The sequence below is a fragment of the Rhodococcus sp. NPDC047139 genome (genome assembly GCF_040643435.1).
Classification (GTDB): Bacteria; Actinomycetota; Actinomycetes; order Mycobacteriales; family Mycobacteriaceae; genus Rhodococcus.
This window is the reverse complement of record NZ_JBEYUH010000002.1, coordinates 284006-390511: the sequence shown is the minus strand read 5'-3', so window position 1 is coordinate 390511 and position 106506 is coordinate 284006. Positions and strand designations below refer to the sequence as shown.

Annotated in this window: 105 protein-coding genes, 1 tRNA gene and 1 riboswitch (1 of these 107 running past the window's edge); of the genes, 56 read left to right on the top strand and 50 right to left on the bottom strand. The window is 66.6% G+C overall.

Translation table 11 applies throughout. The annotated features are described in order from the left end of the window. Positions 1-130 precede the first annotated feature (130 nt). The 3 genes from ABZ789_RS03950 to ABZ789_RS03940 form a co-directional block, all read right to left on the bottom strand. The gene (locus ABZ789_RS03950) at positions 131-1183 is read right to left on the bottom strand and encodes a ferredoxin--NADP reductase (protein ID WP_358419184.1); all 1053 of its coding nucleotides are present in this window, start codon (positions 1181-1183) and stop codon (positions 131-133) included. 117 nt (positions 1184-1300) lie between these two features. After that, entirely contained in the window at positions 1301-2647 is a 1347-nt protein-coding gene (locus ABZ789_RS03945) for an MFS transporter (protein WP_358419234.1), read from the bottom strand. Between the two features lie 223 nt (positions 2648-2870). Then, on the bottom strand, positions 2871-4016 hold the full coding sequence (locus ABZ789_RS03940) for a 12-oxophytodienoate reductase (protein WP_358419181.1): 1146 nt from the start codon (positions 4014-4016) through the stop codon (positions 2871-2873). A gap of 281 nt (positions 4017-4297) precedes the next feature. Between ABZ789_RS03940 and ABZ789_RS03935 the strand changes: the two genes are divergently transcribed. The 6 genes from ABZ789_RS03935 (at position 4298) to ABZ789_RS03910 (ending at position 11252) form a co-directional block, all read left to right on the top strand. Next, positions 4298-5185 carry an IclR family transcriptional regulator gene (locus tag ABZ789_RS03935; protein ID WP_358419178.1) on the top strand — a complete coding sequence of 296 codons (888 nt, stop codon included), beginning with the start codon at positions 4298-4300 and terminating at the stop codon, positions 5183-5185. A gap of 95 nt (positions 5186-5280) precedes the next feature. Then, a complete protein-coding gene (locus ABZ789_RS03930) occupies positions 5281-6147 on the top strand; it encodes an alpha/beta fold hydrolase (RefSeq protein ID WP_358419175.1) in 867 nt (288 codons plus the stop codon). A 169-nt stretch (positions 6148-6316) separates the two neighbouring features. After that, positions 6317-7495, top strand: coding sequence for a hydroxylase (locus ABZ789_RS03925; RefSeq protein ID WP_358419172.1), 1179 nt, complete (start codon positions 6317-6319; stop codon positions 7493-7495). A gap of 34 nt (positions 7496-7529) precedes the next feature. Beyond that, complete coding sequence (gene bphC / locus ABZ789_RS03920) at positions 7530-8453, top strand: biphenyl-2,3-diol 1,2-dioxygenase (RefSeq protein ID WP_358419169.1); 924 nt, start codon at positions 7530-7532, stop codon at positions 8451-8453. Between the two features lie 11 nt (positions 8454-8464). Further along, entirely contained in the window at positions 8465-9631 is a 1167-nt protein-coding gene (hsaA, locus tag ABZ789_RS03915; protein ID WP_358419166.1) for a 3-hydroxy-9,10-secoandrosta-1,3,5(10)-triene-9,17-dione monooxygenase oxygenase subunit, read from the top strand. A gap of 154 nt (positions 9632-9785) precedes the next feature. Continuing rightward, on the top strand, positions 9786-11252 hold the full coding sequence (locus ABZ789_RS03910; RefSeq protein WP_358419164.1) for an FAD-dependent oxidoreductase: 1467 nt from the start codon (positions 9786-9788) through the stop codon (positions 11250-11252). 62 nt (positions 11253-11314) lie between these two features. Here the strand turns inward: ABZ789_RS03910 and ABZ789_RS03905 are convergent, their stop codons facing one another. Further along, positions 11315-11566, bottom strand: coding sequence for a hypothetical protein (locus ABZ789_RS03905; RefSeq protein ID WP_358419161.1), 252 nt, complete (start codon positions 11564-11566; stop codon positions 11315-11317). 651 nt (positions 11567-12217) lie between these two features. Here ABZ789_RS03905 and ABZ789_RS03900 point away from each other — a divergent pair. From ABZ789_RS03900 to ABZ789_RS03890, 3 genes are all read left to right on the top strand, one after another. Continuing rightward, on the top strand, positions 12218-13744 hold the full coding sequence (locus ABZ789_RS03900) for an MFS transporter (protein WP_358419158.1): 1527 nt from the start codon (positions 12218-12220) through the stop codon (positions 13742-13744). Further along, positions 13731-14297, top strand: a complete 567-nt coding sequence (locus ABZ789_RS03895; protein WP_358419155.1) for a TetR/AcrR family transcriptional regulator — start codon at positions 13731-13733, stop codon at positions 14295-14297. Before ABZ789_RS03900 ends, ABZ789_RS03895 begins: the two co-directional genes overlap by 14 nt. Positions 14298-14449: 152 nt before the next feature. Then, positions 14450-15028 (top strand): dihydrofolate reductase family protein, encoded by a 579-nt coding sequence (locus ABZ789_RS03890; RefSeq protein WP_358419152.1) that lies wholly within the window; start codon positions 14450-14452, stop codon positions 15026-15028. 23 nt (positions 15029-15051) lie between these two features. Here ABZ789_RS03890 and ABZ789_RS03885 read toward each other — a convergent pair whose 3' ends face one another. Together ABZ789_RS03885 and ABZ789_RS03880 are read right to left on the bottom strand one after the other, a co-directional pair. Beyond that, positions 15052-15474, bottom strand: coding sequence for a lipopolysaccharide assembly protein LapA domain-containing protein (locus tag ABZ789_RS03885; RefSeq protein WP_358419149.1), 423 nt, complete (start codon positions 15472-15474; stop codon positions 15052-15054). 49 nt (positions 15475-15523) lie between these two features. After that, a complete protein-coding gene (locus ABZ789_RS03880; RefSeq protein WP_358419231.1) occupies positions 15524-16045 on the bottom strand; it encodes a flavin reductase family protein in 522 nt (173 codons plus the stop codon). 244 nt (positions 16046-16289) lie between these two features. On the opposite strand from ABZ789_RS03880, the gene ABZ789_RS03875 reads away from it, so the two are divergent. Then, on the top strand, positions 16290-16892 hold the full coding sequence (locus ABZ789_RS03875; RefSeq protein WP_358419146.1) for a TetR family transcriptional regulator: 603 nt from the start codon (positions 16290-16292) through the stop codon (positions 16890-16892). Positions 16893-16973: 81 nt separating this feature from the next. Here ABZ789_RS03875 and ABZ789_RS03870 read toward each other — a convergent pair whose 3' ends face one another. From ABZ789_RS03870 to ABZ789_RS03845, 6 genes are read right to left on the bottom strand one after another with little or no spacing between them, the layout of a single operon-like run. Continuing rightward, positions 16974-18104, bottom strand: a complete 1131-nt coding sequence (locus tag ABZ789_RS03870; RefSeq protein ID WP_358419144.1) for an acyl-CoA dehydrogenase family protein — start codon at positions 18102-18104, stop codon at positions 16974-16976. Between the two features lies 1 nt (position 18105). Then, a complete protein-coding gene (locus ABZ789_RS03865) occupies positions 18106-19338 on the bottom strand; it encodes an acyl-CoA dehydrogenase family protein (RefSeq protein WP_358419141.1) in 1233 nt (410 codons plus the stop codon). Between the two features lie 41 nt (positions 19339-19379). After that, positions 19380-20564, bottom strand: coding sequence for a lipid-transfer protein (locus tag ABZ789_RS03860; protein WP_358419138.1), 1185 nt, complete (start codon positions 20562-20564; stop codon positions 19380-19382). Continuing rightward, on the bottom strand, positions 20561-20971 hold the full coding sequence (locus tag ABZ789_RS03855; RefSeq protein WP_358419135.1) for an acyl dehydratase: 411 nt from the start codon (positions 20969-20971) through the stop codon (positions 20561-20563). The genes ABZ789_RS03860 and ABZ789_RS03855 overlap by 4 nt, the downstream gene beginning before the upstream one ends. After that, a complete protein-coding gene (locus ABZ789_RS03850) occupies positions 20968-21375 on the bottom strand; it encodes a Zn-ribbon domain-containing OB-fold protein (protein ID WP_358419132.1) in 408 nt (135 codons plus the stop codon). The genes ABZ789_RS03855 and ABZ789_RS03850 overlap by 4 nt, the downstream gene beginning before the upstream one ends. Then, complete coding sequence (locus tag ABZ789_RS03845) at positions 21372-21926, bottom strand: MaoC family dehydratase N-terminal domain-containing protein (RefSeq protein WP_241386750.1); 555 nt, start codon at positions 21924-21926, stop codon at positions 21372-21374. The genes ABZ789_RS03850 and ABZ789_RS03845 overlap by 4 nt, the downstream gene beginning before the upstream one ends. 194 nt (positions 21927-22120) lie before the next feature. Here ABZ789_RS03845 and ABZ789_RS03840 point away from each other — a divergent pair, with 194 nt between their 5' ends. After that, positions 22121-22897 (top strand): SDR family oxidoreductase, encoded by a 777-nt coding sequence (locus tag ABZ789_RS03840; protein WP_358419128.1) that lies wholly within the window; start codon positions 22121-22123, stop codon positions 22895-22897. Continuing rightward, positions 22894-23808, top strand: a complete 915-nt coding sequence (locus ABZ789_RS03835) for an SDR family oxidoreductase (protein ID WP_358419125.1) — start codon at positions 22894-22896, stop codon at positions 23806-23808. Before ABZ789_RS03840 ends, ABZ789_RS03835 begins: the two co-directional genes overlap by 4 nt. A 75-nt stretch (positions 23809-23883) precedes the next feature. Here ABZ789_RS03835 and ABZ789_RS03830 read toward each other — a convergent pair whose 3' ends face one another. From ABZ789_RS03830 to ABZ789_RS03820, 3 genes are all read right to left on the bottom strand, one after another. Next, positions 23884-24543 carry a GNAT family N-acetyltransferase gene (locus ABZ789_RS03830; RefSeq protein WP_358419122.1) on the bottom strand — a complete coding sequence of 220 codons (660 nt, stop codon included), beginning with the start codon at positions 24541-24543 and terminating at the stop codon, positions 23884-23886. Positions 24544-24633: 90 nt separating this feature from the next. Further along, a complete protein-coding gene (locus ABZ789_RS03825; protein WP_358419119.1) occupies positions 24634-25107 on the bottom strand; it encodes a nitroreductase family deazaflavin-dependent oxidoreductase in 474 nt (157 codons plus the stop codon). 1 nt (position 25108) lies between these two features. After that, positions 25109-26272, bottom strand: coding sequence for a steroid 3-ketoacyl-CoA thiolase (locus tag ABZ789_RS03820; RefSeq protein ID WP_358419116.1), 1164 nt, complete (start codon positions 26270-26272; stop codon positions 25109-25111). A 181-nt stretch (positions 26273-26453) separates the two neighbouring features. Here ABZ789_RS03820 and ABZ789_RS03815 point away from each other — a divergent pair, with 181 nt between their 5' ends. Further along, positions 26454-27707: a cytochrome P450 gene (locus ABZ789_RS03815; protein ID WP_358419113.1), complete on the top strand. Its 1254-nt coding sequence runs from the start codon at positions 26454-26456 to the stop codon at positions 27705-27707. 207 nt (positions 27708-27914) lie between these two features. On the opposite strand, the gene ABZ789_RS03810 is transcribed toward ABZ789_RS03815, so the two are convergent. The 6 genes from ABZ789_RS03810 to ABZ789_RS03785 are packed head-to-tail and all read right to left on the bottom strand — an operon-like array spanning position 27915 to position 33017. Next, positions 27915-28487 (bottom strand): nucleotidyltransferase family protein, encoded by a 573-nt coding sequence (locus tag ABZ789_RS03810; RefSeq protein WP_358419110.1) that lies wholly within the window; start codon positions 28485-28487, stop codon positions 27915-27917. Between the two features lie 10 nt (positions 28488-28497). Further along, positions 28498-28911, bottom strand: coding sequence for a nuclear transport factor 2 family protein (locus ABZ789_RS03805; protein WP_358419107.1), 414 nt, complete (start codon positions 28909-28911; stop codon positions 28498-28500). Then, complete coding sequence (locus tag ABZ789_RS03800) at positions 28908-29762, bottom strand: TIGR03619 family F420-dependent LLM class oxidoreductase (RefSeq protein ID WP_358419229.1); 855 nt, start codon at positions 29760-29762, stop codon at positions 28908-28910. The genes ABZ789_RS03805 and ABZ789_RS03800 overlap by 4 nt, the downstream gene beginning before the upstream one ends. Positions 29763-29797: 35 nt before the next feature. Beyond that, positions 29798-30973 carry a thiolase domain-containing protein gene (locus tag ABZ789_RS03795; protein ID WP_358419104.1) on the bottom strand — a complete coding sequence of 392 codons (1176 nt, stop codon included), beginning with the start codon at positions 30971-30973 and terminating at the stop codon, positions 29798-29800. Further along, positions 30973-32034 carry a thiolase domain-containing protein gene (locus ABZ789_RS03790; RefSeq protein WP_358419101.1) on the bottom strand — a complete coding sequence of 354 codons (1062 nt, stop codon included), beginning with the start codon at positions 32032-32034 and terminating at the stop codon, positions 30973-30975. The genes ABZ789_RS03795 and ABZ789_RS03790 overlap by 1 nt, the downstream gene beginning before the upstream one ends. Positions 32035-32045: 11 nt before the next feature. Continuing rightward, positions 32046-33017 (bottom strand): OB-fold domain-containing protein, encoded by a 972-nt coding sequence (locus tag ABZ789_RS03785; RefSeq protein WP_358419098.1) that lies wholly within the window; start codon positions 33015-33017, stop codon positions 32046-32048. A 90-nt stretch (positions 33018-33107) separates the two neighbouring features. Between ABZ789_RS03785 and ABZ789_RS03780 the strand changes: the two genes are divergently transcribed. Next, positions 33108-34145 carry an LLM class F420-dependent oxidoreductase gene (locus tag ABZ789_RS03780; RefSeq protein WP_358419095.1) on the top strand — a complete coding sequence of 346 codons (1038 nt, stop codon included), beginning with the start codon at positions 33108-33110 and terminating at the stop codon, positions 34143-34145. A gap of 64 nt (positions 34146-34209) precedes the next feature. Here the strand turns inward: ABZ789_RS03780 and ABZ789_RS03775 are convergent, their stop codons facing one another. Both ABZ789_RS03775 and ABZ789_RS03770 read right to left on the bottom strand, forming a co-directional pair. Further along, positions 34210-35739, bottom strand: a complete 1530-nt coding sequence (locus ABZ789_RS03775; RefSeq protein ID WP_358419092.1) for an AMP-binding protein — start codon at positions 35737-35739, stop codon at positions 34210-34212. A 126-nt stretch (positions 35740-35865) separates the two neighbouring features. Further along, positions 35866-36699, bottom strand: coding sequence for a crotonase/enoyl-CoA hydratase family protein (locus ABZ789_RS03770; protein ID WP_358419089.1), 834 nt, complete (start codon positions 36697-36699; stop codon positions 35866-35868). Positions 36700-36778: 79 nt separating this feature from the next. On the opposite strand from ABZ789_RS03770, the gene ABZ789_RS03765 reads away from it, so the two are divergent. Together ABZ789_RS03765 and ABZ789_RS03760 are read left to right on the top strand one after the other, a co-directional pair. Further along, positions 36779-38446: an acyl-CoA synthetase gene (locus tag ABZ789_RS03765; protein ID WP_358419086.1), complete on the top strand. Its 1668-nt coding sequence runs from the start codon at positions 36779-36781 to the stop codon at positions 38444-38446. 8 nt (positions 38447-38454) lie between these two features. Next, positions 38455-39567: a nitronate monooxygenase family protein gene (locus ABZ789_RS03760; protein ID WP_358419083.1), complete on the top strand. Its 1113-nt coding sequence runs from the start codon at positions 38455-38457 to the stop codon at positions 39565-39567. A 66-nt stretch (positions 39568-39633) separates the two neighbouring features. On the opposite strand, the gene ABZ789_RS03755 is transcribed toward ABZ789_RS03760, so the two are convergent. Beyond that, entirely contained in the window at positions 39634-40215 is a 582-nt protein-coding gene (locus ABZ789_RS03755; protein WP_358419080.1) for a TetR/AcrR family transcriptional regulator, read from the bottom strand. 147 nt (positions 40216-40362) lie between these two features. Here ABZ789_RS03755 and ABZ789_RS03750 point away from each other — a divergent pair, with 147 nt between their 5' ends. From ABZ789_RS03750 to ABZ789_RS03705, 10 genes are all read left to right on the top strand, one after another. After that, entirely contained in the window at positions 40363-42144 is a 1782-nt protein-coding gene (locus tag ABZ789_RS03750; protein ID WP_358419077.1) for a multicopper oxidase domain-containing protein, read from the top strand. Beyond that, complete coding sequence (locus ABZ789_RS03745) at positions 42141-43316, top strand: alpha/beta hydrolase (RefSeq protein ID WP_358419075.1); 1176 nt, start codon at positions 42141-42143, stop codon at positions 43314-43316. Before ABZ789_RS03750 ends, ABZ789_RS03745 begins: the two co-directional genes overlap by 4 nt. Further along, entirely contained in the window at positions 43313-44590 is a 1278-nt protein-coding gene (locus tag ABZ789_RS03740; RefSeq protein WP_358419072.1) for an oxygenase MpaB family protein, read from the top strand. Before ABZ789_RS03745 ends, ABZ789_RS03740 begins: the two co-directional genes overlap by 4 nt. 50 nt (positions 44591-44640) lie before the next feature. Next, positions 44641-45693: a lipocalin-like domain-containing protein gene (locus ABZ789_RS03735; RefSeq protein ID WP_358419069.1), complete on the top strand. Its 1053-nt coding sequence runs from the start codon at positions 44641-44643 to the stop codon at positions 45691-45693. Then, complete coding sequence (gene hmgA, locus ABZ789_RS03730) at positions 45690-47018, top strand: homogentisate 1,2-dioxygenase (RefSeq protein WP_358419066.1); 1329 nt, start codon at positions 45690-45692, stop codon at positions 47016-47018. Before ABZ789_RS03735 ends, hmgA begins: the two co-directional genes overlap by 4 nt. Further along, positions 47018-48493, top strand: coding sequence for an aldehyde dehydrogenase family protein (locus ABZ789_RS03725; RefSeq protein ID WP_358419063.1), 1476 nt, complete (start codon positions 47018-47020; stop codon positions 48491-48493). Before hmgA ends, ABZ789_RS03725 begins: the two co-directional genes overlap by 1 nt. Before the next feature lie 19 nt (positions 48494-48512). Further along, the gene (locus ABZ789_RS03720) at positions 48513-49733 is read left to right on the top strand and encodes a CoA transferase (protein WP_358419060.1); all 1221 of its coding nucleotides are present in this window, start codon (positions 48513-48515) and stop codon (positions 49731-49733) included. Positions 49734-49898: 165 nt separating this feature from the next. After that, positions 49899-51029 carry a nitronate monooxygenase family protein gene (locus ABZ789_RS03715; RefSeq protein ID WP_241386777.1) on the top strand — a complete coding sequence of 377 codons (1131 nt, stop codon included), beginning with the start codon at positions 49899-49901 and terminating at the stop codon, positions 51027-51029. A 205-nt stretch (positions 51030-51234) separates the two neighbouring features. Beyond that, positions 51235-51627 (top strand): hypothetical protein, encoded by a 393-nt coding sequence (locus ABZ789_RS03710; protein ID WP_358419057.1) that lies wholly within the window; start codon positions 51235-51237, stop codon positions 51625-51627. Between the two features lie 33 nt (positions 51628-51660). Further along, on the top strand, positions 51661-52371 hold the full coding sequence (locus tag ABZ789_RS03705) for an RES domain-containing protein (RefSeq protein WP_358419054.1): 711 nt from the start codon (positions 51661-51663) through the stop codon (positions 52369-52371). Between the two features lie 212 nt (positions 52372-52583). Here the strand turns inward: ABZ789_RS03705 and ABZ789_RS03700 are convergent, their stop codons facing one another. From ABZ789_RS03700 to ABZ789_RS03650, 11 genes are all read right to left on the bottom strand, one after another. Continuing rightward, entirely contained in the window at positions 52584-53795 is a 1212-nt protein-coding gene (locus ABZ789_RS03700; RefSeq protein WP_358419051.1) for an MlaD family protein, read from the bottom strand. Then, positions 53792-54886, bottom strand: a complete 1095-nt coding sequence (locus ABZ789_RS03695) for an MCE family protein (protein ID WP_358419048.1) — start codon at positions 54884-54886, stop codon at positions 53792-53794. The genes ABZ789_RS03700 and ABZ789_RS03695 overlap by 4 nt, the downstream gene beginning before the upstream one ends. Then, positions 54883-56100 (bottom strand): MCE family protein, encoded by a 1218-nt coding sequence (locus ABZ789_RS03690; RefSeq protein ID WP_358419045.1) that lies wholly within the window; start codon positions 56098-56100, stop codon positions 54883-54885. Before ABZ789_RS03690 ends, ABZ789_RS03695 begins: the two co-directional genes overlap by 4 nt. Then, complete coding sequence (locus ABZ789_RS03685) at positions 56097-57116, bottom strand: MCE family protein (RefSeq protein WP_358419043.1); 1020 nt, start codon at positions 57114-57116, stop codon at positions 56097-56099. Before ABZ789_RS03685 ends, ABZ789_RS03690 begins: the two co-directional genes overlap by 4 nt. After that, positions 57113-58129 carry an MCE family protein gene (locus ABZ789_RS03680; RefSeq protein WP_358419041.1) on the bottom strand — a complete coding sequence of 339 codons (1017 nt, stop codon included), beginning with the start codon at positions 58127-58129 and terminating at the stop codon, positions 57113-57115. Before ABZ789_RS03680 ends, ABZ789_RS03685 begins: the two co-directional genes overlap by 4 nt. Next, the gene (locus ABZ789_RS03675; protein WP_358419038.1) at positions 58126-59283 is read right to left on the bottom strand and encodes an MCE family protein; all 1158 of its coding nucleotides are present in this window, start codon (positions 59281-59283) and stop codon (positions 58126-58128) included. The genes ABZ789_RS03680 and ABZ789_RS03675 overlap by 4 nt, the downstream gene beginning before the upstream one ends. Positions 59284-59288: 5 nt before the next feature. Next, positions 59289-60149 carry an ABC transporter permease gene (locus ABZ789_RS03670; protein ID WP_358419036.1) on the bottom strand — a complete coding sequence of 287 codons (861 nt, stop codon included), beginning with the start codon at positions 60147-60149 and terminating at the stop codon, positions 59289-59291. Positions 60150-60156: 7 nt separating this feature from the next. Beyond that, positions 60157-60921: an ABC transporter permease gene (locus tag ABZ789_RS03665; RefSeq protein WP_358419033.1), complete on the bottom strand. Its 765-nt coding sequence runs from the start codon at positions 60919-60921 to the stop codon at positions 60157-60159. A gap of 119 nt (positions 60922-61040) precedes the next feature. Continuing rightward, positions 61041-62675 carry a long-chain-fatty-acid--CoA ligase gene (locus tag ABZ789_RS03660; protein ID WP_358419030.1) on the bottom strand — a complete coding sequence of 545 codons (1635 nt, stop codon included), beginning with the start codon at positions 62673-62675 and terminating at the stop codon, positions 61041-61043. 4 nt (positions 62676-62679) lie between these two features. Next, a complete protein-coding gene (locus ABZ789_RS03655; protein WP_358419027.1) occupies positions 62680-63795 on the bottom strand; it encodes an acyl-CoA dehydrogenase family protein in 1116 nt (371 codons plus the stop codon). Positions 63796-63810: 15 nt separating this feature from the next. Beyond that, on the bottom strand, positions 63811-64995 hold the full coding sequence (locus tag ABZ789_RS03650; RefSeq protein WP_358419024.1) for an acyl-CoA dehydrogenase family protein: 1185 nt from the start codon (positions 64993-64995) through the stop codon (positions 63811-63813). Between the two features lie 132 nt (positions 64996-65127). Here ABZ789_RS03650 and ABZ789_RS03645 point away from each other — a divergent pair, with 132 nt between their 5' ends. The 12 genes from ABZ789_RS03645 to ABZ789_RS03590 all read left to right on the top strand — a co-directional run bounded on the left by ABZ789_RS03645 (position 65128) and on the right by ABZ789_RS03590 (position 76840). Next, a complete protein-coding gene (locus ABZ789_RS03645) occupies positions 65128-65313 on the top strand; it encodes a ferredoxin (RefSeq protein WP_358419021.1) in 186 nt (61 codons plus the stop codon). A 135-nt stretch (positions 65314-65448) separates the two neighbouring features. Beyond that, positions 65449-66375, top strand: coding sequence for a 3-oxoacyl-ACP reductase (locus ABZ789_RS03640; RefSeq protein WP_358419018.1), 927 nt, complete (start codon positions 65449-65451; stop codon positions 66373-66375). 468 nt (positions 66376-66843) lie between these two features. Next, entirely contained in the window at positions 66844-67608 is a 765-nt protein-coding gene (locus tag ABZ789_RS03635) for an ABC transporter permease (RefSeq protein WP_358419016.1), read from the top strand. A gap of 16 nt (positions 67609-67624) precedes the next feature. After that, entirely contained in the window at positions 67625-68473 is an 849-nt protein-coding gene (locus tag ABZ789_RS03630; protein WP_358419014.1) for an ABC transporter permease, read from the top strand. Positions 68474-68483: 10 nt separating this feature from the next. Next, a complete protein-coding gene (locus ABZ789_RS03625; protein ID WP_358419011.1) occupies positions 68484-69662 on the top strand; it encodes an MCE family protein in 1179 nt (392 codons plus the stop codon). A gap of 2 nt (positions 69663-69664) precedes the next feature. After that, the gene (locus ABZ789_RS03620; RefSeq protein ID WP_358419008.1) at positions 69665-70684 is read left to right on the top strand and encodes an MCE family protein; all 1020 of its coding nucleotides are present in this window, start codon (positions 69665-69667) and stop codon (positions 70682-70684) included. After that, positions 70681-71739: an MCE family protein gene (locus tag ABZ789_RS03615; RefSeq protein ID WP_358419005.1), complete on the top strand. Its 1059-nt coding sequence runs from the start codon at positions 70681-70683 to the stop codon at positions 71737-71739. The genes ABZ789_RS03620 and ABZ789_RS03615 overlap by 4 nt, the downstream gene beginning before the upstream one ends. After that, positions 71736-73061, top strand: a complete 1326-nt coding sequence (locus tag ABZ789_RS03610; protein WP_358419002.1) for an MCE family protein — start codon at positions 71736-71738, stop codon at positions 73059-73061. The genes ABZ789_RS03615 and ABZ789_RS03610 overlap by 4 nt, the downstream gene beginning before the upstream one ends. Next, positions 73058-74275 carry an MCE family protein gene (locus ABZ789_RS03605; RefSeq protein ID WP_358418999.1) on the top strand — a complete coding sequence of 406 codons (1218 nt, stop codon included), beginning with the start codon at positions 73058-73060 and terminating at the stop codon, positions 74273-74275. Before ABZ789_RS03610 ends, ABZ789_RS03605 begins: the two co-directional genes overlap by 4 nt. Continuing rightward, positions 74272-75684: an MlaD family protein gene (locus ABZ789_RS03600; protein ID WP_358418996.1), complete on the top strand. Its 1413-nt coding sequence runs from the start codon at positions 74272-74274 to the stop codon at positions 75682-75684. Before ABZ789_RS03605 ends, ABZ789_RS03600 begins: the two co-directional genes overlap by 4 nt. Then, the gene (locus tag ABZ789_RS03595; protein WP_358418993.1) at positions 75684-76196 is read left to right on the top strand and encodes a hypothetical protein; all 513 of its coding nucleotides are present in this window, start codon (positions 75684-75686) and stop codon (positions 76194-76196) included. The genes ABZ789_RS03600 and ABZ789_RS03595 overlap by 1 nt, the downstream gene beginning before the upstream one ends. Beyond that, on the top strand, positions 76193-76840 hold the full coding sequence (locus ABZ789_RS03590) for a twin-arginine translocation pathway signal (protein ID WP_358418990.1): 648 nt from the start codon (positions 76193-76195) through the stop codon (positions 76838-76840). Before ABZ789_RS03595 ends, ABZ789_RS03590 begins: the two co-directional genes overlap by 4 nt. 12 nt (positions 76841-76852) lie before the next feature. On the opposite strand, the gene ABZ789_RS03585 is transcribed toward ABZ789_RS03590, so the two are convergent. Further along, positions 76853-78364 (bottom strand): trehalose-6-phosphate synthase, encoded by a 1512-nt coding sequence (locus ABZ789_RS03585; RefSeq protein WP_358418989.1) that lies wholly within the window; start codon positions 78362-78364, stop codon positions 76853-76855. A gap of 49 nt (positions 78365-78413) precedes the next feature. Then, positions 78414-78623 (bottom strand): hypothetical protein, encoded by a 210-nt coding sequence (locus ABZ789_RS03580; RefSeq protein ID WP_358419240.1) that lies wholly within the window; start codon positions 78621-78623, stop codon positions 78414-78416. A gap of 176 nt (positions 78624-78799) precedes the next feature. Between ABZ789_RS03580 and ABZ789_RS03575 the strand changes: the two genes are divergently transcribed. The 3 genes from ABZ789_RS03575 to ABZ789_RS03565 all read left to right on the top strand — a co-directional run bounded on the left by ABZ789_RS03575 (position 78800) and on the right by ABZ789_RS03565 (position 81441). Further along, the gene (locus ABZ789_RS03575) at positions 78800-79600 is read left to right on the top strand and encodes an alpha/beta hydrolase (protein ID WP_358418986.1); all 801 of its coding nucleotides are present in this window, start codon (positions 78800-78802) and stop codon (positions 79598-79600) included. Positions 79601-79816: 216 nt separating this feature from the next. Further along, a complete protein-coding gene (locus ABZ789_RS03570; RefSeq protein ID WP_358418983.1) occupies positions 79817-81208 on the top strand; it encodes a SidA/IucD/PvdA family monooxygenase in 1392 nt (463 codons plus the stop codon). Continuing rightward, positions 81205-81441: an MbtH family protein gene (locus tag ABZ789_RS03565; protein WP_006551884.1), complete on the top strand. Its 237-nt coding sequence runs from the start codon at positions 81205-81207 to the stop codon at positions 81439-81441. Before ABZ789_RS03570 ends, ABZ789_RS03565 begins: the two co-directional genes overlap by 4 nt. Before the next feature lie 8 nt (positions 81442-81449). On the opposite strand, the gene ABZ789_RS03560 is transcribed toward ABZ789_RS03565, so the two are convergent. Continuing rightward, on the bottom strand, positions 81450-83156 hold the full coding sequence (locus ABZ789_RS03560; protein WP_358418979.1) for a threonine/serine exporter family protein: 1707 nt from the start codon (positions 83154-83156) through the stop codon (positions 81450-81452). 145 nt (positions 83157-83301) lie between these two features. On the opposite strand from ABZ789_RS03560, the gene ABZ789_RS03555 reads away from it, so the two are divergent. After that, positions 83302-83376: transfer RNA gene (locus ABZ789_RS03555), tRNA-Thr, on the top strand. Between the two features lie 59 nt (positions 83377-83435). Here ABZ789_RS03555 and ABZ789_RS03550 read toward each other — a convergent pair. From ABZ789_RS03550 to ABZ789_RS03540, 3 genes are all read right to left on the bottom strand, one after another. After that, positions 83436-83558: a hypothetical protein gene (locus tag ABZ789_RS03550; RefSeq protein WP_358418976.1), complete on the bottom strand. Its 123-nt coding sequence runs from the start codon at positions 83556-83558 to the stop codon at positions 83436-83438. A gap of 146 nt (positions 83559-83704) precedes the next feature. Next, complete coding sequence (locus ABZ789_RS03545) at positions 83705-83947, bottom strand: hypothetical protein (protein ID WP_358418973.1); 243 nt, start codon at positions 83945-83947, stop codon at positions 83705-83707. 181 nt (positions 83948-84128) lie between these two features. Beyond that, entirely contained in the window at positions 84129-84602 is a 474-nt protein-coding gene (locus tag ABZ789_RS03540; protein WP_358418970.1) for a general stress protein, read from the bottom strand. A 135-nt stretch (positions 84603-84737) separates the two neighbouring features. On the opposite strand from ABZ789_RS03540, the gene ABZ789_RS03535 reads away from it, so the two are divergent. Together ABZ789_RS03535 and ABZ789_RS03530 are read left to right on the top strand one after the other, a co-directional pair. Then, positions 84738-85355, top strand: coding sequence for a TetR/AcrR family transcriptional regulator (locus ABZ789_RS03535; RefSeq protein ID WP_358418967.1), 618 nt, complete (start codon positions 84738-84740; stop codon positions 85353-85355). 10 nt (positions 85356-85365) lie between these two features. Then, positions 85366-86235, top strand: coding sequence for a ribokinase (locus ABZ789_RS03530; RefSeq protein ID WP_358418964.1), 870 nt, complete (start codon positions 85366-85368; stop codon positions 86233-86235). Between the two features lie 25 nt (positions 86236-86260). On the opposite strand, the gene ABZ789_RS03525 is transcribed toward ABZ789_RS03530, so the two are convergent. From ABZ789_RS03525 to ABZ789_RS03515, 3 genes are all read right to left on the bottom strand, one after another. Next, complete coding sequence (locus ABZ789_RS03525) at positions 86261-87121, bottom strand: ABC transporter (protein ID WP_358418961.1); 861 nt, start codon at positions 87119-87121, stop codon at positions 86261-86263. 17 nt (positions 87122-87138) lie between these two features. Then, on the bottom strand, positions 87139-87453 hold the full coding sequence (locus tag ABZ789_RS03520) for an SMR family transporter (protein ID WP_358418959.1): 315 nt from the start codon (positions 87451-87453) through the stop codon (positions 87139-87141). 13 nt (positions 87454-87466) lie between these two features. After that, a riboswitch (guanidine-III (ykkC-III) riboswitch) is annotated at positions 87467-87531 on the bottom strand. 39 nt (positions 87532-87570) lie between these two features. Then, entirely contained in the window at positions 87571-87777 is a 207-nt protein-coding gene (locus tag ABZ789_RS03515; protein ID WP_358418956.1) for a hypothetical protein, read from the bottom strand. Positions 87778-87920: 143 nt separating this feature from the next. Between ABZ789_RS03515 and ABZ789_RS03510 the strand changes: the two genes are divergently transcribed. Further along, entirely contained in the window at positions 87921-89042 is a 1122-nt protein-coding gene (locus tag ABZ789_RS03510) for an alpha/beta hydrolase (RefSeq protein WP_358418953.1), read from the top strand. A gap of 4 nt (positions 89043-89046) precedes the next feature. Here ABZ789_RS03510 and ABZ789_RS03505 read toward each other — a convergent pair whose 3' ends face one another. Genes ABZ789_RS03505 through ABZ789_RS03490 form a run of 4 tightly spaced genes read right to left on the bottom strand, consistent with a single transcriptional unit; the run spans position 89047 to position 92611 of the window. Continuing rightward, complete coding sequence (locus ABZ789_RS03505) at positions 89047-90555, bottom strand: MDR family MFS transporter (RefSeq protein ID WP_358418950.1); 1509 nt, start codon at positions 90553-90555, stop codon at positions 89047-89049. A gap of 58 nt (positions 90556-90613) precedes the next feature. Then, the gene (locus ABZ789_RS03500; protein ID WP_358418947.1) at positions 90614-91039 is read right to left on the bottom strand and encodes an HIT family protein; all 426 of its coding nucleotides are present in this window, start codon (positions 91037-91039) and stop codon (positions 90614-90616) included. Positions 91040-91064: 25 nt separating this feature from the next. After that, positions 91065-91532, bottom strand: coding sequence for a helix-turn-helix domain-containing protein (locus ABZ789_RS03495; RefSeq protein WP_358418945.1), 468 nt, complete (start codon positions 91530-91532; stop codon positions 91065-91067). After that, entirely contained in the window at positions 91529-92611 is a 1083-nt protein-coding gene (locus tag ABZ789_RS03490) for a serine hydrolase (RefSeq protein ID WP_358418943.1), read from the bottom strand. Before ABZ789_RS03490 ends, ABZ789_RS03495 begins: the two co-directional genes overlap by 4 nt. 124 nt (positions 92612-92735) lie before the next feature. Here ABZ789_RS03490 and ABZ789_RS03485 point away from each other — a divergent pair, with 124 nt between their 5' ends. From ABZ789_RS03485 to ABZ789_RS03470, 4 genes are all read left to right on the top strand, one after another. Next, positions 92736-93401, top strand: a complete 666-nt coding sequence (locus tag ABZ789_RS03485; protein ID WP_358418940.1) for a nucleoside/nucleotide kinase family protein — start codon at positions 92736-92738, stop codon at positions 93399-93401. Between the two features lie 10 nt (positions 93402-93411). After that, a complete protein-coding gene (gene purD, locus ABZ789_RS03480; RefSeq protein ID WP_358418937.1) occupies positions 93412-94665 on the top strand; it encodes a phosphoribosylamine--glycine ligase in 1254 nt (417 codons plus the stop codon). Positions 94666-94848: 183 nt separating this feature from the next. After that, positions 94849-96528: a CocE/NonD family hydrolase gene (locus ABZ789_RS03475; RefSeq protein ID WP_358418934.1), complete on the top strand. Its 1680-nt coding sequence runs from the start codon at positions 94849-94851 to the stop codon at positions 96526-96528. A gap of 31 nt (positions 96529-96559) precedes the next feature. Then, the gene (locus ABZ789_RS03470) at positions 96560-97735 is read left to right on the top strand and encodes a pyridoxal phosphate-dependent aminotransferase (protein WP_358418931.1); all 1176 of its coding nucleotides are present in this window, start codon (positions 96560-96562) and stop codon (positions 97733-97735) included. On the opposite strand, the gene ABZ789_RS03465 is transcribed toward ABZ789_RS03470, so the two are convergent. Beyond that, positions 97736-99379: a GMC oxidoreductase gene (locus ABZ789_RS03465; RefSeq protein ID WP_358418928.1), complete on the bottom strand. Its 1644-nt coding sequence runs from the start codon at positions 99377-99379 to the stop codon at positions 97736-97738. It lies immediately after the preceding gene. A 143-nt stretch (positions 99380-99522) separates the two neighbouring features. Between ABZ789_RS03465 and ABZ789_RS03460 the strand changes: the two genes are divergently transcribed. From ABZ789_RS03460 to ABZ789_RS03430, 7 genes are all read left to right on the top strand, one after another. Next, positions 99523-100170, top strand: coding sequence for a TetR family transcriptional regulator (locus ABZ789_RS03460; RefSeq protein WP_358418925.1), 648 nt, complete (start codon positions 99523-99525; stop codon positions 100168-100170). 10 nt (positions 100171-100180) lie between these two features. Continuing rightward, positions 100181-101602, top strand: a complete 1422-nt coding sequence (gene purB / locus ABZ789_RS03455; protein WP_358418922.1) for an adenylosuccinate lyase — start codon at positions 100181-100183, stop codon at positions 101600-101602. A 96-nt stretch (positions 101603-101698) separates the two neighbouring features. Beyond that, on the top strand, positions 101699-102301 hold the full coding sequence (locus ABZ789_RS03450; protein WP_358418919.1) for a helix-turn-helix domain-containing protein: 603 nt from the start codon (positions 101699-101701) through the stop codon (positions 102299-102301). After that, entirely contained in the window at positions 102298-102726 is a 429-nt protein-coding gene (locus ABZ789_RS03445) for an HIT family protein (protein ID WP_358418916.1), read from the top strand. The genes ABZ789_RS03450 and ABZ789_RS03445 overlap by 4 nt, the downstream gene beginning before the upstream one ends. Positions 102727-102750: 24 nt before the next feature. Then, the gene (locus tag ABZ789_RS03440; RefSeq protein WP_358418913.1) at positions 102751-104349 is read left to right on the top strand and encodes an L-lactate permease; all 1599 of its coding nucleotides are present in this window, start codon (positions 102751-102753) and stop codon (positions 104347-104349) included. Positions 104350-104412: 63 nt separating this feature from the next. Further along, positions 104413-105441: a Dyp-type peroxidase gene (locus ABZ789_RS03435; RefSeq protein WP_358418910.1), complete on the top strand. Its 1029-nt coding sequence runs from the start codon at positions 104413-104415 to the stop codon at positions 105439-105441. Then, positions 105438-106253 (top strand): family 1 encapsulin nanocompartment shell protein, encoded by an 816-nt coding sequence (locus tag ABZ789_RS03430; RefSeq protein ID WP_358418907.1) that lies wholly within the window; start codon positions 105438-105440, stop codon positions 106251-106253. Before ABZ789_RS03435 ends, ABZ789_RS03430 begins: the two co-directional genes overlap by 4 nt. Before the next feature lie 56 nt (positions 106254-106309). Here ABZ789_RS03430 and ABZ789_RS03425 read toward each other — a convergent pair whose 3' ends face one another. Continuing rightward, positions 106310-106506 carry the final stretch of a MarR family transcriptional regulator gene (locus tag ABZ789_RS03425; RefSeq protein ID WP_358418903.1) on the bottom strand. Its footprint extends 283 nt past the window's final position, so 197 of the gene's 480 nt are visible here — the last part of the coding sequence; its start codon lies beyond the right edge, outside the window — the gene reads right to left on this strand; it ends in the stop codon at positions 106310-106312.

Below are 106506 nucleotides of genomic sequence, written 5' to 3'. Positions count from 1 at the left end.
GCCAGATGGTTACCGAACCGGTCGCAGTCCTCCGCAAACGACATGATCGTCGCAACCTCTCGTTGAGAGTGTTGCGACGATCATGTGAACCCGCCACGGGCACCCGGGCTCTTTCGTTCGTCGGTGGAGGTCAGAAGTCGATGCGCACGTGCTTGCTCTTCGGCTTCGCCTGGCACGCAAGGATGTATCCGTTGGCGATGTCCTCCTCGTCGAGGATCGCCGACGGCGGGGTGTCGACGTCGCCTTCGACGACGGTGCACGCGCACGACCCGCACTCGCCCTCACGGCACGAGTAGGGCACGTCGAGTCCCTTGGACAGCATCACGTCCACGAGAGTGGCGTTGCGTGGCCACACGAGGTCGTGCTCCTCACCGTCGAGCTGCACCGTCACGGCGGCCGCGTCGGCGTCCGACTCGTCGATCTCGACGGCGGGGACCTCGGCGAACGGGTCACCGGACAGGGACGTGAAGACCTCGGCGTGGATCCGGTCCTTCGGGACGCCGGCCAGGAGCAGCGCTTCGCGGACGGTGTCCATGAACGGGCCGGGCCCGCACATGTAGGCGCGGTGATCGGCGAACGAGGAAACGAGGGTCGCGAGCTGCCGGGGGGTCGGAATTCCCTGCACGCTCTCGAGCCAGTGCACGACGGTGAGAGCGTCGGAGTGCCGGGCGGCCAGTTCGCGCAGCTCCTCGGCGAAGATGACGGAGTTCTCGTCGCGGTTGCCGTAGACGACCACTACGTTGCGGTTTCCGCTGTGGAGAGCAGACTTGAGGATCGACATCACCGGGGTGATGCCGCTGCCTCCGGCGAACAGTACGAGCTTCTCGGTGAGGTCGACCGGGGTGAACACACCGGCCGGCGGAAGGAGCTCTACGGTGTCACCGGAAGAGATGTTGTCGCACAGCCAGTTCGATGCATATCCGTCTGCGGTGCGCTTGACGGTGACCTTGAGGGGTTCACCGGTGTGCGGGGAACTGGCGAGGGAATAGCACCGCGCCACGGAACCCGTCCGGTCGCTCGGGATGCGCAGGGTCAGGAACTGCCCGGGTTTGTAGGTGAAGTCGGCGCGCCGGTCCGCAGGTACGTCGAACACCAGTGATACGGCGTCGGCGGTTTCTCGAACGACTGCACTGACGGTCAGCACAGTGGAGCGTGAACTGACCGGTGCCTGAACGGCTGTCATCGCAGCGGGTTCCCTTCGGTACGCAAACTTCTCGATCGTGTCACCGTAGAACGCCACCGAACGAGACGCGCGTCTCCTCCCGGTAATCGGGACACCGGGAGGAGACGCGCGTTCGGATCAGGCAGTACGTGCGGAGCGCGGGATCAGCAAGGTGATCCCCACCGTCACGACGGACAGGGCGATGAGCATGAAGCCGACCATGGTGATTCCGGCGAGCGGGGTCGCTGCGAAGGCGAGCAGCATGGTGGCGATCGACGTTCCGACGCCCTGGCCGGCGGTGCGCAGCACAGCGTTCGTGCCGGTCGTCTCGCTCGTATTGTGCTCGGGCACGGACTCGACGATCAGGTTCGGAATTGCTGTGTAGGCGAACGCGGTTGCGACCGACACCACGACGACCATCGCGGTCATGGCCACCACGGAGTGGTGCGCGGTGAGCATGACGACGGTGCCGACGATGAACAGGCCGGTGCCGAGCAGCATCGCTGCCCGAGAACCCACTGCTGCGGAGATTCGGCCGCTCAGCGGGGTGCAGACGAAACCGAACAGGGAGCCGATGAACGACAACCAGCCCGCATGGGTCGCGCTCAGGCCGAGGCCGAAGTCGCCGGTGGAGGGGGTCTGCATGATGATCGGGATGATCATGGTGACCACGCCGAGCGGTCCCGCTGCGATCGCGACCGTGGCCAGCATCGTGAGCGAGAACTTGCGGTCGGCGAACAGGCGCACGTTGATGATGGGAGAGGGTGTGCGCAGTTCCCAGCGCACCAGCATGACCAGAGCTGCGGCGCCACCCAGGATCAGACCCAGAGTGCGTGTATCCGACCAGCCCCACGCCTGGGACTTGTTGACGCCGAGCAAGACCGCGGCGACTGCGGCGGCGAAGGTGACAGCTCCGACGTAATCGACCTTCTCGGACGTGCCGGTGGGGCGACGCCACGGGAGGACGAACCAGACGAGCAGCAGAGCAAAGACCGAGTACAAGGCAGCCACGACGAAGATCATGTGCCAGCTGGCGTTGTCGATCAGCAGGCCGGCTACGAGGAGCGATGCGGAGCCTGCGGCCACGGCGGAACCGGAGATCAGTGCGACTGCGACCGGGACGCGCTCGGCGGGAAGATGCTCACGTGCGAGTCCGATGCACAGTGGCAGGATCGCGCCCGCCACCCCCTGGATCGCCCGGCCGACGATGATGCTGGTGAGGCTGTCGCCGACGGCGCTTACGACCGAACCCAGCGCCGCGACGGCGAGGAGGATCATCAGGATCCGTTCGCGCCCGTACATGTCGCCGAGCCGGCCGCACACGGCGGCGGATGCAGCGGAGACGAGGAGAAAGGCCGTCACGGCCCATCCGACCGTCGATGCATTGCTGTCGAATTCCGAGATCAGCGTCGGGATCGCTGCGAACATCATCGATGTTTCGAACGCGCTGATGATTTCGACGGCGATCAGGACCGACACGATCACCCACACCGGCTGCTGCCGGTCGAAACGGCTCCGCCCGTGGCGGGCTGCGGATTCCGAGTGGGAGAGCTCGTTGGCGTAGGACGTCACAACACATTCCAGACTCTCGGCGACCCGCTCCCGGGCCGCAGTTCCTTACCCACGAAGGGGAGTGGCTCGGGTCACTTTCTAGAGCAGGTGAGAGTCGTCCCGCGGTGTGATCTCGCTGAGCGAGACCGTGTTCGAATCAGATCAGTGCGGCCTCGTGGACCGTGCGATCGAACTCCGGCAGCTCAGCGCCGTGGCGAAGGGTCGTCGCCAGTGACGGATCGGCGAGGTGCAGTCGCCCGATGGCGATCAGATCGAATTCGTCCTCGCCGAGCCGTCGTTCGAGTTCGGGAACGTTGTTGCGCACGGGCGCGCTGCCCTGTGCGCGGCTCTCCCGCAACGATGTTCCGATTCCGACGCTGCCCACCGCCATGGAGAGAGCTCCGGTGACCTTCTTCGCCCAGCCTGCGAGCGTGAGGTCGCTGCCTTCGAAGGCCGGGATGTCGAAGCGGCGGATGCTCGCGTCGAACACGTCGACGCCGGCTTCTGCCAAGGGGGAGAGAACGGCCTTCAGCTCCTCCGGGGTGTGGGCGATCCGTGCTTCGTAGTTCTGCTGCTTGTGCTGCGAGAACCGGTAGAAGATCGGAAGATCGTCGCCGATGCGGGAGCGGATCGCGGCCACCACGGTGGCGGGGAAGCGGGTCCGGCGCTGGAGGTCTCCACCCCATTCGTCGTCACGCTGGTTCGTGGCTTCCCAGAGGAATGCGTCGAGCAGGTAGCCGTGTCCGCCGTGCAGTGCGATCCCGTCGAATCCGACTTCGACAGCGGCAGCCGCCGCGTCTGCGTACGCGGTGACGACCTCTTCGATGTCCGCGACGGTCATGGCCCGGGTGGGCCGGGATGCGCGGGCGACATAATCCTCGCCGTAGGAGGTCACGCCGGGCTCTCCCCAGATTCCGGACGGCCGCATGGGAGTGAGGGCGGGGTCGACATCGGCGGTCATCGCCCCCCAGAGGGGGCCGACGTGCCAGAGCTGAGGAATGATGCGTCCGCCTTCGGCGTGGATCGCATCGACGACGCGGCGCCAGCCTTCGAGGGCGGCTTCGCCGTACATGTGGGGTACCCGCGGATTGTCGACCGCCGTCGGGTGATCGATCGCGACACCCTCGGTGATGATCAGGGCCGTGCCGCCTGCCGCGCGCCGCCGGTAGTACTCCACGACGTCCGGTCCGGGTACTCCACCCGGCGAATGGGAGCGGGTCATCGGGGACATCACGATGCGGTTGCGGAGCTCGAGTGAGCGCACCGTCAGGGGGCGGAAGAGGGGGGACTCGGCTTCTGGCATCACGGTCTCGACTCTTTCGGCTCGTGCGGGTGACGGGTGCAGGCAGATTCGGCCCGCGACTCGGTTGTACTCACGCGCCGACCCGTGGGACAGGGACCTCCTGCTCAGTGAGACGTGCTCGGGGCCGGTCGAGGGAAAGTGCGGGCCGTACGGCTGCGCGGCGTGTCCGCTCACCGGGAATTGTGCAACAAGTCACGCACCTTGTACTCTGGTCCTCGCCCACAAGAATCAATTTCAGTTTGTTACGGCAGTGGGCGACGAGTGTTGGAGAAAGGGTGGCGATGTCCGAGTCGCAACATACGCAGGCCCCCCAAGCGCCCAAGCGTGAACTGCCTGCGTCGATGGTCGAGCGTATGACCCTCATCCTCGACGCATTCGACGACCTCTCCTCGCGACTCACACTCGAGGAAGTTGCGTGCCGTACCCGCTTGCCGCGCTCGACCGTTCACCGCATCCTCGATCAGATGGTGCGGCTCGACTGGATCGACCATGCGTCGTTCGGATACTGCCTCGGTCGCCGTGCAAAGTCCATGGGCGAGGGCGACGGTGGGCACATCCGCATCCGCGAGGCTGCGGCACCACTGCTTCACGAACTCCATATGACGACGGGCATGGTCGCCCATCTGTCCGTGCTCGACGGCCGCGATTGCGTCTATCTCGACAAGATCGGTGGGCAGCTCGCCGCAGCACTGCCGTCCCGAGTCGGTGGACGCGTGCCCGCCTACGCCACCGCCGGCGGTAAGGCTCTGCTCGCGGGGCTCGAGCCGGAGCAGGTCGACGCTCTCTATACCGGGCTGCAGCTGCCTCGGCGCACCGAGCGCACCATCACCGACCTTTCGACCCTGCACCTCGAACTCAACCGGATCCGCCGCCGCCACGGGCTGGCCTTCGAGACCGGCGAGGCCACCCCCGGGATGTCGTGCGTGGGTGCCGCGATCCGCAGCCCCGCGTCCCCTGTCGCCGCGATCTCTCTGTGCGGACCTACCCGGCCGGGGCACCTCGAACGCATCGCTCCGCTGGTCGCCAACGCCGTTCGCGACATCTCGCGCAAGCTGTACCCCGAGATGAGCGCCCCTCGGCGCAATCGGGCCGCGCGAACGTCCGAGCCTTCATGGTCACCGCAGGTGATGGAGCGGATGCTCGCCACGCAGTCGGACGGCTGGATGTAACTCGCATACGCCTGCACTCCCTCACGTCGCCCGGACATCCCGGTGATCGGGAGCGTGCGCGCGACGTGAGGGGGATCACTGGAAGCCTCGTTCCCATGACGACGGAATTGAGTTTCGAGACCACGGCGAGGGAACTGGCGACCGACCGCGGCACCCTTCGCTACCACGAAGCCGGGGAGGGCGAACCGCTGCTGCTGCTCCACGGCTCCGGGCCGGGAGTCACCGGCTGGCGGAACTACCGCGGTGTGCTCGCCGATCTCGCCGAGCACTTCCGGTGCCTGGTTCTCGAGTTCCCCGGCTTCGGGGTGAGCGACCCGTGCGAAGGACATCCGATGGCGATGGCGTCGGTGGCGGTCACCGACTTCCTCGACGGACTCGGCCTCGATCGCGTCTCGATCATCGGCAACTCGATGGGCGGCATCGTCGGGACGCAGTTCGCGATCGCGCAGCCCGACCGGGTGAAGAAGCTCGTCACCATCGGCGGAGCGGGACGATCGATCTTCGCTCCGTCGCCCGGCGAGGGCATCCGGCTGCTCATGGAATTCACGGACGATCCGACCCGCGAGAAGCTCGTCCGCTGGCTGCGTTCGATGGTCTACGACCCCGCGATCATCACCGAGGAACTCATCGAGGAGAGGTGGGCGCTGGCCACCGAACCGAAGACCCTCGAGATCGCGCGGCGTATGTACAGCAGCGCCGCTTTCGCCGCGGGTGCGAAGGCCGCTGCCGCCTCCGACGCCACTCCGTACTGGGCGCAGCTCCACAAGATCACGGCACCGACGCTGATGACCTGGGGTCGCGACGACCGGGTCAGCCCCGTGGACATGGCGATGCTCCCCATGCGCGACCTGCGCCGGGGTGAACTGCACGTGTTCCCCAATTGCGGGCACTGGACGATGATCGAAGCGCGCGACGCATGGCTGTCGGCCGTCCTCGCGTTCCTGAAGCGCGAGGACGCCTAGGCGACCGGGTGCCGGGATGTCGTCCGCCGTCCCGGCACCCGTCCAGACGGTTCCCGCTCAGTGGAAAGCCGGCAATGCAAGGGCAGTACTCCTGAGACCGTAAGCGCCGACGGAACCGACGCTCACCACGCCGTAACGGGGGCGTCACCCTTACAGAGCTGGAGAGATCATGGGACAGGTGCTCGACTCCGTTTCGGAGTTCGCTGACGAGATCCGCGCGGACGGCGCCGAGGGCGACAAGCTCATGCGTCTGACCGACCGCAGCGCCAAGCGGCTTCGTGATGCCGGCGTCATCCGGCTTCTGCAGCCGAAGGAATTCGGCGGCCTCGAAGCACACCCGCGTGAGTTCGCCGAGACCGCCATGGCCATCGGTGCGATGGACGGGGCGACGGGCTGGGTCAGCGGCATCGTCGGCGTCCACCCCTGGGAGATGGCGTTCTTCGACCCGAAGGCCCAGGAAGAGGTGTGGGGCGAGAACCCCGACACCTGGATCGCTTCTCCCTACGCGCCGATGGGTGTCGCAACCCCCGTCGACGGTGGGTACATCCTCAACGGTCGCTGGTCGTTCTCCTCGGGCACGGATCACTGCGACTGGGTGATGATCGGCGCGGCCGTCGGCGACAAGGACGGCAACCGTCTGAGCCCGCCGCAGAGCCTGCATGTGCTGTTGCCGCGGTCGGACTACCGCATCGACCACGAAAGCTGGAACGTGGTCGGTCTGCGCGGCACCGGGTCGAAGGACCTGGTCGTCGAGAACGCCTTCCTCCCCGAGTACCGCACCCTGCGCGCGGAGCGCGTCATGGGTGGCGTGGCGTGGCAGGATGCCGGACGCGACGAAACGCTCTACAAGTTCCCCTTCTCCTGCATCTTCCCGCTCGGCATCACCTCGTCGCTGATCGGCATCGCCGAGGGCGCCCTGAACTGCTACCTCGAGTCGCAGCGGGAGCGTGTCACGGTGTCCGGCACACCGATCAAGCAGGATCCCTACGTGCTCTCGGCGCTCGGCGGTGCGGCAGCGGAGATCGCCGCATCACGTGCCGCGATCCTCGAGACCGTCGATCGGTTCTGGGACCTGACCGAGAAGGGCAAGGAAGTCACCTTCGAACAGCGCGCGATCGGACGCCGCACGCAGACCGCCGCAGCATGGCGCGCGGTGGCGGCCGTCGACGAGATCTTCGCGCGCGCCGGTGGTGGCGCGCTGCAGATGACCAACCCGCTGCAGCGCTTCTGGCGCGACGCCCACGCGGGCCTGAGCCACGCCATCCACGTGCCCGGATCGATCTTCCATGCCTCGACTCTCTGCCAGCTCGGCGAAGAGCCGCAGGGCATGATGCGGTCGATGATCTGACACCACATCCACTAGGGCGAAGGAACATTCGGAAATGACGGACATCCGGGGCCTGGGTTATCTCAGGATCCAGACCACAGACATCGCACGGTGGCGTGACCTCGTCGTGGACGGACTCGGCATGGCGATCGGTACGGGGCCCGAACCCGAGGGTCTCTATCTGCGCATCGACGAGCGGCGGGCGCGCCTGATCGTGCTTCCCGGCGAAACCGACAAGGCGCTCGCCGTCGGATGGGAGGTGCGTGACGAGTTCGCTCTGCGCCGCGTCCGCGAAGCGGTCGAGAAGGCCGGTATCGCCGTGGAGGTGCTGTCGGAGGAGGAATCGACCTATCGGGATGCCGAACAGGTCATCGCGTTCGACGACCCGGGTGGCACGCGCACCGAGATCTTCTTCGGGCCGGTGCTCGATCACAGCCCGCTCGTGACGCCCTTCGGTGGCACCTTCCACACGGGCGAGGAAGGGCTGGGGCACGTCGTCCTGCCCACCGCGGCATTCGCCGAATCATACGAGTTCTACACCGAGGTACTCGGTTTCCTTCCGCGCGGAGCGACACGGCTCGGTGGGCTCTCGGCGCCGCCTCCGGTGCGCCGGGTGCGATTCCTCGGTGTCAACCGCCGCCATCACAGCCTCGCGCTGTGCCCGGCGCCGCCCGGTTCCGAGCCCGGTCTCGTGCACCTGATGCTCGAGGTCGAGACCCTCGACGCCGTCGGACAGGCCCTGGACCGGGTGAACAAGCTCGGCTTCTCGATCTCGTCGACCCTGGGTCGTCACACCAACGACAAGATGGTCTCGTTCTACGTCCGCGCTCCGGGCGGATGGGACATCGAATTCGGTACCGAAGGCATGCTTGTCGACGAGACCTTCTACACCGCAGAGGAAATCACCGCGGACAGCTACTGGGGTCACGACTGGTCGGGCTCCGAACCTCTTGCGGCGTTCACGCCCCCGGCGGGCTGATCCGGTAATCGATGGCCGACGACGTTCTGGAGGCGGTGCTGGATCTCATCCCCGGGATCGCTTCTCGCGCAGCAGATACCGACCGGATCGGTCGTATTCCCGACGACACGATCCGCGAGCTGGTCTCCGCCGGGGTGTTCCGTATGCTGCAGCCGAGCCGATACGGCGGGCTGGAGACCGAACCGGCGCGATTCTACGAAGTCGTGCGTACCGTTTCGGCGGCATGTGGTTCGACAGGGTGGGTTGCCTCCGTCGTCGGCGTCCATCCCTGGCATCTCGCACTGTTCGACGATCGCGCACAGCACGACGTCTGGGGTGAGGACGACTCGACGCTCGTCTCGTCGGCCTACGCCCCGGCCGGTCGCCTCGTGCCCGTAGATGGTGGATACCGGTTGTCGGGGACGTGGATGTTCTCGTCCGGCTGCAGATTCGCGTCGTGGGCACTGCTCGGTGCGATGATCGTCGGCTCGGAGGGCAGGCCCGTCGATTTCGTCACGGCCCTCGTGCCACGGAACGACTACACCATCCGTGATGTGTGGAACGTCGTCGGGATGCGCGGGACGAGCAGTGACGAGATCGTCGTCGACGACGTGTTCGTGCCCGCCCATCGCATCAAGAGCAATTACGAGACCTCGCAACTTCGAGGCCCGGGCCAGCGCGTGAACACCGGTCCGCTGTACCGGCTTCCGTTCGCCGCACTGTTCACCACCACAGTCGCCGTGCCCATCGTGGGAGTGGTAGCCGGTTGCTACGAGGAGTACCTGGCGGCCATGCGTGACCGAGTGCGGCTGAGCTTGGGCGGGGGACGTTTCGTGGACGACCCGTTCGCGCAGGTGGCCGTGGGACGAGCAGCATCGGACATCGATGCTGCGACGCTTCAGCTCGATCACAACATCCGTGAGCTGTGGGCACTGGCGCGGGCGGGCGAGGAGATCCCGTTGCAGTTGCGCCTGCGTACCCGGCGAGATCAGGTACGGGCCACCGAGCGGGCGATCGAGGCGATCGACCTGCTGTTCAAGACGGCCGGCGGGACGTCGCTGTTCCTCGGCGGCATCATCGAACGGGCCTGGCGCGACGCGCATGCCGGAAGCGTCCACGTCGCGAACGAACCACAACGCGCCTATGCGCTGTACGGGCGCGACGCCTTCGGACTGCCGGTCGAGGACAACCTCATCTGACCTCGAAGATGTTGCCCCGAAGAGGTCTACGTGCAGTTTCTCGAACAACGGGATTTTTTCGCCGATAAGGGGGTGGGGCACCTACGGTCCGGGGGATCACTCGATCCCTGTGCGGAATCATCCTGCCGCACTTCGTTATCGGAAGGAACTTCCCATGAGCAACATCTCGGTCCGCCCAGTGTCCGTAGGGGACATCGGGAACTGGGATCTCGAAGCCGACGTCGTGGTCGCAGGCTTCGGTATCGCCGGTGTGTCCGCAGCGATCGGTGCGGCCGAGAGTGGCGCGGACGTGCTGGTGCTCGAACGTACCGGCGGTGGCGGAGGCGCGGCGGCGTTGTCGGGTGGCATCGTCTACCTCGGCGGTGGAACACGACTGCAGAAGGCCTGTGGATTCGACGACACCCCCGAACAGATGAAGACGTTCCTCGCCGCGGCACTCGGCCCGGGCGTCGACGAAGGCAAACTCGACGTCTACTGCGAGGGCAGTGTCGGCCATTTCGAGTGGCTCGAAGCATGCGGTGTGCCCTACAAGGAGAGCTTCTGGTCGCAGCCCGGCTGGGAATGCCCCGTGGACGATTCGCTGATGTACAGCGGCGGTGAGAACGCCGCACCGTTCAATGCGCTCGTCGACCCTGCTCCGCGAGGGCACCTCGCCCAGGTGCCGATGCCGCGAAACGGTGAGCAGGCCGCCGGCTACGTGCTCATGACCACTCTGATCGCCAAGGCTGCCGATCTCGGCGTCCGCGTCGAATCCGACGTCCGGGTACAGCGGCTCGTCGTCGATGAGACCGGCCGCGTCGTCGGAATCGTCGCCACGAGGTTCGGCGACACGCTTGCGGTCCGTGCGCGCGGCGGTGTCGTGCTGGCCACCGGATCGTTCGCCTACAACGACGAGATGATGCAGACCTATGCGCCTCGGTTGTACAAGCGACCCGCTGCGACCGTGGAGGAGCACGACGGCCGCGGCATCCTGATGGCGCAGGCGCTCGGTGCTCGCCTCGCGCACATGGATGCATGTGAGGTCGCGTTCTTCTGCGACCCTCAGCTGATCGCGCGGGGCATCCTTGTCAACGGGCGCGGGCAGCGCTACGTCGCGGAGGACACCTATCCGGGTCGAGTCGGGCAGCTCACCATGTACCAGAACGACAATCAGGCGTTCTTGGTCATCGACGAGCAGTCCTACGAGGAAGGGATGGCTGCGCCGAGTTCGAGTCCGCAGTTGCGTCACCAGCCGACCTGGGTCTGCGAGACGGTCGCCGAACTCGAGTCCGAAATGGGGCTGCCCGAGGGATCTCTGACCTCGACGGTCGAGTTGTACAACCGGCATGCCGAGGTGGGCACGGACCCGGTCCTGCACAAGAAGGGCGAATGGGTGCGACCGCTCGGATCACCGATCGCGGCGATCGACCTGCGTGGGATGACCGGCGGGTTCACCCTCGGCGGCTTGCAGACCTCGGTGGACTCGGAAGTCCTTCACGTCGACGGAGACCCGATCCCCGGTCTCTACGCTGCGGGGCGCTGCACGTCCGGCCTGTCGGCCTGGGGTTACTGCAGTGGTATCTCGCTGGGAGACGGCAGCTTCTTCGGTCGGCGCGCAGGGATCCGCGCCGCGTCGAAGTGACATGAACGAGGCGAGGTGACGCGGCCGGCGCCCTCTCTTCGGTTCCGGCATCGCCTCGTGCGTCAACCGCCGAGATTCGCAATCGTCGAATCCAGCACACTCGCCTGCATCTCGAGATCGCTGTGGCTGTAGTCCTCCTGCGGTAGCCGCTCGCGAAGCTGCTCCTGGGTGAGGACGACGAAGGTGCGGTTCCGTTCGGTCCTGTCCTCGGCACCGGCCACCCGGAACCGGCCTTCGTCGAGAACGAGCGCGGCATCGTCGAGTGTGGAGTCGAGAAGATTGCGCAGGTCGTCAGCGGTCAGATGGGTGGACATGGTCGATCCTCCTGGATCGGTGGCAGGTATTTTCATCCGAACTGCTCGGGCAGGTGGAAATGCGAATTCGAATTGTCGGCCGGAACGCGTTCTTTCCCGTTCGGATTACCTGCATAATGCGTCGACGAACGGGTAACGATATGTGTTCGATATCCCGTGCAATTCGGATCGAGGAGCGCGCGAACAGTCTGCCACGGCTCAGGGGCATCATGCCGTGGCAGACTGTTCGGCACTGCAGAATCGTCCAGGGAGAACCCTTCGAACTCCCTGCGGTGTCCGGATTTACACGACGGTATCGATGAGCTGGGCGCTGCCGGTCGAAAGCGTCTGCAGAACGGCGTCGAAGTTCGTGATGAAGGCACTCAGGATCTCGGTCATCAATTCCTCCTCGTGTCGATCGGCTTCGGACCTCCGGCCCGACTACCCGGCTATTTTCCGGGCGTGGAATATGGGTACCACCCGCGCCGCGTATTAATCATCGAGCGAAAGAAATTCGAGGATCCGTTCGTTGCAGATGCAAGGTGTGCTGCTCCGGCCGGCAATCGTTGCGAAAGTTTCGGGCTCCGTATCGGGACATGAAAGAAGTCGCGATGCCAGTGCGCAACTTGTTCCGGCTCTTCAACCGCTTGAACGAGTTGTTACGATGTGGGCATGAATCAGGAGACTCTGCCTGCCGCCCCACGCGCCGGCCGCCGCGAATGGTCGGCTCTGGGAGTGCTGGTGCTGGTGGTGACACTGCTCGCTGTCGACGGCACCGTGCTGTACCTCGCGGTGCCGTCGCTCACCGCCGACATCGCACCCAGCGCCACGCAACTGTTGTGGATCGGTGACATCTACTCGTTCGTCCTGGCGGGCCTGCTCATCACGATGGGCAATGTCGCCGATCGCATCGGCCGCAAACGGCTTCTGCTCATCGGTGCCGCGGCATTCGGGATCGCGTCGGCGATCGCGGCGTTCGCGCCGAATGCCGAAACCCTCATCGCCGCCCGTGCACTGCTCGGCATCGCCGGAGCGACACTGATGCCCTCGACGCTGTCGATCGTCCGGGCGATGTTCGCGGATGCGAAGCAACGCACCACCGCCATCGCCGTGTGGTCCACCGGCGCGATGGCCGGCGCTGCGGTGGGCCCGCTCGTGGGCGGTGTGCTGCTCGAGAACTTCTGGTGGGGCTCGGTGTTCCTGATCAACCTGCCCATCATGGTGCTGGTTCTGATCGCCGGTCCGATTCTGATCCCCGAATCCCGCGGCGACACGTCCAAGAGCATCGACCTGTGGTCGTCGCTTCTGTCTATCCTGGCGATCGTCCCGGTGGTGTTCGCGGTCAAGCACTGGGTCGGAAGCGGCTGGGACGCGAGTGTCCCGGTGGCCGCGTCGGTCGGTATGGTCGCCGGCGTGATCTTCGTCCGCCGTCAACTCCGGCTGGCGCATCCGCTGCTCGACATCACGCTGTTCCGGGTGCCTGCGTTCTCGGGTGCGGTCGTGGCCAACGGCCTGGCGATCTTCGCCTTCGTGGGTCTGCTGTACTTCTTCTCGCAGTACCTGCAACTCGTGCGTGAGTACGGGCCGTTGAAGGCCGGATTGGCCGAACTGCCCACCACTCTGGCCTCGATGGTGGTCATCGCCTTCGTCGGTATCCTCTCGACGCGGCTCGGTGCCGGACGCGCGATCGCCCTCGGCCTGGCAGTCGGTGCTATCGGATTGGTGGGAATCGGGCTGTCCGCGTTCCAGTCCGCCTATTGGGGACTGGGTATCGCGCTGGTCGTGATCGGCCTGGGAACCGGGGTGGCGATGACCCTGTCGACCGACGCGGTGGTGTCGGCGGTGCCGAAGCAGCGAGCCGGCGCTGCATCCGCGATCTCGGAGACCGCCTACGAACTCGGCGTGGCACTGGGCATCGCGGTCCTCGGTTCGATTCACCTCGCGATGTACCGGTCGCATCTGGACCTGCCGGCCGGGACCGACCCCTCCGAGGCGGCAGCAGCGCAGGCCTCGCTCGCCGTGACCGTCGAGACCGCCACCGATCCGGTGGTCGTCGAACACGCCCAGATCGCGTTCGCCACCGCAGTACAGACCACCTCGTACATCGCAGCGGCGATCCTCGTGATCTCGACGGTAGTGGCCTGGCGGGTCATCCCGTCGTCGAAGGAGATCGAGGTGAGTACTCGTGGAGCGCACTGAGCAGGTGGTCACCAGGGACAAGGAACGCACCCGCCGGGCGATCCTCGACGCCGCGGAGAAAATGTTCTCCGAACACGGTTCCAAAGCCAGCCTCGCCGAGATCGCGAAGGCGGCAGGGGTGACACAGAGCGGACTGCGGCACCACTTTCCGACTCGGGAGTCGCTGCTCTACGGGGTGGTCGAGCACAGCATCGAGCGGACGTGGGCCGAGGTCCACTCGTGCGTCGACCTCTCCGAGAACAGGCCGGGAAAGCTGCTGCGCGGCTACGTCCGCGCACTGACAGGCGACAGCGAGTACTTCGCGAACGTTCTCGACCCCTCCGGGCTCAGTGCCGCGCTCGGCAACCTGCCAGGACTCGAGGAACTGTTCGCACGTGATGCCGAGAAGTTGCGGGCAGCCCTCGCCGCCGACGGCATTCCGTATGCACGTGCGCTGGTCGTTCAACACGCCGCGGAGGGACTCGCGGTCGCGCGATCGAGCCCATATCTCACCGACGAGGCGCTGGCGCTGGCACGAGCAGAACTGCTCGCGATGACCGAAGTGGAGGCATAGAGCGCGCGGTCCGCCGGGAGCGTCGTTCGGACGGGTGCGTCGCCTCGCCGAGCCGGCCGATGAGTTCGCGCCGCCGTAGCGGTCTCTACCGACGACCACAACGAGGCCGTTCTCCGACGAGCGCGGGATCGGAACCCGGACAGGAGTAGAGGATGGGCAAGGTCGCTTGGGGATTCACCTGTTCGATCGACGGTTTCATCGCCGGACCCGGTCATGACATGAGTTGGATGTCCGCCGCGGAACCGCTGGCCGAGGGAACCACGGAGCGCATGGCGGGAGACGTCGCAGTGATCATCTCCGGCCGGGCCGGTTACGACGCGGCCGAGGCGCAGAAGGAGGAGCGGGACGGGACGACTTCCGAGGCGTACGGGGGTGCCTGGTCGGGGACCGAGTTCATCCTGACCCACCGCCCGGAAGAACTCGCCGACGACCCCGACGTCATCCCGATGAACTGCGATGTGGTCGAGGCGATCCGTCGCGCTCGCGAGATCGCAGGTGACCGGGATGTGCAGATCATCAGCGCCGACATCGCCCGGCAGGCGCTCGAACACGATCTCATCGACGAACTGCAGGTTTTCGTGGCGCCGGTCTTCCTCGGTGACGGTGTTCGCATCTTCGATGTCCCGGGCGGTCGACGGATCGACTGGGAACTGGTCGACATCTACGAGGACAGTCCGCGGAGTTTCGGCCGCACCTACCGCCCGAAAGGACGCCGACCCTCCGATTCGTAGAACGCAGCGGTACGACGCAGTCGTCAGGGCGTGCCTCGCGGTTTGGCACCGAGTGTGCGTTGCCTGTTGGCGGCGTGGCGGAGTTGCAGGATCCGGAGACCCCCTGACAAGCCGACGATCACCGCCCCGGCGAGTGCGGCGAACAGCAGTGCCACTCCCAGCGGCAGCGAGAAGTCCCACGCGAACAGTTCGAGAGTGACGCTGTCGAGATTCTGCAGAATGAACACCAGCAGCAACAGCAGAACGAGAATTCCGATCACCAGGGCAGTCCAGAGTGCCCCGGTGCGGGTGCGCCGGATGCCCTTGCCTCGGGCGAGATCAGGATGCAGGTCGGCGGCAGCGTCCGGATCCGGCGTCGTGCCGGACGGCGGTACAGGGTTGCTGCGCGGTGATGATGACGAGAAGTCGGGGTTCGGGTCGTCCGGGCCCCTCGAGGTGGTCGACATGTTCGGTCGGGTACCCACACTTCGTTCCCGCTATCCCGATCCCGGGTGGTTACCGGCCGTCGAGTCCGAACGCTCCGCGGTAGAAGACCATCGGGCTCTCGTCACCCAGGCACTCGAGTTCGGCGACGCGACCGATGACGACATCGTGGTCACCGGCTACGTGAACGTCCTCGACCGAGGCGTGCACCCGCATGAGAACACCTGGCAGCGACGGAGTGCCCCAGCGGGAGAGTTCCCAGTCGAGGCCGTCGAACTTCAGACCGCGACTCGACCCGAAGCGCGAGCACAGGTCGGTCTGGGCAGCACCGAGCACGTTCACGGTGAACCAGCCGGTGCGGCGCAGTCGCGGCCATGCGCGCCCGCGGTGATCTGCGCAGAACAGCACGAGGGGCGGTTCGAGCGAGACCGACGCGAACGACTGGCACGCGAAGCCGGTGGGGCCGTCCTCGTCGAGGCCGGTCACTACAGTGACGCCGCTCGCGAACCGGCCCATGGCGCGCCGCATCTCGTCCGGGCTGGGCACGTCGATGTCGAACGCGGCTTCATGGGGGGTGGGTATCCGGGTCTGCATGGTGCTCACTCCGATTCGCTCTGGTCGCTGCCTGCGGCGACGTCCTTCGAATCGAGCGTATGGGTGACCTGCAACACCCTCGGAACGGCTTCTCGCTGAGTGGACTTCCTGCAGCCGCGCCGCCATTCCGGGGTGTTTCGAGCCGATGATCCCACCGTTCGGGACTGCGGGAAATCCACGATGTGACAATCTGCCCGGGATGCGGTGCAGAATCGTTGCGCTGTCATCGTGGAAAGGGGAACCGGTGCCCAGAATCGGCAAGGCACGGGACGGAGCCGAGCCCACCTCGGCCGAGCAACGGCGACGGCAGGTGCGGATCCTGGAGGCTGCAACGCGCCTGGGATCCGAACACGAACTCGCACGCGTGCAGATGACCGAGGTCGCGAAGTGCGCCGGAGTGGCGATCGGCACCCTGTACCGATACTTCCCGTCGAAGACGCATCTGTTCGTGGCGCTGCTCCTCCATCGCCTCGAACTCGGTGCGAACCGGCTTCCCGAGCGCACACCGGGGATGAGCCCCCGGGACGCGATCACGGAGGTGCTGATCGAAATGACCAGGAGGTTCGTCGATCGACCTCGCCTTGCAGCCGCGATGCTGCTGTCCAACAGCACCGCTTCGGCGGCGGTAGTGCCGGACTCCGTCGAAGTGAGACGGACATTCCTCCGGATCCTGTTCGAGCGGGCGGGACTCGACCGCCCGACCGACCAGGATCGCGATGCCCTGCGGTTGCTGTCGATGCTGTGGTCCGGGCTGCTGGTGACCTATCTCAACGGCGGGGCGTCTCTCGAGGAGACCGAGGAGGATGTACGGAGTAGCTGCGAACTGCTGCTCGCCCACCTGTCGTAACGGAGAACGGATCCGAAACGACACGAGTCCCTTTCCGCCTTCGTGTGGGGAAAGGGACTCGTGTCGTTTCCGGCTACCGGGTTATCCGGCTGCCCCGATCGGGGGTGCGCTGTCGAGGACGTCCCCGAGCGCCGCTGCGGTGGCCTCGGCACCGCCGAAGGTGAATGCCAACTGCCGTCCCCACAGGAAATAGCGGTGGATGGGGTAATCGATGTCGGCACCGATGCCGCCGTGCAGGTGCTGACCGGTCAGGCCGACACGCACTCCGCCGCGGGACGCCCACCACTTGGCGACGAGTGCCGCGGACTCGGCTTCGTCCTCCCGTCCGACATCGAGCAGCCACGCGGCCTTGCGCATGGTGAGACGGATTGCTTCGGTGTCCAGGTAGGCGTCGGCCGCGCGCAGGGCAACAGCCTGATTCGTCGACAGTGGCCGGCCGAACTGGACGCGCTCGGAGGTGTACACCGCCGTCGCACGCAAGGTCTCTTCACACACCCCGAGCTGAACCGCAGCAAGGGCGATGCGAATACGGCGCCGGGTCCAGGCCGCGATCTCCGCTCCGTCACCGGGCAGGACATCCTCGGCTCCGATGTGCACGTCCGAGAACCGCACGGCTGCCTCGGCGCCGCGTCCGGTCACGGCCACCGGGACGGCCTCGACACCGGCCGCATCCACCGGTGCGACCACCACGGCGACCGAGTCGTCGTCGCACTGCACAGGGACGACCACCCCGGCGATGATGGGAGCCCACGGGACCGACGGGATCTCACCGCTGATGACGAGGTCGTCGCCCTTGCGGATCGCGGTCACGCTCGGGCTTGCTCCGGGCGTGTCGTCGAACGCGCCGGTCAGTACGACGGAGCCCTCGATGAGGTTCGGGACGTAACGCGCCACCTGGGTCTCCGTGCCGAACTGTGCGATCGGGAGAGCCGCACCTGCCACCGCGGCCCACACGGGAACGGGGGCTACGCGACGGCCCTGCTGTTGCAGGATCGTCGTGAGCCCGAGCATGCCCATGCCGGCACCTCCGGAGGATTCGGGCAAGGCGAGGCCGAGAAGACCCGAGTCGGCGAGTGCCTTCCACAGGGTGGCGTCGAAGCCGCCTTCGTTGCGCTCCACCTCGACCACACGCTCGACCTTGGCCAGGGAACCGAAGACCTGCGATGCAAGGTCCTCGACCGCGGTCAGGTCGTCATCGAGCTCGAATTCCATGTCAGCTCCTCGTCTCGGCAGGTGCCTTCACTGCCGTCTGTGCCGTCGCATCGGGACGCCTGCGGGCGCCCAGGGTCATTCCGAGGGTCTTCGCAGCCACGATCTCGCGCATCACCTCGTTGCTGCCGCCGCCGAAGGTGTTGTTCTGCGCGCGTCGGCCGAGAGCTTCGACGCGGCCCTCGATCGCCGCACCGTAGCTGCCGGGGCGCAACAGTCCGCGAGCGCCGAGAACTTCCTGCAACATGCCGTACGCCGCGACGACACCTTCGGTGCCGAAGACCTTCGCGGCGGCGGAATCACCACCGTCGAGAGTGTTGGCAGCGATGTCCGACACCAGACGCAGGTTGACGAGGTCGGTCGCCGACAGCAGTGCGTAGACCTCGGCGAGGGTCGTGCGGACCCACGGCACGTCGAACAGCACGCCGGGACCGAAAGGTTCCTGCTTGGCCCATGCGAGGACCTCGTCGTACATCTCGTTGGCGATGCCGCCTCGTGCTGCCAGTGCGACACGTTCGTGGTTGAGCTGGCTCGTGATGAGGGTCCAGCCGCCGTTGAGTTCCCCGACGACGTTGCTCAGCGGGACCCGGATGTTCTCGTAGTAGGTCACCGCGGTGCTGATGCCACCGACGGTCTGGATCTCGGTGGCGGAGAAGCCGGGCGACGAGGTGGGCACGAGCACCACCGAGATGCCCTTGTGCCGAGGTGCGTCAGGGTCGGTGCGGACTGCGAGCCAGATCCAGTCGGCGAAGATCGCAGAGCTAGTGAACAGCTTGTTGCCGTCGATGACGAGTTCGTCACCGTCGACGCGCGCCCGGGTCTGGAGCGCAGCGAGGTCGGTGCCGGCGCCCGGCTCGGTGTAGCCGATCGCGAACTTCAGGTCACCGGTCAGGATCTTGGGGAGGAAGAAGTCCTTCTGCTCCTGGGTGCCGTACTTCATCAATGCCGGGGCGACGGTGTTGAGGGTGACCAGCGAGATCGGTGCACCGGCCCGGATCGCCTCGTCGTAGAAGACGTACAGGGCTTCGGGATCCTCCCCGCGTCCGCCGTACTCCTCGGGCCATCCGAGGCCGAGCCAGCCGTCGGCGCCCATCTGCCTGTAGATCCGGTCGAAGACCGGTCCGCCCTCGGTCTGGTCGACGAGGGCACGTCGATCGTCGTCGTCGATGATGCGGGCGAAGTACTCTCGCAGTTCGGTGCGCAGCCGCCGTGACTTGTCGGACAGCTCGGGGTGCATGTGGTCTCCTGAGAAGTGTTCGGGGGCCTGGGGTTACGGGCCTAACGGTCGGCCGAGAGGACGATCGCGCTGTGTGGAACCGGCGATCCGCCCGTGACGAGGACGTTGTCGAGCGTCTTCGTCGGCTGATTCACGGAGGTGCCGCGGATGAGCCGGACACCTTCGGCGATGCCGTTGACACCGTGGATGTAGCCTTCGCCGAGCTGTCCGCCGTGGGTGTTGACCGGCAGGCGGCCGTCGATCTCGAGATTTCCTTCGGCGACGAAATCCTTTGCCTCACCTCGACCGCAGAAGCCGTACTCCTCGAGTTGGAGCAGCACCATGGGGGTGAAGGCGTCGTACAGGATCGCGGCGTCTATGCCCTCCGGTCCGAATCCGGCCTGCGCCCACATCTGCCGGGCGACCAGTTCCACTTCCGGCATGACGTCGATGTCGTCGCGGTAGTAGCTGCTCATGGAGATCTGCTGGGGCCCGACGCCCTGTGCCGCGGCGGTGATGATCGCCGGAGGGTGCGGAAGATCCCGTGCGCGTTCGGCACTCACGATGACCAGTGCCTGTCCGCCGTCGCTCTCCTGGCAGCAGTCGAGGAGGCGCAGCGGGTCGGCGAGCATTCGGGAGTTCTGGTGGTCTTCGAGGGTGATCGGCCGCTCGTAGAACCAGGCCTTCGGGTTGTTGGCCGCGTGCTTGCGGGAGAGCACCGAGACGCGACCGAAGTCCGCACTCGTGGCGCCGTACTTGTGCATGTAGGTGCGGGCCAGGAACGCTTCCTGCTGCGCGGGGGTGAGCAGACCGTACGGGTTGATCCAGTTCCGGTATTCCTGGTCGGTGCTCGAGTTGTAGGCGAACGGCGGCGGCCCCGAGCCGAAACGGTGACCCGAGCGCTCGTTGAACGCACGGTAGACCACCACGACGTCGGCTACTCCGCTCGAGACGGCGAGTGCCGCCTGCTGCACAGGTGCGCAGGCGCCGCCACCGCCGTGCGGAATCCGGCTGAAGAACTTCAGTTCCGGGATGCCGAGGGCGCGGGCAACGGCGATCTCGGGATTGGTCTCCATGGTGAACAGCGCGAAGCCGTCGACCTCTTCGACTCCGATCTGCGCATCCTCGAGGGCTGCGAGGACCGACTCGCACGCGAGTTGCCACTCGCTGCGGCCGGAGTTCTTGGAGAATTCGGTAGCTCCGATGCCGGCGATAGCTGCGGCTCCGGAGAAACCCTTGACGGTCATCGTGTCGTCCTCTCGTACGGCTCCACGACGACCTCGGCGGTGACGTGGACGCCCCTGCTGTTGCGGCCCTGCACCTTCAGGGTGACCCTCGTGCCGTCGACCGCGGTGACCTCGCCGTTCATGTGCATGGGGTCACCGGGGAAGCAGGGCACACCCAGGCGCAGCGACGCGCGGCGGACCCGCGCCGACGGTCCGGTCCAGTCGGTGACGTAACGGTCGACGAAACCGTTGGTGGCGTTGATGCTCATGAAGACGTCCGGGGTTCCGCGTCCGAGTGCGGCATCCGGATCGTGGTGAACATCCTCGAAATCCTGCGAGGCGATCGCGGTGGCCACGATGGTCGTGCGATCCATGGGCAGTACGAGTTCGGGAAGTTCCTGTCCGACAGTGCATTCGGTCAGGTTCATGCTTGTCCTCCGGGCTTGCGCAGCTGGGGCAGGATCTCACCGTGTGCGTGCTCGGAGAATCCCACCTCGAGTTCCATGCCGATTTCGAGGGTGTCGTGGTCGACGCCCGCGATGTCGGCGACGATGCGGATTCCTTCGTCGAGGTCGATCAGCCCGACAGCGAGCGGATACTCGAAGGCCGGATCCTGGGGATGGTGGATGATCGTCCAGCTGTGAAGCGTTCCACGACGGGAGGATTCGACGGTCTTCCACTCGAACGAGCGGCACGCGGGGCACGCGGGACCCGGCGGATGGCGGAGAGTGCCGCAGTCACTGCACTGCTGAATCTCGAGTCGGCCCTCACGGACGGCGTCGAACCAGAACTGGTTGTCCTGGGTGATGGTGAGCCGGGGGACGGCGGTCATCGCGTCTCCTTGTCGGTGTTCGGATTGAACCGGAGCATCCGGAAGCGTTCCTCGGCGACGAGTTCGCCGTTCTGATCCTCGTAACGCTTGTACAGCGTGAAGAAGCGGCCGTCGCCGAGACCCGTTCGCTTGACCTCGGATACGGACTCGATCGTGTAGTGAGCGGTGATGTGGTCGCCCGGAACGAGTTCGCGGTGGTAGTCCTGCTCGACGTTGGTCGCGACGACGGATGTGAAACCCTCGCGGTCCAGGTCGGCGAGCATCCGGGAGTACGCGAAGTCCTCGACGACACCCTCGGCGCGCTTGCGCTGGACCTCCCGCCAGCGGCGGTAGCCGGCCATGATCCAGGTGGAGATCATGGCGGGCGGGCAGACGATCGAATCGCGCCCGGTCTCACGGGCAGCCTCGGCGTCGACGTAGATCGGGTTGAAGTCGTCGTGGGCTTCGACCCAGTTTCGGATCATGGCGTCGTTGACGACGTAGCGAGCCACGCGGGGCGGTTCGGCCACCTGCCCGACGTATTTCTCGTAATCCTGCTCGACGGTCTGCATGGCCCAATCACTCCTCTTCGGCACGCGCGTTCGTCGCCACGCTAAGTCGGGCCGACAAGCAAGATTTCTCGATTCCCACTGAGCAGGAGCGTGGCGGAGGACACGGGGAGCCGGTACCGAACCAAGCGATTGCTTGGTAAGTTGTCGGCGTGAGACCCGCGCATCCTGCGGGGTGAACGACGTGGAGGCAGCGAATGGATCTGGGACTCGACGGCGCGGTCGTGCTCGTCACCGGGGGGATACGAGGAGTCGGGGCAGGTATCACCAAGGTGTTCCTGCGCGCCGGCGCGACAGTCGTGACATGCGCACGCAACGAGCCCGAACAGCCTGTCGAAGCAGACGGACGGACCGCGGAGTTCCTGCCGTGCGACGTCCGCGACGCCGATCAGGTGAATGCTCTGATCGAGACCATCGTGGACCGCCACGGCCGGCTCGACGCCGTGGTGAACAACGCCGGCGGGTCGCCGTACGCGCTGGCGGCCGACGCCAGCCCGAAGTTCCACGCCAAGATCGTGGAGCTGAACCTGCTGTCCCCGCTGCTGGTCGCGCAGGCCGCCAACGCGGTGATGCAGAAGCAGGACACCGGAGGGGCGATCGTCAACATCTCGAGCGTGAGCGGATCGCGCCCCTCGCCGGGGACCGCAGCCTACGGTGCGGCCAAGGCGGGCGTCGACAGCCTGGCGCAGTCGCTCGCCGTCGAGTGGGCCCCCAAGGTGCGGGTGAACTCCGTGGTGGTCGGCATGGTCGAGACCGAACAGTCGCACCTGTTCTACGGAGACGAGGCAGGTGTCGCCGCAGTCGGCGAGACCGTCCCGCTGGGTCGGCTGGCCCAGCCCGAAGACATCGGCAACTGCGCCGCATTCCTGGCCTCTCCGCTGTCGGGCTACGTCAGCGGATCGACATTGACCGTCCACGGCGGCGGCGAACGCCCTGCCTACATGGCAGCGGCCCGAACGAAGGAGACGAAGTGAGTGGACTGATGGACGGGCGCGTCGTCATCGTGACCGGCGCCGGACGTGGCCTGGGCCGCGCCCACGCCCTTGCCTTCGCTGCGGAGGGAGCGAAGGTCGTCGTCAACGACATCGGTGTCGGCAGCGACGGAACCGCCACGGGTGAGAGCCCCGGCGAGCTGGTCGTCGAAGAGATCCGGGCGGCAGGCGGAGAAGCCGTCGTCAACGGTGACGACGTCGCTGACTGGGCGGGTGCCGAGAACCTCGTGAAGACGGCGCTCGACAGCTTCGGCCGGCTCGACGTGCTCGTGAACAACGCGGGCTTCCTGCGCGACCGCATGCTCGCCAACATGAGCGAAGAAGAGTGGGACGCGGTCATCCGGGTCCACCTCAAGGGCCATTTCGCGCCGATGCGTCACGCCATGAGCTACTGGCGCGCCGAATCCAAGGCCGGCAATCCCGTGGATGCCCGCATCATCAACACCAGTTCCGGTGCAGGCCTGATGGGCAGCATCGGCCAGGGCAACTACGCCGCGGCCAAGGCCGGCATCGCGACCCTCACGATCCAGGCCGCAGCCGAATTCGGCCGCTACGGCGTGACGGTCAACGCGATCGCGCCGTCTGCGCGGACCCGCATGACCGTCGGTGCCGGGGGCGCGATGGCCGAGATGATGGCCGCGCCCGAAGAAGGCTTCGACGCCATGGCTCCCGAGAACGTCTCGCCGCTCGTCGTGTGGCTCGGCAGCGCCGAGTCGAAGGACGTGACCGGCCGAGTGTTCGAAGCCGAGGGCGGCAAGGTCTCGCTGGCCGACGGATGGCGCCACGGGGAAGCTGTCGACAAGGGCGACCGCTGGGATCCGAAGGAACTCGGACCCGTCGTCGAGAAGCTCATCTCGTCGTCGCAGCCGCCGACGCCGGTCTACGGAACGTAGGAACGAACACATTCGGGCACGTGCTCGGGGCGGCGATGGGGCCGTCACGAGCACGTGCCCGATGCGTAGCAGCGGTCAGACCGGCGTGCGGACGATCAGCGTGGAGCCGGGGAAGTACGCGGCGAGCTCGGATCGGGCCTGCTTGAGAGTGGCGGTGCCGTAGCCCTGCTTGCGCGCATCCGGATGCACCCAGATCCGCACCTCCACCTCGTTGCCGGACAGTTCTCCGAACGCGAATCCGACCGGTTTCGGCTCGTCGCCCGACAGGTCTTCGGCGACGAGCCACATGCCCGACTCGTCGTCCATCAACTCGGTGCCGCGCCGACGTTCGGATTCGACCTTCTCCTCGCTGTCGTCGCCCAACTGGTCGGCGCAACGCGCCTTGAACAGTGCGGTATCGACAGCGTTGTGGGAGATCGGCCGCAGCCGGAAGTGTGCTCCGGTCGAATAGGGCCGTGCCGCGGTCGTCCACTGCAGTACCGCGTCGAGATCGTCGAGTTCTTCACGGATCTTCTTCCGTTCCGCCTGGGTCAGGCGGCGGAACGGAAGATTCAGCACAGCTTCCGCGCAGAAGTCGTCGGTGTCGAGCAGCGCAGCGATTTTCGCGACGGCTTCGGCCCGGTCGTTGCTGTCGACGATCACGTCGAGCACCTCGTGGCGTCGTTCGAGCGCCCGAAGCAGCGCCGCTGCGATCTCCCGCCGATCGAGCGTCTTGTCGTGGTTCGTCGTTGCCATCGTGCGACATCCCTTCGTCGAGAACCTGGACGTACGGGACTCAGTATTCCCGCACGGGACCATCCCGGCGAACCGTGCCGGCCGGGACGCTCACTCGCACACGACGACGGGAATCACACGGTCGGTCCACGACTGGTAGTTGTCGAAGTCCGGGTACATCGCCGTCAGACGCGGCCAGTAGGCCGCTCGTTCCTCGTCGCTTGCGACCCGCGCCCGCATGGTCCGGATGCGCGACTTGATCTGCACCGTGACCTCCGGGTTCGCCTGGATGTTGCGGAACCACAAGGGGTGCTTGGGCAGTCCTCCCTGGGAGGCGACGAGGACCACCTTGTCGCCGTCCTCGAGGAACAGCAGCGGTGCCGTCCGCGGCTGCCCGGTCTTCCGCCCGATCGTGGTCACCAGGCACACCGGGATGCCCCACGGGAAGGCGCTTCCCACGCGCCACTTCCCGCCGATGCGACCGCCGGTCGCCCGGTACGCCGCGACGTTGCACCGCGACATCCACTTGATGATCGAGACCGTGGCCTTCGAGTCGAGGCCCTTCGGTGCCGCTTCTGTGCCCATGTCAGATGCGCTCGATGATGGTGCCCGTCGCCAGCGCGCCGCCGGCGCACATCGAGATCAGAGCGGTCGACGCGTCGCGGCGCTCGAGTTCGTGCAGGGCGGTGGTGATCAGACGCGAGCCCGTGGAGCCGACGGGGTGGCCGAGCGCGATAGCGCCACCGTTCACGTTGACCTTGTCCATGTCCGGTCCGTGCACCTGGGCCCAGGAGAGCAGCACCGATGCGAAGGCCTCGTTGACCTCGAACAGGTCGAGATCCCCGATGCTCATGCCGGCCTTCTCGAGGACCTTCGCCGTGGCCTGAACGGGACCGTCGAGGTGGAACTCGGGTTCTGCCCCCACGAGCGCCTGGGCGACGATTCGTGCCCGCGGCTTCAGTCCGAGCGCCTTCGCCCGGTCCTCGTCCATGAGGAGCACGGCCGCGGCGCCGTCCGAGATTTGCGACGAGGTGCCGGCCGTGTGGATGCCGCCCTCGAGTACCGGCTTCAGCTTGGCCAGCGACTCGGTCGACGTCTCGCGCAGACCCTGGTCGCGGGTGACGGTCGCCTTCTCGCCGGTGCGGTTGCCCCCCTTGTCGACGACGGGTGTGACGACCGGCAGCACCTCGCGGTCGAATCGGCCCTCGTCCCAGGCCTGCTTCGCGAGTTGCTGCGATCGCACTCCGAGCGCGTCGACGTCCTCGCGGGTGATACCGCGACGCCGCGCGATACGTTCGGCGGCCTCGAACTGGTTGGGCATGTCGATGTTCCAGGACTCGGGGCGACGGGGACCGGCCTGATCGCCGACGTTGGCGCCGAGGGGGACCTGGGTCATCGCCTCGATGCCGCATGCGATCCCCACGTCGATGGCGCCGGTGGCGATGAGACCCGCGATGAGGTGATTGGCCTGTTGGGCCGACCCGCACTGGGCGTCGATGGTGGTGGCGCCGACCTGCCAGGGCAGGCCCGCGTGAAGCCAGGCCGTGCGGGTGATGTTGTTGGACTGGGCGCCCGCCTGGGTGACGCAGCCACCGATGACTTGTTCGACGAGCGCGGCGTCGATGCCGGCACGTTCGACGAGTCCGGCCTGGACGGCGCCCAGGATCTCGGCAGCGTGCAGGCCCGCGAGCCATCCGCCCCGCTTGCCGATCGGGGTCCGTGCGGCCTCGACGATGACTGGTGTGCCCACTTCGGGTTCCTTTCTCCTACGTTCTTCGCAAAGTAGAACAGGTTTTCCCAGCTGGCAACAGCCGAGGGTTATCCCGACGGACGTGCAGATCCCTTGGTCGAAGGGCGCGCCTGTGTTTGAATGGTTTTAGAACGTGTTCCATATAGCGCGAGCGGTACCCGCAAGGGCAGGAGAGATATCAGTGGCGCAGCCGAACATCCCCGAAGACATCGACTTCACCGATCCCGATCTGTACGCAGACCGTATGCCGTTCGAAGAGTTTGCGGAACTGCGGAAGACGGCGCCGGTGTGGTGGAACAAGAAGTCTCCCGAAGTCGGTGGGTTCCACGACGACGGATTCTGGGTTGTCTCCCGGCACGAGGAGGTCCGCGAGGTCTCCCGCCGGAGCGACGTGTTCTCCAACTGGGAGAACACTGCGATTCCGCGGTTCAACGACGACATTCCGCGTGAAGCGATCGAACTGCAGCGTCATGTCCTGCTCAACAAGGACGCCCCCGAGCACACCAAGCTGCGCAAGCTCGTCGCCCGTGGCTTCACACCGCGCGCGATCAACGGCCTGCGCGACGAACTGGATCGCCGCGCACGGGCCATTGTCGGAGACGCGTGTCGGGCCGGCGGTGGCGACTTCGTCACGCAGATCGCTGCGGAGTTGCCGCTGCAGGCGATCGCCGACCTCATCGGTGTGCCGCAGGAGGATCGTGCCAAGATCTTCGAGTGGTCCAACCAGATGACGGGCTACGACGATCCGGAGAGCACCGCCGATCCGGCGGCAGCGTCCATGGAAGTCCTCGGATACGCCTATCAGATGGCAGCGGACCGCAAGGCGAATCCGGCCGACGACATCGTCACCACCCTCATCGAAGCCGACATCGACGGCGACGAGCTCGCTCCCGAGGAATTCGGTTTCTTCTTCATCGTGCTTGCCGTGGCCGGCAACGAGACCACCCGCAACGCCATCACCCACGGCATGGCGGCCTTCCTCGACAATCCCGAGCAGTGGGAGATCTTCAAGCGCGACCGGCCGAAGACCGCCGCCGACGAGATCATCCGCTGGGCAACCCCGGTCACCTCGTTCCAGCGCACCGCGCTCGAGGACACCGAGCTCGGCGGACAGACGATCCGCAAGGGTGAGCGCGTGGTGATGCTGTACGCCTCGGCCAACAACGACGAAGAGGTCTTCGAGAACCCCCGCGAGTTCGACATCCTTCGTGACCCGAATCCGCACCTCGCCTTCGGTGGCACCGGTGCGCACTACTGCCTCGGCGCGAACCTCGCGCGCATGGAGATCGACCTGATCTTCAACGCGATCGCCGACCACATCCCGGACATCACGAAGATCGGCGACCCGCACCGTCTCCGGTCGGGCTGGCTCAACGGCATCAAGGAATTCCAGGTCGACTACAAGACCTCGGGTGGGTGCCCGGTCCAGCACTGATCCGAGTTCTCGGGAGGTCCCCGGTCGCCGTCGGGTGGCCGGGGACCTCTTGCATTCTCCGACCGGCTCGGTCCGTGAGGTCTCGGCCCGGCATGATGATCCTGCTGGTGAGCCGGCGACGCCGTTCCGGTGCCGGGCCCAGCGCCGCGTAGTGCGCGAGGACCCGGCCGATCTCCGCCACCATCGACAGTGCCTCCCTACACGGTTTCAGTCGAGACGCTGCAGATCCTCCGGAGTATCGACGTCGCCGGCGTCGGCGAGACGGGTGCAATCGACGCGGCGCACCCGCTCACGATTGCGGGCGAGGAACGACCGCGCTCCCTCGTCGCCGGTGGCCTCATTGGCTGCGGCCACAGCATCGGCGGTGTCGAACACCACCGGATGGCCGGGGCGCTCACCGAAGATCGGAAGCGTCACCGTGCCCGGTCGGTGCGCATCGAGAACGTGACGCACCAATTCGGCTGTGATACCGGGAAAATCGACGACGGTAAGGGCGATTCTCTCGTGGTCTCGTGCCGCTTCGACTCCGCGCCGCAGGGACGTCGACATGCCCTCGGACCAACGGGGATTGCGAACAACGGTGGTGCCGGCCGGACGGACTGCTGCGACATCCTCGCCGAACGCACCGACCACCACCAGGACCTCGTCGCACCCGCCGTCGAGCAGGGCATCGACGACGGTATGCAGCAGGGGACGGCCGCGGTGGGGGAGCAGCGCTTTCGCGCGTCCACCCAACCGCGAGCCGCCCCCTGCTGCGAGAACGATTCCGGCGGTCGACATACCGCCGATGCTACGAGACCGGCCGCAGAGTCTTCATCGCGCGATCCACTTCCCAGAACGCGCGCAGCGACACTATCTTTCCGTCGGCGTCGACCCGGTAGACGAACACACCCTCCGCGTCGATGAGATTGCCCGCCATCGTGGTGCGAATCGTGCCGATGTTGACGCACTCGTCGCCGCACACCAGCACGTCGTCGACGAGGAACTCGAGCTTGTCGGTGTTCGCGATGGTCATGTCGTAGAACTTCGCGATCGCCTCGCGGCCGTGGTGCCCCTTGCCCTCGGGGTCGAAACCGGACGGGCCGACGGGATCCTCGACGCACGCGTCTTCGGCGAACAGCGCAAGCCACTCGTCCTTGCGCTTCCCGCTCGCCGCTGCCTGCGACGCCCGGGCCGCCACACGCGCCGGGTGCTCCTCGCTCATGCTGCGTCCTTTCCGTGGATGTACTTGTCGGCGAACTTCCGCAGCGATTCCTGCTTCGCTTCGAGCGGTGAATCGAATCCGTGCCCGTCGAAGATCCACGGCACCACGATGATGTCGGTGACGCCGGCATCGGCGAGTTCGGCGTAGCCCGAGCTTCCGAACCTGTCGACGCACACGGACTGGATCTCGAACGGCTCCTCGCTGCGGCCGTATTCCTCCCGCAACTCACGCAACCGCGTGATGACACCGACGAGATCGTCGAAGCCGATCATCGCCGACGTCCAGCCGTCCCCGACGCGCGCGGCACGACGAAGCGCGACATCGGTGTGCCCACCCACATAGAAGGGCACCGGTTCGGTGGGCGCGGGGCTCATCTGCAGCCGGTCGAAATCGTAGAATTCGCCGTGGTGTTCGACCATGCCGCCGCCGAGGATCAGCTTCAGCACGTCGATCATCTCGTCGACCCGCTTGCCCCGCTTCGCATAGGGGACACCGCACCATTCGAATTCTTCGGGTGCCCAGCCGATCCCGACACCCAATCCGAATCGGTTGCCCGTGAGATTGGCTACCGATCCCACCTGGCGTGCCAGCAGCACCGGATTGCGTGAACCGAGCTTGAGCACCTGCGTGTAGAAGCGGATCGTCGACGTGGTTGCCGCCATGGACGCTGCGGCGATCAGCGGATCGACCCACGGCGTGTCGGGCGTCCACATCCGCGAACCGTCGGGGGTGTACGGATAGTCGACGGTCTGCTTCTCCATGTAGAACAGCGAATCGGGCAGGGCGATCGAGGTGTAACCGCACTGCTCGGCGGTCTGCGCGATACCGCCGAGCTGGTCGAGTGGGGTCATCGCGACCCCGACGGTGAACGAGACCACGATGCCTCCTAGTTCGCAGGCCGGTCGGAGCCCACCACCCACATGGAGAAGTACTGGGATCCACCGCCGTACGCATGTCCGAGTGCCTTGCGGGCACCGTCGACCTGGTGTTCGCCGGCCTTGCCCATCACCTGCATCGCCGCCTCGGCGAACCGGATCATGCCCGATGCCCCGATCGGATTGGAGCAGAGCACGCCCCCGGACATGTTGATCGGCAACTGGCCCCCGATCGCCGTCTCGCCGGCTTCGGTGAGTTTCCACCCCGAACCTTCGGGGGTGAAGCCCAGATTCTCGAGCCACATCGGTTCGAACCACGAGAAGGGCACGTAGATCTCCGCGCAGTCGATCTCGGTGAGCGGGTCGGTGATACCGGCCTGCTTCCACAGTGCCGCCGCGGCGATGCGGCCCGCCTCGGGATTGACCTGGTCTCGGCCGGCATAGGTGGTGGGTTCGGTGCGCATCGCGGTGGCGTGGATCCAGGCCACTGGGCGTCCCGCCTGTTCGGCAGCCTTCGAGGTGTCCTCGTCGCCGAGCACGACCGCGCAGGCGCCGTCGGACGACGGGCACGTCTCGTCGTACCGGATCGGATCCCACAGCATCTGCGACGCCTGCACCTTCTCGAGGGTGATGTCGGGCTGCTTCAGATGGGCATAGGGGTTCTTCGCGCCGTTGAGGCGATCCTTGACGGCGACCATCGCCCCGATGTGCTCGGGGGCACCGGACCGGCGGATGTACGAGCGGACGTGCGGCGCGAAGTATCCACCCGCGCCGGCACCGACCGGCATGGTGAACGGCACGGGGGTGGACAGCGCCCACATCGCGTTGGATTCGGATTGCTTCTCCCAGGCCACCGCCAGCACCCGGCGATGCACACCGGCCTGGACGAGGCTGGCCGCGACGTTCGCGGTCGAACCCCCGACGGACCCGGCGGTGTGCACGCGGAGCATCGGTTTGCCCGTGGCGCCGATGGCATCGACCATCGACAGTTCGGGCATCATGACGCCCTCGAAGAGGTCGGGGGCCTTGCCGATCACGACGGCATCGATGTCGTCCCAGCCGACTTGCGCGTCCGCCATGGCGCGATCGATCGCTTCGCGGACGAGTCCCGACATCGACACGTCGTGGCGCTTGGCGACGTAGTGGGTCTGCCCGGTCCCGAGGACAGCTGCGGGTTGCTTCGCCATCAGTTGCGTCCCTCCAGAACGGCTACCAGATTCTGTTGCAGCACAGCACCACTCGTTGCATGCGCGAGCGCACGTCCGGCGGTGCCGTTCATGATCGCCTGCGCCGCGTAACCGATGCGTTCGAGTCCCCCGGAGAACATCGGATTGCCCGTCAACGGTCCGCCGGACGGATTGATCGCCGTGGACTCGTCCAGGCCGATCGCCTCGCGAAGGATGAGTTCCTGGTGCGTGAACGGCGCGTGCAGCTCGGCGACATCGAAGGCGGTGTCCCCGCCTGTGACGGCCTGCGCGGCGGCGCGCGTGGACGGCGACACCGTGAGATCGAGCGAACCGAAGTTCGGCGAGTCGGTGCGGTGCTCGATCCCGGTGATCCAGGCGGGGTTCTCGCACAGTTCGCGGGCCCGATCGCCAGTCGCGAGGACGATCGCGGCGGCACCGTCGGTGACGGGAGCGCAATCGTGCTTGCGGAGCGGATCGGCGATGTAGGGCTGGGCGAGCAATTCGTCGATATCGAAGTCCCCCGAGAGCTGGGCCTTGGGGTTGTCCTTCGCGGCGGCGCGGCTGCGCACCGCGATCTCGGCCATCTCGCGTGCGGTCCACTTACCGGATTCGAGGCCCATGCGCGCCTGCAGGCCGGCGAGCGAGACGGAGTCGACGCCCAGCGGGGTCACCAGATACGGGTCGAGTTGCAGCGAAAGGGTCCGGCGCAGGGTGCCGGCCGAGGACTTGCCGAAGCCGTACACCAGTGCCGTATCGACCTCACCGGTGATGAGCTTGACCCACGCCTCGTACAACGCCCACGCCGCGTCCATCTCGACATGCGATTCGTTGATCGGGGGGACGGCGCCGATCGCGTCGATCGCCGAGATGAAGGAGAATGCGCGTCCGGCGAGATAGTCGGACGAACCCGAGCACCAGAAACCGATGTCGGACTTGGTGATGCCGAGCTTGTCGTAGAGCTCCTGGAAGCACGGGACGAGCATCTCGACGCCGTTGGTGGTGCCGAACGTCTCGCGCACGTGCGGAGCGTGCGCGAAGCCGACGACTGCAATGTCTGTCATGTGTGCCGCTCTCAGAGGTGGTGTTTGAAGGTGTCGTACTCGGCGTCGGGTTCGCCGGTGGGACGGAAGTATTCGATGTTGCGCAGCGTGTGGTCCCACTCCTCGCGTGGACGCCACTTCGCCTCGACCCGCATGCCCATCCGGACCTCGGACGCATCGCAATCGAGGATCAGGTGCAGGAACGGGATGTCGGCACCGTCGAGCAACACATAGGCCGCCACATAGGGTGGCTTGATCTGCTGGCCCATGAACGGAACGTTCACGATGCAGAAGGTGGTGACGATGCCCTTGTCGGAGACCTCCACCGGCTCCTTGGTGGGCACGCCGTCGGTGGGGCTGGCCCCACGCGGGGGCACGTAGACCTTGCCGCCGGGACCGGTTCGGCCGCCGATGATCTTCCCTTCCTTGAGCCCTCGCAGATACCAGGACTCCTCGGGGGAGGCGGAGTGGCGGTAGTGCATGTCGACGGGGGTGGTCATCATCGTGACCGGTTCACCTTCGGCTGCCGCCACCGTGATTGTCGCCTCGCCGGGTTCGAAGGCTTCGATGTCGTGGATGTCGCCCTTGCGTTCGGCAGCCCAGCGTGCCCGCACGCGCAGGCCCGTCTCGATGTCGTCCGGGGAATCGACGTCGACGGCATGCAGAAGCGAGGTGTCGGCTCCGTCGAGGCGGATCAATGCCCACGCGAAAGGCCGGTCGAAGGGCTGTCCGGGCAGCGGTTCGGCGTTCCATGTCCAGCTCACCACGGTGCCGGTCTGTCCGACCTCGACGAAATCGGTCAGCGGGTCGTGGGTGACCGCATCGAATTCGGGGGGCGGAACGAGAATCCGTCCGTCGGACCCGCGGGCGCCGAGGATGCGGCCGTCGCGCAATCCGGTGACGAAGGCTCCCACGGTCGGCCCGGTGGATCGTGTGTAGTCGAACTTCAGATTCAGCGGTGCATTCAGCGGTGGCTCGGCAACCGCGCTCTTTCCCAGGCTCACAATTTCGAGTAGAACAGGTTCTAGTGTTGCTGGCAAGAGCGGCGCGCGAACTGCATCTCGCCGGTTTTCGACCGACAGGAAAGGCGTCCAATGAAACTGGGGCTACAACTGGGTTACTGGGGGGCGCAACCGCCGCCGAACGTACCGGAACTCGTTTCTGCGGCCGAGTCCGAAGGGTTCGATGCCGTCTTCGCCGCGGAATCGTGGGGATCGGACGCGTTCACCCCGCTGGCGTGGTGGGGTTCGTCCACGGAACGGGTGCGCCTCGGGACGTCGGTCGTCCAGATCTCCGCGCGCACCCCGACGAGTTGCGCGATGCACGCGCTGACGCTCGATCACCTGTCCGGAGGCCGGCACATCCTCGGCCTCGGAGTCTCGGGGCCGCAGGTCGTCGAAGGGTGGTACGGGCAGCCGTTCGCGAAGCCTCTCGCGCGCACGCGCGAGTACGTCGACGTGATCCGGAAGGTCCTCGCGCGTGAAGCACCGGTGACCAGCGACGGTCCGCACTATCCGCTGCCGTATACCGGCCCCGGAGCCACCGGGCTCGGGAAACCGCTCAAGCCCATCACCCATCCGCTGCGCTCGGACATCCCCATCTGGCTGGGTGCCGAAGGACCGAAGAACGTCGCGCTCACCGCCGAGATCGCCGACGGATGGCTCGCGATCTACTACAGCCCCCGGCTCGCACCGATGTACGACGAGTGGCTCGACGAAGGGTTCGCCCGCCCGGGTGCCCGTCGCACCCGCGAGGACTTCGAGATCGCGGCGACCTGTCAGGTCGTCGTCACCGACGATCGCGCGGCGACGATCGCGGCGATGAAACCCGTGACCGCCCTGTACGTCGGGGGAATGGGCGCGCCCGAACTGAACTTCCACGCCCAGGTCTACCGCAGGATGGGTTACGACGCCGTGGTCGAAGAGGTGACGGCACTGTTCCGTGCCGGTCGCAAGGACGAGGCGGCCGCGGCGATCCCGGACGAGATGGTCACCGAGACGATGATCGTCGGCAACGCCGACGAGGTCCGTGCCGGTGTGAAGCGCTGGGAAGAGGCGGGTGTGACGATGCTCCTCGTCGGGTGCCGCGACGTCGAACAGGTGCGCACGATCGCCGACGTGGTGCTTCGTTAGCCCTCGTGCCGGGTGGGGTGGAGGCGCCTGTCGGAGATCGGATGACTCCACCCCACCATCGGCATCAGGATGCGTAGGCAGCCTTCAGCTTTCCCTTCACCAGCTTGCCTGTGGGGGTGCGGGGTAGCTCGTCCACGAAGTCCACCGAGCGCGGCACCTTGAAGTGTGCGACTCGTTCGCGGACGTACGCGATCAGTTCGCCGGCGAGCTCGGCTGATCCGACGGCTCCGGACGACACCTGGACGACCGCCTTGACCTCCTCGCCCATCTCCGGGTGCGGCACGCCGATGACGGCGACGTCCTCGACGGCCGGATGCAGAGCGAGGACGTTCTCGATCTCCTGCGGATAGATGTTCACCCCACCGGAGATGATCGTGAACGACTTGCGGTCGGTGAGATACAGATAGCCCTCGTCGTCGAGATAACCCAGATCTCCCACCGTGGTCCAGTTCGGATGGTCCGGATGCTGTGCGGCCGAGGTCTTCTCGGGATCGTTGTGATAGGTGAACGGCAGGTTCTCGCTCTCGAAGTAGATGATCCCCACTTCCCCGGGCGGCAACTCCCTGCCGTCTTCGTCGCAGATGTGCGCGGGAGCGATGACACTCTTGCCCACCGAGCCGGGGTGCTCGAGCCATTCCTGGCTGTTGATGAACGTGATCCCGTTGGCTTCGGTGGCGCTGTAGTACTCGTAGACCACCGGCCCGAGCCAGTCGATCATCGCCCGCTTGACGTCGGGCGGGCACGGAGCCGCTGCGTGGACGAGTACGCGCAGGCTCGACAGGTCGTGGCGGCTGCGGGTCTCGTCGTCGAGTTTGAGCATGCGGACGAACATCGTCGGCACCATCTGGCCGGCGGTGATGTTGTACTGCTCGATGTGCCGCAGCGCCGTCTCGGCGTCGAACTTGTCGGCGAGCACGACCGTGCCGCCGAGCGCGTGGATCGCTCCACCCCAGCGCAAGGGCGCCGCGTGATAGACGGGAGCGGGGGAGTAGTAGACGTCGGAGTCGGTGATGCCGAACAGGAACTGGGCCACCGTCACGAGCGCTTCGCCCGGTTCGTCGACGCGACGTTCCGGTAGTGGTGGCTGAATTCCCTTGGGAAAACCCGTGGTTCCCGACGAGTACAGCATGATCGCACCGCACGGCTCCTCGTCGAGCCGTGGGCCGGCTGCGGCGAGTGCTTCCTCGTAGGAGTCGAAGCCGCGGACGGACCCACCGAAGGCCAGCCGCATCGAGCCGATCGTGATCTTCTCGGCGACCTCCTCGGGGAGTCCGCCGAGCGACGCCGAGGCGATCAGAGTCTTCGCGCCGCTGTCCTCCACGATGTAGGCCACCTCGCCCGCGGTGAGATGGCTGTTGACCGCGGTGATGTACAGACCGGACCGGAGCGCGGCCCAGAACACCTCGAAGGCTTCCGGCCGATTGTCGGTGAGCAGTGCGACGACGTCACCGGTCCGGAGACCTGCATCGTGCAGCACGCGGGCCAGCGCAGCCGACCGGTCGTCGAGTTCGCGGTAGGTCAGGCTCCGGTCGCTGTCGGCCAGGACGACGGCGAGTTTGTCGGGGGTGGTCCGAGCGTGCACTCCTGGATACATCGGGCTCCTCATTACCTCGGCGAACGCAGCAACTCTGTGTCGTGAGTCACACCGCGCAATGTAACAGGGCCGAGGGTGTGCGTGTGACCGCGCTCTCTCCGGTGGGAGCGCGGTCTGCAACGTCGATCAGGAGCCGGTGAACTTCGGGGTGCGCTTCTCGGCGAAGGCCCGCGGTCCCTCCTTGGCGTCGGCGCTCTTGAAGACGGCCGCTCCGAGTTCGGCGTCGATCCGGAACGCTTCCTCCTCGTGCAGGCCCTCCGAGTCGCGGATCGTCCTGAGGATGGCCTGGACGGCTACCGGTCCGTTGTTCGCGATCGTCTCGGCGATCTCGAGAGCCTTGTCGAGTGCGGTGCCGTCGGGCACGACGTAGCCGATGAGCCCGATCTCCTTGGCTTCGGCTGCCTTGATGTGACGACCCGTGAGCAGGATGTCGGCAGCGATCGTGTACGGGATCTGGCGCACGAGACGCACAGCAGATCCGCCGAGCGGGAAGAGCCCCCATTTCGCCTCGGAAACACCGAACTTCGCGCTCTCGCCGGCGACACGGATGTCGGTGCCCTGCAGGATCTCGGTGCCGCCGGCGATGGCGGCACCCTCCACCGCCGCGATGAGCGGCTTGGTCAGGCGCCGGCCCTTGAGCAGTGCCGGCAGACGTGACAGATCCCAGCCTCCGCCTTCGAATTTGTCTCCCGGAGCCGACTGGTTCATGGCTTTGAGGTCGGCTCCTGCGCAGAATGCACCACCGGCGCCGGTGAGGATTGCGACGCGGATCTCGGGATCGCTGTCGACGCGATCCCACGCCTCGTTCATGATCGCCATCATCTCGCCGGACAGTGCATTCCGCGCTTCGGGCCGGTTGAGTGTGACGATCAGGACGTGACCGCGCTGCTCGACGAGGCAGTGCGGTTCACGGGACGAGATGTCCGAATCGGCTGCGCCGGGGGCTTCGGTAGCGGACACTGGCAGGGCTCCTCGGTGTTGTGAACTGGATCATATTTGGGTCTTGTCAGGAACGGTAACACGTTCTACTTTTGTCGGCGTGGCCCTAAACATCGCAGACCTCGTCGAACACGCAATCGACCTCGTTCCCGAGCGCGTCGCGCTGGCCTCGGACGGACGTGAGGTCACCTACGCACAGTTGGAGGAACGAGCCAACCGACTTGCTCATTACCTCAGTGAACAAGGTGTCCGGCCCGGCGACAAGGTCGGCATCTACTCGCGGAACACCATCGAGGCCGTAGAGGCGATGATCGCGGTCTTCAAACTGCGCGCGATCATGATCAACGTCAACTACCGGTATGTCGAGAACGAGTTGCAGTACATTTTCGACAACTCCGACATGGTCGCCCTCGTGCACGAACGTCGATACACCGACAAGGTGGCGAATGTCCTTCCGAGCACGCCGTTGGTGAAGTCCGTGGTGGTCGTGGAGGACGGCACCGACGCCGACTTCTCTTCCTACGGCGGCGTCGACTACGAGACCGCACTCGCGCAGAGTTCGCCCGAACGCGACTTCGAAGAGCGCAGCGCGGACGACATCTACATGCTCTACACGGGCGGCACCACCGGCCACCCCAAGGGTGTCATGTGGCGCCACGAGGACGTCTGGCGCGTGCTCGGTGGTGGCATCAACTTCATGACGGGCGAGTGGGTCAAGGACGAGTGGGAGCTGGCCAAGCAAGGCGCCGAGAATCCCGGGCTGGTGCGCTATCCGATCCCGCCGATGATCCACGGTGGCGCCCAGTGGGCACTGTTCCAGTCGTTGTTCGGCGGGGGCAAGGTCATCATGCACCCCGAGTTCTCGGGCCACGAGGTATGGCGCATCATCGACGATCACAAGGTCAACGTCATCTTCATCACCGGCGACGCGATGGCCCGCCCGATGCTCGATGCCCTCGAGGAGGGTAACCCGAATACCGGTAAGCCCTACGATCTTTCGACGCTGTTCGCGATGGCGTCGAGCGCCGCGTTGTTCTCCCCGTCCATCAAGGATCGATTCCTCGACCTGCTTCCCGGCAAGGTCATCACCGATTCCATCGGTTCGTCCGAGACCGGATTCGGCGGCATCGGTATCGCCGAGAAGGGCAAGACTCGCGGCGGCGGGCCGACGGTGAAGATCGACGAGTCCACCACGGTGCTCGACGACGAGGGCAACCCGATCGAACCGGGCTCCGGCAAGGTCGGCATGGTCGCTCGTACGGGCAACATCCCGCTCGGTTACTACAAGGACGAGGCCAAGACGAAGGCGACCTTCCGGGAGTACAACGGCGTCCGCTACTCGATCCCCGGCGACTACGCCCGCGTCGAGGAGGACGGCACGGTCACCATGCTCGGCCGTGGTTCCGTCTCCATCAACAGTGGTGGCGAGAAGGTCTACCCGGAAGAGGTGGAAGGCGCGCTCAAGGAACATCCCGCAGTCTTCGATGTCCTCGTGGTCGGGGTCCCCGACGAACGCTTCGGTGAGCGGGTGTCCGCTGTCGTCGCGCTCCGCGAGGGGGAAAGCGTGACGCTCGACGAGCTGATGGCCACCGCCCGCACGAAGATCGCGGGCTACAAGGTGCCGCGTGCCGTGTGGTTCGTCGACGAGATCAAGCGCTCGCCCGCCGGGAAGCCCGACTATCGCTGGGCCAAGGACCAGACGGAACAGCGTCCGGCCGACGAGATCCACCACAACGGCGACGGCAACGGCGCCGCCGCGACGGGATAGAAGAGCACATGCAGACCAGCCTCAGCAGGAAGTTCGGCATCGAGTATCCGATCTTCGGATTCACGCCCTCCGAACATGTCGCCGCAGCGATCAGCAGGGCCGGCGGACTCGGTGTCCTCGGATGTGTGCGGTTCAACGACCCGGAGGAACTCGATGCCGTCCTGACCTGGATGGACGAGAACACCGACGGTAAACCGTACGGCGTCGACGTCGTGATGCCCGCCAAGGTGCCCACCGAGGGCACCGCCGTCGACCTCGACAAGCTGATTCCTCCCGAGCATCGCGCCTTCGTCGACCGCACGCTCGACGAGCTGGGCGTCCCGCCCTTGTCGGGGGACATCGCCGAGGCCGGCGGTGTGCTGGGCTGGCTGCATTCGGTGGCGCGCTCGCACGTCGAGGTCGCCCTCGCCCACCGGCCCGCACTGATCGCGAATGCGCTCGGTTCGCCGCCGAAGGACGTCATCGACCTCGCGCACGAGAAGGGAGTTCCGGTCGCGGCACTCGCGGGGGCGGTCGAGCACGCGAAGCGGCATGTCGAGAACGGCGTCGACATCGTGATCGCGCAGGGCTACGAGGCCGGTGGTCACACGGGCGAGATCGCATCCATGGTGTTGTGGCCCGAAATCGTCGATGCTCTCGGTGATTCGGCGGCCGTGCTCGCCGCCGGTGGCGTGGGATCGGGGCGACAGGTTGCGGCGGCGCTGGCCCTCGGGGCCTCGGGAGTGTGGATGGGTTCGTACTGGCTCACCACCTCGGAGTACAAACTCGGTGCGGCCGCGCACGGCCCGTCCTCGATCCAGCGCGCGCTGCTCGGTGCGAGTTCGGCCGATACCGTGCGGTCGCGGATCTACTCGGGCAAACCGGCGCGCCTGCTCAAGACCAAGTGGACGGAGGCTTGGTCGAAACCCGAAGCACCCGAACCGCTCCCGATGCCGCTACAGAACATCCTGGTGAACGAGGCACATCAGCGCATGTCGGCGGCGGACGATCCCGAGGCCGTCGCGATGCCGGTCGGTCAGGTGGTGGGGCGGATGAACGAGATTCGTCCCGTCGGCGAGGTCATGGCCGAACTCGTCCAGGGCTACGACGAGGCGGTCGATCGGCTGAACGAGGCTCGGTAGACGGGGGAGGCGGGTGACCGATGCCCGGGACGGAGCGATCCGTCCCGGGCATCGTCGTGTCCGCTGTCAGCGCCGGACCAGGATCTTCAGCAGTTCCTGAATCTGTTCGGCGGTTGGGGAGGGCAGGCTGTCGCGTCCGTACAGGAAACCGATTCCCGCGTAGACGAGGGTGCCGGCACGCAGTTCGGACTCACTGCGGTCGAAACCCAGTTCCAGAAAACAATTCTCGACAACAGACATGATCCGACGGTCGAGCGCCCGTACCGACTCGGCGACCTGGGGGTCGCTGCGGGCCCATTCGCGCACTGCCACCTCGGCCTCCCATGCGCGTTCGTCGACGAGCATCGCACCCATCCGGGCGAGCCGTTCGTCGACGGGTAGTTCCTCGAGGCTCGTCAAGCCGCGTGCGGCGTCGTTGTCCTGCGAGGTGTAACGGGTGGCGATGGCCTTCATCAGATCATCGATGTCGGAGAAGTGCCAGTAGAAGCTTCCCTTGGTGACTCCGAGTTCGTCGCACAGGCGCGAGATCTTCACGGCGCCGCGGCCTTCCGAGACGAGCAGGTGCAGGCCGGCGGCGGTCCAGTCGTCGAGGGAGAGCCGGGGGCGGCGACCTGGCCTGCGACCGCTCTGCGGCTGCTGGTCTGGCACGGATCGTCACCTCGTCTCGGTCGGGCCCCGATCCGAGAGTACATGTAGGCTCTCCGCACCCTTGACCAAACCATACCGTATGGTACTGTGGCGCCCGTCACCAAGATGTGTGCTTCGGCTCCAGTACGGACCAGAGAAAGCCGCTTCATGCAGAAAATCAGCCGTAGAACCCTTCTCGCCGGAGTTGCCGCAGGAACCGGTGCGGTACTCCTCGGTGGGCGGGCGTTCGCGGACGGCCCGGACGTCTCCCGTCCCCTGTTGTTCCACTCCCCGCGACTCGAGCCCTTCGTCGACGAACTGCCCGTGCTGCCGCGGCTGGATGCCTCGACATACCGGATCGACGCCGTGAGCGCGATGCACAGTTTCCATCGCGACCTTCCGCCCGGGCCTGCCCTCGCCTACGGCGACGGCACGTACGGCGGCCCGACCCTCGTCGCGCACCGCGGCCAGGAGACCTCGATCGAGTACCGCAACCTCATCGACGCGCACCCCTTCGCACCCGACTTCGACACCTCGCTGCACGGCCTGAGCGAACGCGACCGCACCGACGTCCCCACGTCGATGCACCTGCACGGCGGAGTGACGCCTCCCGAGTTCGACGGCAATCCCGAACAGATCTCCCGGCCCGGCCAAGGCTTCACATACCGCTTTCCGAACCGCCAGGCTGCTACGACGATGTGGTACCACGACCACGCGATGGCCGTCACGCGCCTGAATGCCTATGCGGGTCTCGCAGGCGTCTATCTGCTGCGCGACGAGTACGACACCGGACTGCCCGGCAACCCGCTGGGCCTGCCGGCGGGGGAGTTCGAACTCGAACTGGTGCTGCAGGAGAAGATCGTCAACAGCGACGGTTCACAGAGCATCCGATCGACTCCGATCGTGCCGCAGGGCCGGTGGGAGGGTGGCGCGGTCGGGGACGTCGGAGTTGTCAACGGCAAGATCTGGCCCGAGGCGCGGGTCGCACGAGGTCTGTACCGGCTGCGGTTGCTCAACGCGTCCTCGTTCAGCATCTGGGACCTGCACTTCTCCAACGGGATGCTGTTCTGGGTCCTCGGCATGGAAGGGGGACTGCTCGACGCGCCCGTTCCCACGACCCGCGTGCGGCTGTCGCCCGGCGAGCGAGTGGATCTGCTCGTCGACTTCGCGCAACTCGATCCCGACGTCACCGTCGAACTCCGCAACACCGAAGCCCCGGCGCCGCAGGCCGCGCAGATCGGTGCGGTACACATGCCGGTATTCCTGCGCTTCCGCGCCGACCGCGCGCGGGGATTCACCGGACCGGTGCCGCAGCGACTGCGGGGTGGGCCGGGGCTTCCGCCGGTGGTCGGCCCCGTCCGAGCGCCACAGAACGTGCGGAACGTGTCGCTGAGTCAGCCTTCGGAAGTACGCATTCCGCCGTCGATCATGTCGCTCAACAACCTCGAGTACCACAGCGACGAGATCGAGATGCCGCGGCAGGGCACCGTCGAACAGTGGAACATCGTCAACGCGACTCCCGACCCGCACCCGATCCACCTGCACCTCGTGCACTTCCGGGTGCTCGGACGTCAGGCCATCGACACGCTCGCGATGTGTGCGCGTCAGCCCCAGCCGCCCATCGGGATCAAGTGGACCCCCGACCCCGACCCGTACGTCGTCGAAGCGATGCGCGGACCGGAGCCCTGGGAGACCGGCTACAAGGACACCGTCATCTGCGACCCGAACTCGGTGACGCGCATCGTCGCGTACTTCCCGACGGCGGACGAACTGGGCTTCGACCCCGACGCGACGTTCTCCCGTGAGGTTCACACCTTCGATCCGCACCGCGCCGGTCATGGTGCACACACCGGGCACGAGCACGGCGACCTGCAGGGATATGTGTGGCATTGCCACATCCTCGACCACGAAGACCACGACATGATGCTCAAATACCGGACGGTGACATGACTTCCACCAGTTCCTTCACGACCCGCGACCACTTCCAGCGCATCCCCTACGAGCCGGCGACCGACGGCCGAGTCGAGATGCACTCCGGGCTCAGTCGCCACTACCCGACGCTGCACGGCAACCTCGTAGCGCAACCGGGATATTCGAAGGACGTCGGCCTGGTGATGTGCCACCCGGCCTCGAACTTCCTGAGCCACTTCCTGCTCCGCGCGTTCGCCGAAGCAGGTGTCCCCGCAATGGGACTCAACACCCGCTACTCGTCCAACGAACCCGCGCTCATCATGGAACGGGCCGCCTTCGACCTCGGTACCGGTGTGCGCTGGATGGCCGACGAACTCGGTTTCGAGAAGGTCGTGCTCCTCGGATTCAGCGGCGGTGGATCCCTCGCGTCGTTCTACCAGTCGCAGGCGCAGAACCCCACCGTGACGACCACGCCTGCGGGCGACCCGGCACCGTTTGCGGAGGCAGACCTGCGACCGGCCGACGCGCTGATGCTCGTCGGCGCACATCCCGGACGCGCCCGGGTGTTGCGGCACTGGATCGACGGAGCAGTGACCGACGAATCCGATCCGTACGCAACCGATCCCGATCTCGACCTGTACGCGGCCGGCCGCACCGCGCCGCTCGACCCCGAATGGGTGCAGCGATACCGCGAGGCGCAGATCGCGCGGATGCGCAGGATCGACGCGTGGGCGCTCGACCAACTCGCCGAACTCGAGCGCACCGGCGCATCCGATCGCGGATTCGTCGTGCACCGTACGGTCGCCGATCCGCGCTTCGTCGATCTCGGTCTCGACCCGAGTGATCGCGAAATCGGCTCCATGTACGGAGATCCGAAGGCGGCCAACACCGCCGCCGGTGGTCTGGCGAGGTTCGTCACGGTTCGAAGCTGGCTCAGCACCTGGAGCGTCGACCACACGCATGCCGACGCCCTCACCGATCTGCGCAACGTCACCACCCCGACGATGGTGATGAGCCTGCTCGGCGACCAGGCGGCGTTCGCGGAGGACTCGCGGCTGATGTACGACGCCCTCGCCGGGACCGACAAGGAACTCGTCGAGATGCGGAACCTCAACCACTATCTCGTGGATCAACCCGACGGACTCGCCGACGTCGTCGGACGGCTCGTCACGTGGATCCGCCGGACCGTACTCGAGGAGGTATCGGCATGACCGGAACAATCGTCCCGACCACGTCGGACACCGGCGATCGGTGCCCGAGCGCCTTCCCGTACTGGCAGGCCCTCGAGAAACCCGGCGTGCGACGTACCCGCCGACTGGTCCGCCGTCTCACCGGTTTCGACTTCCTCCCCACCGACGAACAGGCGCGTGCCCTGTGCAACGACCTGTTCAGCGGAGATCCCACGGCCGAGCGTTTTGTCGACGAGGTCTACCATGGCGAACTCGGCCCCCAGAAGACCCGAGAACTACTCGAACGGGCATCGTCCGAAGGTATCGACTCACTCGACGACGTCCCGGACGCGATGAAGGCGTTGTTCGAGGAGTTCGAGACCGTCCCCGATTGGGTGCAACCCGAACTCGTGGAGCAGGGTGCCGCGATCTGGCGACGCTGGGGCACGATGCTGTTCAGCTTCGCCGGTGCCGAGACCCTCGAGATCTACACCGAGGCGGCGGTCGCGACACCGCTCTCACTCGCCGGAGGTTACGCCGGAGACAACGCCCTGCGACGATTCCTCGAGACGTGTCGTTTCTGGATCGACGTGTCCGAGCCGGGAGCGCTGCTCACCCCCGGTTCGAAGGGACGCGCTACCGCCCTGAAGGTGCGCGTGATGCACGTGTCGGTGCGCTCCCGCGTGGCGAAACACCCCGAATGGGATGTCGCGAAGTGGGGGCTTCCTATCAGTCAGACCTACATGCTGCTCACCCTCATCGCGGGCAGTCTCACTCCGGGACTGGCGCTGTGGACCCTCGGATACCACACCACCCCGCGAGAGATCCGTGCGCTCATTCATTTCCAGAAGTACATGGGATATCTGCTCGGGGTCCGTATGCAGTGGTACCCGGAGACCATCGCCGACAACATCCGTACGCTGATGACCACGGTGATCTCCCGTTCGTACGACTCGGGCGTGCACGGTAAGGAACTCATCGAGTCCTATCCGCAGGCATTCGCCCCGCGCGACGGCCATCGCGGCCTGAGAAGGCTCCGCGAGCAATACAACTTCCGGATCAACTCGGTGTACTCGGCGATGTTCATGGGGCCGGGCACCCGGCGGAAGTACTCGATGCCGAAGGTGCTCCCGTGGATGATCATCCCGGTCGTCCGCTTCCCCCTGATCACCGCGATGGAACTCGTCCGGCGGTTCGTCCCCGGCGCAGCGAGCGTGCAGGAGAAGGTCATGTGCGCCCACCGCGAGAACTGGTACCGCGCCCAGATGGAAGGGCGCGAAGCGCAATTCGATGCCAGCGGAGCGCTTCGACGCTGAACGGCCCGACATTTCCGGACCTCACCCCACACACTCGTACGGAGAAATTCATGACCCTGCAGATCGTCGAAGCCTGGAACGGCCCCGGACGCCGGGACGGAGAGATCACCGTCGTCGCCCCGAGCGACAACGGTGCTCACTCCTCCACCGACAAACACGCCTTCGAACACTGGTACTTCGACGCCCATCTCGACGACGGGCGCATCGTCGTCGCAATGATCCAGACTCGGGAACTGGTGCACCGCAAGCCCGGTGTGGAGATCCACGTCTACAACGCGAACGGACGGCGGCGGGAAGCGAGCCGGTCGTACACCGACGCCGACCTCTCGGTTTCCACCGAACGCTGCGACGTCCGCGTCGGCGAGAGCTTCGCGAAACTGATCGGGGAGGAGGACGGGCTGCCCGTCTACCGGGTGTCGGTGTCCGAAGGCGACCTCGCGTTCGACTTGACCTTCACCGCCGAGGTTCCCCCGTGGATGCCGGGCCGCGGACAGACCAAGTACAACGAACGTGAGTTCTTCGCGTGGGTCGTGGGCGCACCGCGGGCCCGGGTCTCGGGAACGGTGACCGTGGACGGAAACACCACCGAGGTCACCGGGCGTGGCTACCACGACCACAACTGGGGCGTGGGCGACATGAAACGCCTGATCGACAAGTGGTACTGGGGCCGTCTCTACACCGACGACTTCACACTCGTCTACGCGATGGTGCACACCCAGAAGAAGTACGGCTCGCACTGGTCTCGGCCGGTGATGGTCGCGCACGGAAAAGACGTGATCCTCAGCAACGGTGAGGTGGAGCTGACGGAAGGACCCGTCGTCCACAACGCCGTGGCGGACCGGACCTACCCGGCCTGGGTCCGGATCCGCGTGCCGGGATCGCTGGACGTGAAACTCACCGTCCGCGAGATCGTGCATGCCCACAATCTTCTCGAGGACGTTCCGCTCGCGTCGAGCAAGCTGCTCAAACCGCTCGTCAACCGATTGGTCGGTCATCCCGGCTACTTCAGGTTCCGATCCGATTTCACGATGACCGTGACCGTCGACGGAACCGACTACGAGCGTTCGGGTTCGACGTTGCACGAGATGGTCGCGTTGACATGAGCAGTCGTGCGGACGCGTGCGCCGGCCCGGACTATCTGCACGGCTTCGGCAACGAGCATCACAGCGAAGCCGTTCCGGGTGTTCTTCCGTGGGGGCAGAACTCACCGCAGCGAGTCGCACACGGGTTGTATGCCGAACAACACTCGGCCACCGCCTTCACCGAGCCCCGTGAGATCAACCGCCGCACTTGGACGTACCGGATCATGCCGTCGGCGGCGCACGGGCCGTTCGAGCGGATCGACGACGGCGGCTGGATCTCGGCACCCGATCCCGGCGGAGTGCTCACCCCCGATCGGCTGCGGTGGGACCCGCAGCCGGCGCCGGCGCCCGGCACGGATTTCCTCGACGGCGTGACGACCTATGCCGTGAACGGAGATGTGCGGGCGCGCAAGGGAATTGCGATCCACCTGTATGCGGCATCTCGATCGATGACGGACCGCTACTTCGTCGACGCCGACGGCGAACTGTTGTTCGTGCCGCAGGACGGTGCGCTGCTGCTGTGCACCGAACTCGGACGCCTGCTCGTCGAACCCGGTGAGATCGCCGTGATCGGGCGTGGTCTGCGGTTCCGCGTGGACCTGCTCGACGACACCGCGACCGGCTACCTGCTCGAGAACTACGGGGCCGCCCTGACCCTGCCCGAACTCGGTCCCATCGGCGCCAACGGTCTCGCTCACGCCCGTGACTTCCTGTATCCGACGGCCTGGTACGAAGACCGTTCGGGACCGGTGCAACTCGTACAGAAGTTCGGTGGGCACCTCTGGGCCACCGAACTGGACCATTCGCCGCTCGACGTCGTCGCCTGGCACGGCACGCACGGCGCCTACAAGTACGACCTCGCCCGCTTCAACGCCATGACCACGGCGGGCTGGGATCACCCCGACCCGTCGATCTTCACCGTGCTCACCTCCCCGAGTCCGGTCCACGGACAGGCCAACGTCGACTTCTGTGTCTTCCCGGATCGCTGGGTGGTCGGAGAACACACCTTCCGCCCGCCGCACTTCCACCGCAACGTCATGACCGAATTCATGGGACTCGTTCGTGGACAGCATGACTCGAAGGCAGAAGGATTCGTGCCCGGCGGCGCTTCACTCCACAACCAGTGGGGTGCCCACGGACCCGACGCCGAGACATTCGATCTCGCCACGTCGGCCGATCTGAAACCGGTCAAGCTCGTGAACACCCTGTCGTTCATGTTCGAGACGAGACTCGCCCTCGCCGTCACCGATGCGGCCTACCACTCCGCACATCGCCAGCCGAACTACGACTCGTCGTGGTCCGGACTCATCCGACGCTTCACCCCGCCTTCCCCCCAGGAGTTGTGATGATCGAACTCTCCACCCCCGCGCCCGTCGTCGTCCCCGACCCGCAGTTGCGGATCGGTGGCAAGGCAGTCCCGTCGAAGTCCGGATCCCGCTTCTCGTCGATCAACCCCGCGACGGAAGAGGTCGTGGCCGAGATCGCGGCGGGTGGCGCCGCCGATATCGATGCTGCGGTCGACGCAGCCCGTGACACCTTCGAGTCGGGTGTCTGGTCGCGCATGGCCGGCGCCGAACGTGGCCGGATCCTCGCACGTGCCGCCGACCTCATCGAGCAGCACGCACCGGAACTGTCGGCACTCGAGACGGCGGAGATGGGCAAGCTCTACGCCGACACGGTCGCCGGCGACATCCCCGCCGCTGCCGCATCGTTCCGGCACTACGCCGGATGGGCCGACAAGATCGCCGGGGAAGCGATGATCCTGCCCGATGTCGGTCCGCAGCACCGCTTCGGCTTCACGCTGCGTCAGCCCCTCGGCGTGGTCGGGGCGATCACACCGTGGAACAACCCCACCGTCGTCGCGGCGTGGAAGATTGCACCGGCTCTCGCCGCGGGCTGCTCGGTGGTCGTCAAACCGGCCGAGGACGCTTCGCTCTCGACGCTGAAGCTCGCCGATCTGCTGGCCGAAGCGGGGGTGCCGGACGGGGCGTTCAACGTCGTACCGGGACTCGGTTCCGAAGCCGGTGCCGCGCTGGCGGCCCACGAAGGAATCGACAAGATCACCTTCACGGGTAGCCCGGCCGTGGGTAAGACCATCACGTCGCTCGCGGGTGAGAAGTTCCGCAAGGTCACCCTCGAACTCGGCGGCAAGGCGCCCCAGTTGATCTTCCCCGACGCCGACCTCGAGGCATCGTTGCCGTGGATCGCAATGGGCAACTTCTACCACCAGGGTCAGGTGTGCGCGGCCGGCACTCGCGTGATCGTGCACGAATCGATCGCCGACCAGGTCGTCGAAGGGCTCGTCGAGTTCGCACGCGGGTCGGTGATCGGCGATCCGTTCGATGCGTCCACCACCCAGGGCACCATCGTCAACCGTAAACAACTCGACCGCATCCTCGGCTACATCGAGAAGGGCAGGAGCGAAGGCGCGGAACTGCTCACCGGCGGGTCGCGGGTGGGGGATCGCGGCTTCTTCGTCGAGCCGACCGTCTTCCGGGGGACGAACGACCTGACCATCGCCCGCGAGGAGATCTTCGGGCCGGTCGCCACGGTCATCACCTTCAAGACCACCGAGGAAGCCGTGCGACTGGCGAACGCGACGAAGTATGGGCTCAACGCGTTCATCTTCAGCCAGAATCTGTCGACCGTGCACAGTGTGATCCCGCAGCTGCGTGTGGGCACGGTGTGGGTCAACGGCTGGGGTGTTCCCGACCCGGCACTACCCTGGGGTGGACGTGACGCGAGCGGCATCGGGCGTGAACTGGGCCGCAGCGGGCTCGAAGCGTTCACCGAGGAGAAGACGGTTCACCTCGGTTACTGACCGGAGGACGGAAGACGCAGTGACACAATCCGAGTCGCAGGCATCGGGAGCGCTCGCGGATATCAGGGTGCTCGAACTGGGAACGTTGATCGCGGGCCCGTATGCAGGACGCCTGCTCGGCGACATGGGCGCCGATGTCATCAAGATCGAGGATCCGAAGCGGCCCGACCCGCTCCGCACCTGGGGACAGGGCGAGCGGGACGGACAGCGCTACTTCTGGACGGTGCACGCTCGCAACAAGCGCTGCATCACCCTCGACCTGCGGGCGCCGGACGGGCAGGAACTGTTCCGCCGGCTCGTCGCCGAATCCGATGTCGTGGTCGAGAACTTCCGTCCGGGAACGCTCGAGAAGTGGGGTCTCGGCTACGACGTGCTCTCGGAGATCAATCCGGGCATCGTCCTGGCCAGGGTCTCCGGTTACGGGCAGACCGGTCCGAAGGCCGGGCAGGCGGGCTATGCGTCGGTGGCCGAGGCGGAGAGCGGCCTGCGTCACCTGAACGGTTATCCCGGTCAGGCGCCGCCGCGACTCGCGCTCTCGCTCGGCGATTCGCTCGCCGGGATGTTCGCGGTGCAGGGCATCCTCGCCGCGCTGCTCGGGCGTGAACGGACGGGACGTGGGCAGGTCGTCGATGTGGCGCTCACCGAGGCGTGCCTGGCGATCCAGGAGTCGGTCGTGCCGGATTACGATGTGGCCGGAGTGGTTCGGGGACCGTCCGGTACGCGTCTCGAGGGTATCGCGCCGTCGAATCTGTACCGGACGTCGGACGACATGTGGATCGTCATCGCCGCGAACCAGGACACGGTCTTCCGTCGTCTGTGTGCGGCGATGGAGCGTCCCGAACTCGCCGACGATCCGCGCTTCGCCGACCACCTCGCGCGGGGCGTGAACCAGGACGAACTCGACGCTCTCATCGGGGAGTGGGCGGCGACGTGGACGCTCGACGACCTCCTGGCGCATCTGTCGTCGTCGGGTGTGGTCTCCGGTCCGGTGAACACGGTCGCGGAGGTCGTCGCCGATCCTCAGTTCCTCGCGCGCGACATGATCGTCCCGCATCACGACGAGCGTACGAACAGCGATGTTCTCGGTCCGGGCGTGGTGCCGGTCCTCACCGGTACGCCCGGCTCGGTGCGCCGTGCGGGCCCGCCCGTCGCGGGATACGACAATGCGGCGGTCTACGGCGAGATGCTCGGACTCGGTGATATCGAGCAGAAGGAATTGCGCGAGCGCGGAATCATCTGAGGCGCAGGACCAAAGGCGAGGCCCGCAACATCGGCAACCACTGTCGATGTTGCGGGCCTTCTCTGTTGTGGTGTGCTTCCGCTGTTTGCGTGCTTCCGCGTGGGCACATCAGGCACTAAGGTAGAACGTGTTCCAGTCTTGCGAGTTTCAATCGAGGAGTGCCGAATGCACACGCCCATCTGCGACGAACTCGGCATCGAGTTCCCGATCTTCGCGTTCACCCACTGCCGCGACGTAGTCGTCGCCGTCGCCAAGGCCGGGGGCTTCGGTGTCCTCGGCGCCGTCGGGTTCACCCCGGAGGAGCTCGAAATCGAGCTGAACTGGATCGACGAGCACATCGGCGACCGCCCGTACGGTGTCGACATCGTCATCCCGAACAAGTACGAAGGCATGGACGCGAACCTCTCCGCCGAGGAACTCACGAAGATGCTGCAGTCGATGGTGCCGCAGGAAACCCTCGAATTCGGTCGCAAGATCCTCACCGACCACGGGGTGCCCCTGCCGGAAGGTGACGATAACGCGTTGCAGCTCCTCGGGTGGACCGAAGCCACCGCGACTCCGCAGGTGGAGGTGGCACTGCAGCATCCGAAGGTCACTCTCATCGCCAACGCGCTCGGTACCCCGCCCGCCGACATGATCGAGCACATCCACAATGCGGGTCGTAAGGTCGCGGCGCTGTGCGGTTCTCCGAAGCAGGCCCGCAAGCACGCCGATGCCGGCGTGGACATCATCATCGCGCAGGGCGGCGAAGGTGGCGGCCACTGCGGTGAGGTCGGCTCGATCGTGCTGTGGCCGCAGGTCGTCAAGGAGGTCGCGCCTGTACCGGTCCTCGCTGCCGGTGGTATCGGCAGCGGCCAGCAGATCGCGGCCGCGCTCGCGCTCGGCGCTCAAGGGGCCTGGACCGGTTCGCAGTGGCTCATGGTCGAGGAGGCCGAGAACACGCCTGTGCAGCAGGAGGCGTACATCAAGGCGAGCAGCCGCGACACCGTGCGCAGCCGGTCGTTCACCGGTAAGCCCTGCCGCATGCTCCGCAACGACTGGACCGAAGCGTGGGAGCAGGAGGGCAACCCGAAGCCCCTCGGAATGCCGTTGCAGTACATGGTGTCCGGCATGGCGGTCGCGGCCACCCACAAGTATCCGGACGAGTCCGTCGACGTGGCGTTCAACCCGGTGGGTCAGGTCGTCGGGCAGTTCACGAAGGTCGACAAGACCTCGACGGTCATCGAACGCTGGGTGCAGGAGTACCTCGAAGCGACCGGCACGCTCGAGAAGCTGAACGAGGCTGCGAGCATCTGAACGACTGAGATCCGGTGTTCTCGACCGCGCACAGCGGGGTCGAGAACACCGAATCTCAAAGGCCCGCGGACCAGGCAGAGGTCCGGCGCTGACGCCGCCGGGTGATACCGGACGGGCATTCTTGCTGCCAGTGAGCACTTCGTCCCGGCGGGAGTATGGACGGCATTGACCCTGTGATTTACCCTGGGATCAGGAGGTGGATGCTATGACAACTGCACACCCACGACCCGACCTCGCCGCCTACAACGACGCCGCCCGCATGACCCAATCGGAGCTGGTCACAGCACTGCGTGAGCTGCTCGGCGCCAAGCTGGTCGCGTACCTGGGGAAGGTGAAGGAAACCCGCGCTGTCCGTCAGTGGGCCGAAGGCACCCGCACCATCAACAGCGAGACCGACGTCGAACGCCTCCGCATCGCCTACCGCGCCGCCCGACTGATCGCGGAACGCGACACCCCCGCAGTGGCGCAGACCTGGTTCCAGGGCCTGAACCCCATCCTCGACGACCGCCCGCCGGCGCTGCTGCTGCGCGAGGGCGAGCTGTCCGATGTCGGCCCGAAGATCCTCGCCGCTGCCCGGCAGTTCGCGGCGGTGGGATGACCGCACCGGACCGAACGCTGCTCTCGACCCCACGTGGCCCATGTCCGCTGCGTCCACGTCGACGGTGTGGTCGCCTACCGTGTCGGCTATCCACCCACCTCGTGGGAGTGGACACCCTGGGAATTCGCCACCGACGGGCGCTTCACCGGCCGTTGGGACGATCCCGCAGGGGTGTGGCGGACCCTGTACGTCGGCGCGACCCGTCTGTCCTGCTACCTCGAGGTCCTCGCGTATGCGCGCAAAAGCGAGGAGCTCAGCGCCGCGCTCGACGAGATCGTCGACGACGAGGCAGACGAGTTCCCCACCATCGCGCCGGGGCATGTCCCACGGTCGTGGATGTCGAGCAGGGCCACCGGCAGCGGCGCGATCACCGGATGGTTCGTCGTGCCCGGCGACGCCGAGTCGGTGGCCACCCTGCGAACCCTGTTCCGGCCCGACGCGATCCGGCACGGCCTTCTCGACCTCGACACCGCGGCGATCCGCGACGGCCGCCCGCGCGCCCTCACCCGGGCGATCTCACAGTGGGTCAACACCCTCCCCGATCCGGAAGGTGAGCCGGTGGCCGGCATCCAATTCGAATCCCGGCACGGCGACGGGCTGGTGCTCTGGGCGCTGTACGAGCGTCCCGGTGATGGACCGGTCAGCAAGAACGTCACGGTGCTGGACTACGGCCCCGTCGAGGAGCACGACCCCGACCTGATCGAAGCGATGCGACTGCACAACCTCGTCTGGGAGGACGACTGAATCACCCAGAATCTTCATCCGCAGCCAAGAGAGTGGCCAGTTGGTAATCAACATAACGATGGTTCTCGGCACTTAGAGCGATGGACGACGGTCCTTGCCGCCCATCATCGCGCGGTGGCGAAAGGAACATCCGCTTGCTACGCCACGGGCGTTCCTCCGAACGCGTAAGCATCGCTGGAAGTCCGATCAGGGACCCCACCGACATCGCAACCTCAGTTCGGTGGTGACAGAAGTCCTTCGAGATTTCCCGGTGAGTAACCACCGTCGCGACACAACTGAACCGTGGGGGCGCGTCGTCCCGGGTATTCGATGCACGGCATGTTCCGTGCCCCGCGCACCGCAATGGGGGAGTCCGCCGGTAGCTTGCAGTACAGATCGGGCGGGGTGTCGGGCACGTCGAATTCGGTGGGCGAGCGCCGTTGCTCCGGCGGCAGGAATCCGGTGATGCACGGCGGCGGATCGTTGAAAGTAGCAGTGAAATACGTGTTCTGCGAAGGGTTGTCGACATTGGGCAGACCTGCCGACTGGGTGGACGCCATGATCGACGGGAACAACACCAGCATCTGTTCGAGCGACGGCCGGTAGACCGCGGCGACCTGCTCGACCGTGACGAGATTGGCCAGCAGCAGGGGCAGGGTGGGTTCGGCCTCCTCGAACAGTGCTTGTACCTGCGCGGCGGCAGGAGCCGTAACACCGAGGAGTGTCCGCACGTCTGAATCGGAGTCGCGCAGCTGCCCGGTGGCACCTGCCAGTGAGGCCGCCCAGCGGGCGATCGCATTCGACGACACGACCTGCGTGTCGAGCAACGGGCCCACCTGATCGATCAGTGCCGCGGTACTGTCCGCAGTTGCGGCTGCCTCCGCGCTCACCGCCGCGCCGGCTTCGACGAGGACCCGCAGGGCGTCTCCGGAATCGGCGACTGCTGTGTGTGTTTCGTCGAGCAGCAAAGCGAGACGGTCGGGACCCACGGATTGCAGTGTGGCGTCGAGTTGATCGAGGGCCCCGCCGATCGGTTCCGGAACCGAGATCCGATCGCGCGGGATCACCGAGCCCGCAACCAGATACGGGCCGTCCTCATCATCCGGCAGGAACTCGACGTACTGCTCACCGATCGCCGACATGCTGCGGATCTGCGCTGCCGAATCGGCGGGCACCGGAAAATCCGCATCGAGAGACAGGACCGCCTCGGCGCCGCTGGTGGTCATCGTCAACGACGTCACCCGGCCGATTTCGATTCCGCGGTAGGTGACGTTGGCCGAGGGGTACAGGCCGCCGGCGTCGGCGAGGTCGAGACGCACCTCGTACCTCCCCACCCCGAACAGGGCGGGCAGATTCACGATGAACAGCGCGACGATCAGCACCGCGGCGATCCCGACGGAGAAGAACACCAGCAGCTTGCGGCGCAACACCGCGGCCTGGCTCATCGGGTCGGCTCCGACACGGGTGGGACCAGCAGCGACACCAGATCCGGCACGGGCCGTCCCCCACCGGTGAGCGCGTTCTCGAAGGGCGTGCCGAGCAGCAGTGCGTTCTCGAGGGTCGGCAGGGTGAGGTCGAGGATGACCGTGCCGTTCGCGTAGTCGCCGCGCACCGCGTTGCGGTAGGTGTCGATGGGGAACGGGAAGGTCAGCAGGTAGCGCAACGACTCGGTGAGCGAATCACCCGCCGAGGTGAGCGACGCCAGTACCGGTTCGAGATCGCGCAGATTCGCGACGATGTCGTCGCCGCTCGCCTCGACGACTTCGTTCGCCACACGCCCGAACCGGCCGAGAGCATCGGCGGCGCGAGTCAGATCGTCGCGCTGGGCGGACAGCATCCCGAGGGCGGGGGCAAGGCGATCGGTTGCCGCTGCGATCCTGCCGTTGTGTGCGGCGACCTCGACGGCGAGTGCGTCGAGGGATTCCATCGTGCTCACGATCTGCTCCTTCTGACCGTCGAGTCCGGCGAGCACGGCATCGAGACGGGTGAGCAGGCCGCGAACCGACTCCTGACGTCCGTCGAGTGCGCGGTTCAGTTCACGGGTGATCTCCTGCGCCTGGGCGAGGCCACCGCCGCTGAGTACCAGCGACAACGACGACAGGGTCTGCTCCGTGGTCGGGAACGCGCCCGCCCGCTCGAGGGGGATGACGTCACCGTCGCCGAGCCGGCCGCGGGCGGCTTCGGCGAGCGGGGGAGAGAGTTCGACGTGGGCGGATCCGAGCAGACTCGTCTGCCCGATCTTCGCGACAGTGTTCTCGGGAAGTACCGTGCCGCCGTCGACCATCACCGTCACGAGCGCGTGGCCGTCACCGAGCCGCAGATCGGCGACCCGACCGACGGTGACGTCGCCGACCCGTACCCTCGAGTTGCGTTCGAGGGTCGTCACGTCGGGCATCTCGATGGTCACGGCGAACGCGCCGTCGCCGCGGCCGTGCGTGCCCGGAAGGGGAAGGCTGTTCAGGCCGCGCCACTCGCACCCGGCGGTGAGCGCCAGGCAGGCGAGGACGCCGACTGCGCGCAGGACTCGTGTTCTCACGGCGCCCCCGGGGAGAGCAGGTCGGTCAGCGATGTCGGCGACGGCGTGCCGGGCGCCGGCATCAGCTCGGGTTCGGTGTAGACGAGCTGGTCGGGCAATGCACCGACACCGCGCGTCGGATTGAGGCGCACCGGCGGATAGTCCATCGCGAGCAACGGCAGGATCGGCCCGAGATACTGCACGCACAGCTCCGACGCGGTGTGTGCGTCGACCTGTTCGGCTGCGGCGAGTGCGGAGCAGATGAACTGGGCGGGATTGGCGAAGTTGGTCAGCGACAAGGCCGAGACCACCGTGTTGTGCGCGGGCTGGTAGATGCCCTGCAGATTGGACAGGGCTGTGGGTGCGACGTGCAGTACCTGCGCGATTCCGTCGCGCTGGGTCGCCAGCGTCTCGGTGAGCGCGGCTGTGCGATCGACGGTCGTGTCGACACGCTCGCGGTTGTCGCGGACGAACCGCTCGACGTCGACGAGCACGGCGTCGAGTCCGGAGAGGGCGGCGCCCATGTCGTCGCGGTTCGCGTCGAGGATTTCGGTGACGGACGCGAGCCGGTCGTGGAGGGAGACGATCTGGTCGCCGCTCATCGACAGTGCCTCGACGAAGACCTGCAGATTGCCGAGGGTGCCGAACAGATCGTGCCGGCCGTCGGAGATCGTGCGCATCGCGGTCGCGAGTTGCTGGAGGCTGTCGCGCAGGGCGGGGCCGTGCCCTTCGGCGTTGGCGGCCGCGACGTCGAGCACCTCGCCGAGCGCACCCTGCGGGTCGGTGTCGCCGGGGCCGAGTTCGGTGGTCAACCGTGTGAGTTGCTCGGTGATCTCGTCCCATTCGACGGGCACCGCGGTGCGTTCCACGGGAATCGTCGCACCCACCGGAAGTTCGGGGCCTCCCGTATGCGGCGGGGTGAGCTGCACGAAGCGTGCGGATACCAGCGTCGGGGCGATGATCGCCGCCTGTGCATCGGCGGGGATGCGCCGGGCCGAGTCGATGTCGAAGCGCACGAGCACACGGTCCCCGCGCGGTTCGATCTTCGTCACGCGCCCCACCTCGACGCCCATGATGCGCACATCGTCCCCGACGTACAGGCCACGGCTCGAGGTGAATTCGGCCGCGTATCCGTCGGTGGACCGCCACGGCGCGACGGTGAACGACACCACCGCGACGACGGCGAGCAGGAGAATCGGGACACCCCACGAGATCAGGGGACGCAGTCGCGTCACGGTGTACCTCCCGGAGGGGTGATGCCCGCGTTCTCGAGCGCAGCGGTCAGAGCCGGTTCGATGACCTGCATGGGCAGCAGGTTCTGGATGTACGAGTTGAAGAACGGACCGGACGCGACGGCCTCACCGAGTTCGGTCGCGTACGGGCCCAGTCGTTCGATGGCGAGGGCGATGTTGTCGCGGTTGCGTTCGAGGATCGCGAGGACGGCGTTCAGCTTGTCCAAGGTGGGTGCGAGCTGTGCCTCGTTGTCGGCGACGAGATTCGAGATCTGGACCGACAGGGCATCGATGTTCGCGAACAGCGTATCGAGAGCAGCGCGGCGACTGTGGAGTTCGCCGAGGATGCGGTCGGCGTCGACGATCAGCGCGTCGATCGCGTCGCTGCGCTCGGCGAGCACAGTGGTGACCTGTTCGGCGTGTGCGAGCAGTGCCCGCAGGGATTCGTCGCGCGACGCGACGGTCTCGGACAGCCGTCGCACACCGTCGAGTGCAGCGCCGACGTCGTCGGGGGTCTCGCGCAAGGTATCGGACAGCACCTGCATCGATTCGCGCAGTTGTCCGGTGTCGACGGCCGCGGTGGTGTTGGTGAGATCGCCGAGGGCATCGGTCAACTGGTAGGGCGCGACCGTGCGGTCGAGGTCGATGGTGGCGCCGTCTTCGAGTCGCCCCGGACCGCTGGGGCGCACACGCAGGTTCCGTGCACCGAGTGCGGTGGCCGTGGCGATCTCGACGGTGGTGTCGGTACCCAGGACCACGGCCCGGTCGACGGTGAACGTGACGGCCACGGCGTCGTGGTCGATGTCGATGTCGGTCACCTGACCGGCATCCTTGCCCGCGACCTGCACGGTGTCGCCGGTGTTCAGACCGCCGGCGTCGACGAATCTCGCCCGGTAGGTGGTGCCGCCGTCGAAGAACGGCAGGGAGCGGATGTTCAGGGCGCCGAGCACGAACACGACGACCACGATCGTGCCGACGACGCCGACACGCACCGGATTCATCTCGCGAAACTGGGTCATGCCGGTGCACACCTGCCCGTCGTCTGCCCGAACAGCGGTGAGGTGACCTTGTTCCCGGACAGGTCGTTGATCTCGATGAGCATGCCGCACAGGTAGTAGTTGAAGAATCCGCCGTAGGCGCCGAGCCGAGTGAGAGCCTTGTAGGCGTCGGGGAGTTCGGTAGCCAGTTGCTCGACGGTGTCGCTGCGCGACTCGACCTGTGCTGCGAGGCTGCCGGTTTCGCGGATCGTGCCGGCGAGCGAGGCGCGGGACCGAGCGAGCAGGTCGGTGAGTGATCCGCCGATCGCGTCGATGTGGGTGACGGCGTCGCCGACGATCACAGAGTCCTGCGCGAGTCGCGCGGCCAGTTCGTGAGCACGCACGAGGACGGTGTCGAATGTGTCGCGGTGGGCGGCGAGGTTCGCGAGAACCGCGTCGAGATTCGTGATCACCTGCCCGACGAGGATGTCGCGGTCGGCGATGTGCGAGGTGAGCGACGCGACCTGGGCGAGAACGGATTCGACGGTTCCTCCCTGTCCCTGCAGCACCGTGATGAGGTCGGCCGACAACCGATTGACCTGTTCGGGTTCGAGCGCACGGAACAAGGGCGTGAAGCTCCCGATGAGTACGTCGAGATCGAGTGCAGGCCGGGTTCGGCCGGTGCCGATCGTCTCGTCGGCTGCCATGGGGGTGAGATCCCCCGGACCGTCGGACAATTCGAGATACCGGTCGCCGACGAGGTTGAGATAGCGCACGGTGGCGATGCTCGAGCGGGTCGGGGTGAACGAGCTGTCGACCTCGAAGGTGACCTCGATGCGGTTGTTCTCGCCGAACTCAACGGCGGTGACCCTGCCGACCTCCACCCCGGACACGCGGACGAACTGACCCTCCTCGAGACCGGAGACGTCGTCGAACACCGCGTGGTAGCGCGTGTGTTCACCGAAGCGGACCTGGCCGAACACGACGAACAATCCGCCGAGGATCAGGAGCATGACGAGGGCGTAGATGCCCGCGGCGATCGCGGTGCGTGTCATCCGGCGCCTCCGGTGAGCAGTTCGAAGAGCGAGCCGGGGACGAAGACCGGCGAGGTGTTGCCGGCCTCGAACGGGTTGGCGCCGGTGTTCGCCACTACGTACGGGGCGGGGGTCTCGTCGGCCGTCACGATCGGCAGGGGACCGCAGCGTGGCCCGCCGGTGGCCTCGACCACCGGAAGATTGCGCGGATATTCGTACGGGTCGGTGCCGAGCAGGAAGGTCGACTTCAGCATCATCGACGAGCCGTTGCCGCCCGAAGCCGGTTCGGCGAGTTGCCGGGCACGGTCGGCGCCCTGCAGGAAGCAGGGGAGGACCGGCGAATATTCCTCGAGGAGTGAGGCCGTCGGGCGCAGGAGGTCGAGCATGTCGACGATCCCTTCGCTGTTCGGCTCGATCACGCGGCGGCCGGCGTCGCCCATGCCGATCGCGGCGAGCAGGACGCGGTCGAGGTCGTCGGCGCGCTCGACGAGGGTCGTGCCGGTGACGGCGAGGTTGTCGAAGGACGCGACGATCTCGTCGGTTGTTCCCGTATAGATGTCGGCGGTCGACGCCGCAGCGGCAAGATCGCGCCGGAGTGTCTCGGTGCGCGGCTCGATCCGCGAGAGGAGGGCATCGGTGTCGTCGAGCGCGCGGCCGAGCGAGTCGCCCTGTGCCCGCAACGCCGACGACAACGCGCCGAGGGTGCGGTTCAGCTTCGCCGGATCGACGGCCTGCAGCACGCCGGAGAGCGATTCGAAGACGGTGTTCGTCTCCACCGTCACGCTCGATGCGCGCAGGACCGTGCTCTCGGCCAGGCCGATCGGACCGGGTGTCGGCGGATCGGTGAGGGTGACGTACTTGGCGCCGAAGACCGTCGTCGCGCGGATGTCGGCGCCCACGTCCGCCGGTAGCCGTGCGGCGGCATCCGGATCGAGGCGTAACTCGACGACCGCGCCGGACGGAGTGTGGTGCACCGCGGAGACGTTGCCGACGTGCGCACCGTGCGCTTTGACCATGGCTCCGTGTTCGAGCACCAGACCGGAACGACCGCTCTCGACTGTCACCTTCACGCCGGGGGTGAACGAGCCGCGGAAGCCGTGGTAGACGAGGACGAGCACGAGTGCGGAGACGACGATGAAACCCGTCGCAGCGACTTTCGGCAACCAGGAGGGCACGATCCTCACCCCGCCAGATGCAGCTGGCGGCTGCTGCCGTAGAGGACGAGGGAGATCAGCAGGGTCACCGTGACCACCCCGATGAGCGACATTCGAACCGCCCGGCCTGTCGCGACGCCCACCCCGGACGGGCCTCCCGTCGCGGTGTAGCCGTAGTAGCTGTGCACGGTCATCACGACCACGGCCATCGTGACGGCCTGCCCGAAGGACCACAGCACGTCGGTGGGGCGAAGGAAGGTCGCGAAGTAGTGGTCGTAGACACCGGGCGACTGGCCGAGGACTACGACGGTCGCGATGCGGCTCGACAGGAACGAAGCCAGGACCGACAGGGAGTAGAGCGGCACGACGGCGATCAACCCGGCCAGGATGCGCGTGCCCACCAGATACGGAACGGACCGCACGGCCATGACCTCGAGGGCGTCGATCTCCTCGCTGATGCGCATCGCGCCGAGTTGCGCGGTGGTGCCGGCACCGATGGTCGCGGCGAGGCCGACGCCGGCGGTCACGGGTGCGACGACCCGGACGTTGACGTAGGCGGACAGAAAGCCGGTGAGCGCTTCGACGCCGATGTTGCCGAGCGAGGTGAAGCCCTGCACGGCGACCGTCGCGCCGGCGAACAAGGTGAGGAAACCCATGATGGCGACGCTGCCGCCGACCAGAGCGAGTACGCCGGTGCCGAGTCCGATCTCGGAGACCACGCGCAGGGTCTCGCGGGGATAGTGCCGGGCCGCGCGCACGGTCGAGAACAGGGCGCCGACGAGGAAGACGACCTGGCGGCCGAGAGTATCGACTCCGCGGGACACCGCGTTCCCGAGGCGCCGAACCGCGTGCGCGGTTCGGCCTGTGGCCGCGCTCGTGACACTCATCGGCGACTCACCGGCCCGTCACCGCGATGCCGATCGAGGTGAGCAGCATGTTGGCGAGGAACAGGGCGACGAACGCGAAGACCACCGTCTCGTTGACCGCTTCGCCGACACTCTTGGGGCCACCGCTTACCGATAGTCCGCGATGACACGCGATCAGCCCGGCGAGCAGGCCGAACACCGCCGCCTTGATCTCCGAGAGCAACAGCTCGCCGGGACCGACGAGCAGGGTGACACCCGCGGCGTATGCGCCGGGATCGACATTCTGGAGTGTCACCGAGAAGAAGAACCCGCCGATGAGGCCGATCGCGCACACCGCACCGTTGAGTGTGACCGCGACGGCGGTCGACGCGAGCGCGCGCGGCAGGACGAGCCGTGCTGCGGGATCGATTCCGAGGACCTCGAGTGCGGCGATCTCGTCGCGGATGGTGCGCGAGCCGAGATCGGCGGCGATCGCTGTGGCACCGGCCCCCGCGACGACGAGCACCGTCACGAGTGGCCCGATCTGTGTGATGGCGCCGAGACCGGCGCCCGCACCGCTCAGGTCGCCGGCACCGATTTCGAGCAGCAGTGAATTGAGGGTGAACACCACGAGGACGGTGAACGGGACGGACATCAGGATGGTGGGAACGAGCGAGACCCGGGCGATGAACCAGAACTGGGTGAGGAATTCACGCCACTGGAAGGGCGAGCGGAACAGGGCGGTGAACGCGTCGAGGGACAACGCGTAGAAGCCACCGAGTGCGTGTGCGGTCGCGCGGGGTATCGATCCCATGAATCCTCGCTTCTTCCACGGTCGCATCGACGAAACCGTGTCCCGACCTCGCGGGTGCGCCGAACATACCTCAGGGTATGTGCGGCGGCAAGGACGCGATTCCGGCGTCGGGATCGACGCTATCGTGCAGACGGCCCGGCCGGGGCAGCTTCGACGAGGTGTGCCAGTTCGTCTGACAACAGCCGGAATTCGGAATCACCGCGATCTCGGACCCATACCGGATCGGAACAGGACCACCGTTCGGCGGCGAGAGAACGGGTGAGGACCTTGAAGGTCGCCGTGCGGGGGAACTCGCGGCACACTCGGATCAGGGTGGGCACCTGTTTGGGGCCGAGATCGGTTTGCGCATCGAGAAAGCGCGCGAAAGCGGCGGGATCGAAGTCGGACGTAGCCACCGGAATCACCGCAGCCATCACACGATCGCCGACCTGCCGGTCGGGCACTCCGTACACGGCGACCTGGGCGAAACCTTCGTAGCGCATGAGGATGCGTTCGATCGGTGCCGCGCCGAGGTTCTCGCCGTCCACTCGCAGCCAGCCCGAGCTGCGTCCGGCGAAGTACACGAAGCCGTCCGCATCACGATAGGCGAGATCGCCGCTGTGATATCTGCCGTCGCGGAGTCGTTCGGCGTCGGCAGCGGGATTGTTGTAGTAGCCCTCGAACAGCCCCGGTCCGCATACGTTGACGAGTTCGCCCGTCGCCGCGTCCGCATTCGTGATCCTCCCGTCCGGGTCGAACTCGGCAGGGGGACAGGGCAGTCCCGTCTCGGGGTCGAGGATCTCCACGCCCTCGGGAAGCCGCCCGAGCGCCCCCGGGGGCGCGTCCGGGACCGAGGCGATCGAGATTCCGCCCTCGGTCGATCCGAAGCCGTCGACCACACGCGCGTCGAAGCGGCGGGTGAACTCGGCGACGTGGGCCGCGGATGCCTCGTTGCCGTACATGATGCGCAGCGGATTGACGTGGTCGTCGGGTTTCTCGGGCGTGGCCACGATATAGGACAGAGGTTTACCGACGTAATTGGCGAAGGTCACGCCGAACCGGCGGACGTCCGGAAGGAATCCGGATGCCGAGAATCTGCGCCGTAGCGCGATACTGCCGCGCGCGGCCAGCCCGATCGACCACCCGGCGATCATCGCGTTGGAGTGGAACATCGGCATCGACACGTACACGGTGTCGTCGGGCCCGAGACCGAATCGTGTGGCGAGCATCGTCGCCGGCTCGGTGAACTTGCGGTGCGTGCACCGCACGGCCTTCGGATCGCCGCTCGTGCCGGAAGTGAAGATGAGCATGAACAGGTCGTCGGGAGACGGGGTGGCGGATGGCGCACCAGTGCCGGTGAACGGTGCGAGCATCGCCTGCCACTCGGGGGAGTCGACATCGATCACCTGCACGTCGCCGAGGTCGATACCCTCGAGCAGGGGCACATGTGCGGTTTCGGTGAACACCACCCGGCAGTCGGCAAGTGCGATGTCACGCGCGAGCGCCTCACCGCGCCGGGTCGTGTTCAGTCCGACCACCACCGACCCGGAGAACGCCGCGGCACCGAGCAACAGCGAGAACTCCGGGATGTTGTCCATGAGGATCCCGATGTGCTTCGGTTTCGGGCCGGCGAGCAGTTCGTGCAGCAGCGAGGCGCGTCGGCGGGACAATTCGACGTGCTCGCGCCACGACAGTTCCGTCTCTTCGAAGCGCAGGCCCCGGTCGTCGACCTCGGCGAGCCGCTCGAGCAGTTCGGTGATCGTCGATGCGGTCATGCGCTCAGACCGGGGCATCGGCGAGTTCGCGCCCGAGCGCACGCAACTGGTCGACGGCCGAACCCAGCAGGAACTCGTGGTGTTTGGCTGCCAGGAAGTAGCGGTGCACCGGGTGGTCCTCGTCGAGTCCGACACCGCCGTGCACGTGCACGGCGGTGTGACCGACACGGTGGCCCACGTCGGCCGCCCAGAAAGCGGCGGTTCTCAGGGCGTCGTCGTGAGGCTCTCCCGACGCCATCCGGAATGCGGCCTGCCACAGTGTCAGTCGCACTGCCTTGACGTCGATGTAGGCGTCGGCGAGGCGTTGGGAGACGGCCTGGAAACTCCCGATGGGACGGTCGAACTGGACGCGCTCGCGCGCGTACTGCGCGGTGAGCTCGAGGGCCTGTTCGAGTACGCCACACTGGTAGGCGGCCGAACCCAGCAGAGCACGATCGCGCAGCCGGGCCGCGACCGCCGTCCCGTCGGTACCCAGGATGCGGTCGGCCGGCAGGGCGACGCGCTCGAGGGCGAGGATGCCGCAGCTGCCGAAGTCGGTGGTCTGCTGACGGATGACCGAGACGCCCGGGTCGCCGGGGCGTACCAGGAAGACGGACACCCCGCCGTCGGTTGCGGCGGGGACGAGGAAGCCGTCTGCCACCGGTGCCGCGTCGACGACGATCTTGACGCCGTCGAGGGTGAATCCGTCGTCCGAGCCGACCGCGCGCGTCGCGGGGGTGGTGGGGTCGGCATTCAGTTCCTCCGCCAGCGCGGCAGTGAGGATCTGTTCGCCGGTGGCGGCCGGACGCCCCCACTCGGCCAGCTGCTCCGGGGAGCCGAACTCCGCGATGGTCGCGGCACAGACGGCGACCGAGGTGAGATAGGGGACGGCGGCGACGCCGCGGCCGAGTTCGCGCAGGATGCTCGCCTGTTCGAGGGGGCCGTATCCGTCCCCGCCGACGGTCTCGGGTAGCGCCGCTCCGAGAACGCCGGACGAGGCGAGCGTGTTCCACAGGCTGCGGTCGACGCGGTCCTCGGAGGCATCGAGTGTGCGCAGGTGTTCGTTGGTGACGATGTCCGCCACGATGCTGCGGGTCAGTTCCGCGAGATCCTGCTGGGCCTCGGTGAGAGTGAAGTCCATCGTGCGCGTCCTTTGCTAACGCTTGGCGGGAGGCTGGCCGAGGGCGGTCATGGCGATGATGTCGCGCTGGACCTCGTTGGTGCCGCCTCCGAAGGTGAGGATGAGGGAACTGCGGTGCATGCGTTCGATCCGTCCGCGAAGCACGGCGCCGGGTGAGTTCTGCCGGACCGTGGCGGCCGGTCCGAGCACCTCCATGAGCAACCGGTAGGCCTCGGTCGCGAACTCGGTGCCGAACACCTTGTTCGCCGACGCGGCTTCCGGGCCGAGGGGGCTCGTGCCGGCGCTCGACGCGATATCCCAGTTCATCAGTTGCAGGTATTCGGCCTTCGCGTGGACGCGTGCCAGATTCACCTGCACCCATTCCTGGTCGATCACCCGCCGTCCGTCGGGCAGCGTGGTCTGCTGAGCCCACCGCCGAACTTCGGTCAGGGCGGTGCGCACCGGCCCGGCCGAAGTGAGTGCGACCCGCTCGTGGTTGAGCTGGTTGGTGATCAGTGACCACCCGCCGTCCACTTCGCCGACGAGCGCGGAGGCCGGGACACGCACATCCTGGTAGTAGGTGGCGCTCGTGTCCGGGCCGGCCATCGTGTGGACCGGGGTGTACGAGAAGCCGGGGGTGTCCGTGGGTACGATGAAGACGCTGATTCCCTTGTGTTTCTTCACATCCGGGTTGGTCCGGGCGGCGAGCCACACGTAGTCGGCGTAGGCGATCAGGCTCGTCCACATCTTCTGGCCGTTGATCACCCAGTCGTCGCCGTCGCGGACTGCGGTGGTGCGCAGGGAGGCGAGATCGGTGCCGGCCCCGGGTTCGGAGTAGCCGATCGAGAAGTGCAGTTCGCCCGCGGAGATCCGGGGGAGGAAGAACTCCTTCTGCTCGGCCGTGCCGTAGTGCATGATCGTCGGGGCCACCGAGTCGATGGTGAGGAAAGGTACGGGCGCGCCTGCGATGGCGGCCTCGTCGGTGAAGATCAATTGGTCCATCGCGGAACGGTTCTGGCCTCCGTACTCCTCGGGCCACCCGAGCGTGAGCCATCCGTCCTTCCCCATCTGCGCGACGATGTCGCGGTACACCGTGCCGGCACCGTATTCGCCGGTCGTGGCCGCGAGTGCTTCGCGGCGCTCGGGTGTCATGATCTGGGCGAAGTAGTCCCGCAGTTCCTCGCGGAGGGCTTGCTGCCCGGCAGTATAGGAGATGTCCACGAACGCTCCGTTTCGTCGCTGCGATCCCGCGATTCGTCGCTGCGGAATCCTCGCGAATCATTGCATAGAATTGGAACGCGTTCTAGCCTGGGGAATGTTCGATCGGCGCGAATATGAAGCGAGGTCCTCGGAATGGATGTCAAGGTCGACTTCGACCGCTGTGAAGCGAACGGTGTGTGTGTCGGGCTGGCGCCCGACGTGTTCGATCTCAACGACGATGACGAATTGATCGTCACGCATCCGGTGCCCGAGGGAAGCGAAGATGCCGTCCGCGCGGCTGTCGCCCAGTGCCCGCGTGCGGCGCTCGCCGAGGCCTGACCGGCCGTAGCCGGCAGGGGGCCGGCCCTTGCCAGGAAAAATAACAGGTTCTACATTTTCGGTGCCCCCGAGTCCTGGTGGGGAAGGTACCGGCGTGCGGCCGGGGAATCGGTCCGAATCTCGAGGAGTGCGTGGATGAGTGCGGACGCCAACGGTGGCGTGGAGAACGGCGGTCGAGTGAATCTCGAAGGGCGGGTCGCCGTCGTCACGGGAGCGGGAGCGGGCCTCGGACGCGCCGAGGCGCTCGCGCTCGCGCGGGCCGGGGCGTCGGTGGTGGTCAACGATCTGGTGGAGAACGACGCGGTCGAGGACACCCTGACGCGGATCCGCGATCTCGGTGCCGCGGCGGAGTTCGTTCCGGGCAGCGTGGCCGAACGCGAGACCGCCGACGCGATGCTCGCTGCAGCGCAAGGCAAGTTCGGCGGCCTCGATATCGTCGTCAACAATGCCGGCATAACGCGAGATCGAATGTTGCCCAACATGTCCGACGACGAGTGGGACGCCGTGGTGGCCGTGCACCTGCGCGGTCACTTCCTCCTCTGCCGCAATGCCGCGGCATATTGGCGCGACAGGTCGAAGCAGGAGGCTGGGCCCGTCTACGGGCGCATCGTCAACACGTCGTCGGAAGCGGGACTGCTCGGGCCTCCCGGGCAGGCCAACTACGGCGCGGCCAAGGCGGGCATCACAGCGCTCACCCTGTCCGCCGCCCGTGGTCTCGAGCGGTACGGCGTTCGCGCCAACGTGATCTGCCCGCGCGCACGCACGTCGATGACAGAGTCCGTCTTCGGTGACGCACCGGATGGCGACGTCGACCCGCTCTCGCCCGATCACGTCGCGAATCTGGTTGCCTACCTGGCCTCGCCGGCGGCCGAGCGGGTCAACGGGCAGGTCTTCATCGTCTACGGTCCGATGGTGGCGCTGATGGCCGCGCCGGTCGTCGAGCAACGCTTCGACGCCGAGCTGCAGTGGACACCCGAGGCCCTCGCGGCCGAACTCGGCGGCTACTTCGCCGACCGTGATCCGGGCCGGACGTTCTCGGCATCGACCGCGCTGGATCTCTGACCTTCGGCGACACCCGCTGTTCTCGTGTCGGGAGCAGCGGGACATCGCCGTGTCACCTGCGGATCTCGATCGTCGAACTTCCGGTGACGGATACCTGTGATCTCGGGTAACGTCACGCGCACTCGGACACTTCTCGGGCTCGGGTGAACAGCGCTCGAACCGGGTAGTACTTGTTCTAGTTTTTCTCCGATTCGGTGGCCTCTCGGCCGTCGGATACACCCTCGGTGCAGTCGCGGTCCGCCTCCGCGCCGCTCGGCGGATACTCCCGAAAGCCCAGAGTAAACCCACTTATGAGCGTGCCGATGCTGGACATCGGACGTCGGCGCGCCGCTCCGGACGGAAATGAAACGACATGCCGATCGATGCCTCTTTGACAGGTGAACACGTTCTAGTTACTATGACCCGCGTCACAGCAGGAGCGTTTGTTCGGCTGCGCGCCGACGGCTCGAGGATCGAAGGGGGCGCACGGTGGTAGACCTCCTGGAGGTCCCCTTACGAGCAGTGGGCGGTTTGTTCGCCATGACCGGCGACACTGCGCGTGCGGCCTTCCGTCGCCCCTTCCAGCGACAGGAATTCGTCGACCAGGCCTGGTTCGTGGCCCGGGTCTCGCTCGTTCCCACCGTTCTCGTCGCCGTACCCTTCACAGTGCTGGTGAGCTTCACCCTCAACATCCTGCTCCGGGAGATCGGTGCCGCCGACCTCAGCGGCGCGGGCGCGGCGCTCGGTGCCGTGACGCAGGTGGGGCCGATGGTCACCGTGCTCATCGTCGCCGGCGCGGGGGCCACCGCAATCTGCGCCGACCTCGCCGCGCGCACCATCCGCGAAGAGATCGACGCGATGCGAGTTCTCGGCATCGACCCGATCCAGCGTCTCGTAGTGCCCAGGGTGCTCGCATCCACCGTCGTCGCACTCCTGCTCAACGGCCTCGTGTGCACGATCGGCATTCTCGGCGGCTTCGTCTTCTCGGTTTTTCTCCAGGACGTGAATCCCGGAGCCTTCATCAACGGCATCACCCTGCTCACCGGATTCGGAGAACTCATGATCTCCCAGGTCAAGGCGGGCTTGTTCGGCATGATCGCCGGCCTTGTCGCTTCCTACCTCGGACTCAACGTCAAAGGTGGGGCGAAGAGCGTCGGCGACGCCGTGAACCAGACCGTGGTGTTCGCGTTCATGGCGCTGTTCGTGGTCAACCTCCTCGTCACAGCGGTCGGCATCAAGCTGACCTCGGGATGAGGGGAGCGGAGAATTCATGGCAGTGATGTCCTGGCGCTTCCCGCGCGCCGTTCGCCGCATGACACGCGCGTCGTCCACGGTGGACCGGGTGGGAGAGCAGGCGCTGTTCTTCGGCCGCGCTCTCGCGACCATCCCTCGCGCTCTGATGCACTATCCCAAGGAGACCCTGCGGCTCGTCGCCGAGATCAGCATGGGCACCGGCGCCCTCGCCGTCATCGGCGGCACTGTGGTGATCGTCGGTTTCCTGACGCTCTTCACCGGTGGCATCATCGCCGTGCAGGGGTTCAGTTCGCTCGGCAACATCGGTGTCGAGGCGCTGACCGGCTTCTTCGCGGCGTTCATCAATGTGCGTATCGCGGCCCCGACGATCGCCGGGATCGGGCTGGCGGCCACCATCGGCGCCGGTTCCACCGCTCAACTCGGTGCCATGCGGGTCTCGGAGGAAATCGACGCGCTCGAGACGATGGCTATCCCGTCCATTCCGTATCTGGTCTCCACGCGTGTACTCGCGGGCATGATCGCGATCATCCCGTTGTACTCGCTCGCGGTGATCGCCTCGTTCGTCGCGAGCCGATTCGCGACGGTCGTGCTCTACGGGCAGTCGGCGGGCGTGTACGACCACTACTTCACGACATTCCTGATACCCACGGACATCCTGTGGTCGTTCGTCCAGGCGATCGTCATGGCCATCGCGGTGATGCTGATCCACACCTACTACGGCTTCACCGCGGGCGGCGGCCCGGTCGGTGTCGGCGTCGCGGTCGGGAACGCTGTGCGTGCCTCGCTCGTCGCGGTCGTCACGGTCACTCTGCTCATCTCGCTCGCCGTCTACGGTGCGACCGGCAACTTCAACCTGTCGGGATAGGGCGCGCAGTATGGAAACTCCTTCGTGGAAGAAGAAACTCGCCGCCCTCGGGCTCGTGGGCGGGCTCGCTGTGATCGTCACGGTGGCATTGACCATGTTCGCCGGGGGGTTCACCTCCACGGTCCCGCTCACGGTCACCTCGCCGCGCTCCGGCCTGGTGATGGAATCCGACGCCAAGGTCAAGATGCGCGGCGTCGAGGTGGGGCGGGTGGCTTCGATCGAACACACACCCGCCGGCGCGGTGCTGCACCTCGACATGCAACCCGGCCAGATGCAGCTCATCCCCTCGAACGCGCGGGTTGCCATCGAATCGACCACGGTCTTCGGAGCCAAGTTCGTCGACATCGTCGTTCCTGACGATCCGTCGCCCGTGCCGATGCAGGAAGGCGCCGTTATCGCGGCCGACAACGTCACCGTCGAGTTCAACACGGTATTCGAGCACCTGTCCGACGTCCTCGCCCAGATACGGCCCGAGAAGCTCAATGCGACCCTCGGCGCATTGTCCGAGGCGCTCAACGGGCGCGGGGACGAACTGGGCGCGACGCTCGTCGAGGCCGACGCCTATCTCGCCGAGATGAATCCGTCGCTGCCGCAGCTGCGGGCCGACCTCGTCTCCGCAGCGCAGGTGACCGACGTGTACGCCGACACGGCACCGGATCTGATGACGACGATCGGCAACGCCACCGATGTGGGCAACACCGTCGTGGACGAACAGCAACAACTCGATCTGCTGCTGATGAACCTCACCGGACTCGCGAATACCGGACGGGACGTATTGGGGGAGAACGAAACGCAGTTGACCACTGCACTCGACAGCCTGAGCCACACCACCGGGCTCCTCGGTGAGTACTCACCGGAGCTGACCTGCTTCATCATCGGGCTCAACGATGCCCGGGTGGCGTTCGAACCGATGGCCGGCACCGGCCAGTATGCCGCGCTCACGCTGAGCACGAGCTTCATGGGTGGCGCCACGCCGTACAACACTGCCCAGGATCTGCCTGTGGTCGGTGCGAGCGGCGGACCGAACTGCTGGGGAATGCCGAACTTCGACCCGCGCCGCGAGGGAAGTACACCCTTCGTCGTGACGAACACCGGCACCACACCGTACAAACCCGCGACGGAGGCCTGGGTGCGGTACCCGACGATCTTCCAGTATCTGTTCGGTGACCACCTCGCGGGCGGGCAGTGACCATGAGAGCGAACACCGTCAAGTTCCTGATCTTTGCAGTCACGATGGCGCTGATCTTCGCCGGACTGGCCGTCGTGTTCAGTCAGGCCCGGTTCACGGGGACCGAGAACTACCGGGCGACTTTCACCGACGTCTCCGGACTCACCGCAGGCGACAAGGTACGCATCGCCGGCGTGCAGGTCGGATCCGTGAAGGAGGTGGACATCGGCCCGGACAACACCGCCGAGATCGAGTTCGACGTGGATGCGAAGCACACGCTTCTCACAAGCACCCGCGCCACCGTCCGGTACGAGAATCTCGTCGGCGACCGGTATCTCGAACTGCTCGAAGGTGCCGGCAGCGTCGACGTCCTACCGGCCGGCGGCAGCATCCCCCTCGCGCAGACCGAACCCGCTCTCGATCTCGATCTGCTTCTCGGTGGGTTCAAGCCGCTGTTGCAAGGACTCGACGCCCAGCAGGTCAACGAGCTCTCCGGGGCACTACTGCAAGTCTTCCAGGGCCAAGGCGACACGTTGGTGTCGTTGCTGGGAAACACCAACTCGTTCACCAATTCTCTGGCCGACCGCGACCAGTTGATCGGTGATGTCATCGACAACCTCAACGCCGTCCTCGGAACCGTCGACGACCACGATCGCGAGTTCGAGAACACGATCGAGCAACTGAACACACTGGTCGGCGGACTGGCCGCCGACCGCGACCCGATCGGCGCATCGATCCCGCAGCTCGCCGCCGGCACAGCGGATCTGGCCGCCCTGCTGCAGAACAACCGACCCGATCTGCAATCCGTGATCGCCGAAACCAACCGGAGCATGACCCAACTCGACCTCGGGAAGGACGACATCAACCGCACACTCGAGCGACTGCCGTCCGATTACAAGAAGCTCATCCGCGTGGGAGCGTACGGAAACTTCTTCCAATTCTTCCTCTGCGCCAATACTTTCAAGTTCTCAGGTCCGGACGGAACCACCATCCGGTACACAACGGCGAACCACGACACGGGAAGGTGCGCGAAGGTCGAATGAGTGCACACCGTGACCCCGACTACATCCGGACAGGCATCATCGGCCTCGCCGTGTCCACCACCATCGTGCTGGCAGGTCTGCAGTACGACCAACTGCAATTTCTTTCCGGCGGCCTGAACTACTCGGCCCGCTTCCAGGATGCCGGCGGCCTCGTCCCGGGCGACGACGTCATGCTCGCGGGCGTGAACGTCGGCGATGTCACCGACGTGCGTCTCGACGACCAGGCGGTGCTGGTGAGCTTCCGGATCAGGGACGGCATCGGCCTCGGCGACAGTACCGGCGCCGACATCAAGACCAACACCGTCCTCGGGCGGAAGTCGTTGTCGCTACGCCCCGGCGGCGACGGGGTGATGCGTCCCGGAACTGTGATCGCGATCGAGCGCACGAATTCGCCGTACTCGCTCACCGACGCACTCGGCGACCTCACGACGACCGTGTCCGAACTCGACACCGACCGGATCAACGAGTCGCTCGACGCGCTGTCGCAGTCTCTCCAGAACACGCCTCCCGAGATCCAGGGGGCGCTGGAGGGCATGACCCGCCTATCGCAGTCGATCAACGCCCGCGACGAGTCGCTCGAACAACTGCTCGAGCGTGCCGAGAATGTGACGGGCATCCTCGCCGAGCGCAGCGACCAGGTCAACGCGCTCATCGTCGACGCGAATGCCCTGTTCGGTGAACTGAGCCTGCGCCGCGACGCCATCACCGAACTTATCGCGAACATCTCGTCGGTCTCGCGTCAGCTCACCGGGCTCGTGCAGGACAACCAGGCGCAGATGGCGCCCACGCTCGAGAAACTCAACCTCGTGACAGCCAATCTGCAGGCGAACAAGGAGAACATCGCCGGCGCGCTGGACGGTCTGGGTCCGTACATCAGCGCACTCGGTGAGTCCGTCGCCAGCGGGCCGTTCTTCAACGCCTATGTCTCGAACATCCTGCCTGCGCCGTGGTGGAAGGCCGTGGTGGACAGTCAGGTTGCACCCGAACTTCTTCCCGAGGATCTTCAGGACGTGATTCCGGACGAACCCCCGACGATCAAGAGGGACGGCGAATGAGTACCGATACCGCCGCGACGCCCCGGAGACGCCCGCGCCTGCTGGTGCCGGCGATCATCGGTGCCGTCGTCGTGCTCGCCTTCGCGGCCTTCGCCGTCTTCGTCCTCCCCGATCTCGGCAAGCGGACGATCCACGCCGAATTCGCCTCCACCAGTGGCCTGTACGAGGGTGACGATGTGCGGGTGCTCGGCGTGTCGGTCGGGCGGATCAGCGGCATCGAACCGCACGACGATCTCGTGCGGGTGACGATGAAGGTCGACAGCGGTGTCGAGATCCCCGCCGACGCGAGTGCCGTCGTCATCGCACAGAGCCTCGTCTCGGCCCGCTTCGTCCAGCTGACCCCCGTGTACTCGGGTGGCCCCACGATCGAGGACGGCACGACGATCCCGATGCAGCGCACGGCCTCGCCGGTGGAGTGGGACCAGATCAAGACCGAACTGATGCGGCTGTCCGAAGCGCTGGGTCCGGAGGAACTCGATCCGCAGGGATCTCTCGGCCGGTTCATCGACACCGCAGCGGAAAACCTCGACGGCAACGGGCAGACTGTGCGTGCCACTCTGCGGGAGTTGTCCGACACGATGCGCACCCTGTCGGAGGGTCGTACCGATCTGTTCTCGACCATCCGCAACCTCCAGACCTTCGTGTCGGTCCTCTCGTCGAGCAACGAGCAGATCGTGCAGTTCGGGGGCCGGCTCGCGTCTGTGTCGGATGTGCTCGCGCAAAGCTCCGACCAGCTCGGTGTCTCCCTGTCCGAGCTGAACATCGCCGTCGGCGACGTGCAACGATTCGTCCAGGACAATCGTGCCGGGCTCACCGAATCGGTTCAGCGACTGGCCGACGCAACCGAAGTACTCGCTCGTAAACGGCCGGAGATCGAACGGGTTCTGCACTCCGGCCCGACCTCTCTCGCGAACTTCTACAACATCTACAAGCCGGCGCAGGGCTCGCTCACGGGTGCGCTCGCGATCAACAACCTCGCCAACCCCGTCGAGTGGATGTGTGGATCGGTCGCGGCCGCAGCCAATGCGACCTCCGAGCGCAGTGCGGAACTGTGCCGTCAGCAACTGGGCCCTGTGCTGTCGTCGTTCAGCGCGAACTATCTTCCCGTCCTGGCGAATCCGCTTGCAGGCGTTCAGGCGTTCCCTGGTGACATCGTCTACAGCGAACCCTGGCTCGAAGGAGCGTCGGAAGGACGTGGCACGGCACCCGGGCCGTCACTGTCGGAAACTGCGTCCCCGCTCGAGGGCATCCTCGGCGGTCTGCCCTCCTTGCAGGTACCGCAGGATCTCGGCTCCCTGCTGCAGCCGGGAGGAGGACGATGACCGGCCGTTCGATCTTCCACCGTCTCGGCATCGTGGCCACTACGGTCGCGGTGGGCGCGACGCTCACCGCCTGTGAGTGGGACGGGCTCAACTCGATTCCCATGCCGGGTACCGCCGGACGCGGGGAGGGTGCGTACCAGGTGCAGATCCAGATGCCCAACGTGACGACACTGACCCAGAATTCGCCGGTGCGGATCGACGACGTCACGGTCGGATCGATCGCGGGAATAGAACTCGAGGGCTGGCATGCGCTCGTGACGGTCTCGCTCGACGAGGACGTCGTGGTCCCGGCCAACTCCCTCGCGCGGATCGGTCAGACGAGCTTGCTCGGGTCCCAGCATCTCGAGCTCGTACCGCCTGTCGACGAACCTCCGCAGGGCCGGCTCGAAGAGGGGGACGTCATCCCACTCGAACGGTCCGGTGCGTATCCGACCACCGAACAGACACTCTCCTCGTTGTCGGTCGTGCTCAACGGTGGTGGGCTGGCGCAGATCAACGACATCACCAGGGAACTCAACGCTGCGCTGGTGGGACGGGAAAGCTCGATCCGCAACCTGCTCCCGCGGCTCGACGAGCTGGTCTCCACGCTCGACACACAGCGCGGCGACATCATCACGGCCCTCGAGGGAATGAACCGTCTGGCTGCGACCGTCGACGACCAGAACGCCACCCTCGTCCGAGCTCTCGAAGAGTTGCCCCCCGCGCTCGAAGTGCTTGCGGACCAACGCTCGAACTTCACCGCTGCGATGAGTTCGCTCGGGGAACTGAGCACCGTGGCCAGCCGGATCGTCGAGAGTTCGAACGACGACCTGAAGGCGAATCTTCAGGGTCTCGCCCCGACTCTGCGCGCTCTGGCGGACTCGGGCGATGCACTGACCGAGGTGCTCGGTGTGCTGCTCACCTACCCGTTCCCGCAGGCGGGTATCAACAACATCATTCGCGGCGACTACGCGAACCTGGCGATGACGATCGATCTCACCCTCGATCGTCTCGACCTGAACTTCCTGTCCGGAACCCCGCTTGCGGGACGACTCGCCGGCCCGGAGGGCATCCTCGGGCGGGACGCAGGACTCGCCGGGCAGGCGGCGGATCCGTTCCGCGCGCCACTCGAGCCACCCCCGCCGCCGCCTCCCGGCCCGGAAGGGAAACTCACCATCCCCGGAATCGGTGAGATCACCATTCCAGGCTTTCCTCTGGGGGTGCCTGCACCATGATGCTCACGCGGTTCGTCCGCATCCAGCTCACGATCTTCGCGATTCTGACGGTCGTCGGACTCGTCGTCATGTCGCTGATGTACGTGCGGTTGCCGTCGTTGTTCGGGATCGGGCGGTACGAGGTCGTCGTCGAACTGCAGTCGACCGGCGGTTTGTATCCGCACTCGAACGTCACCTATCGCGGCAACCAGGTCGGCACCGTTCGGAGCGTCGCCCTGTCGCCGACGGGTGTCGAGGCGACCTTGTCCATCGACAGTTCGGCGAAGATCCCGGCCGATGTCGAGGCCACGGTGCGCAGCGTGTCGGCTGTCGGCGAGCAGTACGTCGATCTCGTGCCGCCCACCGACAGCACGGGCGGCGAGCGCCTCGCCGACGGGGACGTGATCCCGTCCGACCGTACGAGCGTGCCGCAGGAGGTCGGTGCGCTGCTCGACCAGGCCGACGTGCTGCTCGCTTCGATCAGCGATACGCGACTGCAGACCGTGGTCGATGAGGCGTTCGAGGCATTCAACGGCTCCGGACCGGAACTGCAGGAACTGCTCGATTCGACGCGGCTGTTCGTTCAGGAGGCATCGGCGAACAGCGCCGAGACCCGCCGATTGATCGACGAGATCGGTCCGCTGCTCGACACCCAGGTGGTCACGAGCGACGCGATCCGGTCGTGGACGCGCGACATGGTGACCTTCACCGATCGGTTGCGTGAGAGCGACCCGGATCTGCAAACTCTGCTCGAGACCGGACCGGGCGCGGCCGCCGAAGCCGAATCGTTGTTGCAGGATTTGAAACCGACTCTGCCCCTGCTGCTGGCGAATCTGGTGAGTGTCGGCGAGGTGGGTGTCGTCTACAACGCCGGCATCGAGCAGATCCTGGTGCTGTATCCGCCGATGACGACCGCTCTGATCACCGCCGCCGGTGCCGGCCCGCCCGAGGACGGCGCCGTGGTGGACTTCCACCTGCAGCTGCACGACCCGCCGCCGTGCCTGGCCGGTTTCGTGCCTCCCGAACAGTGGCGCAGTCCGGCGGACACCTCGATGGTCGACACTCCTGGGGACGTGTTCTGTCAACTGCCGCAGGATTATCCGAACGCGGTACGCGGTGCGCGGAATCTGCCGTGTATGGAGTATCCGGGACGTCGCGCCCCGACCCCCGACGCGTGCCGTACCGGATACAGCCCCACCTACTCGGACAATCCCTGGACGGGACCGCCCACGCCGGTGGCCTCCGAGAACGCAGCTCCCACCCCTGCCTCCTACGGTGCGGCCGAGGACACGCCGCCCCCCGGGGTCACGGCGCGACGAATCGATCCGCAGACCGGGACGTACATTGGTCCCGACGGCACCGTGTACAAACACGCCGACCTCGAAGGAGATCGGAGCTTGGAGAGTTACATGAAGGCGCAGCAGGGCTGATGGCAGACGAAATCGACACGAAGACGAAGCCGAAATGGGCCAAGCCGGTCGCGGTGATCGCGTCCGTCCTGGTGATCGCTCTCGTCGCGGTCGGCGCGTGGCTCGTCGTCGACCGACAGTCCGCGAACGAGCGCGACGAGAAGCGGGAAGCATTCCTCCAGGCCGCGCGGCAGACGGTGCTCAACCTGACCACGATCAACGCGGAATCCGCCGATGCCGACGTCGCGCGCCTGCTCGAGGGGGCCACAGGCGACTTCAAGGCCGAGTTCGAAGGACGCGAGGGACCCTTCGTGGAGGTCGTGCAACAGGCCGGTGTCGACACCACCGGTGAGGTCCTCGAAGCAGGAATCCAGAACGAGGACGGCACATGCGCGTCCTCGCTCGTCGCGTCGCGCGCGATGGTGAGCAATGCCGACCAGACCGAACCCGAAGCCCGCGACTTCCGGCTGCGGGTGACGATCTGCGACGAGAACGGGAAACTGCTGGCGTCGAAGGTGGAGTTCGTGCCGTGACCGACGAGAAGGACGATCGCGTGACGCTCGAGAAGGCGAACGACGAGGCTGTGACAGACAAGCCCGGGACCAAGGAATCCGTGAGCGACGGGTCCGTGAAGGTCGACGACGCCGCCGCGGACACCTCCACCACCGAGGGTGATGCCGCGTCCGCTTCGCGTCCGTCGTACCTGCCGCATATTGCGATCGGTTTGTCGGTCGTCGCACTGGTCTTCGCGGTCCTGGTGGGATGGCTCGCGTACGGTGCGATCCAGGATTCCGCGGCCGAGTCGGCGCGGACCGAAGCGCGGGTCGCCGCCGAGGAGCAGGCCGTAGCGATGCTCGCCTACACCCACGAGGAGGTGGACGCGCAGACCGAGGCCGCAGCGGAAGGCCTCACCGGCGACTTCCGTGACGAGTACACGAATCTGATGAAGAACATCATCGCGCCGGGCGCCAAGGAGAAAGCGATCGACGTCCAGGTGAGCGTGCAGGCCTCGTCGGTGGTCTCCGCCGACGCCGACAGCGCGGTCACCCTGCTCTTCCTCAACCAGATCACGACGAGTTCGGAGAACCCCGAAGCGGTCAGCAGCGGCAGCCGGGTGCGCATCGAACTCGAGAAGCACGACGGGCGCTGGCTGGTCAGCCGATTGACCCCCATCTAGGAGGCGGTCGCATCACCCCGGTCCGGGCTCGCCCACCTCGTCGGGTGCGATGAGCGCGCGACCGGCGGCGCCGGTGTTGGCGAGAGTGTCGAGGAACGAACGGGCCCAACGGTCCACGTCATGTGTGAGCACCTGACGGCGCAGGGCACGCATCCTCTTGCGCCCGTCCTCGCGAGGCACCTCGATCGCGGCGTGGATCTTGTCCTTGACGTCTTCGAGGTCGTGCGGGTTGCACAGGAACGCCTGCCGCAGTTCGGCTGCGGCGCCGGTGAATTCGCTGAGCACGAGGGCGCCGCCGAGGTCGCTGCGGCACGCGATGTACTCCTTGGCGACGAGATTCATGCCGTCGCGCAGCGGGGTCACGAGCATGACGTCGGCAGCGACGAAGAATGCGATGAGTTCGTCGCGGGGGACCGGGCGGTGGATGTAGTGCACCACTGGGCGGCCCACCTCGGCGTACTCGCCGTTGATGCGGCTGACGGTCCGCTCGATCTCGCCGCGCATGTGGACGTAGGAATCGACTCGTTCCCGGCTCGGGGTCGCGAGCTGCACCATCACGGTGTCCTTCGGATCCATACGGCCCTCGGCGAGCAGTTCGTGCACCGCATCGAGCCGCACGTCGATGCCCTTGGTGTAATCGAGCCGGTCGACACCGAGCAGGATCTTCTTCGGGTTTCCGAGTTCCTTGCGCAACGCCTTGGCGCGGTCGCGGATCGCCTTGCTGCGTGACTGCTGGTCGAGCCGGCCGGACTCGATGGAGATGGGGAATGCCCCCACACGCACCGATCGGAATCCGACCTGCACGACGCCGAGCTTCGACCGGATCCCGATGTTCCCGCGCGAGGTCTGTGCCCCTGCCAGACGTCGCGCGAGATACAGGAAGTTCTGGGCGCCGCCCGGCAGGTGGAAGCCGATGAGATCGGCCCCGAGGAGCCCTTCGACGATCTCGGTCCGCCACGGCAACTGCATGAACAGCTCGATCGGGGGGAACGGGATGTGCAGGAAGAAGCCGATCGTGAGGTCCGGGCGGAGCATGCGCAGCATCTTGGGAACCAGCTGCAACTGGTAGTCCTGGACCCAGACGGTCGCACCCTCGGCAGCGGACTTCGCGGCCTCTTCCGCGAAGCGCCGGTTGATCTCGACGTAGGAGTTCCACCATTCGCGCCGGTATTCCGGCCGCACGATCACGTCGTGATAGAGCGGCCAGAGGGTCGCGTTGGAGAAACCCTCGTAATAGTCGGCGATCTCCTCGCTGGTCAGCCGCACCGAATGCAGGGTCAGACCGTCCTCGACGATGACACCGTTCTCGGCGTCCGCCACACCGGCCCAACCGACCCAGGCGCCGTTGTTCGAACGGAGGATCGGTTCGAGCGCGGTGACGAGCCCGCCGGGGCTGCGCTTCCAGCGGGTCGTGCCGTCGGGGAGCCGTTCGAGGTCCACCGGCAGACGATTGGCGACGACCACGAAGTCCGATCCGGCGTGTGAGCCGTGGTGCTCCGCTGCATCCGCTTCGCCTGCTGTCACGTTCTGGTCCTCTTTCGGTGCCGGTCCGGTGGGGGAGCGTCGGTGCTTGTCAGTGCTTGTCGATGGGACCGATGCCCAGCATCGACAGCAGCATGCGGCATTCGTCCGCATTCTCTGCGTATGCGGCGACGACGCGTTGCGCCTGTCGTGCGGTCTCGTCGGCGACGGGTTCGAGATCCTCGTCGACGATGTCGTTCGCGGTGTTCGGGTCCGCGGCCATGATGTCCTCCCGGGGTCGCTGCTCTTTGCGAGCACGCATCGTCCTTCGACTCTAGGAGAATCGGACAGCTCGCCGCCACCTGCCTTCCGTGGGCAGTCCTGCAGTTCGCCGTCGCGGTACCGTAGGACCGTCCTGCCGCAGTCGCCGCCCGCGGCGCGCAACGACGCTGCGCCGGTCCGAGGCGCGCACCAGTGTTCTCGTCGAGGAAGGTTTTCATGCCCATCGCCACCGTGAACGGCATTCCGCTCAATTATCAGGTCAAAGGGACGGGCGACCTCGTCGTTCTCGTGATGGGAACAGGCAGTCCGGGACGCGTGTGGGATCTGCATCAGGTTCCCGCCCTCGTCAAGGCCGGCTACCGCGTCGCCACCTTCGACAACCGGGGTATCGCGCCGTCCGGTGAGAGCCTCGACGGGATGACCATCGAGGATCTGGTCGCGGACACGGCCGGGTTGATCGAGCTTCTCGGTGGTCCCGCCCATGTGATCGGCACGTCGATGGGTGCGCGTGTCGCACAGGAGTTGGCGCTCGCCCGCCCGGACCTGATCCGCAAGGCGGTCTTCCTTGCCGGGCACGCGCGCATGGATCACTTCCAGCTGACACTCACCGAAGGTGAGCGTCAGCTCTACGACAGCGGTGTCGAATTGCCGCCGAAGTACCAGGCGGCGGTGACGGCGGTGATGAATCTTTCGCCGGCTTCGCTGGCGGAGGAGCACACCGCGCGCGACTGGCTGGACGTCTTCGAGTTCAGTGGCGGAAAGGTGTCGCCGGGAGTGCGCGCGCAACTCGGGATGGATCGTGAGTTCGATCGGCGCGCGGCGTACCGGAACATCGAGGTACCGTGCCTGGCCGTCGGATTCGCCGACGATCGGATGATCCCGGCCTATCTGTCCCGGGAAGTGGCGGATGCGATTCCGGGCGCGCGCTACGAGGAGATTCCGGACGCCGGGCACTACGGCTATCTCGAACGGCCCGAAGCGGTCAACAAGATCCTGGTGGACTTCCTCGCTTCGTAGGCGGAACAGGGAGGCGAGCGCGGTGGAATCGGCGACGATCCACCGCGCTCGTCGTCTGTCCGGTCGTCGAAGGGCCCTGGGAGCCGGGAGGATCGGGACATCCCACGAGTGGGGCGAACCCTGGTACGCTCCCCGAACATAGGTTAGCCTGAGCTACCTTCGACCCGTCTGCGAACCGATCGTGGGCCCGGAGCCCCCTAGTACGGAAGTTGAGTGATGACCGACCGTTCCAGCCTTGTCGCCGATGATGCGGGGAGGTCGGAGGGCAGCTCGCAAGGAGACGTCTTCGACCTCGTCGGTATCGGTTTCGGCCCTTCGAACCTCGCGCTCGCAATCGCCCTCGAAGAGCACAACACCGACAATCCCGCATCGTCCATCCGGGCGCGTTTCTTCGAACGGCAGTCGGCCTTCGCCTGGCATCCGGGCATGCTGCTCGAGGGTGCCACGATGCAGATCGCTTTCCCCAAGGATCTCGTCACCTTCCGCAATCCCAGCAGCTCGTACAGTTTTTTCTCCTACCTGCACGAGCGTGGGCGTCTCGTCGACTTCGTCAACCATCAGACGTTCTTCCCCACTCGCCACGAGTTCCAGGACTATCTGCAATGGGCGGCGGCGCGTGTCGACGCCGACGTCCGTTACCGAACCGCGGTCGTCTCGGTCGAGGCCGTCCACAACCGCAACGGGGTCGCCGACCTCTTCGCGGTCCGGACGGCCGACGGTGACGTCGTCTACACACACAGCGTCGTGGTCGGGGTCGGGTTGCGCGCCCGCCTCCCGAAGTGGGCGACCGAGTCCCCCCGGTGCTTCCACAACCACCGGTTCCTCTTCCACGTCGAAGAGATGCAGGAGCCCGAACACCAGCGCTTCGTCGTGGTCGGCGCGGGGCAGAGTGCCGCCGAGGTCGTGCAGTACCTCCACGCGCACTACCCGCAGGCCGAGGTGCACAACGTCTTCAATCGCTTCGGATACAGCCCCGCCGACGACAGCCCTTACGCGAACCGCATCTTCGACCCGCAGGTCGTCGACGAACTGCACTCGGCGCCGCTGTCGGAGCGTGAGCGGCTCCTCGCCCTGCATCGCAGTACCAACTATTCGGTCGTGGCTCCGGAACTCATCGAGGCCCTCTACGCGACCGAGTACCGCGAACGTGTCAGCGGCCGGCGCCGCCTGTTCATGCGCCGTGCGTCGGAGGTCGTGTCGGCGACCGAACACGCCGGGGGGATCGAGGTCGCGATCCGCAACAACCTCGAAGGCGAAACCGAGACCCTCGAGTGCGATGCCGTCGTCCTCGCGACCGGCTTCGAACCCACCCCGTTGCAGCCGCTGCTGGGCGACCTTGCTCCCGAGCCCCCCATCCTGTCCGTCGATCGCGACTATCGTCTGCCGCTGCCCGAGAACGTCACGGCCGACATCTACCTTCAGGGTGGGACCGAGAAGACCCACGGTCTGACCGCGTCGTTGCTGTCGAACGCAGCGATTCGCGCGGGGGAGATCCTGTCCTCGCTCGTCGAACGCCGAGAGCGCCGCCTGCCCGGAGCCGGGGGCGGAATCGGCGAGCTTGGTAGGATAACGGACCATCACACCTACGCAACAAGTGAGGCGAGATGAGCACGAATCCATTTGACGACGAAGACGGCCGCTTCTACGTCCTCATCAACGATGAGGAGCAGTACTCGCTGTGGCCGACCTTCGCCGAGGTTCCGCAGGGGTGGCGGGTGGTATTCGGCGAAGAGTCGCGCGCCGCTTGCGTCGAGTACGTCGAGCAGAATTGGACCGACATGCGTCCGAAGAGCCTTCGCGACGCAATGGAAGCCGACGAGAAGGCCCGTCAGGGTAGCTGAACGCTTCCTCAGACCCGACGAGAGTCACGCGTGCGCCGAAAGCGCAGCGTGGCTCTCGTCGTTTGTACGGCCGAACCCGACTCCGTCGGAGGCGAGCCCGGATTGCTCATAGGGATCGGACCTGTGGCCAGCGGACCCGCCGCGATCGGGCCGGTAGGAATGGGACCGGTGGCGAGCGGTCCCGTAGAGATGGGACCGGTCGCGGCGACCGTGGGTAACGGTCCTGTGTGCAACGCTCCGACCGGGATCGGCCCGGTCGCAGGTCCTGGCGCAGGCCGCCACACCGGCCGGTTCTTGTCGAGCCGGATCCGAGGGATCCGACGCAACTGGGGGCGACGCAGCGTGCCTGCCCGCAGCACACCTCGTGGGTTCCGGGTGCGGCGGGCGAGCCACTCGCCGAGCGTGACACCGGCAGCGAGCGCACAACCGATACCGAATGCCGAGAACAGCGCCGTCATGCCGGTGGCCATCTGATTGCGGAGCATGGCATACAGGCCGCGATAGAGCGCGAGACCGGGCAGCAGCGGCGTGATACCGGCGACCGCGACGACCAGCGGCGGCGTGAGGGCTCGGCGGGCCATCAGACCACCGGCGAAACCGATGACGGTGGCGGCCAGCGCCGACGAGATGATCGGTCCCAGTGAGAGCCCCAGGGCGAGCTGGTAACCCAGGCTGCCGGTGGCGCCGGCGAGCGCGGCGACCGTCAGCGCCCGGCGCTCGGCATAGCAGGCGAGCGCGTAGAAAAGCGCAGCCGCAGCACCCGCGAGGATCTTCGTCGGCAACTGTGTCAGGTCGGGCAGGGCTTCGTAGCTGATGAGAGGCAACTCGGCACCGAACACCGAGGCGATCCGCAGGGTCGTGGCGACGCCCGCGATGATGCCGCCCGTCATCATCAGCACTTCGAAGAAGCGAGCCGATGCCGTGATCGGGGCGCCGGTGATGGCGTCCTGAACCGAACCGACGAGCGACAGACCCGACAGCAGGACCGTCACGCCGGCCGCGATGATCAGCCCGGGGGAGACTTCGATACCGATGGTCTCCCGAATCCCGTACAGCGTGATCGCGGGGGCCGTGGCGATGATGCCACCCACGAGATGCTGGAAGAAGAACGGCAAACCGGCTGCGTTGAGTTTGCGGTTGACCCGGTCGATCACGAATGTCGACGCGAACGCGACGAGTGCGACCAGCGCGTCGCCGCCGAGGAGAACGGAAATGGAAGCGGCCATGGCCGACCATGCGATCGTCGCCACCCAGCGGTTGTAGGGGTGCGCCTTGGTGGTGATCGCGAGCAGCTCCTCGTGCGCCTGCGCGGGGGAGATCGCGTCGCGGCGGATGCGTCGCGTCAGACGATCGACCGCCGCGAGTCGTGTGAAGTCCATCGAGCGGTAGTGCACTACACGCATCGTGCTCGACGGCGGCATGGTCGGTCCGCGATAGGCCGAGAGCACGATCGAGTTGTAGGTCACGTCGACGTCGCACTGGGCCAGACCGTAGGTGGCGGCCACGAACCGCACCTGCTCGGCGGTGTCGATCGCGCCCGTACCGGATGCGAGCAGAACCTCGCCGACACGCACGGCGACGTCGAGGGCCTCGGCCACTACGGCGTCATCGGTCAGATCGATCGGCTGCAGAGGTGCCGGCGCTTCGGTGACCGCGTCAATGGTCGCGCGACGGGTACCGAGCACCCGATCGAGGAAGTCGTCGAAGCGGCTCACCGTCCGCGGCCTCCGGTACGGCTGGGGGAAACGGGGCGGGTGGGCATGTAATCCACCGTAACGAAGGCGGGTGGGTGCGCGCCCTGAGTGTGACGCGCTATATGATGGCGTCGCTCACGCGTCGTCCCGCGACCGTCGAGTCAGTGCCTCCTTAGCTCAGTGGTAGAGCACTCGCCTTGTAAGCGAGCGGTCGTCAGTTCAATCCTGACAGGGGGCTCCACGGTCCCGCCGCGCACACAGCGCGCGGGCTTGTTTCGCATCCGACGAGGTGCAGGATCGTCAGGCCTCGAACAGCGACCTGCCCCAGTAGTCGTCACTTGCGGTGCCGGCGTATCCCACGATCGACCGTGCCGTCTTGAGTCCTTCGCGACCGACGGCGAACAAGGCGACGAGGATCGTCACGACCGGCGACAGACAGCAGTGACGGGCTATCGGACGAAGCCGCCTGAAATCGACACCAACCCGGCGCTGTTCACCGGGCTGGACAGGATAGCTTTTCGATGAAACTACAGGGGCGCGATAATACCTGTGTGACGAAATGAATCGGTTCACGACTCCGATGGTTCGAATGCGTCCATATCGACGAAGACGAGTCGTCCGTCATCCAGTGCCACGGCCCACCGGCGCACCGGCGCCCAGTCGCGGCCGAGGGCGTCACCTACGGCTTCCTGCGCAGGACCGAAGTCTTCGACGATGGTGCCCGGGCATTGGTCGTCACCCGCGACACCCGCGCGTACGACGACCTTCGTGCCCACTGCGGGCTTCGGGGGAGTATTAGACGATCCGGCCATAAGTCGAATAATGCCATTATCGGAACAAGATCGATTGTCGAATCCGAATTATCCGTCCGCGTTCTCCGGAGTGTTTCGGGCGGAATTTCCGATTCGGGTGTGCCGGGTGGTATTGAAGCGGCTTCGCCCACACCGGGAGGGTGTGGGCGAAGCCGCTTCGAAGCGGAGAAATGGCCGATGGTCAGCGCAGCGCGAGCTTTTTGCTTGCCTGATCGGCGAATTCGGAGTCGACCATGAGGTCGTAGCGTGAGGCCTCGATGCTCTTCCGGGAGATGAAGTCGCGGCGCCCACCGGTGCTCCAGTGGGTTACGAAGCCGAGCGATCCGCCCCAGACGGCGCCGAAGACGACAGCGACGAGAATCACGGCCGTCATGCTGGTCGCGGGAAGGAACAGTGCAAGAAGCAAGCCGAAGAGCAAGCCGGTCCAGATACCTGCGGCGGCTCCGCGCAGTGCGGCTTTGGTGTTGGTCATCCGGCCCTCGATGTGTTCGACGGTAGTGACTCCCTGGCCGACGACCCGAAGGTACTCGACCGGAAAACCTTCGTCGGACAGGTGGTCGATGGCGCGTTCGACCGCGTCGTAGGTGCGATAGCTCTCGAGAAGCGTTTCCGATTCGGCGCAGTGCGCAGGTGCCGGGGTGTAGATATCCGTCATGCGTTCCCCTCTTGTCGGTCGTTGGAACGATACGCTCATCGTAGCGTATCGTTTCGTAGTGTTTGATTCAGGGTCGGCTTGTCGGGGAGACTCGGGAATCCTGCGGGGATATGCCCGCGCGAGGAGGATGTAGACATGGTGGGCGAGGCCGAGACGGAGTCGGTGGCCGCGACGTCGCGACGTCCCGTCAAGGAGCGCGCCGGAACAGACGCGCGCATCGTGAGAGCTGCGCTCGAGATCCTGCGTCTCCACGGACCCCATCGGGTCACCGTCGAAGCGGTCGCGGCGCTGTCCGGTGTGGCGAAGACGACGATCTATCGGCGTTATGCGAACCGGGAAGAGATCCTCGATGCCGCGCTGCATTCGCAGGTGGCATCGCCGTGTGTCCCGGACGGGTTGTGCGTCTACGACCGCGTCAAGTGGACTCTCGAGTTGATCCGTCGCGGATTGTCGAGCGAGGTGGGCATGGGGAGCGTCGGCGCGCTGCTCACCGACCAGGAACCGGAGTTCACCGAATCGATCCGCGAGATCATCAACGCCCGTAGCCAGGTCGTCGCGGACGTGCTCCGCACCGCGGTCGAATCGGGCGCCATCCGCAACGACATCGACGTCGACACCGCCGTATCGATGTTGGTGGGTGCGTATCTCGGGGCCTATCTGCGGCACGGCGAGGTCGGGGAGTCCTGGGCAGACGAAGTCGTTCACATCGTCTGCCCCGGGCTCGAACCGGACACGAAGGATCAGCGGCCGTAGGCTCGACGGCGTGACCGAGTCGAGTCGATGTGTGGTGGCGGTCGTGGGATCGCTCAATCTCGATCTGACTGTCGTCGTGGCGCGTGCTCCGGAAGAAGGCGAGACGGTACTCGGCCGGCACCTGCGCACATATCCCGGAGGTAAGGGCGCGAACCAGGCCGTCGGCTCGGCACGACTGGCACCCACGGCGATCATCGGTGCGGTCGGAGGCGATCACGCCGCGCGCATGCTGCGGCGCGTTCAGGAGAAGTCCGGAGTGGACACCACCTACCTCCGGTCGAAACCCGGCCCCACCGGCCGGGCGATCATCGTCGTTTCCGACGACGGACAGAACCGGATCGTCGTCGTTCCCGAAGCCAACTCACTACTCGAGGCCGCAGACGTCACAGCGGCCCTCGACGCCCTCGATCCTGCGGTGGTGCTCACCCAACTGGAACTGTTGCCCGCTGTGACCTGGGCGGCCGCGCAGTGGGCGCGCTTGCACGACCGGAGATTCGTGCTCAACCCCAGCCCGGTCACCGAGCTGGACGACCACATCCTCGCCGGGGCCGATCCGCTCGTCCTCAACGAGCAGGAAGCGCTGTACTACGCGGGTCTTCCTGCGGGTACCGCCTTCGACGACGTCGTGGCAAGACTGCTCGAACGCGTGCGAACCGTGGTGATCACCCGCGGAGGGGAGGACGTGGTCGTCGGCACCGAGGACGCGATCGAACACCTGCGGGTCCCGCACGTCGACGTCGTGGACACGACGGGTGCCGGCGATCATTTCGCAGGTACTCTCGCGGCTCTGCTCGGCAACGGGGAAGACCTGTTCGCGGCAGCGCGACAGGCTTCGGCGGACGCCGCTCGACTGGTCGCCTCACGACGCACCGATCGCTGACCCGACCGGCGGAGAATGGTCTGCGTCAGGGTGGCGGTAGCAGTTCGCCCTTGCCGCTGCGCAGCCAACGCCCGGGAAGCCGGCCGGCCAGGTCGCCGAGGGGGCCCACGGCACCGCGCAACAACTCGACGGTTTCCTGCAGTATGTCGATACTCGCGTTCATCTGCGTGATGCCGGGCGTGAGGTGGGCGAGGGTCTCGGACAGCGACACGATCTGATCGAGTGGACCGCCCTCGGCAAGCAGTCGTTCGAGAGCTCCCTGCTCGGAGAGCAGGACATCGAGCACGCCACCTTGGGCGAGAGCGCGCTCGACGACTCCGCCGGGGCGGATCGCCACGTCGACGATTCCACCCGGCGCGGTGAGCCGTTCGACGGCACCATCGCGGGCCAGCAGTCGTTCGAGCGGACCGTCGTGAGCAGTGAGTCGATCCAGCAGTCCGCCTTCGGAAACGAGACGGTCGAGTGCACCGTCGTCGGCGAGGATCCGATCGAGAGGGCCGTCTGGCGCGGTGAGCCGGTCCACCGCCCCGCCCGGCTGAAGCAGTCGGTCGAGCAGGCCGCCCGGCGCGGTGAGCCGGTCGAGCAATCCACCCGGTGCGGTCAGCCGGTCGACGGGTCCGCCCGCCTCGAGCAACCGGTCGAGCGGGCCTCCGGGCCGCAGGGCATGACCGAGCCCGCGGCCTTCGGAGGTGAGCGACGAGATCTGCTGCAGCAAAGTCATGGAACTCCGGGTGTCGGGCAGGCCGACTGCGCCGAGCGCGGAGTAGGTGGTGGGTGAAACAGCGACCCGCACTGTCCCCACGACTGTCTCGGCGACGCTCAGGGCGGCTTCGGCGGCGGTCAGACCCACACGCACCGGCAACACGAGTACGGACCCGAGATTCATGGAACCGACTGTAACGCTCAGTGCACGAGTTTGAGGCCGACGACGCACAGCACGATGCCCGCGATCAGTGCAGCCTTCAACAGTGAAGCGGCTTCCGCGCCGGTGGCCATCGCGTAGCCGACCGTGAGCGCGGCGCCGATACCGACCCATATCGCGTAGGACGTGCCTACCGGCAGGGAGCGCAGTGCATACGCGAGCCCGGCCATGCTCAGGACGAGGGCGACGGTGAACACCACTGTCGGGCCGAGGCGGGTGAAACCGGCGGATCTGCCGAGCGCGGTGGCCCAAACAGCTTCGAGGACACCCGACAGGACGAGAACGATCCAGGCCATGACGTACAACGCTCCTGCACCGTCTTGTCGCTGGCCGGGTACGGTGCGCTCGTCCGGGAGGCCGACTTCGGCCACCTCATTCGAGGTTAGGAATTCCGGGCGAGGGTCGCAAATTGCTCAGGACGCGCGCAGCAACTGCGATTCCTGCGCAACCACCGTGCACGAGCATCCGCCGTCGAGTTCGGCGCATTCGAGAACGAGGGTGTGTCGCACGATCGCGAAGTCGACACAGCCGGGATCGGTGCAGTCGGCCGAGGCCTCGGTGTGGAGCACAAGGGTGCCGTGGCAGTGGTCGAGCTCGTGATTGCACTGTGAGCACGTCATGGCTCTTTGATAACACCACCGTCGGACACCCCGGAGAACAGGGTCGCTGAGCCATCCGGTTCGTCCGGTGTGAGGGGTTCGGCTACTCGCGGCTATCGTGTACGCACTACAAGAGGGTGTGTCCGAGTCGGGAGGAATCACACATGGGGATCACCGACGTCGTCGGGAAGGCAGCGCGAAACGCGTGGTCGTTGTTCGTCGCCGACGGTATCGCGCCTCCTCACCGCACTCCCTCCGTGATCGTCGGCGACGGCCCGCACCGGACGCTGCGCCGCTTCGGACCGGAGGACGCCGGACCGCCGGTGCTGCTCGTGACGCCGCTCGCCGCATCGCCCACCTGCTTCGACCTGATGCCCGGACAGAGCCTCGTACAGCATCTGCTGGAGCTCGGACGCAGCGTCTTCCTGGTCGAGTACGGCGAGATGACCCCCGAGGATCGCGACCTCGGCCTCGAGTTCTGGATCGACGACGTGCTTCCCGAGGCGATCGCACGCACGTCCGAACTGTGCGGTAACCGCAAGGTGGACGTCGTCGCCTGGAGCATCGGCGGCACGCTGTCGATGCTCACCGCGGCAGCGCATACCGACCTGCCGATCCGATCGCTCACGGCCTTCGGCAGCCCCCTCGACTACTCCGCGATCGCCGTGATGGCCCCGGCACGATTCATCGGCCGATTCGTGGCCGAGCCCGCGCTGGGTCTGCTCGACGCGGCCTTCGGCGGGGTACCCGCTCCGATCGTCCGCACGGTCTACCGACTCACCGCGATCGAGCGTGAGATCCACCGTCCGTGGTTCGTGGCGTCGAATCTCGCCGACGCCGAGACCCTGGCGCGGATGGAACGTGTCGACCGCTTCCAGGACGAGATCCACGGCTACGCGGGACGGGTGTTCCGTCAGCTGGCCACGCGTGTGACCATCGACAACGAGCTGGTCACCGGGCGACTGCAGCTGGGCGACCGGGTCATCGACCTCGCCGATGTCACGGTGCCGGTGCTCGCGCTGGGAGGCGAGGCGGACGTCCTCGCGCCGATCGCGGCGGTCGAGCCCGTCACGACGTTGCTCAGCGGCACAGATGTGCGCTTCGTGCGGGTTCCGGGCACCCATCTCGGCATGCTCACCGGAACCGCCGCACGCGACACCTCGTGGGTCGAACTCGCACATTTCCTGAACGACCCGCACGGTGACATCTCGTGCGACCCGCACACCCGGGATGCCGGTCGGCACGGTTCGCGCGATGAGCGGGAAGCCGTGACGACCGGCGTTTGACCTGCTATTTCGCCTGAGCGGATCCGGCGGTTTCGGGAACGGGTGGCGTCACAGGCTCCGACTCGGGTTCTGCGGCCCGCCGAACGAACAGTGAACCCACGACGGCGACCACCGCGATCACCGCACCCCACGTGAACGCACCGTGGACACCGTCCGAGAGTGCGCCGACGGGATCGGCTGCGCTCTCGGCGCCGGCGACGGTCGTGCGGGTGAGCACCGTGATGAACAAGGCTGTGCCGGCCGCGCCCGCGACCTGCTGCATCGTGCTGACGATGGCGCTGCCGTGGGAGTACAGCCGTCGTGGCAGCGCTCCGAGCGCCGAGGTGAGCAACGGCGAGAACATCAACGCGAGTCCGATGTTGAGCAGCACGTGCCAAGTGATCACCGTGGGGATCGAGGTGGTGGCATCGAAGGTCGTCATGCCCCACATCGCGATGCAGGCGATCACTGCGCCCGGCGCGACGAGCGGTCGCGGGCCGAAACGGTCGAACAAACGCCCCACGACATAGCCGAGCAGGCCCATTGCCAGACCGCCGGGCAGCAGCATCAGACCCGTGGCGAGCGTCGACTGCCCGAGCACGCTCTGTAGGTAGATCGGCAGCAGGATGAGGGTTCCGAACAGCGACATCATGCTCACCGACACGAGCGCGACCGCGAGCGAGAAGGCCGGGGTGCGGAATGCCCGCAGGTCCAGCAGGGCCTCGTCGCCGAGGCGGAGCTGGCGCACGACGAACACCGTCAGTGAGCCGATGCCGACCACGAGTGGCAGCCACGGCGGCAGCAGCGGGTCGCCCTCCGCAGCCTCGCCGAGGCTGCTCAGGCCGAAGACGACACCGCTGAACCCGAGCGCGGACAGGACGACCGAGGGTGCATCGAGCGGCACTCGCACCGGTTCGGTGACGTTGCGGATCCAGCTCAGGCCGAGCGCGGTCGCGACGATCGCGATGGGCAGCACCAGCCAGAACATCCAACGCCAGCTCAGCTGGTCGAGCACGACCCCACCGATGGTCGGGCCCACGGCGGGAGCGACCGCGATGACGATCGAGATGACGCCCATCGTGCGTCCACGGCGCTGGGTAGGCACCAGATTGAGCACGGTCGTGAACAGCAGCGGCAACATGATTGCCGTGCCCACGGCCTGGACTACCCTGCCGAGTACCAGAACGGGGAAGACCGGCGCGATCGCGGCGACGAGAGTGCCGGTCAGGAAGCTGCCCATAGCGCTCGCGAAGACCGTGCGCAGCGACAGGCGGGTGAGCAGATAACCGGTGACGGGGATGACGACAGCCATGGTGAGCATGAACGCCGTGGTGAGCCACTGTGCAGTGGCCGCGCCGACATCGAACTCGACCATCAGTTTCGGCAGCGCGACGCTCATGATCGTCTCGTTGAGGATCACGACGAACGCGGCCCCGACGAGAACGGCGATCAGCAGATTTGCTCGCGGTGCGGGAGGGGTGAGCGGATCGGCGGCGTCGGCCGGGGCGGGAGAACTCGGTGGGGTAGGAGACACGAGGAGGTCAACGGGATACCGGTCGGAATTGTTCCGCCGGTATCCCGCCGGCGTCGTGTCAGTCCGGGACGTTCGCGCCGTGACCGAGTTCGCGCAGCGCGTCCTTGATCTTCTGCTGGGCACGATCGAGCGATTCGCGCGAGGGGTCCTTCTCGGCGGTCGCGAAATCGAAGTCGCCGAGGGAGTAGGCGGGGAAGACGTGCACGTGCAGATGGGGGACTTCCAGGCCCGCGATCATCAGGCCGGCGCGCGGTGCGCCGAAGGCGGCGGTCACGGCGCGGCCCAGCGTCCGTGCGACGTCGTTCACCTTCGCCCACAGGTCGTCGTCGACGCTCTGCCAGTGGTCGACCTCCTGCCGGGGCACGACCAGCACGTGCCCTTCGGTGAAGGGGTTGATGGTCAGGAACGAGACGACGTCGTCGTCCTGCCATACGAAACGGCCCGGCAGTTCACCGGCGATGATCTTGCTGAACACGGAAGCCATACCGGGAGGATAGGCGACGGCGCGCTCACCGGAGGTGCTCTGCGACATCGGCGGCTGCGACGGTGAGGACGAGCAGTGGCACCACCTTCTCGGGAGCGATCCGGTAGTGGTTCCGGCTCTCCTGCTCGACCACCCGCGCGGCGGACAGCGCCCGGAGATGGTGGTAGAGCCGTCCCGTGGACGCCAGGTCGGCGGCGTCCTGGAGTTCGGTCGCGGTGGCGGGCCCGCGCAGGAGGGTCCGCACGATCGCCAGTCGCGTGGGGTTGCCGAGGGCGTCGAGGACGCCGGCGACGGCGGCGGGGTCCAGTGTCAGGGATGCTCCGGCATCGTATTCGATGTTCCAGTGGACTTTCCCGTGCAGGGAGACCGCGCCTCCGTAGGTGACGGTCCCGGCGTTGCTCGGCGCCGTGGGGGCGGGCCGGGACGTATCGCCTTCGAGAATCCTCACTCGGCGCTCGAGATCCGCGATCCGGGCCTCGTACTCGTCGTTCACATCGCGCAGCGTATCCGTTCGAGGACGTCCGGATCGTTCGCTGCCGCGGCGAGCAGTTCCTGGTGCGCGAACGATTCGAGAGCACCGGTGTAGTCGTTCTCCGACATGTCGGAGACGAGGATCACCGCTGTCGCGATGGTGCCGTCGTTGCGGCGGAAGCTGAACGCGTCGGTGAGGATGCCGGGAAGGCTGCCGCCCTTAAAGCCGAAGCCGTCGAACCCCGGGGGCGCGGGCTGCCATTCGAGGTGAGCGCGCGCCGTGTCGGCGCCAGGACCGAACGATCCGTCGGAGATCGCCCGATGAAGACCGGCGAGTTCGGTAGCCGAGCCGGTGTTGTCGAAGCGTTGGATGCGGTCGATGGCGGCGAACAGATCGCCTGTGAGCGGGGTCTGCACCGATGCGGCGCGGTAGACGGGATCGGACGCATAGCGACGCGCCGCATCCCATGCCGCGGCGGAGTCGCCGAGACCCGGGTCGAACAAGGCGAGGGTGTTGCCCAGCATCGTGGGCGGCTCGAAACCTTCCCAGCCTCCCTGGGCGGCGGCATCGCGCAGGGCGGCGTCGCCGAGTCGGTCCCGCAGATAGTCGGGGACGGCATTGTCGCTCTCCCGCATCATCGCCGACACCATTTCGTCGAGGGTGACGGTGGCGCCCGGGTCGCTCACTCCGAGCCGTTCGAGCGCCCGGGGATGCGCATGTCCGTCGGTGTCGGGTAGATACCACCGCTCCCAGTCGGCGAGAGGTATGCGCTCGTCCGGGGAGAGTTCTCCGGCTGCGACGGCACGGGCGTAGGCGGCGAGGTGCACGACCTTCACTGCCGACGCGAGTGGTTGCCGCTCGCCGGCGCGGTGCCCGAAGGCGCCGCCGTCACCGTCGTCGACCGCGAAGGCGACCGTGTCGGCGTTCTCACCCAGATAGCCGATCCAACCCTCAGCGGTGGTGACATCGGCGACGGGTACAGGTGCGCACTCGCCGGGCGGTGCGGACGACTGCGTAAGTGCTGGAGCGCTCTGTCCGCACCCGGCCAGTGCGATCGCGGCGCTCGTCGCGGCGAGGACAGTTCCGATTCTGCTCGGCATGGCGTTTCCGTTCGGCTCGTTATTTCGTAATGTCGAACTTACGGAATAAAGATATATCCGTCGGGTGCGCGTGTCGACAGGTCGGGACGCCTTCGGTCGCGGAGACGGTCGTATCGTCGGGCACATGGGAGGAGAGGAGAACGTGCGGGAGGCGCCGCTGCGGGTGCTCGTGGACGAACTCGTCACGCACGTCCTCGTCGGGCTGCCTGCCGACCGGCGTACGGTCGTCGGGCTGTGCGGACCGCCGGGTGCGGGGAAGAGCCGTGCCGCCGCAATGCTCGTCTATGCACTCCGATGTGCGGGAGTGGCCACGGGCCAGGTGCCGATGGACGGCTTTCACCTGTCGAACCGGCAACTCGACACCTTCGGGGCACGTGCTCGCAAGGGGGCACCCGACACCTTCGACGTCGCAGGTTTCCGCGACATGCTGAGCCGAGTGCGGCAGTGCCGCGACGAGACGATCTACGCCCCGGACTTCTCCCGATCCCTCGACGAGCCGATCGCGGCGGTTCATGCCGTACCCGCGGACGCGAGGGTGATCGTCACCGAGGGCAACTATCTGATGTTCGAGACCGGGGGGTGGGAACACATCCGGCCCCTCCTCGATCTGGTGATCTACATCGATGCGCCCCGTCGCATCCTCACCCGACGTCTCGTCCGGCGGCATCGTCACAGTGGTCGGGACGACGACGGCGCACGTGAATGGGTGCGCACCGTGGATCTGCCCAACGCGGAAGCCGTCCTGCGTACGCGCTCCCGCGCCGATCTCGTGTGGAGACCGGTCCCGTAGTCTGTCCTGCGTGCGCGTACTCGTTATCGGCTCCGGTGCCCGTGAACATGCTCTTGCTCTCGCTCTGTCCCGCGACCCCGGTGTGACCGCCGTGCTGGCCGCGCCCGGCAACCCGGGTATCGCGAATGTCGCCGAGTTGTTCCCCGTGGACGCCGCCTCCGCCGATCAGGTCGTCGCCCTCGCCACCGAACAGAAGGTCGATCTCGTCGTCATCGGCCCCGAGGTCCCTCTCGTCCTCGGTGTCGCCGACGCCGTCCGCGCTGCGGGTATGCCCTGCTTCGGCCCGTCCGCCTCCGCCGCTCGCATCGAAGGATCGAAGGCGTTCGCGAAGGACGTCATGGCCGCGGCCGGCGTGCGCACCGCGCAGAGCGAGGTCGTGGACAGCCCCGCGACCGTCGACGAGGCGCTCGACCGGTTCGGGCCGACCTGGGTGGTGAAGGACGACGGTCTCGCTGCGGGCAAGGGGGTCGTCGTCACGACCGACCGTGCGGCCGCTCGCGACCACGCCGTCGAAATCCTCGAGAACGGGCATCCCGTCCTGCTGGAATCCTTCCTCGACGGTCCCGAGGTCTCTCTGTTCTGCCTCGTCGACGGCGAGACGGTCGTACCGCTGCTGCCGGCGCAGGACCACAAGCGTGTGGGCGACGGCGACACCGGCCCCAACACCGGCGGCATGGGTGCGTACACCCCGCTGCCGTGGCTGCCGGAGGGCAGCGTCGAGCGGATCGTCTCGGAAGTGGTCGAGCCGGTTGCCGCCGAGATGGTGCGACGCGGGTGCGGTTTCTCCGGACTGCTCTACGCCGGCCTGGCCATGGGCGCCGACGGTCCGGCCGTGGTCGAGTTCAACTGCCGATTCGGCGACCCGGAGACCCAGGCGGTGCTCGCACTGCTCGAGTCGCCGCTGGGTGAGGCTCTGAACGCGGTCGCCACCGGCACCCTCGCCGAGTTGCCGCCGCTGCGCTGGCGGGACGGCGCGGCGGTGACAGTGGTGCTCGCCGCCGAGCACTATCCCTCCGCCCCGCGCACCGGCGACGTGATCACCGGTGCAGACGGCGACACGGTGCTGCACGCGGGTACCAAGCGCCGCGAGGACGGAGAACTCGTCTCCGCCGGCGGACGCGTGCTCAACGTGATCGGGGTAGGGGACGACCTCGCGGCAGCGCGCGATGCCGCCTATGCCAGGCTTGCCACGATCAAGCTGCCGGGTGGTCATTTCCGCCGTGACATCGGCCTGGCAGCCGTCGAGGGCCGGATCTCCCTCTAGCCTCGACCTGCCCTTCGCCTTGCACCTACCAGGGGTATGTTGCACACTCGGTGCATCTTTGATGCCGCCAGGGGTGACAGAATGGTATCTCGCAGGCGAACGCCGACGCCGGACCCGACACCGGTAGGGCACCATGACGTCGTCGTCCACGGGCTACCGGACGACGTCGTAGTCGAGCGCGACGTGCCGATCCGTACGGGAGACGGCACTCTCCTGCGGGCCGACGTCTACCGCGACGCACATGCCGGTCCGCACGACCCCCGCCCGGTGCTGGTCGCGGTCACCCCTTACGGCAAGAACGCGGGCGTCGACCGGTATCCCGTCGATTTCGACGAGCTCGCCGCATCGGGCAACCACGTCGGCGAACTCGAGCTCAGCGACTGCACCTCCTTCGAAGCGCCCGATCCGGCCTATTGGGTTCCTCACGGCTACGTGGTCGTCGTCGCGGACATGCGCGGACATCACGCCAGCGGCGGGCACCCCCGGCTGCTGCTCGGCCGGGCTGCGCTCGACTGCGCCTCAGTCGTGGAATGGGCCGGTACACAGGAATGGAGCAACGGCAAGGTCGGACTCGCCGGCGCCGACTATCTCGCGACTCTGCAGTGGTACACCGCGGCACTGAACCCGCCCTACCTCGCGGCCATCGCGCCCTGGGAGGGCGTGAGCGATCCCTGCCGCGACATCCTCACCCAGGGCGGCATCCCCGAAACCCGCTTCAGCGAGTTCTGGTACCGCGCGATGAACACCGGAGCGCACTGCGGCGCAGCCTCCCTGAGCCGGCTCACACCGTGGTTGCTTCGTCGATTCCCCGACTTCTTCCGTCACGTGGCCCCACCGCCTCGGCTCGAGGACGTCACCGTGCCGGCACTCGTCGGAGTCTCCTGGTCGGATCAGGGCCCGCGAACCCGCGGATCCGTCGAGGGGTATTGCCGCATCGGGTCGGAGCACAAGTGGCTCTACACCCACGGGCGGAAGATGTGGCAGACCTACTACGGCAGCGAAGCGGTCGACTTCCAACGCCGCTTCTTCGACCGCTTCCTCAAAGGGGAGGACAACGGCTTCGAGAACACGCCGCGCGTGCGCCTGGAAACCCGGCACGACCTGCGTACTTACTCCGAGCGTGCGGAAGCCGAGTGGCCGGTGCCCGGCACCCGTTATCTTGCGCTCCACCTCGACCACACGAACGCGGACCTGAAGCCCACACCGTCCGACAAGCGCCACTTCCGTCGCACCTTTCCCGTCGCCGGCGACGAACTCGTCTTCACCCACACCTTCGACGAGGACACCGAGATCACCGGTCACTCGTCCCTGCGGCTGTGGGTGCAGGCGAAGGACGCCAACGACATGGACCTGTTCGTCGGCCTGGCCAAGCGCGACGAACACGATCGGGACGTCTGGTTCGAGGGACACGGCGGATACGAGAAGGGGTTCGTCGCCCACGGCTGGATGCGGGTCTCGCGCCGCGCTCTCGACCCGGAAGCCTCCACGGCCTACCGGCCGGTCCACGACCCGAAGAAATACTGGCCGCTGCTACCCGATCAGATCGTGCCGGTGGACATCGAGATCATGCCGCACAGCACCTTCTTCGAGGCCGGATCCACTCTCGTCCTCGTCATCTCCGGGCACGACCTCGACGAGAACCCGCGTGTGGGCCACGACCGCACGATCAACAAGGGCTTCCACATCGTGCACACGGGCGGACCGTTCGACTCGCATCTGCTGCTGCCGGTCGTGCCACAGCCGGCGCCCGAACCCGGCGAGACCGGCGCGGGGGAGAGCGCGGCGCCGGAACAGATCGTGGACCCTCTGGAGATCCCGATCGCGTGGGGCGCGCTGGCCCCTCTCCAACGGGTCCGGCTCTGACCTTCCGGACGCGCGTACTACCGTCTTGCACGTGCGCCCCGAATCCCGACGGTCCGGTATAGAGACGTTCCACGTCATGGACGTGTGGAAGGCAGCCGCCGAGCGGCAGCGCACCCACGGTGACGTCCTGAGCCTCGCCGCCGGGCAACCGTCCACACCTGCACCCGTCCCTGTACTGCGCGCCGCGAATCTCGCCATCGACGCCGAGCTGCTCGGTTACACGGAGACGTTCGGCATCCTGCCGCTGCGAGAAGCGATCGCCGGATACCACCGCGACCGGTACGGAATAGACGTCGATCCGGATGAGGTCGTCGTCACCACCGGTTCGTCGGGTGCGTTCACGCTGGTGTTCCTCGCGGCCTTCGATATCGGCGACACCGTCGTCGTGGCGCGGCCCGGCTATCCCGCCTACCGCAACACCCTGGCCGCGCTCGGCTGCCGCGTCGTCGAACTCGACTGCGGACCGCAGACCCGCTACCAGCCAACCGTCGCGATGCTCGAGGAGCTCGACAGTCCTCCGGCCGGCGTCGTCGTCGCCAGCCCCGCGAACCCGACGGGCACGATGATCGAGCCTTCCGAACTCGCGGCACTCGCGCGCTGGTGCGACGAGCACGGCAGCCTGCTCATCTCCGACGAGATCTACCACGGCATCGAGTTCGCCACTCCAGGCTCGCCGGCCACCTCCACGGCCTGGGCGACCTCCCGTGAATCCGTGGTGATCGGCTCGGTCTCGAAGTACTTCTCGATGACGGGATGGCGGCTCGGCTGGATGCTCGCCCCCGAGTCCATGCGTCCTGCCCTGCAGCGACTGGCATCGAACATGACGGTGTGCCCGCCGTCGGTCTCCCAGTTCGCGGCGATCGAGGCGTTCGGAACCGAAGCCCGCACGGAACTCGACGGCCACGTCTCCCGCTACGCGGTGAACCGGGAACTGCTGCTCCAGGGCCTGCCGGATCTCGGAATCTCGAAACTCGCACCGGCCGACGGCGCGTTCTACGTCTACGCCGACATCGAGCACCTGCTGGACGGGGAGAACTCGACCGCGTGGTGTGCACGGTTGCTGCACGACACCGGCCTTGCACTCGCGCCGGGAGTCGACTTCGACACCGCACGCGGCGACCGCACCGTGCGACTGTCGTTCGCAGGATCCACCGCCGATGTCACCGCCGCACTCGACCGCCTCGCGGGGTGGCTCCCCGTCTCGTGATCACTTCCCGGCGGCGATGATCTGTGCGACATTTCGTTCGGCCAGCGCTGCGATGGTCAGCGACGGGTTGACCGTACCGGTGCTGCCCGGGATCAGCGCGCCGTCGACGACGTAGAGGCCGGGATGACCGTGTACGCGACCGTAGCCGTCGGTCGCGTCGCCGAGCACCGCACCACCGAGCGGATGCGCGGTGAAGGTGGCGTTGACGTCCTCGGCCATCGGCGATGCACCCGGAATCGTGCCTCCGGCCTGTGCCATCGTGTTGTGCACCGCACGCAGTGCATCGACACTCGCGCGCTCACCCCCGGCCGGCCAGTTCACGACCGCGCGGTCGGCCTTCGCGTCGTACACGACATCGGCGCGGGTCGGGTCGAGGGTCATTCCGAGGGAGGCGAGCATCGCCACGTCCTTCGCGGTGCCGGCGACGAACCAGTTCTCGAGGCTCAGCGGCAGACCCGACTCGTCCACGATCCGCGACGCCGACGGCGCTCCCTGGTCGCCGCCGAACCCCTCGGTGAGCGCGAACGAGCGCACCAGCACGGCGTCGCCGTTGGTGCCCCAGCCCCGGCCGACCCGCTCGTCGAGGTTCGGCAGCGAACCGGTGTGCCGGGCCTTGACGAGCAGTTCGGTGGTGCCGATCGAGCCGGCACCGAGGACGAGGCGGTCGCACGTGATCGTCGTGGTGCGCAGGACCGCGCCCGTCGGCTCGACGGCCTGTATGTCGAGCCAGTAGCGACCGTTCCCGTCCTGCCCGATCGCCGACACCCGATGCGCATGACACACGCGGGTGCGGCCGGTCGCCTCGGCGGCCGGAATGTAATTCTGCGTGAGATCGAATTTCGCACCGTTGGAATTGCCGAGATTGCTCTCGCCCGCGACGGCCGACCGGCGGACCGAACCGGCGAGTTCGGCGCGCACGACATCCCAGTCCCAGATTCCGTCGATGCGGTGCGGGCTGTAACCGGCGGCGCGCGCGTCCTCGTCCCAGCGTCGCGAGTGCGTGAACTCGGCCGCGTTGTAGATGTCGTCCGGCATCGGATCGAGGCGCAGCATCGAGCGCACCTTCGGGTACCAGGTGGACGCCATCTCGTCGTAGGAAAGACGATCGCCGAAGACGTGCTCGAAGAAGCGCTGCTCCGGGGCGATCATCACGCCGGTGAAGACGATGGATCCGCCGCCCACCGCGGCGCCGCGCCACACCGACATCCCCGGATAGTCGACCACATCGAGGACACCTGCGAAGTCGTCGCACACCACCGGGATTCCGGTCGGACCGGTGAAACTGGTGCGGTGGTGATAGCCGCGGCCGTCGGCGAGCAGGTCGGTCGTGAAGATCTCCCGGTGCGGGTCGCGGGGCCAGCGCATACCGCGTTCGAGCATCGTGACCTGGTTTCCGGCCTCCGCCAGGCGCAGTGCGGCGACGCTCGCACCGAAGCCGGAACCCACCACCACGACCTCCGAATGCGCCGGTGGGGCCGGAGGAGGAACGAACAGTTCGGGCACGATCCGGCGGTACTCGTCGACTCCTACGGGCAGTGCCGCCGCCCGGGGAAGACCGAGGCCGGACAGGCCGGTGCCCGCCGCACCGGTACCGGCCAGTGCAGCCCCGAGGACCGATGCCTGCAGAAAACGTCGACGTCTCATCCGGTACGGCTCCGATCCTTCGATGATCTACGCGCGGGAGCGCCCGCCGAGGGTGGACCGGCGCGGGGCGGCGCAATAATACCGGGTGGTCTCGAACTCCGTTTCCGCCCTGGTGGGACCGCTGAGGCTGTCACCATGAAACTGTGGCGATTGCTGCAACACCGAAGGGAGAACGGCGCCGTCAGGCGCTGGTCGAGGCAGCAGCCGACCTCGTGCTGGAAGCGGGGATCGACGCCGTCCGGCACCGTGCCGTCGCCACTCGTGCCCATCTGCCCCTCGCATCGACGACCTACTATTTCGAATCCCTCGAGGATCTCGTCGCGTGTGCGGTGAACTACAACAGTGAGCGGGAACTCGATGCGATGCGCGCGCGAGTACACCAGGTCCAGCAGCTTCCACGCAGTTGCGAGGGCACGGCCGATCTCATCGTCGACCTGCTGATCGGCTCACGGAACGGCGACGGCGGAATCGACCGCGAACAACTGATCTTCCGGTACGAACGATTCGTGGCCACGGCCCGCTATCCGGAATTGCGGGACACGCAGGTACGGATGCGCGAACAGGTCGACGTCCTGCTCTCGGACCTGCTCGGACGCTGTGGCCGGTCGGTGCGACCCCGAGGGCTGCGCCGGCTGGTAGCGGTGGTGGACGGTGCGGTTCTCGGGGGACTCGGAGAGATCGATCCCGACCCGCGTTCACTCGCTCGCGGCATTCTGCTCGATGTCGTGGAGACGGTCGCGCCCCCGGCTGCGGTCGAGGTCGGAGGAGGCGGCAACCGGTCCGGACCGTAAACTCGTCTCTGTGAGTCACATTCCCAACGTCCTCGCCACCCGCTACGCAAGCCCCGAACTGAGGGATCTGTGGTCGCCCGAGTACAAGATCGTACTCGAGCGACAGCTGTGGCTCGCGGTGCTGAAGGCGCAGGCCGAACTGGGAATCGACGTCCCTGCCGAAGCGATCGCCGACTACGAACGCGTGCTCGAGCAGGTCGATCTCGACTCCATCGCGGCCCGGGAACGCGTCACGCGCCACGACGTCAAGGCTCGTATCGAGGAATTCAACGCACTCGCCGGGCACGAGCACGTCCACAAGGGCATGACCAGCCGCGACCTCACGGAGAACGTCGAGCAGTTGCAGATCCTGCGGTCGCTCGAGCACGTCCACTCCCACGGTGTCGCCGTGGCCGCGCGACTCGCCGAACGCGCCACCGAGTACGCCTCGCTCGTCATGGCGGGGCGCTCGCACAACGTCGCCGCGCAGGCCACCACCCTCGGCAAGCGTTTCGCGTCGGCCGCGGACGAACTGCTCATCGCCCTGCAGCGTGTCCGGGAGCTGATCGACCGCTATCCGCTGCGCGGTATCAAGGGCCCGATGGGCACCGCGCAGGACATGCTCGACCTGCTCGGAGGCGATTCCGCCAAGCTCGCCCAGCTCGAGGAGAAGGTCGCCCGGCATCTCGGGTTCTCGAAGGTTTTCACGAGCGTGGGCCAGGTCTATCCGCGCTCGCTCGACTACGACGTGCTCTCCGCTCTCGTGCAGGTCGGTGCCGGACCGGCCTCGTTCGCCCACACCATTCGGCTCATGGCCGGGCACGAACTCGTCACCGAGGGCTTCCAGCCCGGCCAGGTGGGTTCGTCCGCGATGCCGCACAAGATGAACACCCGGTCGTGCGAACGGGTCGACGGTCTGCAGGTCGTCCTGCGTGGATACGCCTCGATGGCCGCCGAACTCGCCGGTGCGCAGTGGAACGAGGGCGACGTCTTCTGCTCCGTCGTGCGACGGGTGGCGCTGCCCGACGCCTTCTTCGCGATCGACGGCCAGATGGAGACCTTCCTGACCGTCCTCACCGAGTTCGGTGCCTATCCGGCCGTGATCGAGAAGGAACTCGTGCGGTACCTGCCGTTCCTGGCGACGACCAAGGTGCTCATGGCCGCCGTACGTGCCGGTGTGGGCCGCGAGACCGCGCACGAGGTCATCAAGGAGCACGCGGTCTCGGTCGCGCTCGCGATGCGCGAGGAGGGCCGCGAACCCGACCTGCTCGACCGGCTCGCCGCCGACGACCGGCTTCCGCTCGACCGTGCGGCGCTCGACGCCGCACTCGCCGACCGTGAGGTCTTCGCCGGTGCGGCTGTGGCACAGGTGGAGGCGGTCGTCGCAGCGGTGCAGGATCTCGTAACGCAGTATCCGGAGGCGGCGAAGTACACACCGGCACCGATTCTGTAGGGATGAAGAACCGCCTACCGGGGGGAAGTTCGATGGGGGTAGCGGGGTAGCAGCAGGGGAGGACAAGTGTCGGTGAAAACGGGTAATACGGGTCGGGTGAGGGACGCTGCGCGCACACGCACGGCCCTACTGGACGCGGCGCGCGAGGTGTTCCTGCGCGACGGATACGCGGCGGCGGCCACCGAAGAGATCGTCTCGGTGGCAGGAGTGACCCGCGGCGCGCTCTACCACCACTTCGATGACAAACGGGATCTGTTCCGCGGCGTCGTCGAACGTATCCAGAAGGAGGCCGAGGAGACACTGGTTCCGGCCGAACCGGTCGACGACGCCTGGGAGGGCTTCACTCAGGCTGTACTCGCGTCGCTCGACGCGGTGTACGAGCCGGCGACGAGACGCCTGTTGCTCATCGAAGCCCCGGCCGTCCTCGGCTGGGCCGAGGTGCGTGAAGCACATCGGCACTCGTCGCTCAAGGCGATCGAGCGCATGCTCGTGACCCTCGACCCCGAAACCTACGAGAAGCCGTCCATCCGGACCTCGGTGCTCGCGCACCTGCTCGTCGCCGCGGTCGAGGAATCGATGCTGTATCTCGCCCACAGCGACGATCCGGTGCGCGACCGTCCCGCAGTGCAGGGCGAATTGCTGCGGCTTCTCGAATCCGTCAGGACGCCTGTGAACGCGAGGGAGACCACGACTCGGTGACGGACTGCATCTTCTGCGCCATCGTGGCCGGACTGTCTCCGGCCAGTGTCGTGCTCGACGAACCCGACGTGCTCGCCTTCATGGACATCAGGCCGTTCACCCCGGGACACCTCCTCGTGATCCCGAAGCGGCACGCCTCCGGGTTGGCGCAACTCGACCCCGAGGACGGAGCGAGAGTGTTCGCCGCCGGACAACGGATCGCCACCGCGATGCGCGCGAGCGACCTCCCGATAGACGGCGTGAACATGTTCCTGGCCGACGGGGTGGCAGCCGGTCAGGAAGTCTTCCACGTGCACCTGCATCTCGTACCGCGCACGGCCGGGGACGGCTTCGGGATCCGTGCCCGCTGGCAGACCCCCAACCGCACCGTGCTCGACAGTACGGCCGACGCGATCCGCACCGCGGTGAGCTCACGCCGGGCGTGATGCGGGAACAATCGTGATGCAGTGATGGGGGCATACGTTCAGCCGATCGCGCCGGTCGGCGGCTCACTCGCGTGGTCGGCGCTCGTGGCGGTGCTCCCGCTGCTCACCATGCTCGTGCTGCTCGCCGGCTTCCGCTTGCGGTCGCATTCGGCTGCGGGAGTCGCGGTCGTGGTGGCGCTCGCCGTGGCCACCCTCGTGTACGGCATGCCGATCGGCTCGGCTCTCAGCGCGGGCGTCGAAGGCGCAGTCTTCGGACTGTTCCCGATCATGTGGACGGTGGTCAATGCCGTCTGGGTGTATCGGCTCACCGTCGAATCCGGGCACTTCGACGTCCTCACCCGTGCCTTCGGACGGATTTCCCCGGATCCGCGGATCCTCACGATCGTCATCGCCTTCCTGTTCGGCGCACTGCTCGAAGCGGTCGCCGGTTTCGGTACGCCCATCGTGGTTGCGACCGTCGTGCTCATCGGCGCCGGACTGCCGCCGGTGCGTGCGGCCGCGGCGTCACTGCTCGCCAACTCGGTCGTCACCCCGCTCGGCGTGATGGGCACCCCGATCCTCACGATGTCGCGGGTGTCGGAGATCCCGATCGCGGAGATCGGGCCGGTGGTTGCGCGACAGGTCTGCCTGCTCGCGGTCTTCGTTCCGCTGGTGCTGGTCGCGGTGGTGGGGGGATGGCGCGGGGTCCGGGAGACGTGGCCGGTCGCGCTCGCTGTCGGGCTGGCCTTCGGTTCCGCCCAGTTCGTGTGCGCAAGTTACCTCGCCGTGGGTCTGAGCAACATCGCAGCCGCTGCGGTGGGCCTGATCGTGCTGCTGGTCGCGGTGAGGCTGCGCCCGTCGCACTCCGCGGTCCACCGATCTGCGAGCGAGCGGATCCACGACTCCCACCGACGCGTCGTCGAAGCCTTCGCCCCCTATGCGCTGATCGTGATCATCTTCCTCGTCAGCCGGTTCGGTCCGGTCGCGTCGTGGCTGGCGAACGCGAGCCTGTCGTTCGCGTGGCCCGGCCTGGATGTGCGGACGGCCGACGGGAGCGTTCCGGCCGCGGAGACCTTCACCGTCGACCTGCTCACCGCTCCGGGAAGTCTCGTGTTCGTCGCTGCCCTGTTGTCGATGCCGGTGCTGAAGGTGGGGGCAGCAGACGCGGCGCGGTGTCTCGTCGCCGCGGTCGTGCAGCTGCGGTGGTCGTTCGCGACCGTCTCAGCGGTCCTCGCACTCGCCTACGTGATGAATCTGTCCGGGCAGACCGCGACGATCGGCGGCTTCCTCGCCGGCGCGGGCGTGGCCTTTGCGCTGTTGTCGCCGGTGCTCGGCTGGCTCGGTGTGGTGGTCACCGGATCGAACACCGCCTCCAATGCGATGTTCGGCAGCCTGCAGGTCGCTGCGGCGCAGCAGTCCGGCCTGGACCCGACCGTCCTGGTCGCGGGGAACATGGCCGGGGGCACCACCGGAACACCTATCGCGCTGCAGAACCTCGCACTGGTGTCGTCGGTGAAGGGGCTGTCCGGCAAGGACGGGCTCCTCATGAGCCGGATCTGGCCGCTGAGTATCGCCGGAGTGGTGGTGCTGGCTCTGCTCGTGTGGCTGCAGTCCACATCGGTGTTGTCCTGGATGGTGCCTTGACGGGACGACACTCGGCGGCGTGCCGTGAATGCCGGTTTGCCGTAGTGGGCTAGCGTGGTCCAGGTGGTTCGCGCACAACCGATACTGACTCCGCTCACCGAAGCGGCGATCTTCCTCGTCGTCACGGTCGACCAGGGCGCCGAGGACACCGTTCGTGATCTGCTCGAAGACCTGTCGGGTCTTCGGCGATCGGTCGGCTTCCGCATTCCGGAGGGTGGTCTGTCCGTCGTCACCGGCATCGGTCCGGAGATGTGGGACCGGCTGTTCGCCGGTCCACGTCCCGCCGAACTGCATCCGTTCGTTCCGCTCGACGGCGGTCGGCATCGGGCGCCGTCGACCCCCGGCGACCTGCTTTTCCATCTGCGCGCCTCGACGATGGATCTGTGCTTCGAGCTTGCCGCGAAGATCAACGATCGCCTCCGCGGAGCGGCGCGGGTGGTCGACGAGACCCACGGATTCCGCTATTTCGAACGGCGCGACCTGCTCGGTTTCGTCGACGGTACGGAGAATCCCGAAGACGACGAAGCAGTCGATGCTGCTCTGATCGGCGACGAGGATCCCGACTTCGCAGGCGGAAGCTATGTGATCGTGCAGAAGTACCTGCACGACCTGGCGTCGTGGAATGCACTGTCCGTCGAGGAGCAGGAGCGCGCGATCGGCCGGACGAAGCTCGACGACATCGAGCTCGACGACGAGACGAAGCCAGCGAATTCGCATGTCGCGCTGAACGTCATCGTCGACGAGAACGGCGTCGAACGACAGATCGTGCGCGCGAACATGCCGTTCGGCAGCTTCGGAGCCGACGAGTTCGGCACCTACTTCATCGGTTACTCGGCCACCCCCGAGGTGACCGAACAGATGCTGCGCAACATGTTCCTGGGCAATCCGCCGGGCAACACCGACCGCATCCTGGACTTCTCCACCGCGGTGACGGGTTCGCTGTTCTTCTGCCCCTCGCTGGAGTTCCTCGAAGATCTTCCGCCGTCCCCGGCGGATATCCCCTCCAATGAAGATTCGAGTGCCTCGACCACCGGCCGGCCGGATGACGGATCACTCGGAATTGGCGCTCTGCGAAGGAGTTCGACGCTGTGAACAATCTGTATCGCGATCTCGCCCCGATTACCGAGGCCGCATGGAGCGAGATCGAGGAGGAGGCGGCGCGCACGTTCAAGCGACACGTCGCAGGTCGGCGAGTGGTGGACTTCTCCGGCCCGCACGGCACCGATTTCGCGGCCGTGGGTCTCGGCCGTACCCGCGAGATCGAGTCTCCGGCAACCGGGGTGAGTGCCCGTCAACACCGCGTCGCGCCGCTCGTCGAGCTGCGGGTGCCGTTCAGTCTGTCCCGCGAGGAGATCGACAGCGTCGAGCGCGGGTCGCGCGACCTCGACCTCGATCCGGTCAAGGAGGCGGCCCGGCAGATGGCCTTCGCCGAGGACCGGGCGATCTTCGAGGGCTACGCGGCCGCCGGTATCGAGGGGATCCGCGCGTCGTCGTCGAACACCTCGCTCCAGTTGCCCGACGACCCCCGTGACTTCCCCGAAGCCATCAGCCAGGCACTGTCGGAACTGCGCCTCGCCGGCGTCGGCGGCCCCTACTCGGTGCTCCTCGGCGCCGACGAATTCACGAAGGTCAGCGAGACGTCCGACCACGGTTACCCGATCCGCGAGCAGCTGCGGCGCCTCATCGACGGCGACATCATCTGGGCACCGGCGATCGACGGCGCTTTCGTGCTCACCACTCGCGGTGGCGACTACGACCTGCAGGTCGGTCAGGATCTGTCGATCGGATACCTCTCACACGACAGCGAGACGGTGAACCTGTACTTCCAGGAGTCGTTCACCTTCCTCGTCTACACGGGGGAGGCTTCCGTTCCGCTGATCGCCCACCGTGGAAGCATGGTCTGACCTGGTAGTCTCCGGGGCGCTGCGGCCGGCGCCCCGGGCCTACGGGCAGGAGCAGCTCAGATCGCTCCGGCCTTCAGTGCCGCCGCGTTGACGCGGACGAGCGCGGCATGCAGATCCTCGAGTTCGTCGAGCCCGACGCCGAGGGCCTCGATCACCTGCCCCGGCACCGCCTCGGCCTCGGCGCGCAGCGCTCGGCCCGCCTCGGTGAGCTCGAGGACGAGCTGCCGTTCGTCGGCAGTACTGCGCCGACGAG

Excerpts from the sequence above, each read along its gene's own strand:
- ABZ789_RS03925 (WP_358419172.1), top strand. The coding sequence starts at position 6,317 with ATGGGACAGGTGCTCGACTCCGTTTCGGAGTTCGCTGACGAGATCCGC.
- ABZ789_RS03735 (WP_358419069.1), top strand. The coding sequence starts at position 44,641 with ATGACCCTGCAGATCGTCGAAGCCTGGAACGGCCCCGGACGCCGGGAC.
- ABZ789_RS03600 (WP_358418996.1), top strand. The coding sequence starts at position 74,272 with ATGATGCTCACGCGGTTCGTCCGCATCCAGCTCACGATCTTCGCGATT.
- ABZ789_RS03510 (WP_358418953.1), top strand. The coding sequence starts at position 87,921 with ATGGGGATCACCGACGTCGTCGGGAAGGCAGCGCGAAACGCGTGGTCG.
- hmgA (WP_358419066.1), top strand. The coding sequence starts at position 45,690 with ATGAGCAGTCGTGCGGACGCGTGCGCCGGCCCGGACTATCTGCACGGC.
- ABZ789_RS03500 (WP_358418947.1), bottom strand. The coding sequence starts at position 91,039 with ATGGCTTCCGTGTTCAGCAAGATCATCGCCGGTGAACTGCCGGGCCGT.
- ABZ789_RS03660 (WP_358419030.1), bottom strand. The coding sequence starts at position 62,675 with ATGACCGCATCGACGATCACCGAACTGCTCGAGCGGCTCGCCGAGGTC.
- ABZ789_RS03930 (WP_358419175.1), top strand. The coding sequence starts at position 5,281 with ATGACGACGGAATTGAGTTTCGAGACCACGGCGAGGGAACTGGCGACC.
- ABZ789_RS03685 (WP_358419043.1), bottom strand. The coding sequence starts at position 57,116 with ATGACCCAGTTTCGCGAGATGAATCCGGTGCGTGTCGGCGTCGTCGGC.
- ABZ789_RS03900 (WP_358419158.1), top strand. The coding sequence starts at position 12,218 with ATGAATCAGGAGACTCTGCCTGCCGCCCCACGCGCCGGCCGCCGCGAA.
- ABZ789_RS03490 (WP_358418943.1), bottom strand. The coding sequence starts at position 92,611 with ATGCCGAGCAGAATCGGAACTGTCCTCGCCGCGACGAGCGCCGCGATC.
- ABZ789_RS03630 (WP_358419014.1), top strand. The coding sequence starts at position 67,625 with ATGGCAGTGATGTCCTGGCGCTTCCCGCGCGCCGTTCGCCGCATGACA.
- ABZ789_RS03910 (WP_358419164.1), top strand. The coding sequence starts at position 9,786 with ATGAGCAACATCTCGGTCCGCCCAGTGTCCGTAGGGGACATCGGGAAC.
- ABZ789_RS03545 (WP_358418973.1), bottom strand. The coding sequence starts at position 83,947 with ATGGCCGGATCGTCTAATACTCCCCCGAAGCCCGCAGTGGGCACGAAG.
- ABZ789_RS03440 (WP_358418913.1), top strand. The coding sequence starts at position 102,751 with ATGGGGGCATACGTTCAGCCGATCGCGCCGGTCGGCGGCTCACTCGCG.
- bphC (WP_358419169.1), top strand. The coding sequence starts at position 7,530 with ATGACGGACATCCGGGGCCTGGGTTATCTCAGGATCCAGACCACAGAC.
- ABZ789_RS03870 (WP_358419144.1), bottom strand. The coding sequence starts at position 18,104 with ATGGAATTCGAGCTCGATGACGACCTGACCGCGGTCGAGGACCTTGCA.
- ABZ789_RS03840 (WP_358419128.1), top strand. The coding sequence starts at position 22,121 with ATGGATCTGGGACTCGACGGCGCGGTCGTGCTCGTCACCGGGGGGATA.
- ABZ789_RS03725 (WP_358419063.1), top strand. The coding sequence starts at position 47,018 with ATGATCGAACTCTCCACCCCCGCGCCCGTCGTCGTCCCCGACCCGCAG.
- ABZ789_RS03940 (WP_358419181.1), bottom strand. The coding sequence starts at position 4,016 with ATGCCAGAAGCCGAGTCCCCCCTCTTCCGCCCCCTGACGGTGCGCTCA.
- ABZ789_RS03615 (WP_358419005.1), top strand. The coding sequence starts at position 70,681 with ATGAGTGCACACCGTGACCCCGACTACATCCGGACAGGCATCATCGGC.
- ABZ789_RS03745 (WP_358419075.1), top strand. The coding sequence starts at position 42,141 with ATGACTTCCACCAGTTCCTTCACGACCCGCGACCACTTCCAGCGCATC.
- ABZ789_RS03860 (WP_358419138.1), bottom strand. The coding sequence starts at position 20,564 with ATGACCGTCAAGGGTTTCTCCGGAGCCGCAGCTATCGCCGGCATCGGA.
- ABZ789_RS03865 (WP_358419141.1), bottom strand. The coding sequence starts at position 19,338 with ATGCACCCCGAGCTGTCCGACAAGTCACGGCGGCTGCGCACCGAACTG.
- ABZ789_RS03950 (WP_358419184.1), bottom strand. The coding sequence starts at position 1,183 with ATGACAGCCGTTCAGGCACCGGTCAGTTCACGCTCCACTGTGCTGACC.
- ABZ789_RS03885 (WP_358419149.1), bottom strand. The coding sequence starts at position 15,474 with ATGTCGACCACCTCGAGGGGCCCGGACGACCCGAACCCCGACTTCTCG.
- ABZ789_RS03605 (WP_358418999.1), top strand. The coding sequence starts at position 73,058 with ATGACCGGCCGTTCGATCTTCCACCGTCTCGGCATCGTGGCCACTACG.
- ABZ789_RS03655 (WP_358419027.1), bottom strand. The coding sequence starts at position 63,795 with ATGGACTTCACTCTCACCGAGGCCCAGCAGGATCTCGCGGAACTGACC.
- ABZ789_RS03825 (WP_358419119.1), bottom strand. The coding sequence starts at position 25,107 with ATGGGCACAGAAGCGGCACCGAAGGGCCTCGACTCGAAGGCCACGGTC.
- ABZ789_RS03535 (WP_358418967.1), top strand. The coding sequence starts at position 84,738 with ATGGTGGGCGAGGCCGAGACGGAGTCGGTGGCCGCGACGTCGCGACGT.
- ABZ789_RS03570 (WP_358418983.1), top strand. The coding sequence starts at position 79,817 with ATGACCGACCGTTCCAGCCTTGTCGCCGATGATGCGGGGAGGTCGGAG.
- ABZ789_RS03465 (WP_358418928.1), bottom strand. The coding sequence starts at position 99,379 with ATGAGACGTCGACGTTTTCTGCAGGCATCGGTCCTCGGGGCTGCACTG.
- ABZ789_RS03565 (WP_006551884.1), top strand. The coding sequence starts at position 81,205 with ATGAGCACGAATCCATTTGACGACGAAGACGGCCGCTTCTACGTCCTC.
- ABZ789_RS03540 (WP_358418970.1), bottom strand. The coding sequence starts at position 84,602 with ATGACGGATATCTACACCCCGGCACCTGCGCACTGCGCCGAATCGGAA.
- ABZ789_RS03520 (WP_358418959.1), bottom strand. The coding sequence starts at position 87,453 with ATGGCCTGGATCGTTCTCGTCCTGTCGGGTGTCCTCGAAGCTGTTTGG.
- ABZ789_RS03610 (WP_358419002.1), top strand. The coding sequence starts at position 71,736 with ATGAGTACCGATACCGCCGCGACGCCCCGGAGACGCCCGCGCCTGCTG.
- ABZ789_RS03775 (WP_358419092.1), bottom strand. The coding sequence starts at position 35,739 with ATGTATCCAGGAGTGCACGCTCGGACCACCCCCGACAAACTCGCCGTC.
- ABZ789_RS03810 (WP_358419110.1), bottom strand. The coding sequence starts at position 28,487 with ATGTCGACCGCCGGAATCGTTCTCGCAGCAGGGGGCGGCTCGCGGTTG.
- ABZ789_RS03485 (WP_358418940.1), top strand. The coding sequence starts at position 92,736 with ATGGGAGGAGAGGAGAACGTGCGGGAGGCGCCGCTGCGGGTGCTCGTG.
- ABZ789_RS03935 (WP_358419178.1), top strand. The coding sequence starts at position 4,298 with ATGTCCGAGTCGCAACATACGCAGGCCCCCCAAGCGCCCAAGCGTGAA.
- ABZ789_RS03620 (WP_358419008.1), top strand. The coding sequence starts at position 69,665 with ATGAGAGCGAACACCGTCAAGTTCCTGATCTTTGCAGTCACGATGGCG.
- ABZ789_RS03710 (WP_358419057.1), top strand. The coding sequence starts at position 51,235 with ATGACAACTGCACACCCACGACCCGACCTCGCCGCCTACAACGACGCC.
- ABZ789_RS03805 (WP_358419107.1), bottom strand. The coding sequence starts at position 28,911 with ATGAGCGAGGAGCACCCGGCGCGTGTGGCGGCCCGGGCGTCGCAGGCA.
- ABZ789_RS03575 (WP_358418986.1), top strand. The coding sequence starts at position 78,800 with ATGCCCATCGCCACCGTGAACGGCATTCCGCTCAATTATCAGGTCAAA.
- ABZ789_RS03845 (WP_241386750.1), bottom strand. The coding sequence starts at position 21,926 with ATGCAGACCGTCGAGCAGGATTACGAGAAATACGTCGGGCAGGTGGCC.
- ABZ789_RS03595 (WP_358418993.1), top strand. The coding sequence starts at position 75,684 with ATGGCAGACGAAATCGACACGAAGACGAAGCCGAAATGGGCCAAGCCG.
- ABZ789_RS03525 (WP_358418961.1), bottom strand. The coding sequence starts at position 87,121 with ATGAATCTCGGGTCCGTACTCGTGTTGCCGGTGCGTGTGGGTCTGACC.
- ABZ789_RS03790 (WP_358419101.1), bottom strand. The coding sequence starts at position 32,034 with ATGACAGACATTGCAGTCGTCGGCTTCGCGCACGCTCCGCACGTGCGC.
- ABZ789_RS03580 (WP_358419240.1), bottom strand. The coding sequence starts at position 78,623 with ATGCGTGCTCGCAAAGAGCAGCGACCCCGGGAGGACATCATGGCCGCG.
- ABZ789_RS03740 (WP_358419072.1), top strand. The coding sequence starts at position 43,313 with ATGACCGGAACAATCGTCCCGACCACGTCGGACACCGGCGATCGGTGC.
- ABZ789_RS03515 (WP_358418956.1), bottom strand. The coding sequence starts at position 87,777 with ATGACGTGCTCACAGTGCAATCACGAGCTCGACCACTGCCACGGCACC.
- ABZ789_RS03830 (WP_358419122.1), bottom strand. The coding sequence starts at position 24,543 with ATGGCAACGACGAACCACGACAAGACGCTCGATCGGCGGGAGATCGCA.
- ABZ789_RS03880 (WP_358419231.1), bottom strand. The coding sequence starts at position 16,045 with ATGCAGACCCGGATACCCACCCCCCATGAAGCCGCGTTCGACATCGAC.
- hsaA (WP_358419166.1), top strand. The coding sequence starts at position 8,465 with ATGGCCGACGACGTTCTGGAGGCGGTGCTGGATCTCATCCCCGGGATC.
- ABZ789_RS03750 (WP_358419077.1), top strand. The coding sequence starts at position 40,363 with ATGCAGAAAATCAGCCGTAGAACCCTTCTCGCCGGAGTTGCCGCAGGA.
- ABZ789_RS03850 (WP_358419132.1), bottom strand. The coding sequence starts at position 21,375 with ATGACCGCCGTCCCCCGGCTCACCATCACCCAGGACAACCAGTTCTGG.
- ABZ789_RS03715 (WP_241386777.1), top strand. The coding sequence starts at position 49,899 with ATGCACACGCCCATCTGCGACGAACTCGGCATCGAGTTCCCGATCTTC.
- ABZ789_RS03780 (WP_358419095.1), top strand. The coding sequence starts at position 33,108 with ATGAAACTGGGGCTACAACTGGGTTACTGGGGGGCGCAACCGCCGCCG.
- ABZ789_RS03665 (WP_358419033.1), bottom strand. The coding sequence starts at position 60,921 with ATGGGATCGATACCCCGCGCGACCGCACACGCACTCGGTGGCTTCTAC.
- ABZ789_RS03800 (WP_358419229.1), bottom strand. The coding sequence starts at position 29,762 with ATGACCCCACTCGACCAGCTCGGCGGTATCGCGCAGACCGCCGAGCAG.
- ABZ789_RS03645 (WP_358419021.1), top strand. The coding sequence starts at position 65,128 with ATGGATGTCAAGGTCGACTTCGACCGCTGTGAAGCGAACGGTGTGTGT.
- ABZ789_RS03680 (WP_358419041.1), bottom strand. The coding sequence starts at position 58,129 with ATGACACGCACCGCGATCGCCGCGGGCATCTACGCCCTCGTCATGCTC.
- ABZ789_RS03855 (WP_358419135.1), bottom strand. The coding sequence starts at position 20,971 with ATGAACCTGACCGAATGCACTGTCGGACAGGAACTTCCCGAACTCGTA.
- ABZ789_RS03795 (WP_358419104.1), bottom strand. The coding sequence starts at position 30,973 with ATGGCGAAGCAACCCGCAGCTGTCCTCGGGACCGGGCAGACCCACTAC.
- ABZ789_RS03625 (WP_358419011.1), top strand. The coding sequence starts at position 68,484 with ATGGAAACTCCTTCGTGGAAGAAGAAACTCGCCGCCCTCGGGCTCGTG.
- ABZ789_RS03890 (WP_358419152.1), top strand. The coding sequence starts at position 14,450 with ATGGGCAAGGTCGCTTGGGGATTCACCTGTTCGATCGACGGTTTCATC.
- ABZ789_RS03905 (WP_358419161.1), bottom strand. The coding sequence starts at position 11,566 with ATGTCCACCCATCTGACCGCTGACGACCTGCGCAATCTTCTCGACTCC.
- ABZ789_RS03700 (WP_358419051.1), bottom strand. The coding sequence starts at position 53,795 with ATGAGCCAGGCCGCGGTGTTGCGCCGCAAGCTGCTGGTGTTCTTCTCC.
- ABZ789_RS03670 (WP_358419036.1), bottom strand. The coding sequence starts at position 60,149 with ATGAGTGTCACGAGCGCGGCCACAGGCCGAACCGCGCACGCGGTTCGG.
- ABZ789_RS03760 (WP_358419083.1), top strand. The coding sequence starts at position 38,455 with ATGCAGACCAGCCTCAGCAGGAAGTTCGGCATCGAGTATCCGATCTTC.
- ABZ789_RS03640 (WP_358419018.1), top strand. The coding sequence starts at position 65,449 with ATGAGTGCGGACGCCAACGGTGGCGTGGAGAACGGCGGTCGAGTGAAT.